We start from the raw sequence: 113,288 nt of genomic DNA, 5'->3' as shown, positions 1-113,288 counted from the left end.
ATGCTGGAGATACCCAGCCTGCCGTTCAACCTGTTCGTCATGCCGAACCTGCCGCTGGCCGAATCGGATGGTGCCGAAAGCTTCTGGGCGGCGGCGCATTGGTATCTTGCCTATGCCGGCATGGCGCTTGTGGCTCTCCACGTTGCGGCGGCACTGCGGCATCATTTCCAGCTCAGGGATGGCGTGCTCATGCGCATGATCACGCCTTCGTCAGATCCGGAATAGAGCGAGCGGTTCATTCGTTCATGGAGTGAGGGCGCAGGAATGCGCTGCCTCCAACAAGGAACATCCCCATGTACACGCGCATCCTCGGATTTGCGGCGGTCGCCGCTTGCCTCGCCATGCCTGTTTCAGCGGCCGTCGCGCTTGGTGACGCCGCCGGCAGCTATTCGATCAGCCCGGCCAACTCCAGCATCCGCTTCTCCATCGGCAAGGTCGGCGGCGGCGGCCTGAATGGCGCCTTCGCCCGCTTCAAGGGCTCGATCCGCATCGACAACAGCGATGTCGGGCACTCGCAGGTCAATTTCACCATCTTTCCCGAAAGCGTTGGCACCGGCCAGAGCCGTATCGATGCCTTCCTGCGCTCCGACGCGGTGTTCGATGCCGCCAACAACCCGGAGATCCAGTTCCGCTCTACCAGCGTGACCCGAACCAGCGACACCACGGCCCTCGTCAGCGGCCGGCTGACGGCGCGCGGCAAGACGTTTCCGGAAAAGTTCATGGCCGAGCTTGGCGGTCTCAAGGCCGGGACGATCAAATTCCATGTCACCGGCAAGGTGCTGAGGTCGCGCTACGGCATGGATGTCGGCACGCCAATCTATTCCAACATCGTCGACTTCGACATGACGCTGACCGGCAAAAGGGGCTGACCCTCGTCATTGGCTTTTCCGGCGATTTCGGGCAAACCTCGTTGCCTGTAATTGTGATGGAGAAGCCTGATGTTCCGATGGGGTGTGTTGTCGACGGCCAAGATCGGCCGCGAGCATTTGTTGCCGGCGATGGTCGAGGCGGAGAACGGCGTGCTGTCGGCGATCGCCAGCCGTGACCTGTCGAAGGCCAAGGCGCTGGCCGAGCGCTTCGGCGCGCGCCATACCTTCGGCTCCTATGAGGAACTGCTTGCCTCCGACGAGGTCGATGGCGTCTACATCCCGTTGCCGACCTCGCAGCATGTCGAATGGGCGGCCAAGGCCATCGAAGCCGGCAAGCACGTGCTGGTCGAAAAGCCGCTGGCGCTCGACGCCAAGGACATCCTGCCGCTGATCAAGCTGCGCGACCAGAAAAAGGTGCTGGTCTGCGAGGCCTTCATGGTCATCTACCACCCGCAATGGATCAAGGTACGCGACCTCATCGCCAGCGGCGCCATCGGCCGGCTGCGCCATGTGCAGGGTGCCTTCTCCTACTACAATGTCGACCCCAGCAACATGCGCAACCAGCTCGATCTCGGCGGTGGTGCGCTGCCCGACATCGGCGTCTACCCGACCGTGTCGACGCGCTTTTCGACCGGCAAGGAGCCGCTGCGCGTGCAGGCGACGATCGAGCGCGACAAGACATTCGGCACCGACATCTACTCCTCGATCCGCGCCGATTTCGGCGACTTCGAGCTGTCGTTCTATCTGTCGACGCAGATGGCGGCGCGCCAGGTGATGGTGTTCCACGGCGAGAAGGGTTTCATCGAGCTGTTCTCGCCCTTCAATGCCGGGCTCTACGACCACCACCGCGTCGAACTGCACAACCAGAACCACACCGAGACGCAAGTGTTCCGCTTTCCCGGCACGCAGCAATACCGGCTGGAGGTCGAGACCTTCGCGCGTGCGGCACAGGGCGGCAAGGAGCGCGTCTTCACGCTGGAGGAATCCGTGCTCAACCAGAAAGTCATCGATGCCATCTTCCGCGCCGGCGGCAAAGAAGGCTGGGAGACAGTCTGACCCCTTGCATTGAAGTAGCCGGCTAATTCTGGGAGGAAAGATGGCTGACGATGCGGACGTGATCATTGTCGGCGCCGGTCTTGCAGGGCTGGTTGCCGCCGCCGAGCTTGCCGAGGCCGGCAAGAAAATCATCATTGTCGACCAGGAGCCGGAGCAGTCGCTGGGCGGTCAGGCGTTCTGGTCGTTCGGCGGCCTTTTCCTCGTCAATTCGCCCGAGCAGCGGCGCATGCGCATCCGCGATTCGCATGACCTGGCGTTGGAAGACTGGCTGGGCACCGCGGCTTTCGATCGGCCGGAGGATTTCTGGCCGCGCAAATGGGCGGAAGCCTATGTCGGTTTCGCCGCCGGCGAGAAACGCTCCTGGCTGATGCAGCGCGGCCTGAAATTCTTTCCTGTGGTCGGCTGGGCCGAGCGGGGCGGCGGCAATGCAATCGGCCACGGCAATTCGGTGCCGCGCTTTCACATTACCTGGGGCACCGGCCCCGGTGTGCTCGAACCGTTCGCCCAGCGCGTGCGCGAGGCCCAAAAGCGCGGATTGATCAGTTTCAAATTCCGCCACCGCGTCAATGAACTGACGCGGACGGGTGCTGTTGTGACAGGTGTGCGTGGCGACATCCTGCAGCCCAGCGATGTCGAGCGCGGCCACAAGAGTTCGCGCGAAATATCAGGCGATTTCGAGCTTCACGCGCAAGCGGTGATCGTCGCCTCCGGCGGCATCGGCGCCAACCATCAACTGGTGCGGGAGAATTGGCCCAAACGGCTGGGCGCCGCACCGAAGCGCATGATCACCGGCGTGCCCGATCATGTCGACGGCCGCATGCTGGCGATCACGGAACGGGCCGGCGGTTCGATCATCAACCGTGACCGCATGTGGCACTATGTCGAGGGCATCAAGAATTGGGCGCCGGTCTGGACCGATCATGCGATCCGCATCCTGCCCGGCCCGTCATCGCTGTGGCTCGATGCGCGCGGCAAGCGCCTGCCGATGCCGCTCTATCCCGGTTTCGACACGCTGGGCACGCTCTCCCACATCATGAGCACCGGCTTCGATTATTCCTGGTTCATCCTGACCAAAAAGATCATCCAGAAGGAGTTCGCGCTGTCGGGCTCCGAGCAGAACCCCGATTTGACCGGCAAGAGCTGGCGCCAGGTGCTCGGCCGCGCCACATCGGGCATTCCGGGCCCGGTCAAGGCGTTCATGGAGAAGGGCGAGGATTTCATCGTCGAGGCCGACTTGCCGACGCTGGTCGCGCGCATGAACGCGCTGGCCGGCGGCGAGCCGCTTCTTGAGGTAGCCCAGGTCGAGCGCGAAATGCGCGCCCGCGACCGGCAGCTCAACAACCCGTTCTCCAAGGACATGCAAATCACCGCTCTGCGCGGGGCGCGCGCCTATCTCGGCGACCGGCTGATCCGCACGGCCAAGCCGCACAAGATGCTCGATCCGGCAAACGGCCCGCTGATAGCGGTGCGCCTCAACATCCTGACCCGCAAGACGCTGGGCGGCCTGCAGACCGATCTCGACAGCCGCGTGCTGGGTGCCGATGGCCAGCCTGTTGCGGGACTCTACGCCGTCGGCGAAGCCGCCGGTTTTGGCGGCGGCGGTGTGCATGGTTATGCGGCGCTTGAGGGCACCTTCCTCGGCGGCTGCATCTTTTCCGGCCGCAGCGCCGGTCGTGCGGCGGCCGCTTCGGTGGGATGAGCCGGGGCCGGTCGGTCCTCAGAGTCCAGCCGCGATCACCAGCGCCAATCGCCCTGTCCAAGCGCGGTCACCGCATCGACGATCCGGGTGAAGCTTGCGCGGGCGCGGCCGACCGTGTGCCGGCCTCGGAGATAACCATGCACCAGCCCCGTTTCCTCGAACCAGGTTGCGCGTCCGCCCGCCGCCACGACCAGGTCGTGATAGCTCTCGCCATCCGACGACAGCGGGTCGCACTCGGCGGTGATCAGTACTGTCGGCGGCAGGTTGGAGAAGTCGGTGTCGGCGAGCGGCGACAGCGTGATGTCCCCGGTCCTATCCACGCCGCTGGTGCGGATGTGCTTGTAGAATTCGAGATCGCGCACGGTCAGCATCGGCGCTTCGGCGTGCTTGACATAGGAGCCTTTCGCGCGGTCTCCGCCGAGGCCGGGATAGATCAGCACCTGGCCAAACGGCCTTTTCGAACGGTCACGCGTGGCGTGACTGACGGCGGCGCAGAGATTGCCGCCGGCGCTGTCGCCGCACAGCACGATAGAATGATCGCGATTGGCGGCGGCCCATTCGAAGGCGCTCATCGCATCGTCGAAGGCCGCCGGATGCAGATGCTCCGGCGCCAGCCGATAATCGACCGAGACCACCTCATAGCCGGTGCGGGCACAGAGCTCGGCGCAGACATCGTCGTGGCTGTCCAGCCCACCGAGGATGAAGCCGCCGCCATGGACATAGAGCACCGTCACCGCAGCTTTGTGTGTGCTTCGGTAGGTGCGGATCGGGATGTCGTGCGTGGGCGTCGCAATGGCTGAGGTTTCGACCGCCACGCCTTCGGGATAGCCGGCAAAGAATTCGCGGCACATGCGGTCATAGATCCCGCGCTGCTGCGCGATCGTGTAGTCGATCGTGTCGGGCGGATAGTAAGAATTGGTCCGCTCTATGAACGCCCAGGTCTCGGCGTCGATGAGGGTTTTGTAATCGGTCATGGGTGCTGGAAAGGCGCCCAAGGCTGAGCCAGGGCGCCCCCCTCTGTCCTGCCGGACATCTCCCCCTCAAGGGGGGAGATCGGATGTTGCGAAAACTTTCGCCAACCTTCTGCGTCGCAAGAAGAGTGCAGAGATCGAAGCTGCCAATCTCCCCCCTTGAGGGGGAGATGGCCGGCAGGCCAGAGGGGGGTAAGCGCCATCGTTCCGGCGGTATCCACTACTTCCCCTTCCAAACCGGCTCACGCTTCTCCGCAAAAGCGCGAAAACCCTCCATGCCATCCTCGGAGCCGTAGAGGGCATCGACCGTCGGCAGCTGGCGGCGGGTCACCTTGTTCATGGCGTCCTGGAAGGTCAGCGCCTCGGCCACACGCGCGGTCTCCTTGATCGCTGCAAAGACCAGCGGCGGGCCGCCTGCGAGCAGCCGGGCGATCTCCCAGACACGGTCCTCGAGCTTCTCCTTGGGCAGCACTTCGTTGACCAGGCCCCAGCGATGCGCCTCGGCCACATCCATCCAGCGGCCGGTCAGCAGAAGGTCCATGGCGACATGGTAGGGGATGCGCTTCGGCAGTTTGATCGTTGCCGCGTCGGCCAGCGTGCCGGCGCGGATTTCGGGGAGCGCGAAGGAGGAATGATCGGAGGCATAGATGAGGTCGCAGGACAGCGCCAGCTCGAAGCCGCCGCCGACCGCCATGCCGTTGACGCAAGCGATCACCGGCTTGTTGAGGTCGCGCAATTCTTGCAGCCCGGCAAAGCCGCCGACGCCATAGTCGCCATCGACGGCATCGCCGCCGGCAGCGGCTTTGAGGTCCCAGCCGGCACAGAAGAACTTGTCGCCGGCGGTCTTGACGATGGCGACGCGCAATTCCGGATCGTCTCGGAATGCCTTGAAGGTCTCACCCATCAGCCGAGAGGTCTTCAGGTCGATGGCGTTGGCTTTGGGCCGGTCGAGGGTGACCTCGAGGATGGTGCCCTCGCGGCGGGTCGAAATGACGTCAGACATTCTTGTTCTCTCCCAGCACCAGCAGTGCGTCGGCGATCCAGGCGCCCTTGCCTTCGCTGCAGACGATCAGCGGGTTGATGTCGAGTTCCTCGATCTCACCGGCATTCTGCTGCACGAAGGCGGCAATGCCCGAAATGGCATCGATGGCAGCCGCGACATCGGCTTTTGGCCGGCCGCGATAGCCCTCGAGCAGCGGGAACAGTTTCAGGCCGCGCAGCGCCGCCTCGATATCGTCGCGCGTCGCCGGCAGCATCAGCGTGACGCTGTCGCGCAACAATTCGACCAGCACGCCGCCGGTGCCCAAGGTCATCACCGCACCGAACATCGGGTCGCGGGTGAAGCCGACGATGAGCTCGGCGACACCGTCGCGCACCATGCGCTCGACATAGAGCCCGGTGCCGAGCGGCAAGAGGTCATGCGCCGCGGTGCTGACGGATTCGGCATCCCTGAGGTTGAGCCTGACGGCGCCAACTTCGGATTTGTGGCTGACGCCGAGCGCCTTCAGTGCGACGGGAAAGCCGAGCGCCATCGACGAAATCACCGCCTCGACCGCATTGGCGGCCCGTTCGCCTTTCGGCACCGGCAGGCCGGCCTTGATCAGCCGCGATTTTGCTTCGGCCTCGTCGGGCGTGACATGGTCGCCACCAGGCGCACCGGCAGCAGAAGTGTCGATCGGCTGCGCCTGCGGTTCGGCCCAAGCCCAGCCGATGAAGGCCGCCGCCCCGGCGGCATCCATGGCTTCCGAAATGCCGAACAACGGCACCATGCCGCGCGCCATCAGTTCGGCGGTGTACTCCTCCGGCAGGTTTTCCGGCAGCGACGAGACGATCGCGCCATGCGCCTTGTTGGTCTTCAGCGCCGATTCGAAGGCGCGCAGCGTCGCCCACCAATCGGTGACCGAACAACGATCAGGTCGCGGAAAATCCAGCACCAGCATGTTGAGGTCGAAGCCGCCCGACACCATTGCGGTGAAGGTGGCGGTCATCGCCGGCTCGTTGTTCCAGATGAAGGTGTGATAGTCCAAGGGATTGGCGACCGCGACCAGCGGCCCGAGCGTCGATTTGACATGGGCGCGGTGGCTGTCGGTCAGCACAGGGAAATTGACCCAGCGCCCTTCGGCGCTGTCGGCCATGACAGAGGCCTCGCCGCCGGAGCAGCTCATCGACGACAGCCTATAGCCGGGCAAAGGTCCGGTGATGTGCAGCAGCTTCAGCGCTTCGATGAAGGCGGGAATCGAATCGACACGCGCAATGCCGAGCCGCCGCAGGAACGCACCCGAGGCCGCATCCGAGCCGGCCAGCGACGCGGTATGCGAGACGGTCGCCTGCCTGGCCTGTTCGGAACGGCCGACCTTCATGGCGATGATCGGCTTTTTCAGCTCGCGCGCCCGTGCTGCCAGCCGCTCGAAGCCGGCTACCGAATCGAAAGCCTCGATGTGCAGGCCGAGCGACGTGACCCGCTCGTCCTCGATCAGGCCAAGCGCCATTTCGGACAGCCCGGTCTGCGCCTGGTTTCCGGCGGTCATCAGGAAAGCGATCGGCAGGCCGCGCCTTTGCATCGTCATGTTGATGGCGATGTTGGAGGACTGGGTGATGATGGCGACGCCCTTGCCGCCCTCGGCCAGTCTTATGCCGCCATGCTGGTCGGGCCACAGCAGCGCGCCGTCGGCATAATTGATCAGGCCGTAGCAATTCGGCCCGATGATCGGCATCGAGCCGGCTGCCGCAACCAGCTCGGCCTGCAGCCGCTCGCCGTCGTCGTCGTAGGCCTCGGTCTCAAGGAAGCCGGCGGCAAAGCAGACGGCGCCGCCGGCGCCGCGCTCGGCCAGCGCCTTGATCACCTCGATGGTCAAATGCCGGTTGACGCCGACAAAGGCGGCGTCCGGCGCGTCAGGCAAATCGGCGACCGAACGATAGGCCTTGCGGCCCGCGACCTCGTCCTTGGTCGGATGCACCGGCCAGATCTCGCCGGCAAAGCCCATCTTGATCGATTGCGCGACGACGGCCGCGGCCTGCGCACCGCCGAAGACGGCGATCGATTTCGGCCGCAGGAGACGCTCAAGTTTATGCATATGTTATGCCCCGAACGGACGCAGCAGCGCCCTTGAAATAATGTGGCGCTGGATCTCTGACGTGCCTTCCCAGATGCGCTCGACGCGCGCGTCGCGCCAGATGCGCTCCAGTGGCAAATCGTCCATCAGTCCCATGCCGCCATGAATCTGGATCGCCTCATCGGCAACGTATGCAAGCATCTCGGTGGCCTTCAGCTTGGCCATGGCCATGTCCTGATCGGTGACAGTGCCCTGATCGTACTTCCAGCCGGCTTCGAACACCATCAGGTCGGCGGCCTTCAATTCGGTCGCCATGTCGGCAAGCTTGAACGACACGCCCTGGAACTTGCCGATCTGCTGGCCGAACTGCTGGCGCTGCGCGGCATACTCGATGGCATGGCCAAGCGCCCGCTCGGCGCGGCCGAGGCAGGTGGCGCCGACCTGCAGCCGGGTGGCGCCGAGCCATGAATTGGCGACGTCGAACCCCTTGTGGACTTCGCCCAACACTTGGGCGGCGGGAAGCCGGCAATCGTCGAATTCGAGGATGGCGTTGGTGTAGCCGCGATGCGAGACGTTGCGGTAGCCATCGCGGACGGTGAAGCCCTTCGTCCCTTTGTCGACGAAGAATGCGGTGATCTTCTTGCGTTTGCCGCGCGGCGAATCCTCTTCGCCGGAAGCCATGAAAACGATGGCAAAGTCGGCGAGGTCGGCGTGGGAGATAAAATGCTTGGTGCCGTTGAGTACCCAGTCGTCGCCGTCCTGTACCGCCGTCGCCTTCATGCCGCGCAAATCGGAGCCTGCGCCCGGCTCGGTCATCGCCAGACAGTCCCATTTCTCGCCGCGGATGCAGGGGAACAGGTACTTTTCGCGCTGCTCCGGCGTGCCGGCCAAAAGGATGTTGGAGGGCCGCGCCACGCAGGTCCAGTGCAGCGCGTAATTGGCGCGGCCAAGCTCCTTTTCGTAGAGCAGCCAAGTCACCGTATCGAGGCCAGCACCGCCGACATCGGCCGGCATGTTGGCGGCATAGAGCCCGGCTTCGATCGCCTTGACCTTGATCTCCTCGATCAGGTCGCGGCGCAGCACGCCGGTGCGCTCGACCTCGCGCTCATGCGGGTAAAGCTCGTTCTCGACGAACGCACGCGTCGTCTCGACGATGAGCCTCTGTTCCTCCGACAGCCCGAAATCCATGCTCTCAGCCTTTCTTCTTGCCGGGCTTTTTCTTCGGCTTTTCGGCTTTCTTGACCGGTTTCAAGGCTTTGGCCTTCTCGGCAGCCTTGGAGGCCGTGGGCTTCTTCGCCGCCAGCTTGGCCAGCTGCCTGGTATAGTCCTTGTGCAGGGCGCCGGCGCCCCAGCCCTTGCCTTTGTTCTGCTTCGACAGCGCATCCATGATGGCGACCAGATTGTCGTCGCGGATTTTTTCCAGCTCGCGGATCGACAGCCCATGCGCCTGGTCGTCCGACTGCGTGGCGATCAGGTCGACCAGTTCGTCGTTGAACTCCGGCACATCCATCAGCTTGGTCCATGGCCATTTCAGGCAGGGCCCGAACTGCGCCATGAAGTGGCGCATGCCGGCCTCGCCACCGGCGACGCGATAGACCTGGAACATGCCCATCTGCGCCCAGCGCAGGCCGAAGCCATAGCGCATGATGTCGTCGAGTTCCTCGACCGTGCAGATGCCGTCCTTGATCAGCCACAGCGCCTCGCGCCATGCCGCTTCGAGCAGGCGGTCGCCGACGAAGGCCTCGATCTCCTTGCGGATGACGACCGGCTTCATGCCGATCGAGGCATACATCTCCTTGGCGACCTCGATCGCCTCGGGAAAGGTCTGCTCGCCGCCCACGATCTCGACCAGCGGCAGGAGATAGACCGGGTTGAACGGATGGCCGACGACCAGCCGCTCCGGATGCTTCTTCATCGCCACCTGCATGTCGGTTGGCTTGATGCCGGAGGTCGAGGAACCGACAATCGCATTGGCCGGCGCGTGGGTATCGATCTCGGCGAGCACCCGGTGCTTGAGGTCGAGCCGTTCCGGCACGCTTTCCTGAATGAAATCGGCATCGGCCACTGCCTCGGCGATGGTCTTGGCAAAGGTCAGCTTGCCCTCTTTCGGCAAACCGCCGGGTACCATCTGCTTGTAGGCGCGGCGCGCGCCCTTCATCACTTCGCCGACCTTGCGCGACGCCTCGGGATCGGGATCGAAGATCGACACGTCGATGCCGTTGAGCAGCAGCCGCGCCACCCAGCCGGCGCCGATGACGCCGCCACCGATGGCGGCTGCCTTGTTGATGATGCTCATGCGGAAGCTCCGGTTCTGGTCATGGCGGTTGTGGGATCTATGAGCGGCACGCGTTCGCCGGCGCGGATCACGGACGGGTCGTATGCCTTGCGGGCGAAGACTTCGAGGACGAAGGGCCGGAAGAATTCGATCGGCAGCGTGTCATAATCGGGGTCGAAGCTGGACTGGTCCCAGCGTTCGCAAAACTGGTCGCAATCGTCGAAATAGGCGTGGCCGGCAAAGCGGTCGCGCGCATGGCGGTTACCGCCGAGGTGATGGGCATAGTAGAGCCGCTGGAAGTCGCCATGTTTCTCCACCACCCAAGTGCATTGTTCGCGCACGAAGGGTTTGAGGATCGAAGCGGCATATTCATCGTGATTGTAAGGCGCATAGATGTCGCCGATGTCGTGCAGTAGCGCGCAGGCGATCCAGTCGGTGTCGGCGCCGTCGCGCCAGGCACGCGTCGCCGCCTGCAGCGAATGGCCGAGCCGGGTGATCTTGTAGCCCGATAGGCCCGCGTCGAGCTGCACCAGCGCGTCGAGCAGCCGCTCGCCGGTCCTGGCCGCGTAGTCGATCTCATGCGCGGTCAGGAACTCGTAGTCGTCCCGGTCGCCATCCTTCATTGCGGTGAATTTTACGGTAGTCATGCCGACCCTCCCGACGAATAATTCATGCCGCGATCGGCGCCCGCTTGGTGAGGTTGAGCTTCTGCCGTACCTCTTCCGGCCCAAGAATCCTGGCGCCGAGATTGGTGACGATGCTGGCGGCGCGCTCGACCAACTGCGCATTGGTCGCCAGTACGCCCTTGTCGAGCCATAGATTGTCTTCCAGCCCGACGCGGACATTGCCGCCGGCCAGCACCGCCGCAGCAGCATAGGCCATCTGGTTGCGGCCGATGGCAAAGGCCGACCAGTTCCAGGTCGACGGCACATTGTTGACCATGGCCATGAAGGTGTTGAGGTCGTCCGGCGCCCCCCACGGCACGCCCATGCAGAGCTGCACCAGCGCATCGGGGTTGAGCACCTTTTCCTCGACCAGCTGCTTGGCGAACCACAAATGGCCAGTGTCGAAGGCCTCGATCTCCGGCTTGACGCCAAGCGCCGTCATCATGCCGCCCATGGCGCGCAGCATGCCTGGCGTGTTGGTCATGACATAGTCGGCCTCGGCGAAATTCATGGTGCCGCAGTCGAGCGTGCAGATTTCCGGCAGGCATTGGCGCACATGTTCCATGCGGTTGGTGGCGCCGCCCATGTCGGTGCCTTTTTCGTTGAGCGGCAACGGCGCTTCCGGCGATCCGAACACCATGTCGCCGCCCATGCCGGCGGTCAGGTTCAGCACGACGTCGACATTGGCCTCGCGGATGCGCTCGGTCACTTCGCGGTAGAGATGCACATCGCGCCTGGGCTTGCCGGTCTCGGGATCGCGGACGTGGCAGTGCACGATTGCGGCGCCAGCCTTGGCCGCGTCGATGGCCGAATCGGCGATCTGCTTTGGCGAGCGCGGCACATGAGGGCTGCGGTCCTGCGACCCGCCGGACCCGGTCACGGCACAGGTAATGAAGACCTCACGGTTCATCGCAAGCGGCATAGAACTCTCCTCCGAAAGAACAGTCCACAACAATGCCCGACTTGCCGGAAACTGTTTTGCGTTTTACGAAGCTTCCATGACGAAAAGCGAAAAACCGACGATCTTTCGTGCCGAGCGTCTGCCGCTCAAGGTGACGCTGCTGGTGTTTTCCGGCTCGTCGATCATGTGCGTGGCATCCGCCGTCGATCCACTGCGCGCCGCCAACCGCATCTCCGGCGAGACCCTGTTCGATTTTCGGCTGGTCTCGGTGACCGGCGAGGCTCCGGTCACCACATGCGGCCTGCCGGTGGCGGTCGGCGGCCGCTTCGATGCGGCTGAGCCGACCGACGTTCTTGTCGTTGTCGCCGGCTTCGGCACCCAGAACTATGCAACCTCGGCTCTGTTGTCGGGCCTGCGCCGGGCCGCACGCACGGCGCGTGCTTGCGGCGGTGTCGAGGCCGGCACCTGGCTGGTGGCACGCGCCGGCCTGCTGGAAGGGCGCAGCGCCACCACCCACTGGGAGGACATGGAGGATTTTTCCTCGGCCTTCCCTGGCGTCGATGTCCGCCCGGACCGCTATGTCATCGACGGGCCAGTGTTCACCTCGGGCGGCGCGTCACCGACCTTCGACCTGATGCTGCATCTCATCCGCACGCGGCTCGGTATGGCGGTGGCGCTCGATGTCGCCAGCGTCTTCATCTACGACCAGGCTCGCGCCGCCACCGACGCACAGCCGCTGGTCTCGCTCGGCCGGCTCGACGGCTATGACCCGCGCCTTGCGCAAGCCATCCGGCTGATGGAATCGCATGTCGACCAGCCGCTGACCATCGAAGCAGTGGCCAAGCGCGCCGGCGTGACGGCACGGACGCTGGAAAGCATCTTTCGCAAATCGATCGGCGAGACGCCGGGCGCCTATTACCTCAGGCTGCGCCTCGGCGCCGCGCGCCGGCTGGTGGTCGATACGAGGGTTGCCATGGCCGATATTGCCGGGCGGACCGGGTTCTCGTCCGCCGCGGCATTTTCGAGGGCATTTTCAAGGGCTTTCGGCGAAGCGCCGGTCAGATTGCGGAGGGGTTGATGTGCATGCCGCCCAAAAGTGTGTAGCGATTTTGGGACAACGACATGCACAAAGTCGGAAAGCTCAGGCAGCGTTCTGACGGTCACTGCCGCCGTCGATCTGCGAGCGCATCTGTCTGGCAAGATGGGTCTCGAAACGGCTGGCAACGGCGCGGTCCCATTCGTTTGAGCGGCGCGTACCATCCTTCGGATGCGGCATCGCCATCAGCCGGTCGATGATCGATCCGGCCTCGCCAGGTGAGAGCAGGGCGTCGATTTCACGTTCGTTCTGCATATCGGTTCGCCTCCTTCTTCCTCTCCCGCCACGAGCCACTCTTATATGAGAAACGTGACGGCAGTTTGAAGGCAAGAGCGAGGTCATTGAAGGGCGTCGAAGGGCAAAACCGTGTCGCGGGACCGGGCCATGCGCAAAGCTGTTCCTGCGTCCCGGCAGGTCAGATCAAGGAGAGATCTACAGCCGCTTTTCGAACAGCACCGTGGTGAAGCCACTGTCCCATTCGTCGTCTGGATAGCGGTTTTTCTCGACATAGCCGACCGCCTTGTAGAGGGCTTGTGCCGGCAGGTTGAACGTGTCGGTTTCCAGCCGCGCCTGCGCCAACCCGGCGGTGCCGATTGCCTGTTCGGCATGGGAGAGCAGCTGGCGGCCGACACCTTGGCCTTGACGGGATGCCATGACGTGCAGGGCCTCGATGAAATCGGCGCGCCAATGGATCAGGCCGGCGACCTCGCCATCGATCTCGGCAACGGCGAACTCAGGCCAGCTCCGGTCGACATAGCGCCCGCCAATATCCGTCTCGACATAGCGCCGCGCCGCTGCTTCGGTGATGTTCGGCAGCCATGTGCCTTCGAACGTTTCCTGCAGCACCTGCTTCAACGCCGGAATATCGCTCGCCTGCGCCGGGCGCACGATGATTCGATCCTCTGCCATTTTCCGTCTCCCGCCAATGCATGTCGCCCAAAAGTGCCAGCGGTTTTGGGATGACGACATGCATAAAAATAAAGGCTGCCGCACGGGCTCTCTTTCGGCGACACGCGTGGCATCTTGATCTCACGCTGGCTGCCGAAGATCTGTGCGATCCTCGGCAGCCTCTCGCGAAGTGGGCTGACTAGCAGATAGCGATGGCGGCGGCTTTCAGCCAGTGGTGCCGGATGTCGGTCCAGAGATGGAGCGGCGCGCGCCTTACACGTAGCGGTTGACGATATTTTCCAGCAGTTCCTGGCGGCCGGACCTCGGCTGCGGCTCGATCCTCTTCTTGACGACACGCTCGGCGATATCCTCAAGCGTGCGCTTGCCGGCGAGCATCGCCTTGCCCTCGGCCGTGTTCCAGCCGGCATAACGTTCGGCCAGCGGCGCCGATAGCGCCTTGTCCTCGACCATGCGGGCCGCGGCTTTCAGGCCACGTGCGCAAGAGTCCATGCCGCCGATATGGCCGATCAGCAGGTCCTGCGGATCGAGCGACTGGCGGCGCAGCTTGGCGTCGAAATTGGTGCCGCCGGTCTTGAAGCCGCCGGCCTGCAGGACCTGGTAGTAGGCCAGCGCCATTTCCGGCACGTTGTTGGGGAACTGGTCGGTGTCCCATCCCGACTGATAGTCGTTGCGGTTCATATCGATCGAACCGAAAATGCCGAGCGCATTGGCCAGAGCCAGTTCGTGCTCGAAGGAATGGCCGGCCAGGATGGCGTGGCCCTGCTCGATATTGACCTTGACCTCCTTCTCCAGCCCGAAGCGCTTGAGGAAGCCGTAGACCGTGGCGACATCGTAATCGTACTGATGCTTGGTCGGCTCCTGCGGCTTCGGCTCGATCAGGATCGCGCCCTTGAAGCCGATTTTGTGCTTGTAGTCGACGACCATGCTGAGGAACCGGCCGGCCTGTTCCTGCTCGCGCGCGAGGTCGGTGTTGAGCAGCGTCTCATAGCCTTCGCGCCCGCCCCACAGCACGTAGTTTTCGCCCTTCAGCCGCTTGGTGACGTCGATGCAGCTTTTTACCGTCGCCGCCGCGTAGGCAAAGACATCCGGATCGGGATTGGTGGCCGCCCCCGACATGAAGCGGCGATTGGAGAACAGATTGGCGGTGCCCCAAAGCAGCTTGACGCCGGTCTGCTTCATCTTCCCCGCGAAGTAATCGGCGATCTCGTCGAGGCGCGCGGCACTTTCGGAAAAATCCTTGCCTTCCGGCCGCACATCGGCGTCGTGGAAGCAGAAATAGGGCGCGCCGAGCAGCGAGAACATCTCGAAGGCGACGTCCGCTTTCAGCTTTGCCAGTTCCATCGTGTCGGTGCCACCTGCCTTGGGGAACCACGGCCGGTCGAAGGTCTGGCCGCCGAACGGATCGCCGCCCGGCCAGGCAAAGGAGTGCCAGTAGGCGACGGCGAAGCGCAGATGGTCTTCCAGCCGTTTGCCGGCGACGAGCTCGTCGGGATTGTAGAACCTATAGGCCAGCGGATTGGTCGAATCCGGCCCTTCATATTTGATTTTCTTGATGTCGCCGAAAAATCCGCTGCTCATGATTTCTGTCCTCTCACAAAGTTCTGCCGCCATTACCTCAGGCGTAATTGGTTTCAGGCCAGCGCCGGTTGAAAAGGGTCATGTCAAAACCGTCAATGAAGGAGACAGACCATGACCGACCTCACCAAGATCGCTGAAAACTACATCACCGCCTGGAACGAAAGCGATGCCGTCCGCCGGACCGAATTGCTCAAGGCGACCTTCACGGAAGACGTCAGCTATCGTGATCCGCTCATGCAGGGCGACGGCCATGAAGGCGTCGCGGCTCTGATCGACGGCGTGCAGCAGCGCTTTGCCGGCTTCCGGTTCTCGCTGAAGGGCACGCCGGACGGTTTTGCCGACAAGATCCGCTTCTCGTGGAATCTCGGGCCTGAGGGGACGCCATCGGTGATCGAAGGTACCGACATCGGAATCATTGAGAACGGCCGCCTGAAGAGCGTCACCGGCTTTCTCGACAAGGTGCCTGCGCAGTGAGGACTTCTGGGCGAGGCGGGTGCGAAGCGCCCCCCTCTGGCCTGCCGGCCATCTCCCCCTCAAGGGGGGAGATTGGCTGTCTTTCCCGCCATCGCTAATTATCAACCTTGCAAGACGAGTAAAGCCGTCAACGCTGCCGATCTCCCCCCTAGAGGGGGAGATGCCCGGCAGGGCAGAGGGGGGCGCCTCGCACTGAATCACGCGGTTACAGCCCTGATCGCCGGGTACAGCTCCCGGTAGCGCTGATAGGCATCGGCATAGACGCCGCCAAGCGCCGCGTCCGGTTCGATCGTCGCATCCGTCCTCGGTGCCGTACAGATTTCAAGCGGATCGGCACCCGTCGCCGCGATCAGGCCGAGCCGCGCGGCGCCAAAGGCGGCGCCGAAATCGCCGTCGGCGGGAATGTCGACAGGCAGTTGAAGCGCGGTGGCAATCGCCTTCAACCAGTAGTGCGAGCGCGAGCCGCCGCCGATCGCCGTCACCCGCGTCAAACTCGTGCCGGCCGTGGCCAGGGCTTCGAGGCTGTCGCGGAAGGCAAAGGCTACACCCTCCAGCACGGCCTGGGTCAGCACGGGACGGCTCGATTCATGCGCCAGCCCGGTGAACGCGCCGCGAATGGCGGCATCATTGTAGGGTGTGCGCTCGCCCGAGAGATAAGGCAGGAAGGACACGCCGCTCGGCGCCTTCAATGTGTCGCCGAGCTCAGTGGTCAATTCGCCGGCGCTCTTCCCGGTGATTTCGGACAGCCAGTTGAGCGAATCCGTCGCCGACAGGATGACCCCCATCTGGTGCCAGGTGTTCGGCAGGGCGTGGCAGAAGGTGTGAACCGCGCTAGCCGGGTTGGGCAGGTAGGAAGCGTTGGCGGCAAACAGCACGCCCGATGTGCCGAGCGAGACGAAAGCGTGGCCGGCGCCGACCGTGCCCATGCCGCAGGCCGAGGCCGCATTGTCGCCGGCGCCGCCGGCGATTGGAATGGCCTGGACGCCCCATTTCGAGGCCAATTCACTGCGCAGTGCGCCTGCCTTGTGCGTACCCTCGACCAGCGACGGCATCTGCTCCTCGTCGAGCGACGTCGCTGCGAGCAGGTCCGTACTCCAGCGCCGGTTGCCGACATCGAGCCAGGAGGTACCGGCAGAATCCGACATCTCCGAAATGTGTTCGCCCGAAAGCCAGAGCCGCAGGAAATCCTTGGGCAGCAGCACTTTTGCGACCTTGGCGAAGAGAGCGGGTTCGTTGTTTTTCACCCAGGCAAGTTTCGGCGCGGTGAAACCGGGAAAGACGATGTTGCCGGTCAGAGCGCGGAAGCGCGGATCGGCATCGAGCGCAGCCGCCTCGGCATGGCTGCGCGTGTCGTTCCACAGGATGCAGGGACGCAGCACCTTGTCGGCGGCGTCGAGCAGCGTGGCGCCATGCATCTGCCCGGACAGGCCAATGCCCTTGACTGCCGCGAGTTCATCCGGATGGGAGGATTTGAGCTCGGCAATTGCGTCTTCGCAGGCCCGGATCCAGTGCTCGGGATTCTGTTCCGACCAGCCGGGATGCGGCCGTGAAACATCAAGCGAACCATGGCCGGAACCGATGACGGTTTGCCCGGCATCGATCAGCAGCGCCTTGACGCCCGACGTTCCGAGATCGAGGCCCAGATACATGTCTTCCTCCCACGCCAGTTAATTTTTTCGGGTCTCGAAAAAATCTGACTTGGCCAGTTTTTAAAACAAGATCCGCTTCGGGTCAATTCTCCGACAAATCGGCGGCGCGTCGCACAAACAGCGCTGACAGCGGACTGTCGGGCCGCGCCATCGAACGCTCGGCCGTGAGCGCCCTGGCCAGCGCACCGTCACCGGCGCGCAACGCTGCCTCGATCAGCGTCAGGTCGATAACATCCCGCTGGGCGTGGCTGCCGCCGAAGCGATGGGAGATCGATCGGATCGGCCGGATCAGGCGCACGGTCTCGGCGTAATTGCCCTCACCGAATGCCTTGACGGCGAGCGTCAGCGGATGGCCGACATCCCGCGTGAAAGCCGCATTGTCGTCGCTGCCACGCATGGCCTCGCGCTGAGCCTCAAGCAAAGCGAGGGCCGGCGCATCTAACCCTGCACCGACAAAGGCCATCATCGCGTGGGCATCGTTGAAGGCATAATTGCCGGCGCCGGCCTTATGCCAATTGGCGGCGAGCGCCGCCCAGCGGTCGCCGACATCGACGCCGCCGAGGGCGAGCCGCCACAGGACTGCCGAGGCATCGACCATGTTGAGCGCCATCGTCGATTGCACGCTGTAAATGGGGCCGTCATAGAGGGCCAGCACCGCGTCGGTCTCGCCGAGATCATAGTGGAACAGCGCCAGGTGCCACCAATTGTGGACCTGCAGGAAACTCTCCCTTGTCCACGCTTCCGGGTTGGCCTGCATCCAGGCGATGCCATCCCTTTGCCGGCTCTGCATCTCCATAACATGGGCGACGGCATGCTGCGCCCAGCCGTCGCGCGGCTCGATGTCGACCGCCGCGCGGCCAAGCTGCTCGGCCCTCACATAGTCACCCATTTCCTCCAGCCCGAAGGCGTGCATGCCGAGCATGGCGTGGTAGCCGGGCATGCCGCTTTGCCAGGACGGCAGGGCGCGTGCGATGCGGTCGCGCAGCATGCGTGCATTGCCGGTGAAGAAATCGATCTGGTGGCCGACCTGCAGCGCCAGCCCGTCGCGCGGGGTCTCGATGGTGATGTCCTCGAGAATGCGGCTGGCTTGATGCCAGCGTCCGTTGGCGAGATGACCCAGGGCTGTGACATGCGCCCGCTCGCGCGTGGTCGCGGCAAGCGGCAGTGACGCCTCATGGCAAGCCTTGGCCACCGCTGTCGCCTCCCGCTCGGTGGCGAGGCCGAACAGATAGCCCTTGAAGACATGCGCCATGACGAAGCCGGGATCTTCCGCGATGGCGCGGTCGACGGAGGCTACGGGGTCGCCGATGAAGCACTGCAGTTCACGCACCGCCTGGCTGTAGGGGGTGGATCCCGCCGCCGTCGCGCCCGAAAGCGCCAGGCCGAATACGTCCCTGGTTGCCATGCGATGTCCTTTCATCGATTCGTGACAGGGCCTCGATCCTTCGGCCCAAACCGATCCTAAAGCATGGGCCACGGACACGCCAACCGCGCGCTACGCCAGATCATTTCAGTAGTCTTTGCAGTTTAGCAACCATGCGGGGCAGATTAGGCTTTGTAAAATCGAATGAATTGTGTCTTCATTACGGCGGCTGGCGGGGGCTGGAATCGCGAATCGAGGGGGGACGCGATGCGGCATATGAAGAACTCGCCTCCGAACAGTCGTTCGGGGGATGCTCAGGTGGCAGTTGCTTCGCTCCGGCGAAAGCCGCAGCCGCTACACCCGTGGCTTATTAGCATCTTCTCAACTACAGCTTTTGCGTTGCTGCCCAACTCCGCCGCGTTTGCCGCATGCGTGCTGGGTCCATCCGCTGGAAACACCGTCTACACCTGCGATAGCGGCGACTCTGGCGGCAGCCTCACCGATGCCGATGGCGACAACACGCTCAATTTTCCTGCCGGCGGCACCGGGCAGATATCAGGCAATGTCAGCTTTGGCGTCGGCACGGACCGCATCGACATGCAGTCCGGCACCATCACCGGCACCGTCGATCAGGGTGGCGGCACGGATTTTTTCACCATTGGCGCGGGGACCGTCGCCGGCAATGTCCAGCAGGGCGCCGGCATCGACGACTTCAACATGAGCGGCGGCCAGATCGGCTCGCTCAACCAGGGCGACGGCCTCGACACCTTCACCATGACCGGCGGACGCATCGTCGATTTCTTCGACGATGGCGACCGCGCCGTGATGACCGGTGGCCGCATCGGCCGCGTCAACATGAAGCTCGACCAGAATTACTTCAACATGTCCGGCGGCACCATCGACCGCAACCTCGTCACCGGCTTCGACAAGGACACGATCATCCTGTCGGGCGGCACCATCGGCGGCAACATCAGCGTCAGCGGCGGCAATGACAGTGTCACGATCACCGGGGGCACGGTCGGTGGCGATATACTGATGAGTTTTGGCGCCGACGATTTCGTCTGGAACGGTGGCGGCATCATCTATGGCGCCGTCGATCTCGGCGGCGACAACGACACCGCCAGGCTCAGCAACCTCACCAACGCCAATCTCGGTGCCACGGATGCCATATCAGGCGGCCTCGGTACCGACGCGCTGACACTGGACAACGTCAAACTGGATGGGGTCAGCCGGCTCCAGAACTGGGAGAGCATCGACGCCACCAACGACACCGAGCTGACGATGGACAGCAATCTGGTGCTCGGCGATAGCGGCACCGGCACAGGTTCGCTCAGTGTCGATGCCGCGAGCACGCTTTATGGCGGCGGCTTCAACACGGCGATCCAGGCCTTTACGGCGGGCCAGCTGGCGCAGGTCACCAATGCCGGCCGCATCGACCTGACCAATGGCAGCACCGGTGCCACCGACAGCCTGACGATTTCGGGCAACTATGTCGGCCTGGGTGGCCTGCTGCTTATCCAGACCGAGCTCGGTGACGATTCCTCCGCATCCGACAAGTTGGTCCTGTCGAGCGGAACGGCTTCCGGTTCGACCGGGATCTCCGTGGTCAATCTCGGCGGCGCGGGGGCTGCGACCACGCAGGACGGCATCATGGTCGTCCAGGCAATCAACGGCGCCACCTCGGGCGCCACGACATTCGCGCTCGACGCCCCGGTCGCCGCCGGTGCCTTTGAATATTATCTGTTCAAGGGCGGCGTCAGCGCCGGCAGCGAGGAGAACTGGTACCTGCGCTCGACGCTGAACACGCCGGCCCCTCCGGCCGCCGCCCCGCCGGCGCTGGAACCTACTGCGCCGCCGGAACCAGAGCCGCCGGCGGCCGAACCGCCGCCGCCGCCGCCTTCCGAGCTGCCGCCGACGCCGCCTCCGACCGAGGGCGACATCAACAACCCGCCGGTCGATCCGACACCGCCGGTGCAGGCCGCCGATCCGGAGCCCGAGCCGCCGCCGGCACCACCGCCGGCACCAGTTGCGGATCCGCCCCCGCCGCCACCGGTGGTGCCAACGGATGTGCCTGACCTGCCGACACCGGCGGCGGGCGAGGAGATCCTGCTCTATCGCATCGAGGTTCCGGTCTATTCCGCCTTGCCCCCGGTCGCCGAACATCTGGCGATGACGACGCTCGGCACCTTCCACGAACGGCGCGGCGAGCAGAGCCTGTTGTCGAACACCGAGCTGTCGCCGGTCTGGGGCCGCATCTTCGGTCAGGACAGCAAGATGGCGTATTCAGGAACGGTATCGCCGTCCTTCGACGGCACCCTGTTCGGCCTCCAGGCGGGCTTCGATCTGTTCGGCCGCGAAACCGCGTCGGGCCAGACCGATCGCGCCGGCCTGTTCGTCGCCTATGCCAGCATGAATGGCGACGTGCGCGGCCAGGCGCTGGGCTGGGACAATCTGTCCGTCGGCAGCATGGATATCAACGGCACCAGCGTCGGCGGCTACTGGACCCGGATCGGTCAGGGTGGCTGGTACCTGGACGGCGTCCTCATGGCCACCTTCTTCGGCGGAGACGCAACATCGTCGCGCGGCATCGGCATCGACGTCGGCGGGACCGGTGTCACCGCTTCGCTGGAAGGCGGCTATCCCATCGCGCTGGGGCAAGGCTGGACGCTTGAACCGCAGGCGCAACTGGTCTGGCAGCAACTGTCGCTCGACGATGCATCGGACCGCTTTGCTTCGGTTTCCTTTGATACCGACGGCAACGTGACCGGCCGGCTCGGCGCACGGCTGCAAGGCGAAACAACGATCAATGGCATGGCGCTGCAGCCGTACCTCAAGGCCAACATCTGGCACGATTTCGGCGGCACGAGCCATGTCAATTTCGACACCACCGATATCTCCACCGAGGGCAGATCGACCTCGTTCGAGTTCGGCGGCGGTGTGATCGCCAAGGTGACGGACAAGGTCAGCATCTTCGCCACCGGCGACTACACCACCAATCTCGGCGGCGACGAGCGTCGGATCCTCGAAGGCAATCTGGGGTTCAGCGTCAAATGGTAAGGCTGGCCATGATCCCGAAAAACAGTTTCGGGGTCATGGTCAGACAGAGAGCCTAATTGCTGGAGCGCATCGCCACCGTGGCGATGCCGGCGCCGACCAGCAGCGTGCCGCCGGTGCGGTTGAAGATGCGGATCGCCTTGGGATTGCGCACCACGTTGCGTGCGCGTGAGGCGATCAGCGCATAGCCAAAGGCATTGGCGAAGGCGAGCGCCAGGAAGGTCGTCTCGAAGATCAGCATCTGCGTCCAGAAATCGGCGTGCCGGTCGAGGAACTGCGGCAGAAAGGCGACGAAGAAGGTGATGCTTTTCGGGTTGAGCGCGGTGACCAGCCAGGCGTGCGCCATCATCTTGGCCGAGGAGACCGCGTCGGTGCGCGGTTCGGCTTTCAGCGCGCCGCCGGCGCGAAACAGTTTCACGCCGAGATAGATCAGATAGCCGGCGCCGATCAGCTTCAGGATGGTGAAGACACCAGCCGAAGCTGCCAGCAGCGCGCCGATACCCAGCATCGACAAGGTCATCGCGGTGAAGTCGCCCAGCGCCACGCCGATTGCCATCGGCAGAGCGGTACGCCAGCCCTGGCCCAGCGCGTAGGACACGACGAGAAGGATGGTCGGACCCGGAATGATGAGGAGGATCGTCGACGCGGCGGCGAAGGCGGCCCAGTTTTCGAAGGACATGCTCGTCTCCCTTGAGCTTAAAGAAGAGGATAAATCCTTAGGCCCAGGAGAATGTAAAGAGGCGATTTCCCTGACTGCGCCAGCGGCAGATCGGTGTCAGTTCGCGCCGCTCAGCGTGCTCACGATATCGGCCAGGCTGACATTGGCACCGAGAACGGTTGCCGCCGCGACAATGGCAGCGGCAAAAAGCTTGATGTCGGTTTTTAAGATCTTGCACATGGAGGCCCCTCGCTGATGGTTTGAGGAGTAGGAAACGCCGGCCCGACCGAGGTCTCTTTGTGCAGCAGCCTTCGTTCAAGCCCAGGCAAGAAGGTCGGACATCGTCAAGGCCATGCGCAAATGCAGGCTGTGCAATGTCTTCACGCTTTATCAACCATGAATGATGAAAATGCCCGCTATCCGGCCGGACCGTGCTTCCCGCCGACAGCGTAGGGTCTGGGTATATGCGTGAGTTGCCGCAAGGTCTGACGCCGCCGCGAAATGGCGACGCAATCGAAACCGATCATCATCTTTCCCGCCGCGCCATCCTGTCCGGGGCAGGGGCGCTCGCGCTGCTGAGCGCCGCCGGTTGCTCGACCTCGGGCTTGGGTCTGCCGGAGCTCGAGCTCGACGACGTCACCACGGGTTCCGTGCGGCCGATCCGGCCAAGCATCAGCGTCGACAAGAACATCACCAGCCCCGGCGTCATGTATGCCGGGCTGACCGACGGCGGCTTCAACGTGCCGGAAGTGCCATATCTGAAGGTCAAGCCGGAATTCCGCCGCCAGATCGTCGTCGACACGACAGGCGAGGCGCCCGGCACCATCGTCGTCCATCTCAAGGAGCGCATGCTCTATCTCGTCCAGCCGGGTGGCGACGCCATTCGCTACGGCGTCGGCATCGGCAAGGATGGCTTCCGCTGGTCGGGTCGCGCCAACATCCAGTACGGCAGGGAATGGCCGACCTGGACGCCGCCGCCAGAGATGATTGCCCGCAAGCCTGAACTGGTGAAATGGCAAGCCGGACAGCCCGGCGGCCTCACCAATCCGCTCGGCGCGCGTGCCCTCTACATCTACCAGGACGGCAAGGACACCGGCTATCGCATCCACGGCTCGCCCGAATGGTGGAGCATCGGCCAGGCGATGTCGTCGGGCTGCGTGCGCCTGATCAACCAGGACATCATCGACCTCTACAGCCGCGTCTCCAAGAAAAATCCGGTCGTCGTCGTCTGACGCTTATGCGGCGTGTTGGCGCCGCTCGAAACTCCCGTTGCGCGATGCGGCAAGACAGGCCAAGGTGCCTTGAAAACCATCGCGCCGGGAGAAATCAAGCATGGCTGGAACGTTTGTCATCGCGCAGGGCGGCGGCCCAACCGCCGTCATCAACCAGACGGTTGTCGGGGCGACACTGGAGATCCGCAAGCGGCATCCAGGTGCCAAGGTGCTGGGCTCAATCCATGGCGTGCGCGGCATCCGTGACGGCAATTATGTCGACCTTTCCGCCATCCCCGAGGACCGGCTGCGGCTGATTGCCGGCACGCCGAGCGCCGCCCTCGGCTCGACCCGCGACAAGCCCGACGCCGCCTATTGCGATGTCATCCTCAACGGCCTGAAGAAGGCCGGCGCCGACGCCTTCATCTATATCGGCGGCAACGACACGTCGGGTACCCAGCAGATCCTGACCGATGCCGCCGGCGGCTCAATTGCCTTCGTCCATGCGCCAAAAACCATCGACAATGATCTCGAGGAAAACGACCACACGCCGGGCTTCATTTCGGCGGCCGAGTTCGTCGCCGGCGCCTTCCTGTCGGTCGATCTCGATTTTCGTGCGCTGCCCGGCATCTATGTCGGCATCGTCATGGGCCGGCATGCCGGCTTCCTGACCGCGGCTGCCGCTGCCTGGCAGCTCGACCCCGACAGCGGCCCGCACCTCGTCTACGTGCCCGAGCGCCCATTCTCGGCCGCCGGCTTCATCGACGACGTCCGCGCCACGCTCGATCGCCACAAGCGCTGCATCGTCGCCGTTTCGGAAGGGGTCAGCACCGCCGACGGCAAGGCACTGGTCGAAAGCCTGGTGCCGCCGGACCAGCTTGAGCGCGACGCGCACGGCAACGTCAAGCTGTCGGGCAGCGACCTGCCGGCCGCACTCGAGCGCGCGTTGGCGGAAGGCCTGCCGGGCAAGCGGGCCCGCGTCGATGCGCTCGGCTACATGCCGCGCGGCTATATCGGCGCCATCAGCGCGGTCGACGCGCAGGAGGCGTTCGATGCCGGCGCTTTCGCCGTCACCGTCGCCGAACAGGGCGGCGGCTCGGTGGCCCTGCAATATGACGGCACCAGAACGGTGCTGAAGAAAGTGCCGCTCAAGAACGTCGCCGGCAAGACACGCCACATGCCGGACGATTTCATGAAGCCCGATGTCAATCAGCTGTCGGATGCCGGCATGGCCTATCTCAAGCGGCTGGTGCCGGAAAAGTACAAGGTCGGGAAGCCCTTCGTCTGATGCCGGGCTCACACTTGATGCCCGGCTCACAGGTGATGCCCGACTGGTTCAGCAGGAGCGTCGTCGACGACAAGACGACGATGCTGACCGAGCCCTTCGTCCATGCCTATGTTCGGGCCAATATCTGGCATCTGCGCGGTCGCGATGCCGACCTGCTCGTCGACACCGGCATGGGCATCTGTCCGCTGGCGCCGCAGATCGAGACGGCGGAGGGCAAGCCGCTGCTGGTCGTTGCCACCCACATCCATCTCGACCACGTCGGCTCGCTGCATGAATTCCCGTTGCGGGCCGGGCCAAGGATGAGCGCGGCTCGGTTCGAGACCATGGATGAGGCCGCGACCTACGCCTACATGTTTCATGACCTCGAGGGTGCCGTCTCGAAACCGCCGGCGCCTGGATGGAAGTCGGCCGACTACAGGATCCCGCCCGCGCCGTTGACGCGAACCCTGGACGAGGGCGATGTCGTCGATCTTGGCGACCGGCAATTTCGCGTGCTGCATTTGCCGGGCCATTCACCGGATTCGATCGCGCTGTTCGACGAGGTCGACGGCCTGTTCTTCAGCGGCGATGCCATCTATGACGCCATGCTGATCGACGACCTGCCGGATTCCGACCGAGCCGCCTATGTCAGCACGATGCGGCGCCTGCTGGACCTGCCGATCCGCATCGGTCATGGTGGACACGGACCGAGCTTCGACGGCAAGCGCATGCGCGAGATTGCCACGGCCTATCTCGAGCGAAGCGCCGGTGGCTGAGGCTCCAGCGAGACAGCAAGGTGCCGCCCGACGACTTTGCGGCCCTGCCGCCGTGCGGATATTAAATCTTCGTAAGGTCGCCCTAAAACCCTAAATCGGGCGAATCCGCGCCCTAGATGCAAGGCCGTCGATCCGGTTGGCTGCCATGTAGGCGAGACGGGCAATTGCGACCTCGACACGCCGATGACCGATTTCCCCGCACGGGAGAGGCCACGGCGCTGGATCAACTCTCGCCCGGACAAACGACCATGTCAGATATCCTTCGTAGGCATCGCGTCGCGGCCTTGCTGGGCGCTGCGCTGATCATATCCCCCTTCGTCATGTCTTTCGCCCAAGGCGAGGGCAACACCATTCCGACAACCCAGACGCCTGTCGCCGGCATCACCGCGCCCAATGGCTCGTTCGCCCCCATCGTTGCCGCCGACAAGCCGGCGGTGGTGACGGTCACCACCGTCATGAAGGCACAGCCTGAAACGATGAGCGATGCATCTCCTTTCGACGGCGGCTCGCCCTTCGATGACTATTTCCGCCAGTTCTTCGGTGACCAGGGCATGCCGACGCCCAAGACGCCGCCGCAACAGCAACCGCAGCGCGCCGAGGCGCTGGGTTCCGGCTTCATCGTCGGCGCGGATGGCACCGTCGTCACCAACAACCACGTCATCGATGGTGCTTCTTCGATCAAGGTGACGCTCGACGACGGCACCGAACTTCCGGCCAAGCTTGTCGGCCGCGATGCCAAGAACGATCTCGCCGTACTCAAGGTCAAGTCAGACAAACCCCTGCCGACCGTCAAATGGGGTGATTCCGACAAGCTCATGCCAGGCGACCAGGTGCTGGCCTTCGGCAACCCGTTCGGCATCGGCACCACCGTCACGGCAGGTATCGTCTCGGCGCGCGGCCGTGACCTGCATAGCGGCCCGTTCGACGATTTCATCCAGATCGACGCGCCGATCAACCACGGCAATTCCGGCGGTCCGCTGGTGGATGTCGCCGGCAATGTCGTGGGCATCAACACGGCGATCTATTCACCCAATGGCGGCAGCGTCGGCGTCGGCTTTGCCATTCCGTCGGATCAGGCCCAGAAGGTGGTCGCCAAGCTGATGAAGGGCGGCTCCATCCAGTACGGCTATCTCGGCGTTCAGATACAGGAGGTGACACCCGATGTCGCGAGCGCCATCGGGCTCGACCATTCCGGCGGCGCGCTGGTTTCAGAGGTCAACGACGGTTCGCCGGCGGCCAAGGCCGGCGTCGAGACGGGTGACGTCATCACCAGCTTTGCCGGGCAGGACGTGAAGGATCCCAAGGACCTGTCGCGGGCGGTCGCCGATGTCGCGCCGGGCGCCAGGGAAACGGTGGATGTCTGGCGCAAAGGCAAGCCGATGCGGATTTCCGTCGATGTCGGCCAAAACAGCGCCGATGCGAAGACCGCGTCGCTGGACGACGGGTCCGACGCGCCGAGCGCCGGGCGCGCTCCGGCGATAGGGCTCGGCTTGATGGATATAACGCCCGACATTCGCCAGCAGATGAACCTAGCCGGCAAGCAGCACGGCGCGGTGGTTGCCAGCGTCAACCCCGACAAAGCGGCCGCCGCTTCCGGAATACAGGCCGGCGACATCATCGTCGCCGTCAATCAGGTGCCGGTCAAGAACGCCAGGCAGGTAACCCAGGCGATCGCCTTGGCCGGCAAGTCCGGCAGGAAATCGGTCCTGTTGCTGGTCGAGCGTGGCGACGCTCAAATGTACATCGCGGTGCCTTTTGCCAGTGGCTGAGAACTGCTGTTGACGGGAACGCGGAGCGGCAGGTCCATCGGTGACGGTCCCGCCGGTCTCCGCCCGTCAAGATTTCGGTTGCCCGTCACGGCATCTTCGAGAACATTGCGTCAGGCCGATAGTGGCCTGATTGCATGGGGATTGCCGCTATGGTCACCCGAGGTTTCTCTTCAGGACGGCGCCCGCCAGCCGATGGCGATGCCCGCATCCCGCCGGGCCAATATCTGGAACAGGGTTTTCCGGTGCTGTCGGCCGGTCCGACGCCGCGCGTGCGTACCGAGGATTGGTCTTTCACGCTGAAACATGGGCCACGCCCGATCAAGAAATGGAACTGGACCGAGTTCAACGCGCTGCCGATGACCAAGATGACACGCGATATCCATTGCGTGACAGCATGGACCAAGTTCGACACGCCGTGGCAGGGCGTGCTGGTCGACGATATCCTTGCCGATGCGGGTGTGGAGCCGCCGACCGGCTTCACGCTGGCGCACGCGTTCGACGGCTACACCACCAACGTGCCGGTCAAGGACCTCACCGCCGGCAAGGCCATGGTGGCGCTGCTCTACGAAGGCAAGCCGATCACACCGGACCATGGCGGCCCGGCAAGGCTGCTGGTGCCGCATCTTTATTTCTGGAAGTCGGCCAAATGGTTGAACGGCCTGCAATTCACCACGCGAGACGAGCCCGGTTTCTGGGAATTGCGCGGCTACCATATCTATGGCGACCCATGGCGCGAGCAGCGCTACACGGACGATCCATGAGCGATGCGGCGGCAGTGCAGTCGCCCTGGCAAACAGCCGGCATCGTCCGCATCGAAAAGCGCACGCCGCGTGTCACCAGCTTCTTTTTCCAGCCGTCTCGGCCCTTCGCCTATCGCGCCGGGCAGCATGTCGACGTCAGGCTGACGGCGCCGGACGGCTATCAGGCGCGCCGCTCCTATTCCATCGCCTCCGCGCCCGAAACGAGCGGCGCAATCGAACTGGCGATCGAAAAACTCGACGATGGCGAGGTCTCGCCCTTCTTCCACGAGGTCGCGGCAGTGGGCGATGAAATCGAACTGCGCGGGCCGCTTGGCGGGCATTTCGTCTGGCCGGAGGATGAGAGTGGACCGCTTGTTCTGGTCGGCGGCGGTTCGGGCGTCGTGCCCTTGATGTCGATGCTCCGCCACCGCGCCGCGCATAATTCAGCGGTGCCCGTCGTCCTGGTCTTTTCGGTCCGGGTCTGGGACGAAGTGATCTTTCGTCACGAGTTGATCGCCCTCGACGAACGCCAGGACGGCTTCGACCTGATGCTGACACTGACGCGCGAAGCCGCACGCCGCCCGGCCGACTATGCGCGGCGGGTAGACGTCGCGATGATGGTTCAAGCCATGACGCGGCTGCCGGAGCCGCCTGGCATCGCCTTCGTCTGCGGCTCCAACGCCTTCGTTTCCGCGGCCGCCCAAGCGCTGATCAATGCCGGCGTTGCAGCGGAAATCATTCGCACCGAACGCTACGGAGTTTGAACGGACTCTGGCGGTTCGGTAGAGACACGATGCTTCAAGCCTTGAAAATCGACCGATGAGGTAATACCTTGTCGGAATATGGTATTACCAAGGAGTGAAGATGGCCACCACCGTCACGGCAAAGGGACAAGTGACCATTCCCAAACCCGTCCGCGACCTCCTGGGGATCGTCCCGGGCAGCAGAGTCGATTTCCGGCGCGCCGCCGATGGCAGCGTGGTGTTGGCTCGGGTTGACAGAAAGCCGCCTGCGAGCCGCTTCGCCAATCTGCGCGGCCATGCCGGCGAGGGGCTCACGACCGAGGCTATCATGGCGCTGACGCGTGGCGGAGCGTGACGTTCGTCGACACCAACGTTCTGCTCGACCTTGTTACGGACGATCCCAATTGGGCGGGCTGGTCGATCGCGCAACTCGAGGCGGCAAGCCTCGATGGGCCATTGTTGATCAATGATGCGGTCTATGCAGAACTTGCCGTTCGCTACATCAGAATCGAGGATCTTGAGGCATTTCTGGATGCGGCCGGTCTCGAAATGGCTCCGATGCCAAGAGCCGCCCTTTTCCTTGCTGGAAAGGTATTCACGCAATACCGCCGATCGGGAGGATCGAGGACCGGCGTCTTGCCTGACTTCTTCATCGGCGCACATGCCGCCGTCACCAAGCTTCCGCTTCTGACCCGTGATGTCGGCCGCTACCAGACCTATTTCCCATCCTTGAGGCTGATCACTCCCGACGCCTTATAGCTGCCGGGTGGGCCTTCCTTCAGCCGACCGGAAAGAAATCCGCCGACAGCAACTGGAAAGGCAAGGCGCCATAGGCGGCCACCGTGGCCGCGTCGTTCCACTCGCGAAACTGTCGCGATGGTCGCGCCTCGAGCGTCAAGGCAACTCGCGCGCCGCCGAGAGTCACCTTGCCGCGAAAATGCAGCACGCGTTCCCTGCCGGACCGGCTGATGGCCATGGCGCGCAGGCGGGCAATATGCTCGCCACCGTCATTGATCTCCATCTCGATGCGGCGCCGGACCGGCGGAACGCCGATCCTGACGGTGATTTCGAGCATCATGTCGCCGGTCGTTTGCGGACAGGCGATGGCCTGCGAAAACACCAAAGGCGCCGATGCTGCTTGAGGCTTGCGCGCGGCCGATCTGCCGCGCCAAGGTGTGGCGGGCGGCTCCTGCTGCAACCGGCCCTTCTTCCGCTTCAGGCGCAACTGCTTGGCAAGCCCGCGCGATAGCCAGACAAGACCGCCGAAATCCGTGCGCGGCTTGGCTTGCAGAACCGACGACCAACGCGACAGGCCAACCCCGTCGGCCATGTCCAAGATTCTGGCCATTGTCGGTTCCGGCACCGGAATGCCGATCTCGAACGTTAGATAGGATAACGCCACCGCCGCTGGAACCGCCAGGCCGCGTCTGCCGACGATGTCGAGGAACGTGTCCCAATCGACGTCTTCGCCATGGATGGCGACCGCGCAGTCGACAAGCCAGTCGCTGTGGGTATGGGCGTCGAGGCCGCCATGGGCGATGGCCAGGGCCATGCGATCGGCCGGCGACGGCACGAAGACCGCGACGCCGCTGAATTGTGCCGGGACCGCCCGTTGCCAGATGGCCAGGTCGTCTTCCGCGCTCGTCTGCGACCCGTCATAGCCGAGCTGGTGCAGGTCGATGTCACCGAAACGGCCCTTGAAGAAGTTCATCGACCGCAGCGACGCCAACCGGGTTCGCAGATATTGCGCGCTGACGCCCGAGGCGATCTGCCAGTCGCGATCGCGCAAGATGTCGAAGACGGCAGCCATGTCGCGCGGGCGCACCAATATGTCGATATCATGCGCCACCCGGCCACGCTGCGCCGACGCGTTCAAGGCAATGCGGCTGGCGCCCTTTATCAGCATGATGTCGGCGCCGCCGTCGGCCATCGCCTTCAGCGCCGGCTCGGCCTCGCGCATCGCCATGCGCGACTTCGTCCACAGCATCTTCTGCAGGCCGACGAGGCGCGGATGGGCGGCATGCCCGGCCAGCTTCCTGCCGAACCTGTCGGAGATGGCGGCGAGCAGGCGATGTTCTCGAAACGAGACGAGATCGATGTCGTTCTCGTCCAGCCAGCGCGCGGCACAGGCAGCGGCTGCGTCCTCATCGGAGAGCAGCGCCGCCTTCAGCAACAGGTCCAGCTGGCCGGTGGGCCACGACCAGCCATAGTCCGGGAAGCGGCGGCCGATGCGGCGAACGGGCGTGGCGTTCAACTGGAACCTGCCTTGTTCTGGGCTCGCCGCTGCATGGCGAGCCTTGCGACCTGGAGGTAGCCCCGGTCGCGTGCCGGATCGCGGCCGTAGGAAAGGCTGCCCGGACGGATGCGGCGCAATGCAAGCACGTCGTCGAGCATGGCAAGGGCAAAGCCTGCCTCACGAACCCGGGCGATCCAGTCGATCATCTCGCCGCGACCGCCTGGTGGGTCGATGATGGGACCGACGCTCTGCACCACCTCTTGGCGGATCATCATCGTCGTGCGCGACCAGCCAGCTCCACTGGTCGCATCGGGCAAATCGGGGCTGTCGCCGCGAAACGTCCGCCAATGCGTAAAGACGCCCGTTGTCCCGGGATGACGGTCGAGATGGACCAGCTGCTTTTCGATCTTGTCCGGCAGCCACAAATCGTCGGCATCGAGCGTCGCGATGAGCGGCGTCGAGAGTGCCGCAATGCCGCGGGTCGTTGCGCTGCCAGGTCCGGCATTGTCCTGTCGCAGCACCGTCACCGGCAGGTTCATCGCTTCGATCACCGCAGCCGTATCGTCGGTCGAACCGTCATCGACCACGACGATGGCCTCCGCCTTTGCCGTCTGGGCCAGAACGGAGTTCAGGGCAGCGCCGATGGTGGCGGCCGCGTTGAAAGCCGGAATGACAACGCCGTAGCCTGCCATCAAAGGAACCGCCACTGCGCGAGATCCTTGAAGTCGAAAATCCCCTCCACCCGGCGCAAGCTGGGGTCGGCCTTGCGACGCTTCATCGACTTGTGAATGGCGCGCATGAACTCGCGAAAGGGCACATCGGCTTCCTTGGTCATGTTGCCGGGATGACGTCTGTAGTAGAGAGCCACCGTATCGGGCATAACGTATTTTGTCTGGCTCTCAAAGATACGCAAAAGATAGTCGGTGTCCTCGGCCTGTTTGAAATCCTCGTCGAAACCTCCGGTGCGCTCGATGAGGTTTCGCGCAAAGATCCCGGCGGACAGGTGGATCCCTCGCACGGTGATGGAGTGGCTGTCGGCGGCCGGTTCCAGCGTCTCGCCATCTATCTTGTCGACCAACGTCATGCGCGAATAGGTCAGGTCCAGGCCAGGATCTTCTCCGAAGCAGGCGAGATCCGCCTTGAAGCGCCCTGTCGGGGAGATGTCGTCCGAATCGAGAAACGACACCAGGCCGGTCTGCGGCAGCAACTGCTTCAGCCCGGCATTGCGCGCCTTTGTGACGCCGCCATTGCTCTGCTGGAAAAGACGAATGCACGGGGCCTCGTCGATCAACGACCGTACGACGGCTGCCGAACCATCGGTCGACCCATCGTCGATGACGATGATGTCGAGATCGATGTCTTCGCGCTGCCTGAGCAGCGAGCGCAGCGCGAGGCCAACGAATTGTTCGCGATTGTAGACCGGCATGATGACGCTCAGCTTCATGGGCGTCTCCGGCAGCATTCCGGGCTTGGCTGATCCGACTTGATGGTGTCGAGCATCATAGCATCCGCCAATCGGTGGGACTCTTCAATTCGAAGATTCCCTGGACCTCTCGCCGTGCCGGATCGGCCTTGCGCCGCCGCATCGACTTGTGGATTGCACGCAAGTGGTTGCGGACCCTGCCGCTATGTTCCTTGGTGACATTTCCGGCATGGCGTCGGTAGTAGATCGCGACGGCGTCCAACAATTCGTAGTTCGGTCCCGCCTCGAAAACGCGCAGCAGATAGTCGGTATCCTCAGCCTGCTCGAAATCCTCATCGAACTCGCCCGTCCGGTCGACAAGCCCTCTGCTGAACACGGCGGCGCTCAGCGAAATTCCCCGAAGTGTCATCGTGCGGCTGGCGACTGCCGGTTTCAGCCGCTCATCGTCAATCCGCTCGACCAGCGTCATCAGCGAGTAGGTCAGCTCGAGTCCGGGGTCTGCTCTGAAGCGCGCGAGGTCCTTCTTGAACCGTCCGGCCAGCGAGATGTCGTCAGAATCCAGAAACGAAACGAACTCCGCATCCGGCGGCAGTTGCCGCAGCCCGGTGTTGCGCGCCCTGGCTACGCCCATGTTGGATTGCTGGAACAGTCGGATGCAGGCGTTTTCGCGCATCATCGAGCGCACGGCCTCAGCAGAGCCGTCGGTCGAGCCGTCGTCGATGACGATGATGTCGAGATCGGCGGCGTCCCGCTGCCGCACCAGCGAGCGCAATGCCGAAACGACATAGCGCTCACGGTTGTAGACGGGCATTATCACGCTCAGTTTCACGAAGCGCCCCGCGTGAGAAAGTCCGCAATCGTACCGGCTATCTCCTGTGGCTGCGTCCCCAGCGACAGACGATAGCACGGCAGCAGGCGGGTCAGGTCGCTGAAGAAGCGAAAGCCGCTCTCCCGCTCGCCCGGCATCTGCGCTATGCCCGACGGCGCCAAGGCAATCATGGCATCCCTGCGCGACACCGGCACGATCGAACTTGCCTCGCCTCCGCCGATATGTGGCACCAGCAGCGCGATGATGTCCAGAGTTTCGGGCACCGGCCGAGGCGCGATGTCATCAATGTGAAAAGCATGCTTGCCTTGCCAGTTGAGCGGACCATGCGCTTTCAGCCGATGCTTCAGCCCAAGCCGAACGAACCCCTGGGGATCCTGTTTGAGTGTTGAAAACAGTGGGCGGGCAGTCACGCCGTTGGAGAGGTCGACCAGCACATAGTCGTCGCCGACGCTGTCCAGTCCGTTGAGGAGGCCGGCGGCGACGGTTCCGGATTTCCCGGCCCCGCCCGCGCCGGCCAGCAGCACGCCCCTGCCCTTAGTCCCGAGCGTCCCCGCATGGGCCAGCCGCATGCCGCGTGCCGCATATTCCCAATGCAGGAAAGCCCGCAGCGGCGCTCCCGGCTCCCACGGTGGAAAGGCATCGGCCGAAGCCATCAATTGCACGCCAACGCGACGTTGCGGATCATAGAACTGCCAGAAATCCAGGTCGTGAAAATGGTTGCCGCGCAATCCGGCCTCCGCCAGCCGGGTGGCGAAGCCATGCTGCGTGAAGGGCCCCTGGCCCCAACTGACCGGTGCCGCGATGCCGTCTATGCCGGGATGTGCGACGAAGACGCGGCAGCTGTCGGCAGGCGTTCGGTTGCCCGGAGCCGTGACAAGGCCATGAGCGACGGCATCCGCCAATGCGCCGACGCTGACATGCGCGGTCAGATCCAGATGCGGCAAGCTCGCCTTGCAGGTCAGCGGATAATGCGCGGCGCTGCTTTCTGCTTGCGCCAGGACATGGCGTGCGTAGTCAACCAAGTTTTCGAGAGTGACGTTCGGCATGGGTCTGCCTGTTCCGGAGCTGCCCGGCAACGAGAACCTGATGGGCGCTTCAGTTGGCCTGCTTCACCGCGGGCCAGCCGAGGGGCTCCTCGACCTCGTGGATGGGATCGACGACAATGAGATCGGCGAGATCGTCATGGATGTCGACCTTCAGGGGCTCTCTGGCAGCGGCGAGCTGAGCCAGCAATTCGCTTGGAGCCGGTCTTGCCACGCCATCGGTTACGGCCGCCAGCAAACCGAATTCGAGCAATTGTGAAACAAAGCCGTCAATCGCGGCGGCATCGAGGGCGCCAATGCCGGTCGCGGCGCCGACCAGTTCGGAGGCAGGCACGCCGGACGACAGTGCATCCCAAAGTCTGCTGCCTGAATCAGAGAAGCCGAAATATTTACCCGTGGTCAGGTCAAGAACGACGGCTTCGCCGTCGAAGGATTCAAAGACGATATCCTTGCTGGCAATGGCATAGATGCCGGATTGTCGCATGTTTGCTCCCCCGCCGAGCAGGCCGCGGAGATGATCTTCGGGCCTACGGTCAACCCCACCGTTGCAGGCGTCTAACCATTTGCAGGGTTTTTGGCAAGATGGCGCAGGCTCGGGGGCGAGCGCAGCCGGTCACGCTTCGATTTCAAGCGCAGAAAGCGGCTTCGAGCAACAGGCGAGGATAAAGCCGTCCTCGATTTCGTGATCGAGGATGCCGCCATTGTGACTCATCTCGACATCGCCCGCGACCTTCCTCACCTTGCAGGTGCCGCACAGGCCGAACTCGCAGGCGGCGGGAATCCGCACCCCAGAGGCGCGTGCCGTCTGCAGCACGGTCTGGCCGGCGACGCATTCGGCATCGACATCGGAAAGCGAAAACCGGATCGGTGTCACGGCCTCGACGGCAGCAGCAGCGCCGTCCTCCGCCGGCGGCGAGAACGGCGCCGGGATTTCCTCCACGGCAGGCGCAGCAAAGCTTTCCTGATGGTATTTCGCCATGTCGAAGCCGGCGGCGTCCAGCATGCCGCGCACGGCGCGCATGAAGGGATCGGGGCCGCAGCAGAAAATCTCGCGCTCGCGGAAATCGGGCGCCAGCAATGGCAGCCGGATCGCGTCGATGCGGCCCATATGGCCGAACCAGCCCTCGCGGCTCGACCGCTCCTCGATCATGAAGCCGAGCGACAGGCCGGGCATGCGGCTGCCGAGCAGCTCGAGTTCCTTGCGGAAAATGATCTCTTCCGGGCGGCGCGCACAGTTGACGAAGCCGACATCTGTCCATGGCGCACAGTCGTTCAACCAGCGCAGCATCGACATCATCGGCGTCACGCCGGAGCCCGCCGAAATGAACAGATATTTGGCCGCCGGGTGGCTATGCAGCGAAAAATCACCGGTCGGCCCATAGGCCTTGACGTGCGAGCCCGGCGTCAGATGGTCGAACATCCAGCGCGTGCCGGTGCTGCCCGCCTGCGCCTTGACCGTCACCGCGATCGAGAATGGCCGCGACGGCGAGGACGACAGCGTGTAGGTGCGCATCAGCGGCCCGTCCAATGTCGGCAGTTCCAGCGTCACGAACTGGCCCGGCTTGTAGCGGAACCAGGTCTGGTTGTCGGAGCGGAAGGTGAAGGTCTTCACGTCCGGCGCTTCGTCGCTGACGCCGATCACTTCCAGCACCTGCAGCCGGTCGTTCCAGGGCGTCATCTGGTCGAGATGGCGATAGAGGCCAAGGTCCGTCATCGCATTCATCCTCTTGTCCCCTGGGCTAGGCGACGCTGCGCAGGGCCGGCCGGCCGCCTTCGGCAAGGCGCGGCCCGATGAACGACGTGTACCACTCGACGAACTGGATCACGCCGCCCTCATGCAGCTCCGAATAGGGGCCTGGTTCGTAGGCCGGCGACAGGATGCCGAAGGCGTTTTCCTCGACGATGCGGCGGTCCTGGTCGTTGGTCTCGGTCCAGACATGGGTGAGCTCAGCGAGGTCGTAGTCGACGCCTTCGACCGCATCCTTGTGGACGAGCCATTTCGTCGTCACCGCGGTTTCCGTGGCACTGATCGGCAGCACGCGGAAGGTGACGGCATGGTCGCCGAGGATATGGTTCCAGGTTGTCGGATAATGATAAAGCAGCAAGGAGCCGATGCGGTCGGTTGAAACGCTGTCGGACAGGTTCTTCTTCACCGCCCGTTTTCCCGTCATGGTGTAGCTGACGGCATCGCGCAGCAGCGGCGCGCGGGTGGCGCGGTACTGCCCTGCCGGATCGATGCGGAATTTGCTCGGCAAGCCTGATGCCTCGCATCTGGCCCAGTGCGCGACCATCTCGGGGTCGCTGTCGGCGCCGTTGACGCCGGTCACGGTCGGCGCCTCGGGGAAGGTCTTGCACAGCTCAGGGTGATTGGCGACGCAGTGGTAGCACTCGCGGTTGTTTTCCCAGACCAGCTTCCAGTTGCCCTTCTCGATGATCGTGCTCTCAAAGGCGATCTTTGCCTCACGCAAACGGTGCGGCAAAAGATAAGGTTCGATCATCGCCCGCATCGGCGCGAAATCCGCCGGCTCCTTGGCCAGGCAGATGAAGATGTAGCCGCCGACGCTCTCGCAGGCGACCGGCTTCAGGCCGAAATCACTCTTGTCGAAACCGTCGGCCATCTGGCGGGCAAACAGCAGGCGGCCGTCCAGCTCATAGGTCCACTGATGATAGGGGCAGACGAGCTTTGCCGCCGTACCCTTTTCCGCGTTGCACACGCGGCTGCCGCGATGGCGGCAGGAATTGTGGAAGGCGTTGATCTTGCCTTGCTGGTCGCGGACAAGGACGACCGGATAGTCGCCGATCTGCACGGTGATGTAGCTGCCCGGCTTCGGCAGTTCGCAATCATGGCCGATGAACAGCCAGTCGCGATACCAGATCAGCTCCATGTCGAGCTTGAAGTAGTCTGGATCGGTGTAGAAGGGCTGCTCCAGCGAAAAGCCTTGCCGGCGCCCCTTCAGGAGCCTCAGCATGTCGTTGCGGGTATCCATGTCCTGTCCTCGTTTCTAAGGACTGAACTGGTGGTGATGGAGGAAGGATTGAAACGCAGGCCGGCTAGGTGCCGGAAGCGCTATCCACCTCTTGACCGCCCACCGCGATCAGTCGAGTCTAAAAATCTCGGGCTGGTTTCCGGGCTCTGGAGTTGTCCTTGCGGACCATCGCGACACCTTCCCAGGCAGTTGCCCAGTGGTCTCCCGTTGCGACTTGAACTCCACCACCGTTGCGGGGGCAGCGCCGGATTCTGACCGGCTTCCCAATTCTCCGCCTCGTCGTCACGAAGCGGCACCTGAGATGGGTATGATCTAACCACGATCGCTGGCGCGCCGTCGGCATGAAAACGACATCGTATCCATGCGGCGCGACACGGCATGCGAAACGTCACCGCAGATCGTCGCGGGCCGAAATCCCGCCTCCCGGGCGGCCATTTGCCGGCTGCGATCTTCCCGAGTCCGACCCTTGGCGGGGGTCAAAAAAGGTTAACGGTTTCGAAAAGTGACTATTAGCTTGACCTAAAATCGAACCGAACGGTTCGTTTCTGTTGACGGTGCGTGCAGGACGGTGTGAACGCCGGGCCTTTGAAACAGTCAGTGATCCATCGGATGGTTAAACTTAACATGCTGATATAGAGAGGAAAAATGTATCTCTAGATTCCCCTGGCACAATTTCAAGGTGTGGATTCATGGTCCACACGGAACAACTTCGTGATTGGAAAAGGCGGGGTTGCCCTCCCACATCGGGGCTGTCCGAACGACGCGATTTCATTTCCAAGACACGCCGCTAGACGGACGGAAAAAGACGATACTGGAGTACAAAAATGAAAAAGATCATTCTCACTGCCGCAGCCCTTCTGGCCATTTCCGGCAGCGCCTTCGCTGGTAGCGACCACTACGGTTCGAACGCCGCGGCAGCCACTGCTGTCGACAGCTCGTACACCGCTTCGACCAAGAAGTCGGAACCGGCTGCTCAGGCGCCTGCCCAGGGTGCTGACCACAACCTCTTCGGCAACAACTAACAGCCGATTCCCAGTCGACGGCGGGCTCGCCCGCTGCCCTGGCGAAATTCAGACATTCGAAATTCAGACATTCAGGAGTATTTAAGATGAACAAGATCCTCATTGCTGCCGCCGCCGTTCTGGCCATCACCGGCAGCGCTTTCGCGGGCAGCGACAACTACGGTTCGAACGGCGCCAACCAGCCTGCCGCCGCTGTGGACCAGTCGTACACGGCTTCCACCAAGACCTCGGAACCGGCTGCCCAGACACCCGCTCAGGGCAGCGATCGTAACCTCTTCGGTCGCTAAAACCAATTTCGCAAGCGACGGCAGCTGTGCCTGCCGTCTGGCGAAATCCAGAATTCAGGAGACTAAAATGAACAAGATCCTTATTGCTGCCGCCGCCGTTCTGGCCATCACCGGCAGTGCTTTCGCCGGCAGCGACAACTTTGGCTCCAACGGCGCCAACCAGCCTGCGGTTACTTCGGTTGACAGCGCGCATACGAGCTCGGTCCGCAACAGCGGTGGCCTCGTCGAGAAGCTGCTCAATTCGTCGGGCGACGTAGAGAAGTCCGCTCCTCAGGGCAGCGACCGGAATCTCTTCGGCCGTTAACAGTCGAAGCTGATCTTCAAAAAAAGAGCGGCGGGCCTGGCCCGCTGCTCTTTTTTGTCCAAGACGCGGTTCTGCCTCAGGCCGCCTTCGCTTCAGCCTCATGAAGGGCAAACGACCGTCCGTCAGCGTCGAAGAGATGCAGGTCCTCGCCATTGGCGCTCAGCCGCAATGTCGAACCGCGCTTGACCTCGACATTGCCGGGCAGCTTGGTCACCAGCGGCAGGTCGGCGCGACCGATGTCGACATAGACCAGCTGCACCTCGCCGAGCTGCTCGACATAGTCGACCGTCCCCTCGAACAGATAGTCCGCGCCGCTGGCGATGATCAGGTCCTCCGGCCGCACGCCAAAACTCACCGCAGCGCCCTTTGCCGAAGCCGGCGTCGCGATCGGCACGGTTGCCTTGCGTCCGCCGACATGGCTGACGACGGTCGGATTGCCTGATTTGTCGATGGTTGCGGGCAGGATATTCATGGCCGGCGAGCCGATGAATTGCGCAACGAACAGATTGCCGGGCTTCTTGTAGAGGTCCATCGGCGTGCCGACCTGCTCGATATGGCCGTCCTTGAGCACCACGATGCGGTCGGCGAGCGTCATTGCCTCGACCTGGTCGTGGGTGACGTAGATCATGGTCGTGTTGGGCATCGATTCCTTGAGCTTGGCGATTTCGATGCGGGTGGCGACTCGCAGCGCCGCATCAAGGTTCGAAAGCGGCTCGTCGAACAGGAACACCTTCGGATTGCGCACGATGGCCCGGCCGATGGCGACGCGCTGGCGCTGGCCGCCCGACATCGCCTTGGGCAGGCGGTCGAGATATTTGGTCAGCTGCAGGATCTCGGCGGCCTGACGCACGCGGCGGTCGATCTCGGCCTTGTTCTCTTTGCCGATCTTCATCGAGAACGCCATGTTGTCGTAGACGGTCATGTGCGGGTAGAGCGCGTAGGACTGGAACACCATGGCGATGCCCCGTTTCGACGGCGGCACGTCGTTCACCACTTCGCCGGCTATTCTGAGCTCGCCGGAGGTGATTTCCTCGAGCCCGGCGATCGATCTCAGCAATGTCGACTTGCCGCAGCCCGACGGGCCGACGAAGACGATGAACTCGCCCGATTTAATATCGAGGTCGATGCCGTGGAGAATGTTCAGATTGCCGTAGGACTTCTTCACTTGTCTTAGCGTGACATCGGCCATTTGGTTTCCTCCAGTGATTGGAATTCAGTCGAGACGCCCGAACCAGGCGCCGTAGCCGCCAAGCTCGATGGAACCGCTGTTCGCCTGCCCCGAAAATCCGTGCCCGGGCAGAGGTTGCAGCGATCGGCCGCCAAGGTCAACCTTGGCCGGCCCGGCTCCCAGATTGAAGACGCAGACGATCTGCTCGTTGCCTGCGCGGCGCGTGAAGGCGACGGTGTCGCCCTCACTTTCGATGAAGGTGATGTCGCCCTTGGCGAGCGCCGGATGGGCACGCCGGAAGGTGAGAAAGCGCCGGTAGTGCTCGAGCAGCGAAGCCTCGTCGCCCTGCTGGACATTGACCGCTTGCGCCAGATGCTTGGCCGGCACCGGCAGCCAGGGCTTTGCCTGGGAGAAGCCGCCATTCTTGGCGCTGCCATCCCACACCATTGGCGTGCGGCAGCCGTCGCGGCCCTTGAATTCCGGCCAGAAGCGGATGCCGTAGGGATCCTGCAGATCCTCGAACCGCAGCTCTGCCTCACCGAGCCCAAGCTCCTCGCCCTGGTAGATGCAGACCGAACCGCGCAACGACATCAGCAGCGCCGAGATGACCTTGAGGTAGGCGGTCGGGTCGGCCTCATTGGCGGCCCAGCGCGAGGCCGGGCGCATCACGTCGTGGTTGGAGAAGGCCCAGCACGACCAGCCGTCGCTGGCGACTTTGCCGAAGGATTCCAGCACCGAGCGGACCTTGCCCGCGCTGATCTTTTCCGGCGCCAGGAAATCGAAGGAGTAGCACATGTGCACGCGCTTGCCGCCTGCGGTGTAGGCGGCAACCACTTCAAGCCCGCGCTGCGAATCGCCGACCTCGCCGACCGCTGCGGTTGCCGGATACTCATCGAGCAGGGCACGGAACCGTTCGAGGAAGCCGAGGTTCTCGGGCCGGCTCTTGTCGTAGAGATGGTCCTGGTAGTTGTAGGGGTTGACCGCCGGCGCGGTCTGGTCGTTGCGCTCTTCCGGCGGCAGCGGCGGATTGTTTTCCAGGCCCTGGCTGTGGAAGTAGAAATTGATGGTATCGAGCCGGAAACCGTCGACGCCGCGCTCCAGCCAGAAGCGGGTGACGTCGAGCAATGCGTCCTGGACTTCGTGGTTGTGAAAGTTGAGGTCGGGCTGTTCGGCCAGGAAATTGTGCATGTAATATTGCTGGCGGCTGGTGTCCCATTGCCACGCCGAGCCGCCGAAGATCGACAGCCAGTTGTTGGGCGGTGTGCCGTCCGGCCTGGCGTCTGCCCAGACGTACCAATCGGCTTTCGGGTTGCTGCGGCTCGACCGGCTTTCCTTGAACCAGGGATGACTGTCGGCAGTGTGCGACAGCACCTCGTCGATCATCACCTTCAAGCCCAGCCTGTGTGCCTCGGCGGTCAGCGCGTCGAAATCGGCCAGCGTGCCGAACATCGGATCGACATCGCAGTAATCCGTCACGTCATAGCCGAAATCCTTCATCGGCGACTTGAAGAACGGCGAGATCCAGATGGCATCCGCGCCGAGTGCGGCGATATAGGAGAGGCGGCCTATGATGCCCTTGAGATCGCCGATGCCGTCGCCATTCGAGTCCTGATAGCTGCGCGGATAGATCTGGTAGATCACCGCGCCCCGCCACCAGTCGCGATCGATGGCGAGGTCAGGCTTCGAGCTGGCCTTCAAAGCGGATTGCATCGTCTCAGCCTCCTTTCACCGAGCCGGCAAGCAGCCCGCGGACAAAATAGCGCTGCAGCGAGAAGAACACGATCAGCGGTACGATGATGGTCACGAAAGCCGATGTCGTCAGAATCTCCCAGTCGCCGCCGCGCGAGCCCAACAGCGCGTTGAGCTTGGCGGTCAGCACGATCTGGTCTGCCTCTGTACCGAGGAAAACCATCGCCACCAGCAGATCGTTCCATACCCACAGGAACTGGAAGATGGCAAACGAAGCCAGCACCGGGAACGACAGCGGCAAGACGATCTTGACGAAGATCTCGAAATCGCTGGCGCCATCGATGCGCGCCGATTCCATGATTTCGCGCGGCAGGCCGGCAATGTAGCTGCGCAGCAGGTAGATGGCGAAGGGCAGGCCGAAGCCGGTATGCGCCAGCCAGATGCCGAGATAGGTCTTCGACGGCATGCCGAAGAAAGCGCCGACGCCGTTGTAGAGCTTCAACAGCGGGATCAGCGACATCTGCAATGGCACCACCAGCAGGCCGATGATGACGGCGATCAGCAGCGCCCGGCCGGGAAACCGCATCCAGGCCAGCGCATAGGCGGCAAAGGCGGCGATCAGGATCGGGATGACGGTAGCCGGAATGGTGACGGTCAGGGAATTCATGAATGACCGTCCGATGCCTTCGGAGAACAGCACGGTTCTGTAATTGTCGGTGGTGAATTTCGGCGGCGCCGACGAAGCATAATAGACGCGCTGGCCGCGATCGCCTTCGAATGCTTTCGGGGAATGCATGATGAAGCTGCCGTCGGCATTGAGCTGCAAGGTCACGCCGTCGCCGAGATCGGCTGTGGTGCCGGCGGGATATTGCGTCGGTGTCGCCGATTTGACCCCGAAGGCGCTGATGTCGCGCTTGGCGCCGTCGCCGAAGATATTGCCCTCGAGGACGAACTTGCCGTCCTTCTCGACTTGCGCCGAGGCGGGCGGGAGCCGGCCTGCTTCCGTCTGGGTGGAACTGGCGAACGAGTTCCACCAGCCCGAGGCGATGATCTGGTTCTTGTCGCGCAGCGACGAGACCAGGATGCCGAGCGTCGGTATGGTCCAGATCGCGACGAAGATGAGCACGGCGATGTGGACGCCAAAACGGCTGGCGAAGGAATTTCCGGCCGCGACGGCCATCTCAATGTCCTCCCGTCTCTTTGTTCGCCTGGCGGATGTTCCAGACCATGATCGGAATGACGGCAATCATGATGATGATGGCGATGGTGGCGCCGCGGCCGAAATCGCCGCCGCCGCGGAACATCCAGTCGAACATCAGATTGGCCAGCACCTGGCTGTTCCACTGGCCGTTGGTCATGGTCAGCACGATGTCGAACACTTTGAGCACCAGGATGGTGATCGTGGTCCAGACCACGGCGATGGTGCCCCAGATCTGCGGCACCATGATCTTCCAGAAGATCTGGAACGGATTGGCGCCGTCGATGACGGCGGCTTCCAGCGTTTCTTCGGGAATGCCGCGCAGGGCGGAAGACAGGATGACCATAGCAAAGCCGGTCTGGATCCAGATCAGGATGATCATCAGGAAGAAATTGTTCCAGAACGGCAGCGATATCCAGACCTGCGGCTGGCCGCCGAAATGCTGGATGATGGCGTTGAGGATGCCGATCTGCGTCTGGCCGTCGCCCCGATACTCGTAGATGAATTTCCAGATCACGCTGGCGCCGACGAAGGAGATCGCCAACGGCAGGAAGATCAGGCTCTTGGCGATCGTGCCCCACCAGATCTTGTCCGTAAGCACGGCGATGATCAGCCCGAGGAAGGTGCAGGCGGCCGGCACCACCGCCAGCCAGATGATGTTGTTGAGGATCGAGTTGCGGAACTCGCGATCGCCGAACGCCCATTGATAGTTCGCCAAGCCGACGAAATTGATGCCGCTGCGATCGAGGAACGACAGCCGCAGCGTCTCGACCACCGGATAGATCAGGTAAATGGTGAGGATGATCATCGCCGGGCCGACGAACAGCCATGGCCGGACCAGCCCTTGCCGGCGCAGATTGTCGATGGCCGCGGCACCCGCGACGCCGCGTGACGGGAATATCAGGTCGACCAGTTTGTTGGCGCCCCAGAAATAGGCGACGCAACCGCCGACGCCGACGATGATGACTGTTATGGCCGAGAAAATCTGAGCCGCCATGGGTCCCTCTCCCCCTGCGCATGACCCGACAAGGAATGACCTTGGTAACGGAGACCAGGCGCCGATTCAGTTGTTTGGAGCGCGTCATCGGCGGCTTGCGCACATTGCCGATCGCGCTTCATTTCAATGCGCTCATGACGAAAGGCTGCGGCACGGGCCGCCGTCGGATCCGGGCCAGTACGGTCCGGATCCAGTGCGAGAATGGTGGTCGCTTACATGCCGACCGCTACTTGATCGCGTCCCAGCTCTTCTGGATGTCGGTGGCGACGTCCTGCGCCGACTTGCCGCCGACCAGGTCGATCATGCCGGTCCAGAACGCGCCGGCGCCGATCTTGCCCGGCATCAGGTCGGAACCGTCGAAGCGGAAAGTCGAGGCATTGGCGAGGATTTCGCCCTGCTTCTTCAGCGCGTCGCTGGCATAGGCATCCTTGTTGACCGACTTGAGCGGCGTCACGAAGCCGCCTTCGGCCATCCAGATCTCGTGGGCGAGCGGCATCTTCAGGAATTCGATGAATGCGCGCGCGCTCTTGCTGTCCTTGGTGATCATCGCCAGCGTACCGGCGCCGAGCACGGGCGTGCCCAGTTCAGGCTTGGAGGCATAGGGCGGGAAGTAGAAGAAGTCCGCGTCCTGGCCGACCTTGGTACCTTCCGGGAAGAAGGTCGGGATGAACGATGCCTGATGGTGCAGGTAGCATTTCGGCGGCACCGAAAAGAGGCCCTTCGGGCTGTCGCGGAAATCGGTCGCCGCGACCGCCTTGGCGCCGCCATCGACCATCTTGTCGTCGGTCGCGATCTTGCCGAAAATGTCGATGGCGTTGACCACTGCGGGGTCGTTGAACGGGATCTCGTTCTTCACCCATTTGTCGTAGACCTCCGGAGGCTGGGTGCGCAGCATCAGGTCTTCGACCCAGTCGGTCGCCGGCCAGCCGGTGGCGCCGCCGGAGCCGAGGCCGATGCACCACGGCTTGCCGCCATCGGCGATGATCTTCTTTTCGAGATCGGCAAGTTCTTCCTGCGTTTTCGGCACCTTGTAGCCGGCTTCCTCGAAATTATCCGGCGAATACCAGACCAGCGACTTCACATCGGCCTTATAAGGGAAGGCGAAGAAGCCCGGCTTGCCGTCCTTGTCCTTAAAGGTGCCGAGATCGACCCATGACTGGCCGGCACCGTAATTGTCCTTGACCCATTTGGCGGTGTCGTCACCGAGCGGCGTCAAAAGGCCCTTCGACGCCAGGTCCTGGATAAGACCCGGCTGCGGCAGCACGGCGATGTTCGGCGGGCTGCCGGCCTGCGTGTCGATGACGATCTGCTGCTCGTAATTCTCCGAGGAGGAGTATTTGATCTCGACGCCGGTGGCTTCCGAGAAATAGTCGAGAACGCCGCGCACCAGGCCTTCGTCCTCGCCGCGCCACGGTCCGAAGATCGACAGCGTCTCACCCTTGAGGTCGACTTTCTTGAGCTCTTCGTAGTTCGCCCAGTTGAAGCGCTTGTCTTCGCCGGGCTTGAACTTCAGTTCGGCCTGCGCGGGCGCGTTCAGGGCGAACGTGGCAAACGCCGCACCCAGCAAAAGCATTTTCTTCATCGGTATTCCTCCCAGTGGGTCTCACACACCGGACGGAACCTCCATTCCGCCCGCCGACGCCGCAGGACTGTGACTCAGTCGGAAAGGAACCGCAACCTTTCGAAGAGTCTTCCAAAGCGCTTTGGCTTTCTCGATCACGCCATTGAATTGCTGGGAAGTCAAGAGGCCGGGCGGATTAATCGATTTAGGTTCGCGCATTTGCGCCCCTAAAAGTGCGCTGCAACATGCTATTATGGCGATGCAGCAGCAATTTTTGTTTCAAATACGCCCGAACCGCGTCTATGGTTCGGCTTGGTATGGCTCGGCCCCGCTGGGACTTGGGTCGATTCAATTTAAAAGCGCTTTGAGGGAATGGAGACCTTTCGTGAACCTCAAGCAGCTCGCCCATATGCTGGCACTTTCGCAAACCACGGTAAGCCGTGCGCTGAACGGCTATCCCGAGGTCAACGAGGAGACGCGCAGGCGTGTCATGGATGCCGCCAAGCGCCATGGCTATCGTCCCAATCCGAGCGCGCGCCGGCTGGCGACCGGCAAGACCGGCATGATCGGCTATGTCCTGCCGACCGGTGCGTCGGTCGACATCGATCCGCATTTCGTCGAGTTCCTGTCCGGCCTTGGTGACTATGCCCGTTCGCACGAGCTTGACCTTGTGCTGTCGCCGGCCGACGCCGACGACCAGGAGACGACCTACCGGCGCATCGTCGCCAACAGGCAGGTCGATGCCGTCTACATCTCCTCGCCAAGGCCCGCTGACCGGCGCGTGGCGCTGGTCAACACGCTCGGCATTCCCTTCATCGTCCATGGCCGCAGTGAGGGCTTCGACTTCGACTATGCTTTTACCGACATCGACAATGAGGGCGCCTTCCACGAGGCGGCCAGGCTGCTGATCCAACTAGGTCATCGGCGGCTGGCGTTGATCAACGGTGACGACCGCGAGACCTTCGCCATCCATCGCGAACGCGGCGTGCGCCGGGCGCTCGCCGCGAGCGGACTGTCATTGAGCGAACGCCATGTCTGCTCGGTCGATATGACCGAGGAGAACGGCTATCGCGCCACCAGGCGTTTGCTGGAAGAGGACGACGCGCCGACGGCGATCGCCTGCTCCAGCCTGATCATGGCGCTGGGCGTCGTGCGCGCCGTACGCGACCTCGGCCTGAGCATTCCGAGCGACGTCTCGCTGATCGCCCACGACGATGTCTTCCCCTGGCTGAGGCCGGAGAATTTCTCGGTGCCGCTGTCGACGACGCGTTCATCGATCCGTCTCGCCGGCGCCCGTGTCGCCGAGCGGCTGGCGGCACGGATTTCAGGACTGGAGGAGGGGGCGCGAGGCGAGGTCTGGCCGGTCGACCTGGTGGTCAGGGGATCCGTGGCGGGGGCGCCTGCGTAGCTGGAGATCAAACCCATGCTCTGCGGGAACCGAGTTGAGACGCGACACCCGGTTTACCCAATCATGGATCGGCTGTGTCCAGTCCGTCACGAACGCCCGACGATGTGTTCGACAAGGCGGTGCGCCTCCTCGGCAATCGCTAATATTATGCCCGATTTGCGCGTGGAGGCGAAATCTAAGCCGGCGAAGTAGATACCTGGCTGCGCAGCCACGCCATCCTCATGAACGGGCCGTCCCTGCGAGTCGAGCACCCCAGGGAGGTTCACCCAACTGAAATCACCCCGGAAGCCAGTACACCACACCACGGTCGTTATGCCGGACACGGCAACATCAAGAGAACGAATAGTCGGGTCCGGCAGATATGCCGCGACAGTCTCCGCAGGATTGGGTTCCGAAACGGGAGCATCGATTCCGGAGCGACTGATATATTCGTCGATATAGCGTTTGACGTTGGCGGAGGCTTCATCCCCAAAACGAATATGGGCTTCGAGATCGTCGGCGAACGAGAGGCGGCCGCCTTCCTCGACGCCTGCGAACCGGCCCAGCAGCACGATACCTCGGGCGCTGAGCGCTTGGAGGCTAATGGTGCGTTCTGCCCCAAGCAGACCACGAGCCGGAATGCGTTCCGCAAGACGGATTATCTCCTCTCGACGCACGTCGAGAAACCCGCTCTCGACCAGCCACATCATAATGTGGCGACCTCGGTAGCTCCGAGAGAGTCTTCCAACCCGGCTTGTGGCAAGGAAGACCGTTCGGCCTGCTTCTGCCAAGTCCTCTGCGATCTGGCCACCCGACTGGCCGCCTCCGACAACCAGCACCGCTCCATCAGCGAGATCGGCGGCGCTGCGGTAATCGGAAGCATCGATCTGGCAGAGGCCGGGCGGCAGCGAACCGGCCCAAATTGGGCGCACCGGACAATTCAGGTCGCCGCTTGCGATCACCACGTTCCGCGCCAAAACTGTGCCGCGTGAAGTGGTTAGCCTATATTCGCCATTATTGTGTCCACTGGCGAGTTCGGTCACGGCAGTATCCTGTTCGACAGGGAGGCCGTGCCGCTTGGCGAAATCCTCGAGGAGTGCGACGAATTCGTCGCACGTCAGGGTACCGGACGGATCCGAACCGTCATAGCAGTCGCCTGGCATCACGGTCTGCACGTTGGGGGTATTCATCCGGAAAGAGTCCCACCGCTGTGTGCGCCAGGTCTCTCCGATGCGGCCTCTCTCCAGTATCCTGTGGCTTAGGCCCCGCCGTGCCAGCGAATGGCTGATGCCCAGGCCGGCCCAGCCGGCCCCGACGACCACCGCATCGAGGACATTGGCGTTACTCGTCATTGCCGCAATCCCGATGCTAGTGCATGTCGCCCAAAAATGGCGTCCGCATAGTCTCCCCGAAGGTGCGAGGGCAAGATAGCAGTTCTGTCGGCTCACGCCACGATCAAAATCTCGCCCGACGCCGGCAGTGGGGAGGCCACCGCAAGGGGCTGGATTCCGATATCTCACGCCGCGGATTTGAGGTGGTCGATGAAGGCGCGCAGCTTCGGCAGGACTTGGCGCTTGCCGGGATGATACAGGAAGACGCCCGGCGTCGTGGCGGCGATGCCGTCCAGCACCGGTTCGAGTTTACCTTCGGCTATCGGACCTTCAGCGATTGGTCGAGGCGTCTGCGCCAGCCCGACGCCCCGCATCGCGGCCCCGAGCAATGTCGGATAATCGTGCGCAATCAGCGGGCCTGAGAGCATCGCCTCGATCGCCTCGTTGCCGTCGACGAAAGCCCAGGGCGCAATGGCGCCATTCGAACGGCGCAAGCGCAGGCAGGCGTGGTTGCGCAAATCGTCGACGCGTTCGGGGTGGCCATGGCGTTTGAGATAGTCAGGGCTGCCGACGACCACGAAGGAAAATGACGGGGTTAGCCGCACCGCGACCATGTCGACCGCGATGAACTGGCCAAGACGGATACCGGCATCGAACCCGCCGGCCGCGAGATCGACCATCTCGTCGCTCGCGGCGATCTCCAGTTCGATCTCGGGATAGGCCCGGCAGAACGACGCGATCATCGGCTCCAGGATCAAGGGCACGACGGCGCGGGGTACGGACAGGCGCAGCAGACCGGTCGGCCGCCGGCCGATGTCACGCACCGCCTCGCCGGCCGCCACAAGTTCTTCGAAAGCAGGGCCGGCACGGTCGAGGAACCGTTGGCCAGGCTCGCTCAAGCCGACACTCCGCGTTGTGCGAACGAACAACGCCGCACCCATGCGTGTTTCCAGCGCGCGCACCGCCTGGCTCACGGCGGACGGTGTCACGCCGAGTTCCGCTGCGGCGCGGCGGAAGTTGCGGTGCCTGGCGACGGCCAGGAATGCCTCGACGCCCTCCAGCGCTCCGTGCCGGACTGTGTAGTTCTGCTTCATGGGTTGTTGTGATTACAGCGGATGGTCGAATTATGGAAGCGGGCTTAGTAGGTCGGTCAAGGTAGTCCGCCAAGGGCTGCCCTGCGTCTCACGCGGTGTCGGAGGTCGCATGAACCAGTTTCGAGAGAGGCCAGATGTCAACCGAGGTCGTGTTCCAAATCCATCTTGTTCTGGGCTATGTCGCGTGGCTGCTTTGCTTCGCCGTATACGGTTTGCCGTGGCTCAGGTCTATGGACCGGGTCGCGACGCAACGCGCTGTCGCCACTCTGCACAGCTTCCGCTTCTTCGGGCTGGTCTTCCTCGTTCCGGGTGTCGTCGGCCCCGATTTGCCTGCCGGCTTTGCCGTGTTTGCTGCCTACGGCGACCTCATAACAGGAGTGCTGGCCATGCTGGCGCTGGTCACGGCAAGGATACCTCGGATCTTCTGGGCGCTCGTCGTTGCCTTCAATCTGGTCGGGACTGTCGACCTCGTCGTAGACTATTACCACGCCATCCAGGTCGGCCTTCCCCAGCGTGCGGGCGAACTGGGCGCCACCTACGCGATCCCGATCATCTACGTGCCGCTGCTGATGATCACGCACACCGTCGCGCTCTATTTTCTGGTGCGTCCTCCGCAAGCCGCGACTTGACCTGTCGCAGACTAATCCTTTGCCGCCGCCCTGATGTCCAGCAGACCGTAGCCGAAATCATTGTCGCGTCCCTTGGGGCCGAGATCCCTGGCCGTCGCCGCGAGCGCCTTCTCGATGCCGTCGGCCGTTCGACCGGGCGCGGCGTGGATGAGATTGGCGATGGCGCCGCTCACGATCGCCGCCGCAAACGAGGTACCGGTGACCACGTCCGAGCCGGCGCCGCTCGGCGCCACCATCTCGACGCCAGGCGCCGAGATGAAGACATAGGCGCCGCGATTGGCCTGCGGCATCAGCCCGTCCTTGGCATCAGTGGCGGTGACTGCGATGACACCATCGAAAGCCGCCGGATAGCCATAGGGCGCCTTCGGCCCGTTGTTGCCGGCTGCGGCGACCAGCACCATGCCGAGTGCGCGGGCATTGCGGCAGGCGACGCCGAGCAAATCGTTCTTCGGCCCGACGAAGCTCATATTGATGATGCGCACGTCCTGTTCCGCCGCCCAGTCGAGCGCCGACAGGATGACGTCCATGGTCGACTTGCCGCCCTCGAAGGCGCGGGCGTGATAGATCTTTGCGCCCGGCGCCATGCCTTCCAGCACGCCGACGCCGGCGATCAGCCCGTCGATCGACGTGCCGTGATCGCGCTTTTCGATCGGCACGTCGGGCATGGCGTCGAACTGCCCGGCAATGACGCCCGACAGCGCCGGGTTGGTGTCGTCGATGCCAGTGTCGATCACCGCGATGCGGACGTTTTCGCCGCTGGCCTGCTTGGCATCGAGCGCGATACGATCGAACGCATAGTTGACGATGCCGGCGGCCTGCTGCAGCGAATAGACATGGTTGGGCTCGCGCCGCTGGGTGCGGCCGTCGGCGGCCAGTTGCGCCAGCACGACGCCGACGGGCCGGCCGTCGGGAATGCCGAAGCGCACAAGCGTGGTGCCAAGCAGAAGCGACTGGCGCTGCGAGCGCACCTGCAGGCCGAAAGAAGCGGCGATCTGCTGGACGGCGCCGGCATCGCCGTCGACGGTCACCAGCACCTCGTCGGGCACGAAATCGCCGACCACCGCGCGCGGCGGCTGAACGGCAATGAGATCGGTCGGCGAGACGATCGGGCCACCGGGCGGGGGGCCGGCTTGGTTATCGGCAGGCGGCGTCGCGGGTGCCGGCCGTGGCGTCGGCACAGGGGTCGGAGGCGCCGCCGGGTTAGGAAACAGGTCGACGATCAGCGCCGGCAGGAAGACGGCGCCGGATTGGCCTGCGTCCGATCCGCCCTTTGTGTCGCTGCCATCCTTGGCGCAGTCGGCTCCCGCCGCATTGGTCCCATCGCCGCAGTCGATTTGCGTCCGATCAGGATTGGCGCTGCTGGTCTGCGCCGACGCGGGCACGGCGATCGCCATCGCCGTCGCAAGCACTGCCGCAAATCGAATGACCGCCTCAGCCGCCATCAACCGGTTTCCTTCCCTCGATCACAGTTTCCGCGAAGGGCTGGGCGGCAATGAGGCCGATTTGCTTGGTGTAGTCGGCTGCGTTGGCAGCCGGGATGCCAAGCCGGAACACGCCGTCGGCGGTCGGTCCGCCGACGATCTTCATGCCGTTGCTGCCGAGGAAGGCGGATATGTCCGACATCCTGGCATCCGGCTTGAACTTGACCAGCGCGAACGGCATTTTCGCCGGATCGTTTTCCGCGCCGGCAATCTCGAAATCATTGCCCTTGCCGCCGGGTTCGACAAACGACTGCACCATGACCAGGGCCAGCAGAACCGCGGCTGCCGCCCAGGCGACACCGACCGGCACCGCCATGAAGCGGCCCCAGGCCTGCGCCAGCCAGGACGATCCTGCCGGCTTGCGCGCAGGCCCGGCCTCGGCGTCGAGTGCCTTGGCAAAGCGGCTGAGCGCATCGGCCGGCGGCCGGATTGCTTCGTTGGCGGCCGTGGCGCCGGAGAATTCGGCTTCAGCCTCGCCAAGGGCGGCAAGTGCGGCCGGATCGCTGGCCAGCCATTCCTCGACCGCTTCCAGGTCGGAACCTTCCAGCGAGCCGTTCAGGTAGAACGGCAGCAGCGTTTCCATTTCGTCGCGGCGCGACATCTTTTCAGCGGCGCTCATGGCCACCCCCTGTCGTAACCGGCGGCCTTGAGGGCCTCTCCGAGTTTCTTGCGGGCGTAGAACATCCGGGTCTTGACGGTGGCGACCGGAATGTCGAGCACCTCGCCGATCTCGCTCACCGATTGTCCGTGATAATAGGCAAGATCGATGACCACGCGATGCTCTTCGGGCAAGGTGTCGACGAAGCGCCGCAGGGCGGCGGCCTTGTCTTCCTTCATGGTGACGACTTCCGGCGTGTCGGCGCCGTCGGGCACCGCGGCGGCGGCCTCGTCGTCGATCCAGTCTTCCTTCTTCTTGCGCAGAAAGGACAGCGCCTTGAAACGGGCGATGCCGAGCAGCCATGTCGAGACTTCGGAACGCCCTTCGAAGCCGGGCGCCTGGCGCCATAGCTCGAGGAAGACTTCGTTGGCGATATCGTCGGCCATCATTTCCGATCCCGTCTGGCGCGCCACGAAGCGGTAGACCCGCGCGTGGTGACGCATGAACAGGAGCCGCACGGCGGCACGGTCGCCCTTCGCGACCCGGTCGACGAGAGCGCGATCGGTCTCCGTCGCTGCCGTCATGGCCGGTCGAGCCGCCTGGCTCCTGTCTGCTCTGTCGCTGATCGGTCCAAAAAGGTTCATCCTCCGCCAAGGAATTTTGCGGAGGCTAACCGAAGTAAGGAAGTGTTGCCAGAGGCAGGGTCTTCCCTTCCCCCCACAAGGGGGGAAGGGAAGAGTTCTGCGCGCCCGCTCACCCCAAGAAAGATTTAGCCTTCATCGCCTCCGGTATTGCCACACCCAGCCGGCTCAGCACTGTCGGCGCCAGCTGCAGCTGGTCGAGCAGCGTGTCGGCCTGCGGACCCTTACCTTGTCCAAAATAGTACAGCGCGAAATCCTGCATCTCGTCGTCATGGCCGCCATGATGGCCACGATCGGTCTGGCCGTGATCGGCGGTGACAATCACCTCATAGCCGGCTTCGATCCAGCGCGGCAGGAAGGCGGCCAGCATCCCGTCCATCGCATAGACGGCATGGTCCATCTCGTGGCAGTCGTGGCCGAAGCGGTGTCCCATCGAGTCCAGCGTGCAGGTGTGCAGGATGCCGTAGTCGATGCCATGGCGTTTCGTCAGCATCGTCAGCGTCGCGAACAGGTCGACATCGCTCGGCGTCATCTGGTTGCGAAGGTTGTAACCGGTCATGGTGTGGAAGCGGCCATGCGTGATCGGCCCGCTTGGCTCGTCGAATTCCATGTCCTCGACCAGGTCGAACGGATAGCCGCGGAAGAATTCCGACCAGTAGGAATGGGTCACCGCCCCCGTCTTGCCGCCTGCCTTGCTGACTTCGGAGAAGATATCGGGCTGCTCGACGCGGAACCGGTTCTCGTTGGAGAGAATCCCGTGCACCTGCGGTGAGACCCCGGTGTGGATCGACGCATAGCAGCAGGCCGAGGTCGACGGCAGCACCGAGCGCATCTTCCAGACGCGCGCCTCGCCCGATTGCACCCAGCCTTCGAGATTGCCCATCAGCCGGCGCCAGTTCCGGTAAGGCACGCCGTCGAGGATGATCAGCAGAAGCTTGGACTTGAGCGCCATGGGCTGCTCCATGCGGTTGGCGGTTGAAGCGGGACGCCGTGTGCCGTCTTGGGCACACGGCGTTCTTGATTGATGAAATCGGACGATCAGAGTCCGCTCAAGCGTTGAGCCAGCACTCGGCAAGCGCGTAGCCGTCCATCATTTCGCCGATAGGGCTCTTGGCATAGCCGCCGATCTTGCTGGTGGCGGCCGCGTCGATGAACTGGTTGAAGAAGGGCACGATCAGCCCGCCTTCGTCACGCATCATAACTGCCATATCGTGGTAGATCGCCTGGCGCTTGGCCTGGTCGAGCTCGCCGCGCGCGGTAAACAGCATCTTGTCGAATTCCGGCCGCTTGAAGCGCGTGTCGTTCCAGTCGGCGGTCGAGACATAGCCGGTGGAATACATCTGGTCCTGCGTCGCGCGTCCGCCCCAGTAGGAGAGCGAGAAAGGCTGCTTGTTCCAGACCTCCGACCAGTAGCCGTCGCCGGGCTCGCGCTTGATCTCGATCTTGATGCCGGCTTTGGCGCAGGACTGCTGATAGAGCTGTGCGGCATCGACGGCGCCCGGGAAGGCGACGTCCGAGGTGCGCAGCACGATCGAGCCGCTGTGGCCCGATTTCTTATAGGCTGCCGCCGCCTTGTCCGGATCGAACTTGCGCTGCTCGATGTCGGCGGAAAACAGCGGATAGGCCTCGTTGATCGGGAAGTCGTTACCTACCGAGCCATAGCCGCGCAGGATCTTTTCCAGCATCTCGTCGCGGTCCATGGCAAGCTTCAGCGCCATCCGCAGATCGTTGCTGTCGAAGGGGGCGGTGTCGCAGAACATGTTGAACGGGTAGTAGCCCTTGCCCGAGACGTTCTCGATGGAAACGCCCGCGATGCGCTTGACCAGATCGACGACCTTCGGCTCGACGCGGTTGATCATGTGCACCTGGCCGCCCTGCAGGGCGGCAAGCCGTGCGGTCGCGTCATTGATGACGATGATCTCGACCTGGTCGGCATGGCCGGCCTTGTCGCCCAGCCAGTAATTGGCGAAGCGCTCGCCGCCATGGCGCACGCCGGGCTGGTTGACGCTAACCTTATAGGGACCGGCGCTGATGCCGGCGTTCGGATCGTCCTTGCCACCATTCGGCTGGATGGTGAGATGGTAGTCGGCCATCAGATAGGGGAAGTCGGCATCGGCGTCGCCGAGCGTGACGATGACCTCCTTGCCGCTCGCCTTGATCCCCTTGATGTTCTTGAGGATGCCGAGTGCTCCGGACTTGGACTTCTCGTCCGCATGGCGCTCAATGGTGGCAGCAACATCCTCCGCGCCGACCGTCTTGCCATTGTGGAACTCGATGCCGTCGCGGATCTTGATTGTCCATGTCTTGGCGTCGGCCGAGGCGCCAATCTCCTCGGCAATCAGGTTGACCAGCTTGTTGTCCGGGGTGAGGCGCACGAGATACTCGCCCCAAAGCTTGCCGAAGCTGAAGGTAACCTGGCTGAGGTTCAGCGCCGGATCGAGGCTGTTGGTGGATTCACCGCCCTGCAGACCGGCCTTGATGATACCGCCCTTCACCGCCGTCTGGGCAAATGCCTTGCCGGCCAGCGCCGGCATCAGGGCCGCCGATACGCCGAGCGCGGCGGCGCGCCCAAGAAAGGCGCGGCGCGATATCCGGCCTTGACCGGCGAGTTCGGCGAGATAATCGAGTTCAGTCTTCATGTCCTACCCCTGTTTTAAAAGTCGTGCGAGCAGCGCTCGTCCCGAAGGACGTTTGGCGCTCTTGTGTTGCATCCGGATGACGGTCGCCGGCGCCCCATGTGGCGGCTTGGTCTGGTGCAATTCCCAGGGGAAGCGCCATGCGCTTCTTCTGGGAGAACCGGTTCCAGTTTCCCCGAATTGCTTTAGTTGCCCGCGCTGGCCATGCGCCGTCCCTTGATTGCCTTTTCCAGCCAGCCGATTTCCATCTCTGGAACCGAGGAGAGCAGCAGGTCGGTGTAGGCGTCGAAGGGCGGGCTTAGCACCTGGCTCTTGGGGCCGTAGCGCACCACCTCGCCGCGATACATAACCGCGATCGAATCGGCGATCGACTTCACAGTGGCGAGGTCGTGCGTGATGAACAGATAGGCGACGTTCTCCTCCTTCTGCAACTCCAGCAGCAGCTTGAGGATGCCGTTGGCGACCAGCGGATCGAGCGCAGAGGTCACCTCGTCGCAGATGATCAGCTTCGGCTTGGCGGCAAGCGATCGGGCGATGCAGACACGCTGTTTCTGGCCGCCGGAAAGTTCGGCCGGATAGCGGTCGGAAAAGCCCTTGCCCATCTCGATCTTGTCGAGCAGTTCGGCGACGCGCCTGTCGCGCTCGCGGCCGCGTATGCCGAAATAGAATTCGAGCGGCCGGCCGATGATGGTGCCGACGGTCTGGCGCGGGTTCATCGCCACGTCGGCCATCTGGTAGATCATCTGCAACTGGCGCAAATCCTCCTTCGGCCGGTCGGCCAGCCTGTTGGCCAGCGGACGTCCGTCGAAGGTGACGGTGCCCTGTTCGGGCGGCAAAAGTCCCGTGATGGCGCGCGCCAGCGTCGACTTGCCGGAGCCGGACTCGCCGACCACGGCCAGCGTCTGACCCGGATAGATGTCGACCGAGACGTTCTTCAGCACCTTGATGTCGCTGCGGCCATAGGCGGCGGTGACGTTCTTCACCGACAGGAATGGCGACGTGCCGGGTTTCTGCTCCTGATGCTCGATCTCATGCACCGAGACCAGCGCATTGGTGTATTCCTGGCGCGGCTCCTTGATGATCTGCCTTGTGCCGCCCCATTCGACCAGCCTTCCATGGCGCAGCACCATGATCTCGTCTGAGACCTGGGCGACGACGGCAAGGTCGTGGGTGATGTAGAGCGCAGCGACATGGGTGTCGCGGATGGCATCCTTGATCGCCGCCAGCACGTCGATCTGCGTCGTCACGTCGAGCGCCGTTGTCGGCTCGTCGAAGACGATCAGGTCCGGCTCGGAGCACAGCGCCATCGCCGTCATCACGCGCTGCAACTGGCCACCCGAAACCTGGTGCGGAAAGCGCTCGCCGATGGTTTCAGGGTTCGGCAGGCTGAGCTTCTTGAACAGCGCAACCGCGCGCTTCTCGGCCTCGGCCCGCGTTGCCGTACCGTGCAGCAGCGTGGCTTCCACCACCTGGTCCATCAGCCGGTGCGCCGGGTTGAAGGCGGCTGCCGCCGATTGCGCGACATAGCAGACCTCGCGGCCGCGTAATTTGCGGAAGCCGTCCTTGCCGCCCTTGAGGATGTCGCGGCCGTTCAGGATCACCTCGCCGCCGGTGATGCGCACGCCGCCGCGGCCATAGCCCATCGACGACAGGCCGATGGTCGACTTGCCGGCGCCGGACTCGCCGATCAGGCCGAGCACCTTGCCTTTTTCAAGCGTCAGCGAGACATCGTGCACCAACACGATGTTCTTTGGCGGCTCGCCGGGCGGGAAGACGGTGGCTTCGATGCGTAGGTTGCGGATGTCGAGCAGCAGGCCTGATTTCGCTTTGGTGTCGGCCATCACCCGCGTCCTCCCTTGAGGCTGGTCGTCCGGTTGAGCACCCAGTCGGCAACCAGGTTGACGGAAATCGCCAACAGGGCGATCGCCGCCGCCGGGATAAGCGCGGCCGCGATGCCGAAGACGATGCCATCCTTGTTTTCCTTGACCATGCCGCCCCAGTCGGCGTCCGGTGGCTGCACGCCAAGGCCGAGGAACGACAGCGTCGACAGGAACAGCACGGCATAGATGAAGCGTAGGCCGAGTTCCGAAACCAGCGGCGACAATGCGTTGGGAAGGATCTCGCGGAAGATGATCCAGCCGCTGCCCTCACCACGCAGTTTCGCCGCCTCGACATAGTCCATGACGTTGATGTCGACGGCGACCGCGCGCGACAGGCGATAGACGCGGGTCGAATCCAGAATGCCCATCACCAGGATCAGCGTCACCAGATTGGTCGGCAGCACTGACAGCACGACGAGACCCATGATCAGCGTCGGGATCGACATCAAGAGATCGACGAGGCGCGACAGCAGCGTGTCGAACCAGCCGCCGAAGACGGCCGCCGAGAAGCCGAGGATGGCGCCGAGCGAGAATGACAGTGCGGTGGCCAGCACCGCGATGAACAAAGTGATGCGGGCGCCGTAGATCATGCGAGACAGAAGATCGCGGCCGAGATTGTCGGTGCCCAGCAAATGGGCAGCCGACATCGGTTCCCAGACGTCGCCGACGATTTCGCCATTGCCGTGCGGCGCGATCCAGGGGGCGAAGATCGCCGCCAGCACGAACAATGCCGTCAGCACGATCCCGATCAGCGCGGGGAGGGGGATGCGTTTGATATCGAGCATATCCGCCCCCTATTTCGGATGTCTGAGACGCGGATTGGCGACGATCGCCGCTATGTCCGCAATGATATTCAGGCTGATATAAACGGCGGCGAAGATCAGGCCGACCGCCTGCACCACCGGCACGTCGCGTTTGGTGACGTGGTCGACAAGATACTGCCCCATGCCCGGATAGACGAAAATCACCTCGACCACGACGACGCCGACGATCAGGTAGGCGAGGTTGAGCATGACGACGTTGATGATCGGCGCGATGGCATTGGGGAAGGCGTGCTTGCGGATGACGTTGAAGGCCGACAGGCCCTTCAGTTCCGCGGTCTCGACATAGGCCGACTGCATGACATTGAGGATCGCCGCGCGTGTCATGCGCATCATGTGGGCGAGCACGACCAGCGTCAGCGCTGCCGCCGGCAGAGCGATCGCCTGCATGCGCTCGCCAAAAGGCATGCCGTCATAGACAGTCGAAATGCCCGGGAAGATTTGCCATTTCACGGCGAAGAAATAGACCAGCACATAGCCGATGAAGAACTCGGGAAAGGAGGTCGAGGCCAGAGCCAGCCCGGAGATCAGCTTGTCGACCCAGCCATTGCGGTAGCGCACCGCGATCAGACCGAGGATAATCGCTAGCGGCACCGCGACGACCGCTGCCCAGAAGGCGAGGAACAGCGTGTTCCACAGCCGGCCCTTGATCGACGTGGCGATATCCTGGCCGCTCGACATGGCGGTACCCAGGTCGCCTGTCACCACCCCGCCGAGCCAACGGAAATACCTGATATAGGCCGGATCGTTGAGGCCGAGCTGCTCGCGCAAATTGGCGAGCGACTCCGGTGTCGCCGATTGCCCAAGAATGGCTTGCGCGACATCGCCGGGCAGGATCTGCGTGCCGGCGAAAATCAGGACCGAAACGGCCAACAAGAGGAGAATGCCCAGCGCGATGCGCTGGGCAATCAGTTTCAGGATGGGTGAAGACATATCCGCAAAGCCGGCTCAGGCCTGCAGCCAGCACTTCGCCAAGGCGTAACCGTTCATCAGTTCCTGATGTGGATCGTCGACCCAGCCATCGACCTTGGCACCGGTCGCGTCGATGAACTGGTTGAACATCGGCAGGATCAGACCGCCTTCGTCGCGGACCATGACAGCCATGTCGTGGTACATCGCCTTGCGCTTGGTCTCGTCAAGTTCGGCCCGGGCCGCCAGCACCATCTTGTCGAAATCCGGACGCTTGAAACGCGTGTCGTTCCAGTCCGCCGTCGACAGATAGGCGGTCGAGTACATCTGGTCCTGCGTCGAGCGGCCGCCCCAGTAGGAGGCGCAGAAGGGCTGCTTGTTCCAGACTTCCGACCAGTAGCCGTCGCCCGGTTCGCGTTTGATCTCCAACTTGATGCCGGCCTTGGCCGCGCTCTGCTGATAGAGTTGCGCGGCATCCACGGCGCCGGGGAAGGCGACGTCGGAAGTCCGTAGCAGCACGGCGCCATCATGGCCCGACTTCTTGAAGTGGAACTTGGCCTTGTCGGGATCGTATTTGCGCTGCTCGATCTCGGTAAACAGCGGATAGGACGCATTGATCGGGAAGTCGTTGCCGATCGAACCGTAGCCACGCAGGATCTTGTCGAGCATTTCTTCGCGGTCGATGGCCAGCTTGAGCGCCATGCGCAGATCGTTGTTGTCGAAGGGTGCGGTGTTGCAATGCGCGATGAAGACATAGTGGCCGGGACCCGCATGGTTGCGGATGGTGACGCCGGGCAGGCGCTTGATCAGGTCGACGATCTTCGGCTCGACGCGGTTGATCATGTTGACCTGGCCGCCTTGCAGGGCGGCGGTGCGCGCCGTCGCATCGTTGATGACGATGATCTCGATCTGGTCGGCGTGGCCCATCTTGTCGCCCTGCCAGTAATTGGCGAAACGCTCGCCGCCATGGCGCACGCCGGGCTCATTGGTCGTAACCTTGTAAGGACCGGCCGAGATGCCTGCGTCGGCCTTGTCCTTGCCGCCATTCGGTTGGACGATCAGGTGATAGTCGCTGAGCAAATAGGGCAGGTCGGCATTGGCTTCCTTCAGGGTCAGCACGACTTCCTTGCCGCTGGCCTTGATGGTTTCGATGCCCTTCATATAGCCGAGCGCGCCGGATTTCGACTTCTCGTCGGAATGGCGCTCAAGTGTGGCGGCCACGTCCTCGGCGGTCACCGTCTTGCCGTTGTGGAATTCGACGCCGTCGCGGATCTTCAGCGTCCACACCTTGGCGTCGTCCGACGAGCCGATCTCCTCGGCGATACGATTCTCGAGCTTGCCTTCGGGCGAAAGCTCGACAATCAATTCGCCCCACATCTTGCCGAAGGCGAACGGCACCTGAGTCATGAACAGCGCCGGGTCGAGGCTGTTGGTGGATTCACCGCCGACTAGGCCGGCCTTCAGTGTGCCGCCCTTGACCGGACCCGCCGCGCGTGCAGCGCTTGAAAGCAGCGAGTTGGCGAAGGGCGCGGAGATACCGAGCGCCGCCGCCCGGCCGAGAAAATCACGACGGCTCAGTTTGCCCGACGCGACACGCCGGCTAAGAAATTCCAGTTCGTTCGACATTTTGAGTTCCTCACTCTGTTGGTTCGACTCTGCGGTCGTTTTTCTTGTTTCTTGTGAGGAGAATAATGACCGCAAGGGAAAGCGGTAAGCAAGACCGAATGCGACATGCCGTGGCGTAAATCGTACGTCGCAATTGGACCAATGAATCGGCGCTCAAAGAAGCGCGCGCCGCACCTTCTCTTCGAAATTGCGCTCGAAGACGAGGGTTTCGTCCTCATAGGCCTCGATTCTGGCGCTGACGATGAAGTTTTGCGCGTCCGATCGCATTTCGGCTGTCGTTTCGGTGCGTACCGACCATCCGTTTCGCGACAGGGTCTGCGTCCAGTGCGTCTTCCCCGAGGCCGAGAGCGGATCGTCGGGGTGGATCGTCCAGGTCTCGCGGGCGATGCTGCCATTGGCCAGGCCATGAGCGAGATCGCGCACCTCGCCGAAATCATCATCGATGGAAAGCGTCACGATTCCGGTCTTTTCGTCACGATCGATATGGCGCTCGGAATTGCTGGCGCGGATCGTCTCCGTTGCCCAGGGAGTGGCACCTTCCGGCTCGGCGAACGCCGCTTCGTCGTCTGTCGCCAGCGGCCGCAGCGGCAAGCGGAGCGTCGCCGCCGACAAGGTCAGCCGGACCGGCTCCGGCGACGGCCAGATGGCAGGCCAATAGGCGTTTGAAACGGCAACACGCAGGTGGTGGCCGGGCGGAACGCGATAGCCGCATTGATCGAGCACGACGCGCGCGAACACGGTTTCGCCCGGCACCAGCGCCTCGGGAAATTCATGCGAATTGCGATGCGTCAGATTGAGCACGCCATAGGAAATCAGTTCCGAGGCGCCGTCGGGATGCACGTCACAGAGCCGGATCGCGATGTTGGCCTGCGGACGGTCGGAGGACAGCCGCACCTCGACTTCCGGAGCGCCGACGATGTCGATGGCCTGACTGAGTTCCGACTGGTCGAAACACACCGACAGCGCATCGTCGGGGCGCTGATCGCCCGGCAGTTCGGGGCCGAAGGTGAAGGGAAAATACTCGCCACCGGCCAGGCCGCAGCTTTGCGGCGAGGCAACGATGGAGGGTTTTTCCGTTGACGGGATCAGATCGACCGTTTGTGTCTTGATGTTGGACGATGGCCATTCCTGCTCCGCCACCCAGCGGCCAGGCCGCTCGGGGTGCCAGCGCGCTGGGCGCACGCTGTCCATGACATAGGCGCGGTAGGCCGGGTCGGACTCGACACCGGTGTCGACACCCTTCAGCCAGCGGTCCCACCAGCGCAGAGCCTCCTGCAGGAAGCCGATGGCGGGTTTTGGTCCTGCGTAGTGCGGGTATTTGTGGATCCATGGCCCGATAATGCCCTTGACCGGGGCTTCGATGTTGCTGGCCAGATGCGAGACCGTGTTGCGGTAGCCGTCATGCCAGCCGCCGATCGACAGCACCGCGGCTTTGACGGCGGAGAAATCCTCGCAGATCGAGCCGCGCTTCCAGTAGGCATCACGGTGCTGGTGTTTCAGCCACAGCGGCGCCAGGAAGGATTGGTTCTCCAGCCGGGTCAGCCACAGATCGCGCCATCTGTTGTCGCCGGCCAGCAGCGGGTCCGGTGGCCGCGACGAGTAGGACAGCATGGTCGAAGCCCAGCCGAAGTTCTCGATCAGCAGGCAGCCGCCCTTGTAGTGGATGTCGTCGGCATAGCGGTCGACGGTCGAGCATAGGCTGATCACGGCTTTCAGCGCCGGCGGCTGCTTGGCCGCCACCTGCAGGCAGTTGAAGCCGCCCCAGGAAATGCCCATCATGCCGACATTGCCGTTGCACCAGGGCTGGCTTGCCGCCCAGGCGATGACGTCGCAGGCGTCCTGCAATTCCTGCTCGGAATACTCGTCGTCCATCAGCCCTTCGGAATCGCCATTGCCGCGCATGTCGACGCGGATCGAGGCATAGCCGTGGCCGGCGAAATAGGGATGCGTCAGCTGATCGCGAAAGATGGTGCCGTCGCGCTTGCGGTAGGGCAGGTGTTCGAGGATCGCCGGCACCGGATCGTCGCCCGCATCCTCCGGCATCCACACCCGCGCCGAGAGCCGGCAGCCGTCCGGCATGACGATCCCCATGTCCGGGAATTCGACGACCTTGCGGGAAAATTCGGTGACTGTTTTCATGGCATGCTCCAGGATCGCCAGATGATGGAGCCGGTGGGGTCGCGTCGTGGGCCAGCCAACGAATTCGGCTGGTCAATCCGCGTCAATTCAGCGGAATGTCGTTATCGTCCTTATTCGCCTGATAGACGCCGGACAACTCATCGTAGCGCGCCGAAATCGCGCCGATACGTGTTTCCAGCCGTTGCCGCTCGGCTTCGGGCAAAGTTCGCACCAACCGACGTATGGAAAAGCTCTTCCAGTAGGCATTCTCGGCATTGTAGCCGCCGGGATCGAGGGTGAAGACCTCTTTCAGGATTTTCAGGTCGTGCGGGATGGCAAAGCTGTCGCGCGAATCCTCGTGGCTGAACAGATAGTAGAAATTGTCGAAGCCGGTCCAGGTGATAGCCGACAGGCAGAGCGAGCAGGGTTCGTGCGTGGCGATGAAGATGGCGTCTTTCGTATCGACGCGTTCAGCCCTGGGCATTTCGTAGAAGCGCTTCAGGCAGTGCACCTCGCCGTGCCAGAGCGGGTTTTCCATCTCGTTGTTGGTTTCGGCCAGCACCAGCGACCGGTCGTCCTTGCGCAGGATCGCGGCGCCGAACAGCTTGTTGCCATGGGTGACGCCGTCGGCCGTCTTCGGCACGATGTCGTGCTCGATAACGTCGAGCAGGCGGTCGATCAGCGAAATATCCGTCATCAGGGGGTCTCCTGCCGCATGTCGCCCAAAGTGCCCCGGGTTTGGGGTAACGACACGCACAAAAAATTAAGGGAGATGGATCTCGTAGGCGTGCGAGAAATGGAACTCTTCGAGATTGGAGCCGTCGCCGCCACGGTCGACGATCAGGAAATCCTGAGGCTCGCCGAGCGGCGTCAGCACGCCATGCCAGAGATTGCGCCGGTAATTGATGCCTTGGCCGGGTGCGGTGATGAAGGCATGCGGCTCATCAGGCCCTTGCTCGCCGTCATGGCAGACGACGACCAGGAATGGACGCGGCGACAGCGGGATGAAGGCCTGGCTGCCGAAGGGGTGGCGCTCGACCATGCTCAGCTTCAGCGGCAGTTCGTAAGGCGTGCCGCGCACCATCGAGATCAGCACGCGGGCATTCGGTCCGGTCGCCTCGGCGGTCGCCAGATCGTGATAGCGTTCCGCGCGGCCGCCATTGATCGGGTAGTGGTTGTCGCCGCCCATGTCGATGACGTCGCCGAACGGAGCAAAGCTCTCGCGGGTCAGTGGCCGCGCAATGATCCGCGTCACGGCGTCCGCCCAGGGACACCGACGCCGCCGAGCTTGGCGTGCCGGTTCACGTCCTTGTAGAGCAGATAACGGAATTTGCCCGGGCCGCCGGCATAGCAGGCCTGCGGACAGAAGGCGCGCAGCCACATATAGTCGCCGGCCTCAACCTCGACCCAGTCCTGATTGAGGCGATAGACCGCCTTGCCTTCCAGCACATAGAGCCCGTGCTCCATGACATGGGTCTCGGCGAAGGGAATGACCGCACCCGGTTCAAGCGTGACGATGGTCATGTGCATGTCGTGGCGCAAATCGGCTGGATCGACGAAACGCGTCGTCGCCCAGCGGCCCTCGGTGCCGGGCATCGGCGTCGGCGCGATCTCCTGTTCGTTGGCGAAGAAGGCCTCCGGCGCATCGAGACCGTCGACCGCCTCGTAAGCCTTGCGAATCCAGTGGAAGCGCACGTCGGCCTTGCTTTCGTTGCGGACCGTCCAGCCGCTGGCAGGCGGCAGGAAGGCAAAGCCGCCGGGCCGCAAGACATGCTTCTTGCCGGCCAGCAGAACCGTCAGTTCGCCTTCGACCACGAACAGCGCGCCTTCGGCGCCGGCATCGGGTTCCGGCCGGTCGCTGCCGCCGCCGGGCGCGACCTCGACAATGTATTGCGAGAACGTCTCGGCAAAACCGGACAGTGGTCGCGACAAGATCCAGACGCGGGTCTCGTCCCAGAACGGCAACGCACTGGTCACGATGTCCTGCATCACACCCCGAGGAATGACGGCATAGGCCTCGGTGAAGACGGCGCGGCCGGTCAGAAGCTCGCTCTGGCCGGGGTGGCCGCCATGTGGTGCGTAATAGGTTCGCTCGGGCATTCTGATCGTATCCATGGGTTCAAACCTATTGCGGAAGCATGTCCTTGAGGCGGAGCAGTGCGATGCGCTCGACCTGTTTGCAGGCGGTCTCGAATTCGACGCCGCGGCTGTTGCCGATGCGCGCCTCGAACTCCGCCAGGATTTCTTGCCTCGTCTTGCCCTTCACCGCGATGATGAAGGGAAAGCCGAAGGTGGTGACGTAGGCGGCGTTCAGCTTGGAAAACAGTTCGCGCTCCTTGTCGGTCAGCGCGTCGAGGCCGGCCGAGGCCTGTTCCCTGGTCGATTCCGCCGTCAGCCGTTTGGCCTTGGCCAGCTTGCCGGCAAGGTCGGGATGGGCGTTGAGCACCGAAAGCCGCTCGGTCTCGCTGGCGGACCGGAAGACACGGCAAAGCGCGTTGTGCAGGCCGCCTGAAGTGTCATGCGCCGGGCCCAGTTCCAATTCGTAGGCGCGTTCGGCGATCCAGGGCGAATGCTCGAACACGCCGCCGAAGGTATGAACGAAGGTCTCGAATTCCATCTTCGATGGGCTGAGCGCCGCCGGTTGATAAGGATTGACCTCTTGCCAGTGCTTGGCGATGTCGATGCGCCGCGCCAGCCAGACCTTGTCGTGCGACTTCACATAGTCGACGAAGCGCTTCAGCGCCGCCACCCGCCCCGGCCGCCCGACGAGGCGGCAATGCAGACCGATGTTCATCATGCGTGGCCGGCCGGCCTTGCCCTCGGCATAGAGCGTGTCGAAGCTGTCCTTCAAATAAGCAAAGAACTGGTCGCCCGAGTTGAAGCCCTGCGGCGTGGCGAAGCGCATGTCGTTGGCGTCGAGCGTATAGGGGATGATGAGCTGCGCGCCGCCCTCATGCTCGAACCAGTAGGGCAGCTCGTCGTCATAGGTGTCCGACACATAGTCGAAACCACCTTCTTCCGCCACAATCCGCACTGTGTTGATCGATGTGCGACCCGTATACCAGCCGGTCGGGCGCGCGCCGGTCACTTCGTAGTGCAGCTTGATCGCCGCCTCGAGGTCGCGGCGCTCATCTTCGGCGCTGTGGTCGCGGTAGTCGATCCATCTCAGCCCGTGCGAGGCGATCTCCCAGTCGGCTTCCTGCATGGCCGCCACCTGATCCGGCGAACGGGCGAGTGCGGTGGCGACGCCGTAGCAGGTGATCGGCACTTGCGACTCGGTGAACAGCCGCAGCAGCCGCCAAAAGCCGGCGCGGGCACCGTATTCGTAGATGGATTCCATGTTCCAGTGACGCTGGCCCATCCAGGGTGCCGCGCCGACGATTTCCGACAGGAAGGCTTCAGACGCCTTGTCGCCATGCAGGACGCAGTTCTCGCCGCCTTCCTCGTAGTTGACGACGAACTGCACGGCGACATGTGCGCCGCCAGGCCATTTCGGGTCCGGCGGATTGGCTCCGTAGCCGCGCATGTCTCTGCTGTAACGCATCGTCCCTCCCGCCGGGCATGGCCCGAAGTATGATCAGGATATCGAAAGGGTGCCTCTCGCATTCCCCCGAAAATTTTTGAAAGTGTTTTTGTCGCACTCCGCTCGACCGGGACTTATGCATCGCCTTTAATTGGCGCACAATTCACTGTTGATACTTGATCGTACCGGGCCAATTCGCTCGTACCGGAAATGGGAGGCGGCCAATGGCAGAAACGTCGAATGCCGATGGCGGGCGTCTGACGACCCATGTCCTCGACACGGCGACCGGCAAGCCGGCGGCGGGACTGTCGATCGCGCTTTATCACCTCGACGGCAAGGCGCGGACACATCTGAAGACCGTTGTCACCAATGCCGACGGCCGTTGCGACAAGCCGCTGCTCGCCGGCGCGGAGTTCCGCACCGGCGAATACGAACTGGTCTTCGCCGCCGGCGACTATTTGCGTCAGCAGGGGTTGAGCCTGCCGAAACCCGCCTTTCTCGATGTAGTACCAATCCGCTTCGGCATGGCCGAGCCCGTGCACTATCATGTGCCACTGCTGGTCTCGCCCTACGGCTACTCGACATACAGGGGGAGCTGAGGCATGGCCAAAATCAGCATCCGCAAAGAAATCCGCTTCATCCTCAACGGCAGGGACGTCGCGCTTTCGTCGGTGGCGTCAGACGCGACCCTGCTCGACTGGCTGCGGCTCGACCGTTCGCTGCGCGGCACCAAGGAAGGCTGCGCCGAGGGCGATTGCGGCGCCTGCACCGTGTTGGTCGGCAAGCTCTCGGCGGACGGGCTGGTCTATGAAAGCGTCAATGCCTGCATCCGCTTCCTCGGCTCGCTCGACGGCACACACGTCGTGACCGTCGAGCATCTGCGCGGCGTATCAGGCCAACTGCATCCGGTGCAGCAGGCGATGGTCGATTTCCACGGCTCGCAATGCGGCTTCTGCACGCCGGGCTTCGTCATGTCGCTCTATGGCCTGTGGATGAAGTCATCGAATCCGTCGAACGCGGATATCGAAAAGGCCTTGCAAGGCAATCTCTGCCGCTGCACCGGCTACGAGGCGATCATCCGCGCCGCGCATGCCATCTCCAGCTACGGTAAGGCGGCGGAGGATCCGCTGGCCGCAGAGCGCAAGGCGATCACCGAGAGGCTCGAGGCCCTGCATGACGGCGCCCGGGTCGAGATCGGTTCGGCCAAGGCGCGGCTGGTCGTGCCGGCCAACGTCGATGATTTCGCCGCCGTGCTGGACAAGGAACCCGGCGCCACCATCGTTGCCGGCTCGACTGATGTCGGCCTATGGGTGACCAAGCATATGCGCGATATTTCGCCGGCCATTTTCATAGGCAATCTCGACGGACTTTGCACCATCTCGGAAGACAAGGGCGTCATTTCGATCGGCGCCGGCGTCACCTACACTGACGCCTTCGCTACATTGGCGAAGCGTATCCCGGCGCTGGGGCCGTTGTTCGATCGCATCGGCGGCGAACAGGTGCGCAACATGGGCACCATCGGCGGCAACATCGCCAACGGCTCGCCGATCGGCGACACGCCGCCGCCCTTGATCGCGCTTGGCGCAAGTCTCACCCTGCGCAAGGGCAAGAAGCGGCGCTCGATTCCGCTGGAAACCTTCTTCATTGCCTATGGCAAACAGGACCGGCAACCGGGCGAATTCGTCGAGGCCGTGCACGTTCCGGTTCCGGCCAGGGGCACGAAATTCGCCGTCCACAAAATCACCAAGCGCCGCGACGAAGACATTACCGCAGCCCTCGGCGCCTTTTTCCTGACGCTGGCTAAAGACGGCACGGTGGCGGAGGTGCGCATCGCCTATGGCGGCATGGCGGCGACGCCGAAGCGGGCGTCCTCTGTCGAAAAAGCGCTGCTCGGCAAGCCGTGGACCGAACAGGCAGTTGAAGCGGCGATGGCCGAATATGCCAGGGATTTCACTCCGCTGACCGATATGCGGGCCTCGGCCGAATATCGCGCACTGGCGGCGAAAAACCTGCTGTTGCGCTTCTTTGCCGAGACCACGGATACCCGGGCACCATTCCAAGTGTCACGCAACGAGGCGGCATGATGAGCACCAATGCCAGTGAACAAACAGCCGAACGGTCGCGAGTAGCGTCCTTCTCCCCGTTCACGGGGAGAAGATGCCGGCAGGCAGATGAGGGGCGGCGCCGTCGTCGATCTTTGTCTGCAAGGCTGTCGACGTCGGCGCTGCCCCTCATCCGACCCTTCGGGCCACCTTCTCCCCGTGAACGGGGAGAAGGGAAAGGGCGCGCATGATGAACAAGCACGCTGCCCCCAACCTCAAGGCTGAAAAGATCGCCGGCGGCGTTGCCACCGATCAACGGCATGACTCCGCCCACAAGCATGTCAGTGGCACCGCCGTCTATATCGACGACATGCCGGAACCGGCCGGCACGCTGCATGGCTGCCTCGGGCTTTCCAGCGCCACGCATGCCACGATCGCCAGCATGGATCTCTCGGCGGTGCGTACAGCGCCCGGCGTTGTCGACGTGCTGACGGCCAGTGACGTGCCCGGCGAAAACGACATTTCGCCGACCGGCCGCCACGACGAGCCGGTGCTGGCCGACGGCAAGGTGCAATTCTACGGCCAGCCAATCTTCTGCGTCATTGCGCAGACCCGCGAGCAGGCGCGCCGCGCCACCAGGCTGGCCAAGGTCGAATACAAGGAATTGCCCTTCGTCACCGACATTGGTGCGCTCGATCCTAGGAAGGACAAACTCGTCACGCCGCCACTGACGCTGAAGCGCGGCGATGCCGCCACAGCCATCCGTCAGGCGCCGCGCCGGTTGAAGGGAAAAATGCGCGTCGGCGGCCAGGAACACTTCTACCTCGAAGGCCATATCGCCATGGCCATTCCGGGCGAGGACCAGGACGTCACCATCTATTCCTCGACCCAGCATCCGAGCGAAGTCCAGCATATGGTCAGCCACGCGCTCGGCGTGCCGAGCAACGCCATCACGGTGGAAATCCGCCGCATGGGCGGCGGCTTCGGCGGCAAGGAGACGCAGGGCAACCAGTTTGCCGCATTGGCCGCGATCGCCGCGAAGAAACACCATCGCGCCGTGAAAATCCGGCCCGACCGCGACGACGACATGATCGCCACCGGCAAGCGTCATGATTTCCTCGTCGACTACGAGGTCGGCTTCGATGACGAGGGCAATATCCTCGGCGTCGATTTCATGTTCGCGGCGCGCTGCGGTTTTTCGTCGGACCTTTCCGGCCCGGTGACCGATCGCGCGCTGTTCCACTGCGACAACACCTATTTCTGGCCGGCGGTGCATGCCCAATCGGCGCCGCTCTACACCAACACCGTCTCGAACACCGCGTTTCGGGGTTTCGGTGGCCCGCAAGGCATGGTCGGCGCCGAGCGCGTCATCGACGAGGTGGCCTTTGCCGTCGGCAAGGATCCACTCGAAATCCGCAAAAAGAATTTCTACGGCACCAGTGGTGATAGCGAGAGGGGCCGCAACATCACGCCCTACCACCAGACGGTCGAGGACAACATCATCCAGCGCATCGTCGCCGAGTTGGAGGAAAGCGCCAGCTATGCGCGGCGGCGGCGTGAGATATCGGCCTTCAACGCCAACAGCCGTTTCATCAAGCGCGGCCTGGCGCTGACACCGGTCAAGTTCGGCATCTCGTTCACCGCCACCCACTACAACCAGGCCGGCGCGCTGGTGCATGTCTACACCGACGGTTCGGTGCATCTGAACCATGGCGGGACCGAGATGGGGCAGGGCCTCTACGTCAAGGTGGCGCAGGTGGTGGCGGAAGAGTTCCAGATCGACCTCGACCAGGTCAAGATCACCGCGACCACGACCGGCAAGGTGCCGAACACTTCCGCCACGGCAGCGTCGTCCGGCTCGGACCTCAACGGCATGGCGGCGCAAAATGGCGCGCGCCAGATCAAGGACCGGCTGACCGATTTCGCCGCCGAAAAATACCAGGTGCCGCGCGATCAGGTGCTGTTCCTGCCCAACCGGGTGCGCATCGGCAACCAGGAAATCGCCTTCGCCGACCTCGTCAAGCAGGCCTATATGGCCCGTGTCCAGCTGTCGGCGGCGGGTTTCTACAAGACGCCGAAAATCCACTGGAACCGCGACAAGGGCGAGGGCCGCCCCTTCTATTATTTCGCTTATGGCGCCTCGTGTTCGGAAGTCTCGGTCGACACGCTGACCGGAGAATACATGGTCGAGCGTACCGATATTCTCCATGACTGCGGGCGCTCGCTGAACCGAGCTATAGACATCGGCCAGATCGAGGGCGGCTTCATCCAGGGCATGGGCTGGCTGACGACGGAAGAACTGTGGTGGGACGCCAAGGGCCGGCTGCGCACGCATGCGCCGTCGACCTACAAGATCCCGCTCGCCTCCGACCGGCCAAAGATCTTCAACGTCACCTTGGCCGACTGGCCGGAAGCGGGCGAGCCGACCATCCACCGCTCCAAGGCGGTCGGCGAGCCGCCGTTCCCGCTCGGCATGTCGGTGCTGCATGCGCTGTCGGATGCGGTGGCCAGTGTCGCCGACAACAAGATTTGCCCGCGCCTCGATGCCCCCGCCACACCGGAACGCGTGCTGATGGCGATCGAGCGGCTGAAGAAAGAGGCCGGCGCCTGAATCCGGCCCAGGGGGTCAGCAATGTGTGCAATCCGGGCCGAAAAAACCTATATTTCCCGCACGGGAATGCGAATGATGAATTCGAAAGTGCAAAGCCTGAGAGACTTCCTTGCCAGCGCCGACCGGATTGCCCTGGTCGAAGTGGCTGGCACAAAAGGTTCGACGCCACGCGAGAAGGGCGCATTTATGCTCGTCTCGCGGGCGGCGATCTTTGGCACGATCGGCGGCGGTCAGCTCGAATACATGGCAATCGACAGGGCCAGGCAGATGCTCTTCTCCCCCCTTGAGGGGGAGATGTCGGCGAAGCCGACAGAGGGGGTCCTATCAGAAGGCACCGCCAGGGCGTTGAGCCCGGTCGATCCGACCCCACCCGGCAGCTTCGCCGCCACCCTCCCCTCGAGGGGGAGGGGAACCCGCATCGAGGTTGACAAAGTCTGCGCTACCCTGGACGTCCCGCTAGGCCCGGAAATCGGCCAATGCTGCGGCGGGCGCGTCGAAGTGCTGATCCGGCTCGTCGATGCCGCGCTTGCCGCCGAACTGGTTGCGGTTGCGGAAGCCGAAGAGGCACACCTGCCATATGTCTACGTCTTCGGCGGCGGCCATGTCGGCCAGGCGCTGGCGTCGACGATCGCACTTCTTCCCGTGCACGGCGTCGTCATCGAGACGCGCGCCGAAGCACTGGAAGGCATGCCGGAAACCGTAGAGATGCGGCTGACGCCGATGCCCGAGGCGATGGTGCGCGATGCTCCCGCCGGCACTGCCTTCGCCATCCTGACCCACGACCATGCGCTGGATTTCCTGATCGTCGCCGAGGCGCTGAAACGCGACGATGCCGCCTATGTCGGCATGATCGGCTCGAAGACCAAGAAAGCGACGTTCAGGAACTGGTTCCTGAAATCGGCGGATGGCAGTCAAGCTGAGTTTGCCCGCCTCGTCTCGCCAATCGGCGGCGACACCGTCAAGGACAAGCGCCCGCAGGTCATCGCGGCGCTGGCGGCGGCCGAGATCATGACGGCGCTGGTCAGTCACAACGCAACCTCAAGTGCCGACCATCAAATTCCGCATGGCAGGGTGATGGCAGGCTAGGCTGCGCCACAGCTAAACCGGCTGTTTCAAACCCAGTTGGTCGCGCAATGTGCGGCCCTCGTACTCCGTGCGGAACAGGCCGCGCCGCTGCAGTTCAGGCACGACGAGCATCGCAAAGGCATTGAGTTCGCCGGGGAAATAAGAGGGCATGACGTTGAAGCCGTCGGCGGCACCGCCTTCGAACCGCGCCTGCAACTCATCGGCAACCTGGGCCGCCGTGCCGACGATGCGCCAATGGCCACGCGCGCCGGCGAAATGCCGGGCAAGCTCGCGGATAGAGAGGCCGTCGCGGCGCGATTGCTCGATGACCAGCGCCTGCCGACTTTTCATCCCCTCGCTCTCCGGCAGGTCCGGCAGCGGCCCGTTGATCGGGTAGCGCCACAGATCGGAGATGCTGAGATAGCTGGACAGCAGCGCCACACCGACGTCGTCGGGGATCAGCGCCTGCAATTCCTCATATTTTTCACGGGCCTCCGCTTCGGTCTCCGCCACCACTGGCGCGACGCCCGGCATGATCTTGATGTCGTCAGGCTCGCGCCCGTAGGCCGCCAGACGCCCCTTGAGATCGTCGTAGAAGGCCTTCGCTTCCTCGAAGGTCTGCGCCGCGGTGAACACCACATCGGCGGTGCGGGCGGCAAGGTCGCGGCCGACATCCGAGGCGCCGGCCTGGACCATGACAGGCGCGCCCTGCGGCGAACGCGGCAGATCGAGCGGGTCGCGAACCGAAAAGCTCTGGCCGTCATGTCCGGATCCAGAAGCTCCATCGAGCTTGCCGTTCCAGAGCCCGGTTACCACCTCGGCGAATTCGCGCGCGCGCTCATAGCGATCGGCATGGGGCTTGAGGCCGGTCGAGCCGAAATTGGCGGCCTCGACAGGGCTGGCCGAGGTGACCAGGTTCCAGCCGGCCCTGCCGCCGCTCAGATGGTCGAGCGACAGGAAGGCTCGCGCCAGGCCATAGGGCTCGTTGTAGCTTGTCGAGGCTGTCGAGACGAGGCCGATGCGGCTGGTCTGGACGGCGAGCGCCGAAAGCAGGCTGATCGGCTCGAAGCCGATCGAGCGCGAAGTCTGGCTGGCAATGCCGACATTGGCTTCGCGCAGGCCTGCGGCATCTTCGCAGAAGATCATGTCGAACTTCGCCGCTTCCGCCGTGCGCGCCAGCGCGATGTAATGGTCGATGTCAGTGCCGGCGGTGACGTGTGCCTTGGGATGGCGCCAGGCCGCGATGTGGTGGCCTGTCGCCCACAGGAAGGCGCCGAGCTTGATCTGGCGAGCGGTCATCGGTCACCTCCGCCGGCAAGCCCGAGATGCGAGCGCAACGTCGTGCCGCGATAGTTCTCTCGAAACAGGCCACGCTGCCTCAGTTCCGGCAAAACCAGATCGACGAAATCGTCGAGCGCTGAAAGCTGTGCCGGCATCAGGATGTTGAACCCGTCGCAGCTTTTCGCCCGGAATTCCTCTTCCAGCCTCTCGGCGACGGCAGCCGGCTTACTATCGGCGGTTGGCGCGACGTTCGTCAGCACCTTGACGGCATCCGGGTCGCGTCCACAGGCTGCGACACGGCGCCTGATATCGTCATAGCGTCCTGTCGCGCCCTCCACCGGTCCGTCATCCAGCAGGATGACATCGGCGATGCGGGCGGCAATATCCAGGTCGGCTTCGCTCAAGCCCGACAAGACGAGCACTGGCGTATCCTGCGGCGAGCGTGCGACGTTCAGCGGTCCGCGCACGGAAAAGAACTCGCCCTTATGGTCGAGCAAATGCATCTTTTCGGGGTCATGGAAGCGGCCGCCGCTCTGGTCGAACAGCAGCGCGTCCGCATCCCAGCCCCGCCACAGACCTTGCACGATGCCGATACATTCCTCACTGCGACGGCGGAAATCGTCGGGCGAAAATCCCCCGGGCCGGCTGAAATTGGCTGCTTCCCGTGGCGCTTGCGTCATGGTTGCGTTCCAGCCACTGCGGCCATGGCTGATAATGTCGAGCGAGGCGAAACGGCGCGCCAGATTGTATGGCTGGTGGGCGACGGTCGATGCCGCGGCGACGAGCCCGATCCTGCTTGTGACAGTCGCCAATGCGGCCAGCAAAGTGGTCGCTTCGAAGGGCATCGGGCTGTTCGCGGCACCGCCGCCGGCCGCCGGTGCGGAATCGGCAAGCAGCACCATGTCCAGGCCCGCTGCTTCGGCCTTTTGCACGAAACCAGTCAGGCGGCTGAATCCCGGTTCCGGCGATGGATCGGCGATCCCCGGAAACAGCGAAACGGCAAGATGCATTGTGGCGCCGCTGTCCATCGATGGTGCCTGCGAGACGAAATACCACCCGAACTATGTTCGCCACTTCAGGGGATGGCAACCGCTGGCGCTGGGCCAACCGCCGGTCACGTGGAGGCCAGCATTATTTCCCAGCTAGCAGATCGTTGATCAGTCGCTGGCAGCGCTCGGCCATGAAGTCGAGCAGCAGCCGCACTTTTGGATCCTGCAGCTTCTTGTGCGGATACACGGCGGCGAACTGCACCGGTGTCGGTGGCGTGCTGCTCAGGATCACCTTCAGCCGCCGGTCGCGGATGAATGGCTCGACCTCGAAGCGCGGCTTGTTGATGATGCCGCGGCCTGAAAGCGCCCAGCCGGTCAGCACGTCGCCATCGTCGGTGTCATATGGCCCGTGCACCTCGAATTTCTGCGGGCCTGTGGGGGTCTGCAGCGTCCACACATATTCGCGCGCGCCGGAATAACGCAGCATCAGGCAGTCGTGCTTCTTGCCGATCAGTTCCTGCGGCTCGATCGGTTCGCCGCGCGCCTCGAGATATTTCGGCGCCGCCACCAGCACGCGCTCGCATTCCATGATGCCGCGCATCCTGAGGCTGGAATCCTCGATGATGCCGAGCCGGAAGGCGACGTCGATGCCTTCCTTCATGATGTCGACATTGTGATCCGAAAGCCTCAGCCTCACCTCGATGTCTGGGTATTTGTCGTGAAAATCGGGAATGCCCGAGGCCACCAACCGACGGCCGAGGCCCAAGGGGGCGGTGACGCGGATGGTGCCGCGCGGCTGACCGGAAAGCGCCGAGACCGCGGCTTCCGCTTCGGTGATCGCCTCCAGCACCTGCTTTGCGCCCCCGTAAAAAACCGTGCCATGCTCGGTCGGCATCAATTGCCGCGTCGTGCGGTTGAACAGACGCACGCCTAGGTGCTTCTCCAACTCCTTGATGCGGTTGGAGGCGACCGCCGGCGAAATCCGCATGTCGCGCCCGGCCGCCGACAGATTGCCGAGTTCGACCACGCGAACGAAGACGGCAATGTTGTCGAGATAGGCCATGCGGTTTAGTGGCTTTCCTGAGGCCGCCTTCGGGCGGCTCCCATCCTGCTGCGTGTGACTACCCTAGTATTTTCCATTTTTTTTTGAAAGTCATCGTGCACCTCGCCTCTTTCCGTTTGCGCTCCAACCCGTAAAGTCGCCCGATCGGCAGGGACGATTTCAATGATGGATTTCGCGATTTTCTGGGACTGGCTGAGTTTTGCCGTGCGCTGGCTCCACGTCGTCACCGGCATCGCCTGGATCGGCTCGTCCTTCTACTTCGTCGCGCTCGACCTTGGCCTGCGCCAGCGTCCCGGCATGCCCGTCGGCGCCTTCGGCGAGGAATGGCAGGTGCATGGCGGCGGCTTCTACCACATCCAGAAATATCTCGTGGCGCCAGCCGAAATGCCGGAACACCTGACCTGGTTCAAATGGGAATCCTACGCCACCTGGCTGTCCGGCTTCGCCATGCTGTGCGTCGTCTACTACGCCGGAGCCGATCTGTTCCTGATCGATCCGAACGTGCTGCCGATGTCGGTGCCTACAGGCATCCTGCTGTCGCTGGCAACGATTGGCGTCGGCTGGGTGGTCTATGATCTGCTGTGCCGCTCGCCGCTGGGAAAAAGCGATACCGGCCTGATGCTGGTGCTCTATTGCGTGCTGGTGTTCATCGCCTGGGGGCTGACGCACCTGTTCACCGGCCGCGCCGCCTTTCTGCATCTGGGCGCCATCACCGCCACGATCATGTCGGCCAATGTCTTCATGGTTATCATCCCAAACCAGAAGATCGTCGTCGCCGACCTCATCGCCGGCCGCAAGCCCGACCCGAAATACGGCAAGATCGCCAAGCAGCGTTCGCTCCACAACAATTATCTGACGCTGCCGGTGCTGTTCCTGATGCTGTCGAACCACTATCCGCTGGCGTTCGGCACTGAGTTCAACTGGGTCATCGCCTCGCTGGTGTTCATCATCGGCGTGCTGATCCGGCACTATTTCAACTCGGTCCACGCGCGCAAGGGCAACCCGACCTGGACCTGGATGGCGGCACTTGTCCTGTTCATTGTCATCATCTGGCTGTCGACCGCGCCGAAAGTGCTGACCGGCGAACCCAGGGAATCTGCGGCGGCGCAAATCTATGTCGCTTCAGCGCATTTCCCGGCCGTACGCGACACCGTGCTCGGCCGCTGCTCGATGTGCCACGCGGCGGAGCCGGTCTATGAGGGCATCTATCATGCGCCCAAGGGCGTGATGCTCGACACCGACGCCGACATCGCCAACCACGCCCGCGAGATCTATCTGCAGGCCGGCCGCAGCCACGCCATGCCGCCCGCCAACGTCAGCCAGATCACCGACAAGGAGCGGGCGCTGCTGGTGGCCTGGTTCGAAGGCGCAGGGAGATAGCATGAACTCGACACTTCTGCGCGGCCGCACGCTGTCCTTCGTGCGCTGGCCGCAGACCATCGACGATCATTCCGCCTGGCGCTACGAGGAGGACGGCGGCCTGCTGATCCGCGACGGCCGGATCGTCGCTGCGGGCACCTATGCCGATGTTGAAAAGCAGGCCGGCAAGACGGCGAAGAAAATCGACCACCGGCCGCATCTGCTGCTGCCCGGCTTCATCGATGCGCATGTGCATTTTCCGCAGATGCAGGTCATCGCCTCCTATGGGGCAGAACTGCTCGACTGGTTGAAAACCTACACTTTTCCGGAGGAAACGAAGTTCGCCAACGCCCAGCACGGCCGCCGCATCGCGCGGCTGTTCCTCGACGAAATGGTGCGCCATGGCACGACGACGGTTGCCGCCTACTGTTCGGTGCACAAGGCTTCGGCGGAGGCCTTCTTTGCCGAATCGCATGACCGCAATATGCTCAACATCGCCGGCAAGGTGATGATGGATCGCAATGCGCCCGACGGCGTGCTCGACACGCCGCAATCGGGTTACGACGACACGAAGGCGCTGATCAAGGAATGGCACGGCAAGGGACGGCAGCACTACGCCATCACGCCGCGCTTCGCCATCACCTCGTCGCCGGAGCAGATGGAGATGGCGGGCGCGCTGTGCCGCGAACATCCCGATTTGCACATGCAGACGCATCTGTCGGAAAACCACGCCGAAATCGCTTTCACGCAGGAACTCTACCCGTGGTCGCGCGACTATACCGACGTTTACGAGCACTACGGGCTGTTGGGCAAAAAGAGCCTGTTCGGGCACTGCATCCATCTCTCGGAGCGCGAAGCGGATGCGCTTTCCGACAGTGGCTCGGTGGCGGTGTTCTGCCCGACTTCCAACCTGTTCCTCGGCTCCGGCCTGTTCGACTATCAGCGCTTTCGTCGCCGCGAAAAGCCGATCCGGATCGCCGCCGCCACCGATGTCGGCGGCGGCACCAACTACTCCATGCTGCGCACCATGGACGAGGGCTACAAGGTGATCGCGCTGAACGGCGAGAAGCTCAACCCGCTCCAGTCCTTCTGGCAGATGACGCGCGGCAATGCCGAGGCGCTGTCGGTGGCCGACAAGATCGGCACGCTGGACGAGGGCACCGATGCCGACATCGTCGTGCTCGACGCCAGGGCAACGCCGGCGATGCGGCTCAGGATGGAGACTGTCGAGACGCTGGCGCAGGAACTTTTCCTGCTTCAGACGCTGGGCGACGACCGCACTGTCCGCGAAGTTTATGTGGCGGGGCGGCCAGCCAAGGCGGATATGATCGCGGGGTGAGACCCCCTCACCCCGAGGGGAGAGGACCGCAGCTCGACGGAGTGGGGGTCGACCCTGGCGGGGCAACACGATCGCCGCGACGGAAGCTTGACCGGGCGGAGCTTGTCGTACACACGATTTGTGACTGACTTCGGAGAAAGAAAATGGCCGCTGCGGACGACATCGCTCTGATCCAGAAGCAGGAAGAGACGCTGGTCTTCCCGGCCTTCGACGAGGCCGTCGCCTTCGAGATCGGCGCGGCGATCCGTGAGCGGGCACTGGCCGAGGCCATGCCCATCATTGTCGATATCAGGCTGTGGGATCGGCCGCTGTTCTACGCCGCGATGCCGGGTTCGAACGCCTCGAACCCCGACTGGGCGCGACGCAAGACCAATGTGGTCAAGCGGTTCCTGAGAAGCACCTATCGTATGGTGTTGGAACAGCAGCGCCCGGACCGCAGCTTCAAGATCGGCGAAGGGCTGGATATTGCCGACTACGTGCTGGCCGGCGGTGGCTTTCCGGTGACCGTCAAGGGCGCCGGCGTCATCGGGGTGATCGCCGTCTCCGGACTGCCGGAGCGCGAGGATCACGGCGTCGTCGTAGATGCGCTATGCGATCATTTGGGCGTCGACAAGCGCGGCCTGGCATTGCCTCGGGACGCCGAATGACCGTGCTCGATCCCAAGGCATTCCTGACCTCCATCTTCAACGCCGCCATCGCCGCCGCCGACCCGGAACGAACCATCCGGGATCATCTGCCGGCCAAGCCGAAGGGCCGCACCATTGTCATCGGCGCGGGCAAAGGCTCGGCGCAGATGGCGGCAGCGTTCGAGAAAGCGTGGGACGGCCCCATCGAAGGGCTGGTCGTCACCCGCTATGGCTATGGCGCGACCTGCGAGCGCATCGAGATCATCGAGGCGGCTCATCCGGTGCCGGACGCTGCCGGTCTGGAAGCCTCGCGGCGCCTGCTCGCCAAGGTCCAGAATCTGACTGAGGATGACCTGGTGGTGGCGCTGATTTCCGGCGGCGGCTCGGCGCTGTTGCCGTCGCCCGCCGGCGGCTTGACGCTGGCCGACGAGATCGCCGTCAATGAGGCGCTGCTCGCCTCTGGTGCGCCGATCGCGGCGATGAACACCATCCGCAAGCACCTTTCCACCATCAAGGGCGGCAGGCTGGCAGCGGCCGCATGGCCGGCCAGGGTGGTGTCGCTGATCGTCTCCGATATTCCCGGCGACAATCCGGCAATGGTCGCCTCCGGCCCAACCGTACCGGATACAGGCAGCCGCGCCGACGCGCTGGCCTCGATATCGGCCTATCGCATGAAACTGCCGGCCTCGGTGATGGCGCATATCAATTCGCCGGCCGCCGATGCGCCAAGCCCGGACGACGAGCGTTTTTCGCGCAACGAGGTGCATCTGGTCGCTTCGGCCGGGGTATCGCTGGAAGCCGCCGCTGCGGAAGCGAAACGGCAGGGTGTCGAGGCCGTTATCCTCTCCGATGCCATCGAGGGCGAAGCGCGCGAGGTGGGCGGCGTCCATGCCGCGATCGCGCGCGAAGTGGCGACGCGCAACCGACCATTTTCGAAGCCGGTGCTCATCTTATCGGGCGGCGAGACAACCGTGACCCTGCGGGCGAAAGGCAAGGGCGGCCGCAACTCGGAATTCCTGCTGGCTTTCGCCATAGGCATCAACGGCGTCGAAGGCATCCACGCATTGGCCGCCGACACCGATGGCATCGACGGTTCGGAAGACAATGCCGGCGCCTTCGCCGATGGCTCGACCGTGTCGCGCATGCGCTCGGCCGGTGTCGATGCCAAGGCCATGCTTGCCGGCAACAATGCCTGGACGGCCTTCAACGCGGTTGGCGATCTCTTCGTACCCGGCCCGACCGGCACGAATGTCAACGATCTCAGGGCGATTCTGATCAGGTAGCTGAAGCAATTCCAGGAAAAGTGTGAAGCGGTTTTCCGTCCGGAATTGCGAAAACAGACTGATCAGGCGGCCATCAGCCGCTTCACCAGCTTCATATCCTGCAGAAACCGTTCGCGTTCAGCCTCCTTGTCCGCGGACTCGCGGATGCGCAGAATGAAGGAGGGATGGATGGTGATGAACACGCGCAATCCGTCCTCGCGCTCGATCACTTGTCCGCGCATCTTTGTCACCGGGATCGCCTTGCCGAGCAGCGACATCGCCGCCGTCGCGCCGAGTGCCACGGCGAGGTTCGGCTTGATCAGCTCGAATTCCTGGTCGATCCACCAGCGGCAGGCCTGAATCTCACCGGAATTCGGCTTGGAGTGGATGCGGCGCTTGCCGCGCGGCTCGAACTTGAAGTGCTTGACCGCGTTGGTGACATAGACCTTTTGCCGATCGACACCGGCATCATCCAGGATCGCATCGAACACCTTGCCGGCCGGACCAACGAAAGGTTTGCCGGCGAGATCCTCCTGATCGCCTGGCTGTTCGCCGACGAAGATCACCTTGGCATTGTCGGGGCCTTCACCGAAGACGGTCTGCGTCGCGTCGCGCCACAGCGGGCAGCGGCGGCAGCCTTTCGCTACCTCACGCAACTCGGGAATCGTGTCTGCATCATCTTCCGGTGCTTCGGCGGGCTGCTTCGGCCAATGCCGTGCCTGCACCTTGGCGTGGTGCGGCGCGGGTGTTGTCGGCATCTTCGCAATCATGTCCTTGGCGGCCTTGTCCGCTCCTGCGATCATGTCTGGAATGAGCGAGGCCTCGGGAAGGTTCCGCCAATATTTCTTCGGCATCTCCTTCTGCATGGCTTTCACCTTCAGCCGTGCCGGGTTGAAGATGTTCTCGAAATAGATGCGCCACAGCGCCTCGGTATCGTCCTGATCAGGCGCATCGCCCTTGGCCGCGCCCGGCCCGATCGCCAGCCTTTCGCCATCCCAGTCGGCGGAGGCATAGGGCGTCAGGATCGTCCAGCGCATGCCGGTGAAACGCCTGACGAAGAAATCGGCGTTGCGCTCGACGATGAAATGATCCGGCTCGAACCAGGCGACATAGCGCTCATCGGCACCGTCGCCGATTTTCCGGAAGCGTACGAAGGCGTGCATCTTGTGGCTGTCGCGCCGCACCGCCTTTTCCATGGCCTCAAGCCGCCTGGTGTCGGGATCCGACGCGATTTCCAGCAGTTTAGGCTCATCGCGCAATCGCCAAAGCATGCGGTAGAGAAAGGCAAACCGGCCGGGATCGGAATGACAGAACGCCGTTTCGGCATGCCCGATGAAGTCGCGCGGCACGGCGAGTTGCGCGCCCGCAGGCACTTCAGGCAATTCTGCCTGATCGGAGCCCGGCGCGACATGCCAGCCGACGTCCTCGGGCCTGACCTCATTCAGGGCCAGCCGCCGTGCCGCGTCACGCCAGCCGGCAAAATCCGTCTCGCTGTCGAGCCGTACACTGTATCTGGCGAGATCAAGTTCAGCTGGCCGCATGATCAGAACAACGATAATTGTTCGCAGGAGGGGGCGATCCTGTCGCGCAGGCCGGCCTTGTCGGTCAGCGCACCAGGCGACCAGCCTTCGGCGATGATGAACGGCCTGAGCTTGGCGATCGACTGGCAGACCCGCCCGACATCCTCGAGCCGCATGCGCCGATGCCGGCGCGTCTCCAAAATCTTTGCCACCACCTTGGTGCCGAGACCCGGCACCCGCAGCAGAGCTTCGCGGTCGGCGCGGTTGATGTCGACCGGAAACTGCCCCCGGTTGCGCAGCGCCCAGGCGAGCTTCGGGTCGATGGCGAGATCGAGCATGCCGTCGCTGCTCCCGGCGAGGATTTCCGGCTGCGAAAACCCATAGAACCGCATCAGCCAGTCGGCCTGATAGAGCCGGTGTTCGCGCATCAGCGGTGGTTTCAGCAAGGGCAGCGACGATGACGAATCCGGAATCGGGCTGAAAGCCGAGTAATAGACGCGCCGCAGATGATAGCTGCCATAGAGCCGCGCGCTGGTGTGAAGGATGCCGTCGTCGGATGTCTTGTCGGCGCCGATGATCATCTGAGTCGACTGGCCGCCCGGCGCAAAGCGTTCGCGCTTTCTGGTCTTCAAAGTCGGCTCGGCCTTCTCCTCCATCTTCTGGCGCAGCCTGGCCATGGAAAGCCGGATTGTCTCCGGCTTCTTCTCGGGCGCCAACCGCTTCACACCCTCGTCGGTCGGCAGTTCGACATTGATCGATAGCCGGTCGGCATAAAGCCCTGCCTTCTCGACCAGTTCCGCCGAACTTTCCGGGATCGTCTTCAGATGAATGTAGCCGGAGAACTTCTCCTCCACGCGCAGTCGGCGTGCCACCTCGACCATCTCGCCCATGGTCTCGTCCGGCGAGCGGACGACGCCCGAGGACAGGAACAGGCCTTCGATATAGTTGCGCCGGTAGAAGTCCATGGTCAGCTTCACCACCTCGTCGACGGTGAAACGGGCGCGCCGCACATTGGACGACGAGCGGTTGATGCAATAGCTGCAATCGTAGATGCAGAAATTGGTCAGCAGGACCTTGAGAAGGGAAATGCAGCGGCCATCCGGCGCATAGGAATGGCAGATGCCCATGCCCTCGGTGGAGCCGATGCCGCCTGATTTCAGCGAGTCCTTTTTCGCTGCACCGGAAGAGGCGCAAGAGGCATCGTATTTGGCGGCGTCGGAGAGGATCGCCAGCTTTTCACGGACGGTAAGTGCGCTCATCTGTTCATGATATGTTCTAAACAGGAGATCCGCTACCTCATTTGATGGAGGCGGCGAAAAAGTGATCGCCGCCCATCATGAATCCATCAAACCTCGTGCAGATAGAGGTGGTAATCCAACTCGCTGACCGTGCGTGCCACCCGCAGATATTCGGACTGTTTGATCGCCACGAAGGTCCGGTGCAGGTCCTCGCCGAGCGCGTTCTTCAGGAAGCTGGACGTCCGCGCCGCTTCGATCGCGGCGCGCCAGTCGACAGGCATGGTCGTGCGCGTGACCGCTGCCTCATAGCCGTTGCCGGTCGTTTCGGGTCCCGGATCGAGACCTTCGTCCATGCCCTTGATGATTCCGGCGAGCACGGTTGCGGCGATCAGGTAGGGATTGGCGTCGACGCCGGACGGCCGGTGTTCGATGCGCCGGTTCTTGGCGTCGCCGGCCGGCACGCGCAGCGCCACCGAGCGGTTGTTGACGCCCCAGGTCGGCGCCACCGGCGCATAGGATTGCGAGACGAAACGCCGCCAGGAATTGGCATGCGGTGCAAACACCAGCATCGATTCCGCCATGGTCTGGATCAGGCCGCCGAGCCCCTGCAGCAGCGGCAGCGACCAGCTCTCGCCCCCAGCTTCGGCAAAGACGTTTCGGCCGGCCTTGTCCTGCAGCGAAACATGGAAATGCATGCCCGAGCCGGCATATTTCTCGATCGGCTTGGCCATGAAACAGGCGGTGACGCCGTGGCGGCGCGCCTGCGCCCGCACAAGCCGCTTCAGCATGACCAGATCGTCGGCCGCCCGCATCACATCCTTGCGGTAGTTCAGCGTCAATTCGTACTGGCCGGGCGCATATTCGGAAATCACCGTCTCGGCCGGAATGCCTTGCGCCTTGGCCGCGGCATAGATGTCGGAGAACAGCGGCTCCATGCCGTGCAGATGGTCGACCGAATACACTTCGGTCTTGCCCGAGACGCGGCCATCGAGCACCGCGCGCGCCGGCTGCACCTTGCCGTCGGCGTCGCGCTCATTGGCCAGCAGGAAGAATTCGAGCTCGAAGGCGCCGGCCGGATAGAGACCTTTGGCCGCCAGGATCTCCACCTGCCGAGCCAGCGCCAGGCGCGGATCCGACGACATCGGTCGGCCGTCGAGCATGTACATCGCCATCAGCAACTGGCCGCGGGGCGGGCTCGTACCGTAGAGCGGCACCAGCGTGCCGGGGATCGGCCATGCCCTGAGGTCGCCATCACCGGTCGTCCAGATCAGTCCGGTCTCGTGCACATCCTCGCCGGTGATGTCGAGGCCGAGGATCGAGATCGGCATATGGCGGCCGCCCTCGAAGATGCTCTTCAGTTCATGCCGGCGCACGATCTTGCCACGGCCGACGCCATTGGCATCGGTCAGCACGATATCGAAGGCCTCGATCTCGGGATGGGCGCCGAGAAAGGCGTGCGCCTCGGCAGGTGTCGAGCCCGAAGGTGAGGTTATCATGGCGTTGGGGTGGTCCATCGCCGCTTGTCTCATGCCGCAAGCTTCGCCGCAACCGCGCCGAAGGCGGTGATCAGCCGGTTGACCTGGGCAGCCGAGGTCGCCGGCGAGATCAGCATCATGTTGTGGAAGGGTGCGATCAGCACGCCGCGATTGACCAGCGCGACATGGATGGCGGCCTCCAGTTCCGGTGCATGCGCCATTTCCGCCTCGGCGCCATTGCGTAGCGGACCGGGCGCACAGATGAACTCGACACGAGCGCCGACGCGGGAAACATGCCAGGGCAGGCGATAGCGATCGATCACGCCGGTCAGCCCGGCATCGAGCCGCCGCGCCAGATGATCCATGCGGTCGTAGTTTTCCTGCGTCATCACCTCTTCGAGCGTGGCGCGCATCGCCGCGAACTGCAGCGGGTTGGCCGAGAGTGTCGTGCCCATGCCGGAATAGCCCGGCTCCTTGGTCCTGTTGTAATCCGCGTAGCGTGAGGCAACGTCGTCGCTCATGCCCCAGACACTGGCCGGCACGCCGCCGGCGATCGGCTTGCCCAGCACGAAGAAGTCCGGGTCGAGACCATATTTCCTCGTGTAGCCGCCGGGGCCGGTCGAGATCGTGTGCGTCTCGTCGATCAGAAGCAGCGTGCCGGTTTGGCGTGTCAGTTTGCGCAGGGCGTCATGGTAGCCCGGATCGGCCAGCACCATGCAGGAATTGGTCAGCACCGGCTCGGCGATGACGCAGGCGACGTCCTTATCCCTAAGCGCGGCTTCGAGTGCTGAAACATCGTTGAACTCGATGACCTTGGCCGTGCGGGTCAAGTCGCGGAACTCGCCCGCCAATCCCGGCCGGTTGACGGGCTTGCCGTCGATCAGCCGCACCATCGTTTCGTCGACCGAGCCATGATAGCAGCCGTTGAAGACCAGGATTTTTTCGCGGCCGGTGACGGCACGGGCAACACGCAATGCAAAGCGGTTGGCGTCGGTCGCCGTCGTCGCGATCTGCCAGAACGGCAGGCCGAAGCGCTGCTGCAGCAGCGGCCCAATGGCCAGCGCATCTTCCGAAGGCAGCATATAGGTCAGGCCGCGTCCGGCCTGGCGGCGGACGGCGCGAGCCACCGGCGGCGGCGAATGGCCAAACATCGAGCCGGTGTCTCCAAGGCAGAAATCGTCGAGCTTGTTTCCGTCGATATCCGTGATCGTAGCGCCCCTGGCGTTGCCGACCAGGATCGGGAACGGCGTCGGCCAATCGTTCATCCAGTGCATCGGGACGCCGCCGAAGAAGCCGGGCAGGCCGTTGCCGATCTTGGCTTGCGATTTTGGCCGCGCCTTGCGGAAGGCTGCCCCCTCGGCTTCGCGCAAATCGGCAATGCGGTCGCGGCCGATGCCGCCGATGGACGTGTTGGACGTGTCGCTGTGCATGAAAACCCCTCTGGTCGATCCCTCTTAGCCAATCCGTGTCCGCATCCGCAATTGGCCGCGCATCTGCCCTGCGTTGGCTCAGCCTTTGGCGGCGGCGCTTGACCGTGCTGCCGAAGTCAGCGCCAATATGAGCGGGAATTGAGGTGGAGGGGTAAAATGCGAACGATCATGTGTGTGGCAATGCTTCTGTCGTCGGCTGGCGCTGCCTTCGCGTCGGGTGGCATCTGGTGCTCCACCGAGGACACGGCGGCGACATTCGAGGTCGAGGCAGGCGTCACCAGAGGCATGGGCGGGCCGACCTTCAACTTTCGCGGCAACCTCGAAATTCTGAGCCGGCCTGCCGGCGACAGCCTGCGCAAGACGGTGTTCGAGGATTCCAACCTGACGCAGTACTGGCTCGACGGCAAGGAATTGCGGCTGAACATCTATCGCGAGCACGAGGTCGCGCAAAAGATCAATTCGGTCGAACTGACGATCCTGACCAAGACCAGCGACGAAGGCGTCTACGACGGGAGCTATACGCTCGCCGTCTACGACGCCGCGGCGGATACGGACCAGGACGGCAAACCGGTTGAAATCAGCGGCAAGGTGTCGTGCGGAGCGGAGTGAGCGGGGTCAGGCCGTGATATCGATGACGCCGCAATCGCCGGCGGCACTGCCGAAGGCGACCCGGCGTTCTTCCTTGTCCCACATCATCGAGGTGATGGCGCCCTTGCCCGGCCGTCGCAACAGCACTTCCTTGGCGTCGGCAAAACGCACCGCCATCACCATGCCGTCATCATAGCCGACGGCAACGACATCCTGGCTCGGGTGGCAGGCGACAGCCGTCACCATGGCGTTGCCGCGCGTGCCGAGCTCCAGCGGTGCCTTGCCCATGGGACCATCCTTGCCTGAAAACGGCCAGACGATCGCCGCCGGCGCGCCGGAACTCGCCAGCCACTTGCCCTTCACACTCCACGACAGGCTTTTGACCTTGCCGGGATAGCCGGTCATGCGCATGTGCTTGCCGTCGGCGAGCTTCCAGCCGTGCAATGCGTTTTCTTGCATGGTGGTGACGAGGAAGGCGCCATCGGGAGAGAAGGTGATGCCGGTGTGGGCGCCGGCCCATTCAAGCTCCACCGGCTTGCCCTCGGCGGCCGGGAAATGCAGCGTCGCGCCATTGTAGCGGGCGACACCGAAGCGCATGCCCTTGGGCGAGAAGGCCAGCCCCTCGACCGAACGCGGATGGACGAATTCCCTCGTCTTGCCGTCGGCGAATCGCACGAAGGCGGTCTTGCCTGAGGCATAGGCGATGGCGCCTTGAGGCCCGGCGGCAACGCTGGTGATCCACTTCTTGGCCGCGCTTGCCAATTCCGTGACCTCGCCGCCCGCTTTCACGGAAAACACCTTGCCGTCCTCGCCGCCGGTGATCAGCCGGTCATTGGCCGCATCATGGAAGGCGGCAAGCACCCCGTCATTGGCCTGAATTGTCTTGTGGCCATGGTCGAGCCGATGGACGGCGCCGTCGGCCATCGCGAAATGCGGCACGTCGCCGAGGAAGACGGCAGCGATGCAGTGGCCTTCGAGATCAAGCGGGGCGACTGTTGGCATGGGAGATTATTCCATTCGAGATTTATGCTGGTCGTCTAACCTCGCTGGTCGCCAGCGCGGCTGGGTGCGGCCGGCCTTCTCCCCTTGTGGGAGAAGGTGGATCGGCGCGCAGCGCCGAGACGGTTGAGGGGTGGGTGACGGATCTCCGTCAGCGCCAAGCTGGAACACCCCTCATCCGACCGAGCTTCGCCCGGCCACCTTCTCCCACAAGGGGAGAAGGAAGGAGGGGCAGCGCTAGCGCTATAAAGTCTGGAAATCAAGCCGCCTGGCAGGCGTCAAAACTCTTCTTCAGCCGCTCGGCGTCGAGTTCCCTGCCGATGAACACCAGCCGGCTCTCATGCTTCTCGCCGTCCTTCCAGGCGCGCTGGTGGTCGCCCTCGATGATCATGTGCACGCCCTGGATGACATAGCGCTCATCATCGCCCTTGAGCGCGATGATGCCCTTCAGCCGCAGGATGTTGGGGCCTTCCATCTGGGTGATCTTCTCGATCCATGGGAAGAATTTCTTCGGATCCATCTCGCCGCCGCGCAGCGATACCGATTGCACCGTCACGTCATGGATGTCTGAAGCATGAGCGTGATGGTGGTGCCCGTCATGATCATGGTGGTGATGATCGTGGCCATCATGATCGTGGTCGTGATCATGATGATCGTCATGCGCCTCAAGGAAATGCGGGTCGTTTTCCAGCGCCCTCGACAGGTCGAAAGCGCCGCGATCGAGCACCTCGGTCAGGGCGACGCCGGCTCGGGTCGTGCGGTGGATCTTCGCCGCCGGATTAATGGCGCGGATCGTCGCCTCGACCTTGGCGAGCTCTTCTGATGTGACGAGGTCGGTCTTGTTGAGCACGACGACGTCGGCGAAGGCGATCTGGTCCTCGGCTTCCCTGGAATCCTTGAGCCGCAGCGGCAGGTGCTTGGCGTCGACCAGCGCCACCACCGCGTCGAGCCTGGTCTTGGAGCGCACGTCGTCATCCATGAAGAAGGTCTGCGCCACCGGCACCGGATCGGCGAGCCCGGTGGTCTCGACGACGATGGCATCGAAGCGGCCGGGTCGGCGCATCAGGCCCTCGACGACACGGATCAGGTCGCCGCGCACCGTGCAGCAGACGCAGCCATTGTTCATCTCGTAGATTTCCTCGTCGGATTCCACGATCAGGTCGTTGTCGATGCCGATTTCGCCGAACTCGTTGACGATGACGGCGTAGCGCCTGCCGTGGTTTTCCGACAGGATACGGTTGAGCAGCGTCGTCTTGCCGGCACCGAGATAGCCGGTGAGAACGGTTACGGGGATCTGCGTCTGTGCGTCGCTCATGGCTTGCCTCGAATTATCTGGGCCTCGGAAATTCGGCCTGAGAAAAGGGAATGTCGGCTCCATATAGGATGTGCGCCGGGCTTTTGCACGGGGCAAACCGATGGGCCAAACCGGCTTGCTGCATTGCCGAATCGTTGGCGAAAGCCGTTGTGATCGCCTAGATCAGGGCGACAGAGGCCAATTCGAGAGGCAAGATATGTCCGGCAAGCCATCCTCGTTCTCAATGAGCCGGCGCCAGGCGCTCGGTTTGATCGCGGTCACCGCCGGCGGTGGTGCCTTCCTGCCCGCCGCCGCGATAGCAGACCAGACTTCACCCTATGCCGGACTGGCCATGTTCGAAAACGGCGCCGGTGTCTGCACCATCACGCCCGAGGCGACCGAGGGACCGTTCTATTTCGATCCGAAGCTAGAACGCGCCGATGTCACCGAAGGCAAGAAGGGCATTGCCCTTAATGTCCGGCTGCAGGTTGTCGACGCGGGCTGCCGCCCGCTTGCCGGCGCTCGTGTCGACATCTGGCATTGCGACGCGCAAGGCGCCTATTCCGGCTATCCCGGACAGGGTGATGGCCGCGATCTCGACACCTCGGGCCAGACCTTCCTGCGTGGTTGGCAAAGGACCGACGCGAGTGGCATCGTTTCCTTCGCCACGATCTATCCCGGCTGGTATCGCGGCCGCACCACCCACATCCATTTCAAGGTCTTTCCCGACGACAGTTCGGTGATGACCGGACAGTTGTTCTTCCCGGACAGCCTCAGCGAGCAGATTTTCACCGCTGTCGCGCCCTACAACGACCGGTCGGGCGAGCGCGACACCTCGAATGCCGCGGACGGCATAGCCAGGCGGGCCGGACCGCAATCGCAGGCTGCGCTGCGCGAGCTGGAGGATGCCTATCAGGCGCTGATGATCATCGCGGTGAAGTCCGGCTGAGCGGCGGTCACTCCATCACTTTGCTCGCGGCGAAAATTCCGGCTGGGAATTCGTTTGTCATCTAACTGAAATAAACATCTGGCATTAGCCACGGCGGACACCACAATGCTTGCCGGCAAAGCTGTTTGAAGCTCCGGAATCTTTTTCATCGTCGATTGCCAACCGGCCGGCTGCCTCTATGCTGCCCGCACCGGTACGGCCGAAGAGGGATGACCATGGCCAAGGCGGATAAGACTGCGACAATGAGCCGGCTGCATTCGGCGGCAAGGCTGGCAAGAACGGCGCTGGCGGCCCGGCTTCTGGCGCACGGCTTCTATGCCGGCCAGGATCAGATCATGCTGGCGCTCGACCGTGAGGACGGCCAGACGCCGGGCAATCTTGCCGGACGCCTCGGCGTGCGCCCGCCTACCATCACCAAGACAATCAACCGGCTGCAAGCCCAGGGTTTTCTGGAAAAACGCGCCTCCTCGGCCGACGCCCGTCAGGCGCATATTTTCCTCACCGATACCGGCCGCGATATCATCCACGCTATCGAGAAATCGGTGAAGAAGACCGAAAAGCAGGCGCTGAAGGGCCTCGACAAGAAGGACCAGAAGTCGCTGTTCAAACTGCTTGCCCGCATCGAGGCCAACCTCTCGAACGAGGAACTGGTGCTCATCGACGACGACGCCGAATCGGACGACTGACCGGTGGATTGTTGCGGCAGGCGATCAAGCCGCCGCGGCAGAGCCCTGGATCAGCGACGACCAGCGTCCCGGTGTCATGCCGAACGCCTTCTTGAATTGCCTTGTGAAATGGCTCTGGTCGCTGAAGCCGGCTTCGACCGCGATCTGTGCCAACGGTTCGCCGGCGGCGATCATCCGCCGCGCCCGCTGAAGCCGGCGCATCACCAGGAAGCGATGTGGACTGGTGGAGAAAGCGGCACGGAAATGCCGTGACAAGGCATAGCGATCAAGCCCGGTTACAGCTTCCAGTTCGCCGGAACGCACCGGCCGGTTCAGGTTTTCCGTGAGATAGTCGCGCGCCAGCGCAGCCGCCCGCCACGCCGTCCTGGTCATCGGCTTCGCCGACTGGCCGCCATGCCGTGTCAGGCTTTGCATCAGTTGCGCCAGGAAGTCGTCGACGAACAGCTCGTCGAGTTCCTGCTCCAGCGGCCCCAGCGCCGAAAGCAACGTTGCGCAAAAGGCGGCGTCCGTCACCACGCCATCCCTGACAAAAGGCAGCGAAGCGCCGCCGAGGCAGTCGAGCATCAGCGACGGCTCCAGATAGAGCATCCGGTAGCGCAATCCGTCCTCGGTGCCGGCACCGCCGTCGTGCAACTCGTCGGGATGCAGCACGATGATCTGGCCGGGCAGGCTGTGGCGCGCAGCGCCGAGATAGCGAAACGTCTGCACCCCGTGCAGCGTCACCCCGATCGAGTAGGTGTCGTGGCGATGCAGGTCGAACGCGCTGCCATGGAAACGCGCCTCAATACGCTCCATGCCGGCGGGGTCGGAGGCCGAGATGATGCAGTTTTCCGCTGCATCGACGCACAAACGTCCAAGACCCCTGAAGGCCTGGCTGTCTAGATCGTGCGACATCGTCTCCTTCAGCCTCGCATTGGGGCACAAACCGAATGGCCAGTGTCTCATGTTCGATACGAAATTTGCAATCGTGCTCCGGGAGGATCTGCCGGTCTGGCAGAAACTCAACGTCACCGCCTTCCTGACCAGCGGCATCGTCGCGCAGTTTCCGGATATCATCGGTGAACCCTATCGCGACCGCGCCGGCAATCTCTACAACCCGCTGTCGATCCAGCCGGTCATCGTTTTGTCCGCCGACCAGACGACGCTGGGCACGATCCACCGGCGCACGCTGGAGCGCGGCGTGACCACCCCGCTCTATGTCGAGGAAATGTTTTCGACCGGCTTTGACGCGGCTAATCGCGCCGTCTTCGCCGAATTCGCGCCTGAAGACGCCAAGGTGGTCGGGATCGCGCTTCGCGCCGACAAGAAGCTGGTCGACAAGATCACCAAGGGCGCCCGCATGCACGCCTAGCCAGGGCACTACCTGCCGGCGGCTCTTGTTGTGCCAGCAGGCTTTCATGTCGCGGCAGTCGACAATTGGCTTGCCGGGAGCCGGCAATTCCCGCAAAGGTGGGCTCCAGCCCAGCTTCCCACCCGGCCTGCAAGTGAGTGCTCCCCAAAGACATGTAGAAAGCGCGACGCCCCCGGTGGCGATCGTGTGCATGCTTTCCACCTATGTCTTCTTCACCTTCCTCGACACATCAAGCAAATACCTCGTCCTTGCAGGCGTTTCCGTGCTGGTCGTTGCCTGGGTGCGCTTTGCCGTGCATGTCGTGCTGGTCGGCGCGCTGCTGCGCGGCTGGCGCCAACCGGTGCGGTTTCGTCCGGTCAATCTGCCGGCGCATATCCTGCGCGGGGCGTTCCTGTTCGGATCGACCATATTCAATGTCCTGGCGCTCAAATCCCTGCAACTGGCCGAGACCACCTCGATCTATTTCTTCGGGCCGATGGTGATCACGGCACTGGCCGGTCCGCTGCTTGGCGAGTGGGCCGGCTGGCGGCGCTGGCTGGCCATCCTGGCGGCCTTTGCCGGCGTCCTCATCATCACCCGGCCGGGCGTCGGCGTTTTCGGCATCGGACATCTCTTCGCGCTCGGCTCGATGCTGTCGAACTGCTTCTACGTCATCATGACGCGCCGCATGTCGGCGACCGAGACATCGGAGAGCCTCATCCTGTTTTCGGCGCTGGCGCCGGCGCTGCTGCTTCTGCCCCTGCTGCCGTTTTCGTTTTCCCTGCCGCATGACGGTTGGCACTGGTTCGTGCTGCTGATGCTCGGCGTGTTCGGCGGCGTCGGTCACTGGCTGCTGGTCCAGGCCTACCGGCTGGCGACAACCACGGCTTTGGCGCCCTATCCCTATTCGCAGATGGTGTGGATGATCATTTCCGGCTGGATCGTCTTCAAGCAGTTTCCCGACCGCTGGACATTGGTCGGCGCCGCCATCATCGTCGCCAGCGGTCTCTACATCGTCCATCGCGAGCATAGGCTTCGGCTGCGGAGCCGCGCGGCCTCGGATGTCGAGGCCGAGGCGTTGGCAAAAAAACTTTGATTTGCCCCCGATCGGTGGCATAACGCCGCCTTTAAACAGTTTAGGTCTGAAAGTTCAGGTCCGGGGAGCACACGTCGCTGGCACAAAAAATCAAGCTTTCGACGATCGCGGATGCGCTCGGCGTGTCCACGGCCACGGTCTCTCTGGCGCTGCGCGACAGCCCTCTGGTTGCCGGTACCACGCGTGACCGCATCAAGGAACATGCCCGCGCCATCGGCTATATCTACAACCGACGCGCCGCCAGCCTGCGCACCTCGCGTTCCGGCATTGTCGGCGTCGTCGTCCACGACATCATGAACCCGTTCTTCGCCGAGATCCTGCGCTCAATCGAAAGCGAGCTCGACCGCAGCCGGCAGACCTTCATCCTGTCCAATCATTACGATCAGCTCGAAAAGCAGCGCACCTTCATCGATACGCTTTTGCAGCTCGGCGCCGACGGCGTCATCATGTCGCCGGCCATCGGCACGCCGGCTTCCGACATCCTGATGGCCGAGGAGAACGGCCTGCCGGCTGTGCTGATCGCGCGCACCGTCGAGGGTGCCGACGTGCCGGTCTTTCGCGGCGACGACTCTTATGGAACAGGCCTTGCCACCAACCATCTGATCTCGCTCGGCCACAAGCGCATCGCCATGATCGGCGGCACCGACCAGACCTCGACCGGCCGTGACCGCTACCAGGGCTATGTCAACGCGATGGAGGCGGCCGGGCTGGAAGTCAGGCCGTCATGGCGCATCGCCGGCCCACGCACCAAGCAGGCCGGCTTCGAGGCCGCCGGACAGTTCCTGGCGCTGAAGGACAGACCGACGGCTGCCTGCTGCTGGAACGACCTTGTCGCCATCGGCCTGATGAACGGCATTGCCCGTGCCGGCCTTGTGCCCGGCGTCGACATCTCCGTTACCGGCTATGACGACCTCGAAGAGGCGGCGATCGCGACGCCGGCCCTGACCACCGTCTGGAACGGCCAGCGCGAGGTTGGCCGCCGCGCCGCCAGCGCGTTGCTCGACAAGCTCAACGGCCAGACGGTGCGGCCCTCGCAGGAATTGATCAAGCCGGAACTGCATGTGCGTCAGTCGACCGGCAAGCCGGTGGAGCGTGCATGACCAAGGCCGAACAGTTGCAGACCGTCGCCATCCTGGTGCCGGGCGATTTCAACGACCATGCGGTCGACCGCATCAACCGTACGTTCAGGCGTGTCAGAATCGAACGCGCCGATCCGGCGCTCGTCACCGACGAGATGCGCAGTGATGTGCGCGGCATCGCTTCGTTTGCCGGCATCAACGCGGCGATGATGGATGCGCTGCCCAACCTCGAGCTCATCGCCTCCTTCGGCGTCGGCTATGATTCGGTCGATGTCGGCCATGCCCGAGCGAAGAACATCATGGTCACCAACACGCCCGACGTGTTGACCGAGGAGGTCGCCGACACCACGATCGGGCTGTTGATCAACACCATCCGCGATCTGCCGCGCGCCGAAACCTGGCTGCGCGACGGCAGCTGGGTGCGCAAGGGCAACTATCCGCTGAGCCGGCTGACCTTGCGCGGGCGCAGTGTGGGTATTTTCGGCATGGGCCGCATCGGGCAGGCCATCGCCCGGCGTCTGGAAGCTTTTGGCTTGCCGGTCGCCTACCACAACCGGCGCCGTGTCGAAGGTCTTTCCTACCAGTATCATGCGACCCTGAAAGGGCTTGCCGAAGCCGTCGATACGCTGATTTCGGTGGCGCCGGGGGGCGCCTCGACGGAGAAGGCGGTCAATGCCGAGATACTGTCGGCGCTTGGCGCCAACGGCGTCTTCGTCAACATCGGCCGCGGCAGCACGGTCGATGAGGCAGCGCTCGCGGCAGCACTCGCCAACGGCACCATCGCCGCCGCCGGCCTCGATGTCTTTGCCGACGAACCGAATGTGCCCAAGGCGCTGCTCGACGCGCCCAACACCTCGCTGCTGCCGCATGTCGGCTCGGCCTCGGACCACACCCGCCGCGCCATGGCGGATCTGTGCGTCGACAATCTGGTGTCCTGGTTCACCGAGCGCCGTCCGCTGACCCCGGTGCCCGAGACGGCGCATGTGACTGCTAGAAACTGATCGGTGGTTGCCACATTTATTAACGTCAGCTTAACGCTTTGGAATCATTGTTCAACCTGTCCGTGTACGTGGATGAAGAATGATGAAAGCACTTTCCGCATTGATCGCTGCCGCGGCGCTGTTTGGTGGCATTCAGCTGTTTCATGGCGGCAGCCGTGAAAGCGTGGCCAACGAGGCCGCCCCGTCCAACAGCTACAGGCTGGTCGCCAATGGCGATGAGGCGGTCTGTGCAGTCAGCCGCGGGGCCGAAATTTCGGACGGTTTGTCGCTGCTCACCGTTGCTCCGAAATGCCGCCGGCTCTTGCCGGGCATAGAGCAGGCGAAGTTCTGGCGCGAGCAGAACGATGGCACGGTCGCCTTCAGCGCCAATGGCACCGATCCAATCGTCACCTTCGCGGCTGCCGATGGCGACGGCTACGAATCCTATGCCCCGGCGCTACCATTGCTGTCGCTGGCGGCCACCGGTGATAAGAAATCTGGCGACTGATTATTCCGCCGCCGCCCGCGCGCCAGCCTTCGCTGCGGCGTGCAGCCGAACCGCATCGCCGAAGGCCCGGAATATTTTCACCGAATTGCTGTCCGACTTGACCCAGTATTCCGGGTGCCATTGCACGCCGACGGCGAAGGCGCGGGCGTCGCGCACCGAAACCGCCTCGACCGTGCCGTCGGTGGCGACGGCCTCGACCTGCAGCTTCGAGCCGAGCCGGTCGATCGCCTGGCGGTGCAATGAATTGACCTTGATGTCGCCGGCACCGAACACACCGGCCAGGCAACTGTCGGGTTTGATCGAAATGGTCTGGTGGATGGCGAAGCGTTCGTCCTGCTTGTCGCTCACCGGCGCGCGGTGGTCAAGCGAGCCCTCGCGCTCCTGGATTTCGGTGCCGAGCGTGCCGCCCAGCGCCACGTTCAATTCCTGGATGCCGCGGCAGATGGCGAGCAGCGGCACGCCGCGCTCGATCGCCCGCCGGATCAGCGGCAGCGTCGTGGCGTCGCGCGCCGGATCATAGGGGCCATTGGCTTCGCTGGCGTCGCCGCCATAGAGCGAGGGATGCACATTGGATTTCGAGCCGGTGACCATCACGCCGTCGACCGACGAGAGAAGTTCGTCGAAGTCGAGCCGGTCGCCGAACGATGGCACCAGCAGCGGGAACACACCGGCGCCGGTGATCGCCGCTTCCAGATATTGCTGCGGGGCGGCATGCCAGGTGTAGTTGTCGAACTGACGGACGTCGGTCGATATGGCGACGAGCGGCTGATGCATTTTGCTCTGTGTTCCATCTGGGCAAGGGATACCTGCCGCTAAAATAGGCGATCCCCGGTTGTTTTTCCATGCCAAGTTTCGGCGTGTCGCATGGGCCACGAAATGGCCTGTTAGACTATAGTTGCAGGGTAGCTGGGCTTCGCCGTCAAATCGGGTCGCCGTGCTGGACTCGACTTCTTGCCTGTGTATTGTCTTGAACGAACCGACACGGAAACCGAGGATTTCCTGACGTCGGCCTGTTGATCCAAAAGGGAGGAACTTCATGGATCGTCGTTCATTCATTCGCAAGGCCGGTGTCACCGGCGTCGGTGCCGCCGCGGCGGCGGCCACACTGGCGGCGCCCGCAATAGCCCAGTCCAATCCCAAGGTGACGTGGCGGCTGGCGTCGTCCTTCCCGAAGTCGCTCGACACCATCTATGGCGGTGCCGAGGTGTTCTCGAAGATGCTGTCGGAAGCCACCGACGGTAACTTCCAGATCCAGGTCTTCGCCGCCGGAGAGCTGGTGCCAGGCCTGCAGGCCGCAGACGCCACCACGGCCGGCACGGTCGAGGCCTGTCATACGGTGGCATATTATTACTGGGGCAAGGACCCGACATGGGCGCTGGGTGCGGCGGTTCCCTTTTCGCTCAACGCACGCGGCATGAATGCCTGGCATTACCATGGCGGCGGCATCGACCTGTTCAACGAGTTTCTCGCCACGCAGGGCCTTTTCGGCCTGCCGGGCGGCAACACCGGCGTCCAGATGGGCGGCTGGTTCCGCAAGGAAATCAACACGGTGGCCGACCTTTCCGGCCTCAAGATGCGAATCGGCGGTTTTGCCGGCAAGGTGGTGCAGAAGCTCGGCGTCGTGCCGCAGCAGATCGCCGGCGGTGATATCTATCCCGCGCTGGAGAAAGGCACCATCGACGCGGCCGAATGGGTTGGTCCCTATGACGACGAGAAGCTCGGCTTCTATAAGGTCGCGCCCTATTATTACTATCCCGGCTGGTGGGAGGGCGGCCCGACCGTCCACCTGATGTTCAACAAGGCGAAGTACGAAGAACTTTCGCCGACGTACAAGTCGCTGCTGCACACTGCCGCGCAGGCGGCCGACGCCAACATGCTGCAGAAATACGATTATCTGAACCCTGCGGCGGTGAAGCGACTGGTAGCCGGCGGCGCGAAACTGCGCCCGTTCAGCCAGGAGATCATGGCCGCCTGCTTCGAAAAGGCCAACGAGGTCTATACCGAAATGGAAGCCTCCAACGCCCCGTTCAAGAAGATCTGGGAATCGATCAAGGGCTTCCGCAAGGAGCATTATCTCTGGGCGCAGGTGGCCGAATACAATTACGACACCTTCATGATGGTCCAGCAGCGCAACGGCAAGCTGTAGTCGGCCGGACTTCTGCTCAAAAGCTCTCTGGGCGGAACCCGCTCAGGGAGCTTTTCTGTATATACCGGAGGCGAAACCGGCGGTTCAGCCTCGGCGCGGCACCACCAGAACCTTGACCTCGCCGGGCGCCGGCGGATTGGCGATCACCGCTGGCGCTTCTTCAAGCGACACCTGCCTGGAGATCAGCCTATCGATCTCGATCGTGCCGGAAGCAATGAGTTCGGCGGCACGGCGATGGGTGTAGGGATTGAGGAAGGAACCGAGCACCTTCAGTTCCCGGAACAGCAGGTCGAACGGCTCGAATTCAGCTTTCACGCCTTGCGGCGTCACGCCGACGATGACGACCGTGCCACCGGCGCGGGCCAGCCGCATCGACTGCTCGACGGTCTCTCGCACGCCCGCACATTCGAAGACGACGTCGACACCGCCTGGCACCAGCCCCACCGGTCCGGCGATGGCATCGATGACATCGGCGGTGGTTGGATCGATCGTCATTGTCGCGCCGAGGTCCTCGGCGAGGGCGCGCCGCGAGGCTTGCCTGGTCGACAGGATGATGGTCGTGGCTCCCGCCAATCTTGCCAGTTGTACGGTGAGCAGGCCGATCACGCCGCCGCCAAGCACGACCACCGAGCTGCCCGGTTTGATACCGGCAAGGTCGACGCCGTGCAGGCAACAGCCGAGCGGCTCGCAGAAGGCACCGTGCATGGGATCGAGGCCCGCAGGCAGGACGAAAGCCTGCTTCTGCGGCAAGGCAAGATATTCGGCAAAGCCGCCATCGCGATGAATGCCGATGGCGCGCAGATTGCTGCAGAGATTGACTTGTCCCGCGTGACAACGCGCGCAGCGCCCGCAGGCGATGTTGGGGTCGCCGGTGACACGATCGCCGATGGCAAAACCCGAGACCGATTTTCCGATCGCCTCGACGAGACCGGAGAACTCATGGCCGGGCGTCACCGGCGGCGTGCACGGAAATTCGCCGTGAAACAGATGCCGATCCGTGCCGCAGACGCCGCAGGCTTCGATGCGCACCAGTAGCTCATCCGCACCGATGTCAGGCATGTCGACGTCGCGCAGCGTGATGCCGCCCACTGCTTCCAGCCGCACCGCTTTCATGGTTTTGACCATGCCGGTTCAGTTGAAGCTTGGCGGTTGCGACAGGTCGGGCTGTGGCGTTGCCGGCTTGGCCGGCGGCGCGTCGCCGAAGCTCGGCGGCTGCGACAGATCGGGGGCGGCGGGAGCCGTGCCGCCGCCGGCAGGCGCTGCGCCATCCGCCGGCGGCGTGCCGAGCGGCGACAGGCCGGGCATCTCCGGCACCTGGTAGTCGATCGTGCCCGGATCGACGGTCGTTCCCTTGTAGTGCATCACCATTTGCGGGAAGGCGATGGTCAACCCGATCATGATCACCTGGATGCAGACAAAGGGCACCGCGCCCCAATAGATCTGTCCGGTGGTCACCGGCGCGATTTGTTTGCCGGTGAGACGATCGAGATAGGGCACGCGCGCAGCCACCGAACGCAGGTAGAACAGCGCGAAGCCGAAGGGCGGGTGCATGAAGCTGGTCTGCATGTTGACGCCCAGGAGCACGCCGAACCAGATCAGGTCGATGCCGAGCTTGTCGGCGGCGGGCGCCAGCAGCGGTACGATGATGAACGCCAATTCGAAGAAGTCGAGGAAGAAAGCGAGGAAGAAGACGAGCATGTTGACGCCGATCAGGAAGCCGACCTCGCCGCCCGGCAGCGACGTCAAAAGGTGCTCGACCCAGATGTGGCCGTTGACGCCGTAGAAGGTCAGTGAGAACACCCGTGCGCCGATCAGGATGAAAAGCACGAAGGACGATAGCCTTGTCGTCGAGGCCAGTGCCTGCTTGACGACGTCAAGCGACAAGCGCCCCTTTGCCGCCGCCATGATCAAGGCGCCGACGGAACCCATGGCGCCGCCTTCGGTCGGCGTGGCGATGCCCAGGAAGATGGTGCCCAGCACCAGGAAGATCAGCGCCAGCGGGGGGATCAGCACGATGATCACCTGCTGCGCGAGCCTGGACATCATGTTGAAATTCAGGCGTTTGTCGGCAATGGCGACGATGTAGATGAACAGGACTCCGGCAGTCGCGCCGAGAATGTCGGCATTGTCGCCATGCGCCGGCGCCAGATAACGATACGCCGCGTAGGAAACCGCTAATGTGACCAGCAAAGCCACCAGCAGCGACATCACGCCATGGCCGAGTGTACGGGCCTCGAGCGGCAGCGCCGGCATCGAGTTCGGCCGGATGATCGACATGATCAGGATGTAGGACATATAGAGGACGGTGAGCACGAGGCCGGGGATCAGCGCGCCGGCATACATGTCGCCGACCGAACGGCCGAGCTGGTCGGCAAGCACGATCAGCACCAGCGACGGCGGGATGATCTGGGCAAGCGTGCCCGAGGCGGCAATGACACCGGATGCGAGCCGGCGGTCATAGCCATAGCGCAGCATGATCGGCAGCGAGATCAGGCCCATGGCGATGACGGAAGCCGCCACCACGCCGGTGGTCGCTGCCAAAAGCGCGCCGACGAAGATCACCGCATAGGCAAGGCCACCGCGGATTGGCCCGAACAGCTGGCCGATCGTGTCGAGCAGGTCTTCGGCCATACCCGATCGCTCGAGCACGATGCCCATGAAGGTGAAGAACGGAATGGCCAGCAGCGTGTCGTTCGACATCACCCGGCTGCCGTAGAAATTATCCGGCAATGCGTGCAGGAGCGGCCAGGCGAGGTTGATCGATCCTCCGGAATAAGGCGACAGCAGCACGCCGATGAAGAAGAACATCAAGCCGTTGGCGGCCAAGGAAAAAGCGACGGGGTAGCCGATCAGCAGGAAGATGATCAGCGAGGCGAACATGATCGGCGCCATGTTCTGCGCGATGAACTCCATCACGAGCGCACCTCGTCGGCCAGCGCCTTGGCTTCGAGTTCGGCCTGCTCATGCACGGAAATGAACGGATTGGGATCGTCCATGTCGCCGCGCATGATGGCGATCTTCTTGATGATCTCGGAGATGCCCTGCAGCGCGAGCAGGAAAAAACCGACGAGCAGGATGGCCTTGGCCGGCCAGATGATCAGACCGCCGGAATTGTTGGACATCTCGCCGCTGCGAAACGACAGCGACACATAGGGCACGAAATAGATCACCATCAACGTCACGAACGGCATCAGGAAGAAGAGATGCCCGAGTAGGTCGATCCAGTGCTGCACGCGGCGTGAAAACAGGCCGTAGACGACGTCGATGCGGATATGCTCGTTCTGCTTCAGCGTATAGGCGGCGGCCAGCATGAAGGCGGCGCCGAACAGATACCATTGCAGCTCGAGCCAGGCGTTCGAGGATATGTCGAACACCTTGCGGATAATGGCGTTGGCGGCGCTCACCAGGATCGCCAGCAGGATCAGCCACGATATCCACTTGCCGATGAATTCGTTGGCGCGATCAATTGTCCTGGATAGAGCAAGAAGCCCTGCCATGCATTCCTCCCTTGTACCGGAGGCGTGCCGGCTTCCCCCTTTTGTCCGTCACGCCGCGTGGTCCAACGGTATGCCGCGCGTGGACTGACGGGTCAACAAGGATAGAGGGAGCAAATATCATCGCATGGCAGACAGTGCCCAATACCGGCGATCTGCCCTGGCGTCATGCAACCAAAGTCTGACGTTTCAGGCGATTTTGCCGGTGTCGCGGCCGGCGCCGATCAGGATCAGCGTCGTGACCAGGAACAGATACATCCACGCATCGCGCCATTCGACCGGGAAATAGCCGGCCCACAGCGATTCGGCCATGCCGAAGGCGGCCGCGCCGAGTGCCGCGCGCGACGGCGAGAGATATCCGCCGACCGCCGTCACGAACAGGATTTTCAGGCCGTAGACGAGGCCCGAGCCGAAGCTGACATTGCCGTAATAGAGCCCGGCCATCACACCGGCCAGCGCGGCGCAGAAGCCGCCGAACAGGACCGCGTGCCGGAACACCGCGCGCACGTCGACGCCGCACATAGCGGCTGCCCTGGGGTCGTCGGAGACGGCGCGCCAGCGCCGTCCGAAGCTCGATCGGGCAAATGCCCAGCTGGCCAGCGCGATTGCCGCCACCACCACGGCGCAGTCGATGAGCTGGATGAGCGTCAGCGTTGCCCTGAAGGTGGCGCCCTGCGCGAAAACGATAGGCTGCGCCAGCATCGGCGGCAGCCACAGATCGTGCGTGTCGGCGGCGATGCGGCTCGCTTCGGACAGCAGCAGCAGGATGCCGAGCGTCGTCACCACGATTGCATTGGGTGTGCGGTCGGCCAAAGGTTCGAAGACACTGCGCGACAGCACGTGGCTGATCAGCGCGGCATAGAAGAACGCAGCGACGACGCCGAGCGCCACCGCCGCCAGCAGCGTCAGCCACAGCATCTGATAGCCGAAGGCGGCGGTCAGGATCATCGTCTGGCCGCAAAAGGCGAACAACGCGCCATAGGCGAGATTGGTGCGGTGCAGGATGCCGTTGGTCAGCACATAGCCAAAGGCGAGCAGCGCATAAAGCGCGCCCGAATGCAGCCCGTTCAACACCTGCTGGAAGAAATAGAGCATGCAAAACCTCGAAGCATGCCGCCCAAAAGTGCGAAGCGGTCCTGGCCAACGACAGGCTCAAAAGGCTGCGAAGATCATCGCAGCCCAGAGTGAGGGTGCATCGCTGAATCTAACTTGTCAAATACGATTTATAGGTTAGATTTTCGCCATGACGGTATCCTGGACCCCGCACCGCTTCACCGGCGGCCTGCTTGCGCTCGACACAGCGAACACCGTCGTGCTGCGCGGCGATCCGGGGCGAACCTTCGATCGCTTCGACGATCCGGCCGAGATTGCCCGCTTCGCCGATGCGGCGAGCCGCTTTCGCGCTGCCGAACTTGGCGATAGGCCATTGGCGGTATCCTCGGCGGTGGCGATCGCACCCGTCGTGCTGTCGATCCGCGAGGCGACCGACCGGCTGTTTCGTGGAGCGGCGTCGAAGGGCGCGGTTGCCACCACTGATCTGCCCGGATTCCTGAGAGCCTGCGCCGATGGCCTTGCCGGCAGCCGGACCGAGATCGGTGCGCCGGGGAGGCCGTTCGGTGATCCCCTGACGCCGATCGCTTTCGAGGCGGCACTGGCGGTTTCGGCGTTGTCGCTTCTGCGTGACGACACCGTCGCGAGGCTGAGGATCTGTCCCAATTGCACCTGGCTGTTCGTCGACAGAAGCCGCAATTCCAGCCGCCTTTGGTGCGACATGGCGGTGTGTGGCAACAGGCAGAAGGCAAGCCGTCACTATCGTCGCCGTCGCATGGCGGAAAATGAGGTCAGGAATGCGTAGCGGCCTTTCCCGTTCGATCCTTGTCGGCGTGGCACTCATCGCGGCCGTTGCGCTGGGCGCCTGCCGCGATACCGGCAATGACGAAGGCAAGCTGTTCGAGATTTCCGGCAAGATATTCGTCTTCAACTACCGCCTCGCAAGGGCGACTTATGTCGTGACCCTGCGGCCGCTGAAGCCGATGGGAGAGGGCCAGGTCGCGGTCGCCAGCTTCCAGGATCCCGCCGGCGGCGCGCCTCTGGTGGTCGAGCAGAAGGTCTGGCCGAAGCTCGACAAGGTGACGCTGGAGAGCCCGGCACTGACCTGCGTCGTCAAGAACAAGCCCTATGCGATTGCCATCAGCATCAAAGGCGCCGACGGCGCGGTCCTGCAGAAGATCGACACCACGCTGATGTCGACGGAAGACCAGTCGATCCTGCCCGACCGGCCGCTGGTCATCGACCAGCTCTACACCGCCAATCCCGATCTCGTCGGCCATCCCGACGGCAAGCTGCCGGGCGAACCGAAGCCGGATTGCTCGAAGGGCGGCTGACGCGTCGCGGCCATCCGGGCCGCAGCTGAAATTTTCGTGCGCCGGGCAATATCCGCGGACCGGTTTCATACCCGATTCAGGATGGACGCGGACTGTTCGGTGCGCGTTGCCTGGCATCTGCGATTTTGTTTGACCTGCCTTGCAAGGGGAGAAAGGATGCGTCATCCGACCCCGACGTTGGCTGCCTGCCCCGCGTGGCCTCCGCAGAGGAAATGCCTGATGACGCTGCACGACGTCGCGCTCGACGACAAGTTCGATCTCGCAAAGGAGCGCATCTTCCTGTCCGGCGCGCAGGCGGTCATCCGCATGCTGCTGATGCAGCGCGAGCGTGATCGCCGCGCCGGCCTGAACACGGCCGGTTTCGTCTCCGGCTATCGCGGTTCGCCGCTCGGCGGCCTCGACATGCAGCTTTGGAAGGCGAAGAAACAGCTCGCCCAGGCTGACATCGTCTTCCAGCCGGGTCTCAACGAGGAGCTTGCCGCCACCGCTTGCTGGGGAACGCAGCAGACGGAACTGCTGGGCGAGGGCACTCATGACGGCGTCTTTTCGGTCTGGTACGGCAAGGGACCGGGTGTCGATCGCTCAGGCGACGTGTTCCGCCACGCCAACCTCGCCGGATCGTCGAAGCATGGCGGCGTGCTTGCGCTGATGGGCGATGACCATATGGCCGAATCCTCGACCAATGCGCACGCCACCGAATTCCTGTTCGTCGACACGATGGTGCCGATCCTCAATCCCGCCGGTGTCCAGGAGATCATCGATTACGGGCTCTACGGCTTTGCCATGTCGCGCTTTGCCGGTACCTGGGCGGCGATCAAATGCGTCAAGGACAACATCGAATCGACGGCCTCGGTCGATGCCTCGCTCGAGCGGCTGAACATCGTCGTGCCGGATTTCGACATGCCATCAGGCGGTCTCAACATTCGCCACGAGATCGATATGCTCGGTCAGGAGGAGCGGCTGCATGAGCACAAGCGCGCCGCGGCTTCCGCCTTCATCCTTGCCAACGGGCTGAACCGCATCGTCTATTCGGGCGGCCGCAACCCGAAGATCGGCATCATCACGCTGGGCAAGAGCTATCTCGATGTCCGTCAGGCGCTGGAGGACATCGGCATCGACGAGGCGGCCGCCAACCGCATCGGCGTGCGGCTGTTCAAGGTCGGCTGCCCCTGGCCGCTCGACCTGCATCACATCGCCGATTTCGCCCGCGGCCTCGACACCATTGTCGTCGTCGAGGAGAAGCGCTCGCTGATCGAAGTGCAGCTGCGCGAAAGCCTTTATGGCACTGCCACCCAACCGGTCATTATCGGCAAGAAGGACGAGCGCGGCGACTGGCTGTTTCCGGCCAAGGGCGCGCTCGATCCCAACGAGATCGCCATTGCGCTTGGCGAGAGGATCGTCAGGACCATCGGCCCGTCCGAAGAGATTTCGGCGCGGGTGGCGAAGCTGCGCCAGTTCCAGGCAATGCTCACCGAGGCCACCGACATCGGCTCGCGCACACCGTTCTTCTGTTCCGGTTGCCCGCATAATTCGTCCACCAAGGTGCCGGACGGCTCTATCGCCGCGGCCGGCATCGGCTGCCACTTCATGGCGCTGTGGATGGACCGCAACACCGTCGGTTTCACGGCCATGGGCGGCGAGGGCGCGCAATGGGTCGGCCAGGCGCCGTTCTCCAAGCGCGAGCACATCTTCCAGAATCTCGGCGATGGCACCTACAACCATTCCGGTACGCTGGCGATCCGCTTCGCGCTGTCGAGCGATGCCAACATCACCTACAAGATACTCTACAATGACGCCGTCGCCATGACCGGCGGCCAGCCGCACGAAGGCGGCCTGACCGTCGACATGATCGCCAGGCAGGTGCGCGCCGAAGGCGTCGACCGAATCGCCATCGTCACAGATGAGCCCGGCAAATATGCCGGCAAGGCCGAATTCCCGGCCGGCGCCACCATCCATCACCGCGACGACCTCGATCTCGTCCAGCGCGAGCTGCGCGATGTCAAAGGCGTCTCCGTGCTGCTCTACGACCAGACCTGCGCCGCCGAAAAACGCCGCCGCCGCAAGCGCGGCACCTTCCCCGATCCCGACAAGCGGGTCTTCATCAACGAGCTGGTCTGCGAGGGCTGCGGCGATTGCGGCGTGCAGTCGAACTGCGTCTCGATCCAGCCGGTCGAGACCGAATTCGGCCGCAAGCGCAAGATCGACCAGTCGAGCTGCAACAAGGATTTCTCCTGCGTCAACGGCTTCTGCCCCTCCTTCGTCACTGTGCACGGCGCCAAGATCCGCAAGGCCGAGGGCCTTGCCGGCAAGGCCGATCCGCTGGAAGGCGTGCCCGTGCCGGCGCAATTCCCGCTTGGCGAGCAGGGCTGGGCGGCGATCATCGACGGCGTCGGCGGCACCGGCGTCGTCACCGTCGGTGCGGTGCTCGGCATGGCGGCGCATCTCGAGGACAAAGGCTGCGGCATGATCGACATGGCCGGCCTCGCCCAGAAGGGTGGCTCGGTGTTCACGCATGTCCGCATCGCCCGCACGCCGGACGACATCCATGCCATCCGCGTCTCGGCCGGCAAGGCCGATCTGGTGCTTGGCTGCGATCTCGTCGTTTCGGGCGCCAAGAAGGTGCTGACCGCAGTGCGCGAGGGCCACACCATCTTCGTCGCCAACACCGCCGAGATCATGCCTGGCGAATTTGCCCGCTCGGCGGATTTCTCGTTGCCGATAGGCCGCCTGAAGAAGGCGATCCGCGCGGCCGCGGGCGACGACAAGGCGCATTTCTTCGACGCCACCCGCACCGCCACGGCACTTTTCGGCAATTCGCTCGGCGCCAACATGTTCATGCTCGGCTTTGCCTTCCAGCATGGCGGCCTGCCGCTGTCCGCCGAGGCGGTCGAGAAGGCGATCGAGCTCAATGGCGAAGCCGTGGCGATGAACGTTGCCGCGTTCCGCTGGGGACGTCGCGCTGCCCATCAGCCGGAATTCGTGCGCGGCCTCGTTGCCCAGCCGGGTCCAGCCGTCGCTGGAAAGGCCGGCCCGGGCACGGATGTCGCCGAGACACTGGACGATATCATCGCCCGCCGCGTCGCCTTCCTGACAGCCTATCAGAACGCCCCCTATGGCAGGCGTTATGCCGAAAAACTGGCCGTTTTGCGCGCCGCCGAAGCGAAGGCCATACCTGGGTCGACCACGGTGTCGCAGGCCGCCGCCAGGAACCTGTTCAAGCTGATGGCGATCAAGGACGAATACGAGGTGGCGCGTCTTTACACGGACGGCTCTTTCGCCGCCGAACTGGGCAAGCAGTTCCAGAGCTACGAAAGGCTCGAATTCCACCTCGCGCCGCCGATCATGGGCCGTCGCGGCAATGACGGAAGCCCTAGGAAATCCAGCTTCGGCCCGTGGATGATGAAGGGTTTTCGCCTGCTGTCGGCGATGAAGGGCCTGCGCGGCACCGCCTTCGACCTGTTCGGCTACACCGCCGAACGGCGCATGGAGCGGCGGCTGCTGGCGCAGTATGAGGCGGATCTGGAGCTCATCGCCGGATCGCTGGCCCCGGCCAGGGTCGATGCGGCGGTTGCGCTGGCCTCGGTGCCGGCCCTGATTCGCGGCTATGGCCACGTCCGTCGAGCCAGCGCCGACAAGGCCTTGAGCGAACGCCAAAGGCTGCTCGAACGCCTGTCGAGTACGCTGGCGCGGCCGAAACTTCAGGCCGCGGAATGATCGATACGCCTTGTTTACCTGAACGACAATTTCCTTGCTTTCCGTTACGTCACCCGGCTTGACGGCAGGAGCGGCGGGGCCTCTCTAAATCTTTCTTAAGGCGGATGTGGCACTGCTTGGCTCCCCAGGGTTGGGATTCAGGCGTTGAATCTGATAAAGAAGAACGAGATTCCGGTCGACGTCTACATTCCGTTCGTGGAAACCTTGTTTCGCGACGGGTTGACGCTTTCGATAGGATTCTTTGCCCAAACCCTGCTGGTCGTGCTGGTTTACTGGAAAACCATGGATCCGGCCTATCTCGCCGTCACCCTCGGACTGCTGGCTGTCGCCTTCCTTCGTCTTCGCAACATCAGGAAATATCGCCACGCTCCTTCGCCTCAAAATTGGGAAGAGGCGCGTCGCCGCGAGAACGACTACATACTGTACGGCTCGATGCATGGCTTCATGCTTGGCGCCTTCTGCTTTGTCGGCATCTATCTTGCCTATGACCCGTTCGCGGAAATAGCTGCCGTCTGCGTGACGCTTGCCTCCGCCACGTCTATTGCTGGCCGCAACTATGGTTCGCCCAGGATGGTCGTGATCTTCATTATGACCATGACTTGGCCGATCTCGCTGGGCTTCATCCTGCGGGGCGATCCCTATCACTTCATTCTCGGCCTGCTTTCGGCGCCATTTCTTTTTGCTATCAAGCGCTTCGCCGATCTGGTCCGCGAGGTGCTTTTCGCCGCCCTGTCCGAGGAAAAGAAGGCCAATCGCATCGCCCAGCGCTTCAACCGAGCGCTCAACACCATGTCGCACGGCCTTGTCATGCTCGGCCCGGACGGCCGCGTCGCGGTGGCCAATGCCGAGGCGGCGCATCTGATGTCGCTCAAGTCGCCCGACGCGCTGCTCGGCCGGTCGATCCATGGTCTGTTGATGCGCGGTGTCGCCGGCGGCATGCTGGCGCCCAAGGATTGCCGCTACATCGAGGCCCAGCTGACGCGTGCCCTGCGCGAGGGCCGCGACCGCAAGGTGCTGGTTTCCCTCGCCAACGGCCAGCATTACGAGTTCTCGGCTCGCGAAGGCAGCCAGGAACTGGGCGTCATCACCTTCGAGGACGTCACCGCCCGTGTCGAGGCGGAAGACAAGATCCGCTTCATGGCACGTTACGACAACCTCACCGGCCTGCCCAACCGCGCCTATTTCCATGAACTGGTAGGCGAGGCCATGGTATCAGGCGATCGCGATCGTCTCTGCGGCCTTGCGGTGCTCGACCTCGACGATTTCAAGAGCGTCAACGACACGCTTGGCCATCCGATCGGCGATGGCTTGATCTATGCCGTTGCCGAGCGGCTTGCCGCCATTGCCAGGCAAGATATCACGGTCAGCCGTTTCGGTGGCGACGAGTTCATGATCTTCTTCGACCGCGTCGAGGATGAGAGCCATCTGACCAGCCAGCTCGACGAGATTTTCGCCGGCCTGCAAGGGGAAGTCGACGTCGCCGGTCACGGGCTGCGCATTCAGGCCAGCGGCGGCGCGGTGCTGTCACGGGTCAAGGATACCGATGTCGACGCCATGATCGTCAAGGCGGACCTGGCGCTCTACAAGGCCAAGGAGCTCGGCAAGAACAGCTGGCGGCTGTTCGAAGCCTCGATGGATGCCGCCTTCCGCAACCGTCAGCTGATGAAGGCGGACCTGCGTACAGCCGTGGAAAGCAAGGGCTTGAGGGTGGTCTATCAGCCGATCGTGGCGATGAGCACCATGCGTATCGCCAGCTGCGAGGCGTTGTGCCGGTGGGATCATCCCGATCTCGGGCCGATCTCGCCCAGCATCTTCATTCCTTTGGCCGAGGAAATGGGCATCATTTCCGAGATCAGCACCTTCGTGCTGCAGGCAGCCTGCGCCGAATGCGCCAAATGGCCGGACCAGACCAGCGTCTCGGTCAATCTCTCGGCCAAGGATTTCCGCAACCGCGACGTCATCCAGAAGGTTCGCGATGCGTTGGCCGGCTCCGGCCTCGCCGCCTCCCGGCTCGAGATCGAGGTCACCGAAACGGCGCTGCTCGACGACAAGTCGCTGACGCGCCAGTATATCGAGGAGCTGAAGCAGATCGGCGTACGCATCGCGCTCGACGATTTCGGCACCGGCTATTCGAGCCTGAGCTATCTGCACAAACTGCCGCTCGACAAGATCAAGATCGACCGCTCGTTCCTGATGGACGTCACCCAGAACCCCCGTTCGCTCGAGCTGCTCAAGGGTATCGTCAACCTATCGCGGCCGCTGGGGCTTTCGGTCACCGTCGAGGGTGTAGAGACCTTCGAGCAGCTCAAGATACTGGCGCTGCAGGTCAAGCCCGACCTTGTCCAGGGGTTCCTGTTCGGTTCGGCGCTCAGCGCTTCCGGCATCGAGACCATGTCGAACACGGTATGGCCCTTCGCCAAGGACATCAATACAGCCAAGAGAGCCGCACGCCGCTGACCGGTGCCGGGAAGAATGTCGCCTTTTCATAAAAATTTACGGATCGTTAACGTTAATGATCGGTAAACGACGTGTGCTCCATTTTCATCTTTTACATCTCAGGGTCCCGTCGTAGGTTGAACTGCGGCGGAAACTTACGAGGGTTTGAGTATGGATGTGCAGTTGGAAGCGCTTGGCCATGTGGCGGGCGGGGGTGAAGAAAATTCGCCCGACAGCATGTCGAGTTTCGCCCGCAATGTTTCAGCGATGCTTGAGCGGACGGAATATCGCCGCTGCGACAAGGGAGAGGACCTCGAAGACATCTATAGGTTACGCTACAAATCCTATCGCTTGAATGATATGGTGCCGGAAAACCCGGAACATATTGTGCATGACGAGCTCGACGAAGCTGAAAATTGTTCCAAGTTCGGCGTCTATATTGACGGCATCCTGGTCTCCACGGTGCGCATTCATCATGCCTGCCGGGCCACGCCGCAATCGCCGTCTACAACTGTCTACGGCGACATCCTGCGCCCGATGCTGGCTGCCGGGGCGCACTTTGCCGATCCGAGCCGCTTTGCTGCCGACCCAGACTGGTCGAAGGTCTATCCGCAGATCCCGTACCTGACGCTGCGCCTTGCCGGAATGGCCTGCTTCTACTTCGACGCACCTTACTGTCTCTCGACTATCCGGCCCGAACATGCGGGTTTCTACCGTCGTATCTACTGTTCTGAGCAGATCGGCGAGCTGCGCGACTATCCAGGCCTGAACTACAAGGTCGTGCTCTATCGCGCCAATGTCGCTGCCATTCGCGAGCGGTCGTTCTCGCGCTTTCCATTCTTCCGATCCACATCTCTGGAGCAGCGTATGCTGTTCGAGACACCTGGTGCTGGAGAATTGGCGCCGCTGACCATCCTGCCGACTGCCAAATATTTTCGCGAAGCCGCCTGAGATTAGGCGTTTCGCAGAACCACTGGAGCTTTCCGGCCGGATACGCGTTCTGATGGCTCGGCGCCTTGTCGTCCTCGCCATTGGTCGCCGAATCCACGGATATGCCAAAGGAACCCGTCATGACCATTTCCACACTTGCGCTCACCCCGCTTATCTCGCTGATCGCCGGCGTGCTGATCCTGGTCATGCCAAGGCTGTTGAACTACATCGTCGCGCTCTATCTGATCGTCGTCGGGTTGCTCGGGCTATTTCCGCATCTAGCCGGCTGAGGGCGCCGGCTTAGGCCACGCAAGCGTCTGCTTTCGAAGCATCTTTCCGCATCAAGCATCAGAATCCAGCGATCGGACTCCGTCGCGCGTTGGCAGCCGGCTTCAACCTTTCTTTGAGGCAGTTGTCCGCTGTTGTGCGGCAATAGCGCCATTGCTCTCGGCCCGGCTTTTCGCTATGTGCCTGAAAGATGTCTTCGAAGGGGTATTCCTATGGCTGATCACTCGCCGACCGGTCCTGTCGAACTGGGCGCGAAGATGGACTATGCCGAGCATGACCGCACCTATGCGGGCTTTCTCGCGCTGGCCAAATACGGATCGCTTTTCTGCGGAGCCCTGCTTCTGGCGATGGCCTTCGGCTTCTTCGCGGGCGGCTTCTTCTCGGCGACCATCCTGTTCGTGCTGATTATGGCCGTCGGCGCCTTTATCCTCCGATAGATTTTCCGACACCTTGTCCACGGCGCCGCCGCGAGGCCGGCCGGCGTCTTGCGGGAAATAGCTTCCGGCCGAAAGGATCATGCGGTGGGACAGACGGTTTTCATCCCTCGTGAGCTCGATGCCAATGAGCCGCGCGTCGCGGCCTCGCCCGATACGGTGAAACGGCTGGCGGCGTTGGGCTTCGACGTCGTCGTCGAGGCCGGCGCCGGCACGCGGTCGCGCATCCCCGACGAGGAGTTTTCCAAGGCAGGAGCCACGATCGGCAAGGCTTCCGATGTCGTCAAGGCCGATGTCGTGCTGAAGGTGCGTCGGCCCGGCGATGCCGAGCTGAAGAGCTACAAACCCGGTACAGCGGTCATTGCCATCATGGATCCCTATGGCAATGATGCCGCTGTGGCAGCCCTGGCCAAGGCTGGCGTCACCGCGTTCTCGATGGAATTCATGCCACGCATCACGCGCGCCCAGTCGATGGACGTCTTGTCCTCGCAGGCCAATCTTGCCGGTTACCAGGCGGTGATCGACGGCGCTTCGGAATACGATCGGGCATTGCCGATGATGATGACGGCGGCCGGCACGGTGCCGGCGGCGAAGGTCTTCATCATGGGCGTCGGTGTCGCCGGCCTGCAGGCGATCGCCACCGCGCGCCGGCTTGGTGCGGTCGTCACCGCCACCGACGTTCGCCCTGCCGCCAAGGAACAGGTCGCCTCGCTCGGCGCAAAGTTCCTTGCGGTCGAGGACGAGGAATTCAAGGCGGCCGAAACGGCCGGCGGCTACGCCAAGGAGATGTCGAAGGAATACCAGGCTAAGCAGGCGGCACTCACATCAGAGCACATCGCCAAGCAGGATATCGTTATCACCACCGCGCTTATTCCCGGCCGACCGGCGCCCAAGCTGGTATCGGCGGCGATGGTCGCCTCGATGAAGCCAGGCTCGGTTCTCGTCGATCTGGCGGTCGAGCGCGGCGGCAATGTCGAGGGCGCCGAAGCCGGCAAGGTCGTCACCACCGCCAACAACGTCAAGATTGTCGGCCATCTCAATGTGCCCGGCCGCATCGCGGCGTCGGCATCGCTGCTTTATGCCCGGAACCTCTTCGCCTTCCTCGAAACGCTGGTCGACAAGACGACGAAAACGCTTGCCATCAACCGGGACGACGATCTGGTCAAGGCAACGATGCTGACTAACGGCGGCAAGATCGTGCATCCGTCCTTCGCCAAGCCCGACCAGCAGCCTTATGTCGAACCGGCGGCGATCCCGGCCACAACCATGGTTGCCGACGCTTCGCCCAAGAAAGCCGCGCCCAAGAAACCGGCCGCATCCAAGTCGCCCTCGTCGAAGCCGAAAGGGATCGCGTGATGGATCAGACCCTGCAGAAAGCCCTCGACCAGCTCGACCAGGCCTCCGCCGCGGTTCGGCTGGCAGTGCACAATCTGGCGACCGCGCCTGGTGGTGCCGACGCGGCGGGTGATGCCGCGCATGCGCTGTCCGGCGGTGCCATCGATCCCTTCGTCTTCCGCTTCGCCATCTTCGTGCTGGCGATCTTCGTCGGCTATTACGTCGTCTGGTCGGTGACCCCCGCACTGCATACGCCGCTGATGGCCGTCACCAACGCCATCTCTTCGGTCATCGTCGTCGGCGCGCTGCTTGCCGTCGGCATCGCCGCCTCCGGCATTGCCGCGGGCTTCGGCTTCGTCGCGCTGATGCTGGTGTCGGTCAACATCTTCGGCGGCTTCCTCGTCACCCAGCGCATGCTGGCCATGTACAAGAAGAAGGACAAGTAGAGCGCCATGAACGCCAACTTCGCGTCCTTCCTCTACCTCGTCTCCGGCGTCCTGTTCATCATGGCGCTGCGCGGCCTGTCGCATCCGACCACCAGCCGCCAGGGCAATCTCTACGGCATGATCGGCATGGGCATCGCCATCGCCACCACATTGGCGCTGGCAACCCCCTCGGCCGGCCGCTTCGGCCTGATCGTGCTCGGCCTGGCCATTGGCGGCAGCGTCGGCGCCGTCACCGCGCGCCGCATCGCCATGACCTCGATGCCGCAGCTGGTCGCCGCCTTCCACTCGCTGGTCGGCCTCGCTGCCGTCATGGTGGCGGCCGCCGCCATCTATGCGCCGGAAAGCTTCGGCATCGGCACGGATGGCGACATCCACGCCCAGGCGCTGATCGAGATGAGCCTTGGCGTCGCCATCGGCGCCATCACTTTCACCGGCTCGGTCATCGCCTTCCTGAAGCTCGATGGCCGCATGTCCGGCAAGCCGATCATGATCGGCGGCCGCCACTTCATCAACGCGGCACTTGCCATCGCGCTCGTCGTCCTGATCGTGCTGCTGGTCACCACCGAGTCCAAACTGGTCTTCTGGTTGATCGTTGCGGCCTCGCTGGTGCTCGGCATCCTGCTGATCATCCCGATCGGCGGCGCCGACATGCCGGTCGTCGTCTCGATGCTCAACTCC

106 protein-coding genes and 1 riboswitch (1 of these 107 running past the window's edge) are annotated in these 113,288 nt (G+C 63.3%); of the genes, 47 read left to right on the top strand and 59 right to left on the bottom strand.

From position 1 onward, the window contains the following. From NP503_RS09985 to NP503_RS09970, 4 genes are all read left to right on the top strand, one after another. Positions 1-225: the 3' portion of a cytochrome b gene (locus tag NP503_RS09985; RefSeq protein WP_127266812.1), read on the top strand. 348 nt of this gene lie to the left of the window's left edge; only the last 225 of its 573 coding nucleotides appear in the window; its start codon lies off the left edge, out of view; the stop codon is at positions 223-225. A 68-nt stretch (positions 226-293) separates the two neighbouring features. Next, positions 294-869, top strand: a complete 576-nt coding sequence (locus NP503_RS09980; RefSeq protein WP_127266813.1) for a YceI family protein — start codon at positions 294-296, stop codon at positions 867-869. Positions 870-938: 69 nt separating this feature from the next. After that, positions 939-1,925, top strand: coding sequence for a Gfo/Idh/MocA family protein (locus NP503_RS09975; protein ID WP_127266814.1), 987 nt, complete (start codon positions 939-941; stop codon positions 1,923-1,925). 40 nt (positions 1,926-1,965) lie between these two features. Then, positions 1,966-3,624 carry an FAD-binding dehydrogenase gene (locus tag NP503_RS09970; protein WP_127270179.1) on the top strand — a complete coding sequence of 553 codons (1,659 nt, stop codon included), beginning with the start codon at positions 1,966-1,968 and terminating at the stop codon, positions 3,622-3,624. Between the two features lie 35 nt (positions 3,625-3,659). Here NP503_RS09970 and NP503_RS09965 read toward each other — a convergent pair whose 3' ends face one another. The 7 genes from NP503_RS09965 to NP503_RS09935 all read right to left on the bottom strand — a co-directional run bounded on the left by NP503_RS09965 (position 3,660) and on the right by NP503_RS09935 (position 11,510). After that, positions 3,660-4,598, bottom strand: coding sequence for an alpha/beta hydrolase (locus NP503_RS09965; protein WP_127270026.1), 939 nt, complete (start codon positions 4,596-4,598; stop codon positions 3,660-3,662). Positions 4,599-4,815: 217 nt separating this feature from the next. After that, a complete protein-coding gene (locus NP503_RS09960) occupies positions 4,816-5,598 on the bottom strand; it encodes a carnitinyl-CoA dehydratase (RefSeq protein WP_127270028.1) in 783 nt (260 codons plus the stop codon). After that, positions 5,591-7,669 carry an acetate--CoA ligase family protein gene (locus NP503_RS09955; RefSeq protein ID WP_127270181.1) on the bottom strand — a complete coding sequence of 693 codons (2,079 nt, stop codon included), beginning with the start codon at positions 7,667-7,669 and terminating at the stop codon, positions 5,591-5,593. The genes NP503_RS09960 and NP503_RS09955 overlap by 8 nt, the downstream gene beginning before the upstream one ends. A 3-nt stretch (positions 7,670-7,672) precedes the next feature. Beyond that, on the bottom strand, positions 7,673-8,836 hold the full coding sequence (locus tag NP503_RS09950; RefSeq protein WP_127269386.1) for an acyl-CoA dehydrogenase family protein: 1,164 nt from the start codon (positions 8,834-8,836) through the stop codon (positions 7,673-7,675). 4 nt (positions 8,837-8,840) lie between these two features. Further along, complete coding sequence (locus NP503_RS09945) at positions 8,841-9,944, bottom strand: carnitine 3-dehydrogenase (RefSeq protein ID WP_127269385.1); 1,104 nt, start codon at positions 9,942-9,944, stop codon at positions 8,841-8,843. Continuing rightward, positions 9,941-10,570, bottom strand: coding sequence for an HD domain-containing protein (locus tag NP503_RS09940; RefSeq protein ID WP_127269384.1), 630 nt, complete (start codon positions 10,568-10,570; stop codon positions 9,941-9,943). The genes NP503_RS09945 and NP503_RS09940 overlap by 4 nt, the downstream gene beginning before the upstream one ends. A gap of 22 nt (positions 10,571-10,592) precedes the next feature. After that, positions 10,593-11,510 (bottom strand): 3-keto-5-aminohexanoate cleavage protein, encoded by a 918-nt coding sequence (locus tag NP503_RS09935; RefSeq protein ID WP_127269383.1) that lies wholly within the window; start codon positions 11,508-11,510, stop codon positions 10,593-10,595. A gap of 76 nt (positions 11,511-11,586) precedes the next feature. On the opposite strand from NP503_RS09935, the gene NP503_RS09930 reads away from it, so the two are divergent. After that, entirely contained in the window at positions 11,587-12,567 is a 981-nt protein-coding gene (locus NP503_RS09930; RefSeq protein WP_127270184.1) for a GlxA family transcriptional regulator, read from the top strand. Between the two features lie 63 nt (positions 12,568-12,630). Here the strand turns inward: NP503_RS09930 and NP503_RS09925 are convergent, their stop codons facing one another. The 3 genes from NP503_RS09925 to xylA form a co-directional block, all read right to left on the bottom strand. Further along, positions 12,631-12,840, bottom strand: a complete 210-nt coding sequence (locus NP503_RS09925; protein ID WP_127270186.1) for a hypothetical protein — start codon at positions 12,838-12,840, stop codon at positions 12,631-12,633. Positions 12,841-13,017: 177 nt separating this feature from the next. Further along, on the bottom strand, positions 13,018-13,494 hold the full coding sequence (locus NP503_RS09920; RefSeq protein WP_127270188.1) for a GNAT family N-acetyltransferase: 477 nt from the start codon (positions 13,492-13,494) through the stop codon (positions 13,018-13,020). A 252-nt stretch (positions 13,495-13,746) separates the two neighbouring features. Then, positions 13,747-15,072 (bottom strand): xylose isomerase, encoded by a 1,326-nt coding sequence (gene xylA / locus NP503_RS09915; protein ID WP_127269940.1) that lies wholly within the window; start codon positions 15,070-15,072, stop codon positions 13,747-13,749. 111 nt (positions 15,073-15,183) lie between these two features. Between xylA and NP503_RS09910 the strand changes: the two genes are divergently transcribed. Then, on the top strand, positions 15,184-15,546 hold the full coding sequence (locus tag NP503_RS09910; protein ID WP_127269938.1) for a nuclear transport factor 2 family protein: 363 nt from the start codon (positions 15,184-15,186) through the stop codon (positions 15,544-15,546). 197 nt (positions 15,547-15,743) lie between these two features. Here the strand turns inward: NP503_RS09910 and xylB are convergent, their stop codons facing one another. Both xylB and NP503_RS09900 read right to left on the bottom strand, forming a co-directional pair. Further along, positions 15,744-17,195 (bottom strand): xylulokinase, encoded by a 1,452-nt coding sequence (xylB, locus tag NP503_RS09905; RefSeq protein WP_127270191.1) that lies wholly within the window; start codon positions 17,193-17,195, stop codon positions 15,744-15,746. A gap of 82 nt (positions 17,196-17,277) precedes the next feature. Continuing rightward, a complete protein-coding gene (locus tag NP503_RS09900) occupies positions 17,278-18,600 on the bottom strand; it encodes a tetratricopeptide repeat protein (protein ID WP_127270193.1) in 1,323 nt (440 codons plus the stop codon). Positions 18,601-18,825: 225 nt separating this feature from the next. On the opposite strand from NP503_RS09900, the gene NP503_RS09895 reads away from it, so the two are divergent. Beyond that, entirely contained in the window at positions 18,826-21,615 is a 2,790-nt protein-coding gene (locus NP503_RS09895) for an autotransporter outer membrane beta-barrel domain-containing protein (RefSeq protein WP_127270195.1), read from the top strand. 52 nt (positions 21,616-21,667) lie between these two features. Here the strand turns inward: NP503_RS09895 and NP503_RS09890 are convergent, their stop codons facing one another. Both NP503_RS09890 and NP503_RS09885 read right to left on the bottom strand, forming a co-directional pair. Beyond that, a complete protein-coding gene (locus tag NP503_RS09890) occupies positions 21,668-22,291 on the bottom strand; it encodes a LysE family translocator (protein ID WP_127270197.1) in 624 nt (207 codons plus the stop codon). A gap of 96 nt (positions 22,292-22,387) precedes the next feature. After that, on the bottom strand, positions 22,388-22,510 hold the full coding sequence (locus tag NP503_RS09885; protein ID WP_127270199.1) for a hypothetical protein: 123 nt from the start codon (positions 22,508-22,510) through the stop codon (positions 22,388-22,390). Between the two features lie 224 nt (positions 22,511-22,734). On the opposite strand from NP503_RS09885, the gene NP503_RS09880 reads away from it, so the two are divergent. From NP503_RS09880 to NP503_RS09845, 8 genes are all read left to right on the top strand, one after another. After that, complete coding sequence (locus NP503_RS09880) at positions 22,735-23,502, top strand: L,D-transpeptidase (protein WP_127270201.1); 768 nt, start codon at positions 22,735-22,737, stop codon at positions 23,500-23,502. A 100-nt stretch (positions 23,503-23,602) separates the two neighbouring features. Next, on the top strand, positions 23,603-24,769 hold the full coding sequence (locus tag NP503_RS09875; protein ID WP_127270203.1) for a diphosphate--fructose-6-phosphate 1-phosphotransferase: 1,167 nt from the start codon (positions 23,603-23,605) through the stop codon (positions 24,767-24,769). Positions 24,770-24,804: 35 nt separating this feature from the next. After that, positions 24,805-25,524, top strand: coding sequence for an MBL fold metallo-hydrolase (locus tag NP503_RS09870; RefSeq protein ID WP_127270210.1), 720 nt, complete (start codon positions 24,805-24,807; stop codon positions 25,522-25,524). 248 nt (positions 25,525-25,772) lie between these two features. Then, entirely contained in the window at positions 25,773-27,293 is a 1,521-nt protein-coding gene (locus tag NP503_RS09865; RefSeq protein WP_127270205.1) for a DegQ family serine endoprotease, read from the top strand. A gap of 149 nt (positions 27,294-27,442) precedes the next feature. Further along, positions 27,443-28,054: a sulfite oxidase-like oxidoreductase gene (locus NP503_RS09860; protein ID WP_127267352.1), complete on the top strand. Its 612-nt coding sequence runs from the start codon at positions 27,443-27,445 to the stop codon at positions 28,052-28,054. After that, positions 28,051-28,797, top strand: coding sequence for an FAD-binding oxidoreductase (locus NP503_RS09855; protein ID WP_127267351.1), 747 nt, complete (start codon positions 28,051-28,053; stop codon positions 28,795-28,797). The genes NP503_RS09860 and NP503_RS09855 overlap by 4 nt, the downstream gene beginning before the upstream one ends. 100 nt (positions 28,798-28,897) lie before the next feature. Then, complete coding sequence (locus NP503_RS09850; protein ID WP_127267350.1) at positions 28,898-29,131, top strand: AbrB/MazE/SpoVT family DNA-binding domain-containing protein; 234 nt, start codon at positions 28,898-28,900, stop codon at positions 29,129-29,131. Further along, positions 29,128-29,535 carry a type II toxin-antitoxin system VapC family toxin gene (locus NP503_RS09845; RefSeq protein WP_127267349.1) on the top strand — a complete coding sequence of 136 codons (408 nt, stop codon included), beginning with the start codon at positions 29,128-29,130 and terminating at the stop codon, positions 29,533-29,535. The genes NP503_RS09850 and NP503_RS09845 overlap by 4 nt, the downstream gene beginning before the upstream one ends. Positions 29,536-29,554: 19 nt before the next feature. Here the strand turns inward: NP503_RS09845 and NP503_RS09840 are convergent, their stop codons facing one another. The 8 genes from NP503_RS09840 to NP503_RS09805 all read right to left on the bottom strand — a co-directional run bounded on the left by NP503_RS09840 (position 29,555) and on the right by NP503_RS09805 (position 37,294). Continuing rightward, complete coding sequence (locus NP503_RS09840; protein ID WP_127267348.1) at positions 29,555-31,030, bottom strand: nucleotidyltransferase family protein; 1,476 nt, start codon at positions 31,028-31,030, stop codon at positions 29,555-29,557. Then, entirely contained in the window at positions 31,027-31,719 is a 693-nt protein-coding gene (locus NP503_RS09835) for a glycosyltransferase family A protein (RefSeq protein ID WP_245481067.1), read from the bottom strand. The genes NP503_RS09840 and NP503_RS09835 overlap by 4 nt, the downstream gene beginning before the upstream one ends. After that, positions 31,704-32,456: a glycosyltransferase gene (locus NP503_RS09830; protein ID WP_127267347.1), complete on the bottom strand. Its 753-nt coding sequence runs from the start codon at positions 32,454-32,456 to the stop codon at positions 31,704-31,706. Before NP503_RS09830 ends, NP503_RS09835 begins: the two co-directional genes overlap by 16 nt. A gap of 55 nt (positions 32,457-32,511) precedes the next feature. After that, positions 32,512-33,246: a glycosyltransferase family A protein gene (locus NP503_RS09825; protein ID WP_127267346.1), complete on the bottom strand. Its 735-nt coding sequence runs from the start codon at positions 33,244-33,246 to the stop codon at positions 32,512-32,514. Between the two features lie 14 nt (positions 33,247-33,260). Then, positions 33,261-34,310, bottom strand: coding sequence for a serine kinase (locus NP503_RS09820; RefSeq protein WP_127267345.1), 1,050 nt, complete (start codon positions 34,308-34,310; stop codon positions 33,261-33,263). Positions 34,311-34,359: 49 nt separating this feature from the next. Next, positions 34,360-34,791 carry a PqqD family protein gene (locus tag NP503_RS09815; protein ID WP_127267344.1) on the bottom strand — a complete coding sequence of 144 codons (432 nt, stop codon included), beginning with the start codon at positions 34,789-34,791 and terminating at the stop codon, positions 34,360-34,362. Between the two features lie 129 nt (positions 34,792-34,920). Continuing rightward, entirely contained in the window at positions 34,921-36,021 is a 1,101-nt protein-coding gene (locus tag NP503_RS09810; RefSeq protein WP_127267343.1) for a hybrid-cluster NAD(P)-dependent oxidoreductase, read from the bottom strand. A gap of 25 nt (positions 36,022-36,046) precedes the next feature. Further along, entirely contained in the window at positions 36,047-37,294 is a 1,248-nt protein-coding gene (locus NP503_RS09805) for an aromatic ring-hydroxylating dioxygenase subunit alpha (protein WP_127267342.1), read from the bottom strand. A 112-nt stretch (positions 37,295-37,406) separates the two neighbouring features. After that, a riboswitch (cobalamin riboswitch) is annotated at positions 37,407-37,609 on the bottom strand. 509 nt (positions 37,610-38,118) lie between these two features. On the opposite strand from NP503_RS09805, the gene NP503_RS09800 reads away from it, so the two are divergent. From NP503_RS09800 to NP503_RS09790, 3 genes are all read left to right on the top strand, one after another. Continuing rightward, a complete protein-coding gene (locus tag NP503_RS09800; RefSeq protein ID WP_027039902.1) occupies positions 38,119-38,316 on the top strand; it encodes a DUF680 domain-containing protein in 198 nt (65 codons plus the stop codon). 86 nt (positions 38,317-38,402) lie between these two features. Continuing rightward, on the top strand, positions 38,403-38,603 hold the full coding sequence (locus tag NP503_RS09795; protein ID WP_127267341.1) for a DUF680 domain-containing protein: 201 nt from the start codon (positions 38,403-38,405) through the stop codon (positions 38,601-38,603). 67 nt (positions 38,604-38,670) lie between these two features. Then, positions 38,671-38,907, top strand: a complete 237-nt coding sequence (locus NP503_RS09790; protein WP_023813652.1) for a DUF680 domain-containing protein — start codon at positions 38,671-38,673, stop codon at positions 38,905-38,907. A gap of 76 nt (positions 38,908-38,983) precedes the next feature. Here the strand turns inward: NP503_RS09790 and NP503_RS09785 are convergent, their stop codons facing one another. The 5 genes from NP503_RS09785 to NP503_RS09765 all read right to left on the bottom strand — a co-directional run bounded on the left by NP503_RS09785 (position 38,984) and on the right by NP503_RS09765 (position 45,541). Next, on the bottom strand, positions 38,984-40,096 hold the full coding sequence (locus tag NP503_RS09785; protein ID WP_127267787.1) for an ABC transporter ATP-binding protein: 1,113 nt from the start codon (positions 40,094-40,096) through the stop codon (positions 38,984-38,986). 24 nt (positions 40,097-40,120) lie between these two features. Beyond that, positions 40,121-41,785 (bottom strand): alpha-glucosidase family protein, encoded by a 1,665-nt coding sequence (locus NP503_RS09780; protein WP_127267788.1) that lies wholly within the window; start codon positions 41,783-41,785, stop codon positions 40,121-40,123. A gap of 4 nt (positions 41,786-41,789) precedes the next feature. Further along, on the bottom strand, positions 41,790-42,944 hold the full coding sequence (locus NP503_RS09775; RefSeq protein WP_127267789.1) for a carbohydrate ABC transporter permease: 1,155 nt from the start codon (positions 42,942-42,944) through the stop codon (positions 41,790-41,792). A 1-nt stretch (position 42,945) separates the two neighbouring features. Further along, positions 42,946-43,959 (bottom strand): carbohydrate ABC transporter permease, encoded by a 1,014-nt coding sequence (locus NP503_RS09770; RefSeq protein WP_127267790.1) that lies wholly within the window; start codon positions 43,957-43,959, stop codon positions 42,946-42,948. A gap of 226 nt (positions 43,960-44,185) precedes the next feature. Next, positions 44,186-45,541, bottom strand: coding sequence for an ABC transporter substrate-binding protein (locus tag NP503_RS09765; protein ID WP_127267791.1), 1,356 nt, complete (start codon positions 45,539-45,541; stop codon positions 44,186-44,188). Between the two features lie 364 nt (positions 45,542-45,905). Between NP503_RS09765 and NP503_RS09760 the strand changes: the two genes are divergently transcribed. Continuing rightward, positions 45,906-46,928: a LacI family DNA-binding transcriptional regulator gene (locus tag NP503_RS09760; RefSeq protein WP_127267792.1), complete on the top strand. Its 1,023-nt coding sequence runs from the start codon at positions 45,906-45,908 to the stop codon at positions 46,926-46,928. Positions 46,929-47,014: 86 nt separating this feature from the next. On the opposite strand, the gene NP503_RS09755 is transcribed toward NP503_RS09760, so the two are convergent. Further along, the gene (locus tag NP503_RS09755; protein ID WP_127267793.1) at positions 47,015-48,259 is read right to left on the bottom strand and encodes an NAD(P)/FAD-dependent oxidoreductase; all 1,245 of its coding nucleotides are present in this window, start codon (positions 48,257-48,259) and stop codon (positions 47,015-47,017) included. Between the two features lie 164 nt (positions 48,260-48,423). Further along, positions 48,424-49,332 (bottom strand): LysR family transcriptional regulator, encoded by a 909-nt coding sequence (locus tag NP503_RS09750; RefSeq protein WP_127272264.1) that lies wholly within the window; start codon positions 49,330-49,332, stop codon positions 48,424-48,426. 134 nt (positions 49,333-49,466) lie between these two features. On the opposite strand from NP503_RS09750, the gene NP503_RS09745 reads away from it, so the two are divergent. Continuing rightward, positions 49,467-49,961 carry a hypothetical protein gene (locus NP503_RS09745; RefSeq protein ID WP_127271222.1) on the top strand — a complete coding sequence of 165 codons (495 nt, stop codon included), beginning with the start codon at positions 49,467-49,469 and terminating at the stop codon, positions 49,959-49,961. 11 nt (positions 49,962-49,972) lie between these two features. On the opposite strand, the gene NP503_RS09740 is transcribed toward NP503_RS09745, so the two are convergent. The 14 genes from NP503_RS09740 to puuE all read right to left on the bottom strand — a co-directional run bounded on the left by NP503_RS09740 (position 49,973) and on the right by puuE (position 66,215). Then, positions 49,973-51,403 (bottom strand): S8 family serine peptidase, encoded by a 1,431-nt coding sequence (locus NP503_RS09740; protein WP_127372148.1) that lies wholly within the window; start codon positions 51,401-51,403, stop codon positions 49,973-49,975. Then, a complete protein-coding gene (locus NP503_RS09735; RefSeq protein ID WP_127302105.1) occupies positions 51,393-52,061 on the bottom strand; it encodes an anti-sigma factor in 669 nt (222 codons plus the stop codon). Before NP503_RS09735 ends, NP503_RS09740 begins: the two co-directional genes overlap by 11 nt. Beyond that, the gene (locus tag NP503_RS09730; protein ID WP_127268161.1) at positions 52,058-52,624 is read right to left on the bottom strand and encodes a sigma-70 family RNA polymerase sigma factor; all 567 of its coding nucleotides are present in this window, start codon (positions 52,622-52,624) and stop codon (positions 52,058-52,060) included. Before NP503_RS09730 ends, NP503_RS09735 begins: the two co-directional genes overlap by 4 nt. Before the next feature lie 169 nt (positions 52,625-52,793). After that, entirely contained in the window at positions 52,794-53,633 is an 840-nt protein-coding gene (locus NP503_RS09725) for an alkaline phosphatase family protein (RefSeq protein WP_127268160.1), read from the bottom strand. Positions 53,634-53,730: 97 nt separating this feature from the next. After that, entirely contained in the window at positions 53,731-55,320 is a 1,590-nt protein-coding gene (locus NP503_RS09720) for an ABC transporter substrate-binding protein (RefSeq protein WP_127268159.1), read from the bottom strand. A 182-nt stretch (positions 55,321-55,502) separates the two neighbouring features. Further along, positions 55,503-57,158, bottom strand: a complete 1,656-nt coding sequence (locus NP503_RS09715) for an ABC transporter ATP-binding protein (RefSeq protein ID WP_127268158.1) — start codon at positions 57,156-57,158, stop codon at positions 55,503-55,505. Beyond that, entirely contained in the window at positions 57,158-57,982 is an 825-nt protein-coding gene (locus NP503_RS09710; RefSeq protein ID WP_127268157.1) for an ABC transporter permease, read from the bottom strand. Before NP503_RS09710 ends, NP503_RS09715 begins: the two co-directional genes overlap by 1 nt. Positions 57,983-57,991: 9 nt before the next feature. Next, positions 57,992-58,951 (bottom strand): ABC transporter permease, encoded by a 960-nt coding sequence (locus NP503_RS09705; protein ID WP_127268156.1) that lies wholly within the window; start codon positions 58,949-58,951, stop codon positions 57,992-57,994. Between the two features lie 15 nt (positions 58,952-58,966). Continuing rightward, positions 58,967-60,553 carry an ABC transporter substrate-binding protein gene (locus tag NP503_RS09700; RefSeq protein ID WP_127271943.1) on the bottom strand — a complete coding sequence of 529 codons (1,587 nt, stop codon included), beginning with the start codon at positions 60,551-60,553 and terminating at the stop codon, positions 58,967-58,969. A gap of 153 nt (positions 60,554-60,706) precedes the next feature. Beyond that, on the bottom strand, positions 60,707-62,692 hold the full coding sequence (locus NP503_RS09695) for a CocE/NonD family hydrolase (RefSeq protein WP_127269856.1): 1,986 nt from the start codon (positions 62,690-62,692) through the stop codon (positions 60,707-60,709). Between the two features lie 82 nt (positions 62,693-62,774). After that, the gene (locus NP503_RS09690; RefSeq protein ID WP_127269858.1) at positions 62,775-63,368 is read right to left on the bottom strand and encodes a nucleoside deaminase; all 594 of its coding nucleotides are present in this window, start codon (positions 63,366-63,368) and stop codon (positions 62,775-62,777) included. Positions 63,369-63,434: 66 nt separating this feature from the next. Then, entirely contained in the window at positions 63,435-63,926 is a 492-nt protein-coding gene (locus NP503_RS09685; protein WP_127271946.1) for an ureidoglycolate lyase, read from the bottom strand. Next, on the bottom strand, positions 63,923-64,786 hold the full coding sequence (locus NP503_RS09680) for a bifunctional allantoicase/(S)-ureidoglycine aminohydrolase (RefSeq protein ID WP_127271948.1): 864 nt from the start codon (positions 64,784-64,786) through the stop codon (positions 63,923-63,925). The genes NP503_RS09685 and NP503_RS09680 overlap by 4 nt, the downstream gene beginning before the upstream one ends. A 10-nt stretch (positions 64,787-64,796) precedes the next feature. Next, positions 64,797-66,215, bottom strand: coding sequence for an allantoinase PuuE (gene puuE / locus NP503_RS09675; RefSeq protein WP_127268652.1), 1,419 nt, complete (start codon positions 66,213-66,215; stop codon positions 64,797-64,799). A gap of 203 nt (positions 66,216-66,418) precedes the next feature. Between puuE and uraH the strand changes: the two genes are divergently transcribed. From uraH to xdhC, 4 genes are all read left to right on the top strand, one after another. Beyond that, the gene (gene uraH / locus NP503_RS09670) at positions 66,419-66,793 is read left to right on the top strand and encodes a hydroxyisourate hydrolase (RefSeq protein WP_127268651.1); all 375 of its coding nucleotides are present in this window, start codon (positions 66,419-66,421) and stop codon (positions 66,791-66,793) included. A gap of 3 nt (positions 66,794-66,796) precedes the next feature. After that, positions 66,797-68,278 carry a xanthine dehydrogenase small subunit gene (gene xdhA / locus NP503_RS09665; RefSeq protein ID WP_127268650.1) on the top strand — a complete coding sequence of 494 codons (1,482 nt, stop codon included), beginning with the start codon at positions 66,797-66,799 and terminating at the stop codon, positions 68,276-68,278. A gap of 208 nt (positions 68,279-68,486) precedes the next feature. Then, complete coding sequence (gene xdhB / locus NP503_RS09660) at positions 68,487-70,847, top strand: xanthine dehydrogenase molybdopterin binding subunit (protein WP_127271950.1); 2,361 nt, start codon at positions 68,487-68,489, stop codon at positions 70,845-70,847. Between the two features lie 75 nt (positions 70,848-70,922). Next, positions 70,923-71,933 carry a xanthine dehydrogenase accessory protein XdhC gene (xdhC, locus tag NP503_RS09655; RefSeq protein WP_127271953.1) on the top strand — a complete coding sequence of 337 codons (1,011 nt, stop codon included), beginning with the start codon at positions 70,923-70,925 and terminating at the stop codon, positions 71,931-71,933. Positions 71,934-71,945: 12 nt separating this feature from the next. Here xdhC and NP503_RS09650 read toward each other — a convergent pair whose 3' ends face one another. The 3 genes from NP503_RS09650 to NP503_RS09640 all read right to left on the bottom strand — a co-directional run bounded on the left by NP503_RS09650 (position 71,946) and on the right by NP503_RS09640 (position 75,245). Then, positions 71,946-73,211, bottom strand: a complete 1,266-nt coding sequence (locus tag NP503_RS09650; RefSeq protein ID WP_127266489.1) for an LLM class flavin-dependent oxidoreductase — start codon at positions 73,209-73,211, stop codon at positions 71,946-71,948. Beyond that, positions 73,208-74,221: an LLM class flavin-dependent oxidoreductase gene (locus NP503_RS09645; RefSeq protein ID WP_127266490.1), complete on the bottom strand. Its 1,014-nt coding sequence runs from the start codon at positions 74,219-74,221 to the stop codon at positions 73,208-73,210. The genes NP503_RS09650 and NP503_RS09645 overlap by 4 nt, the downstream gene beginning before the upstream one ends. Positions 74,222-74,324: 103 nt before the next feature. After that, positions 74,325-75,245 carry a LysR family transcriptional regulator gene (locus NP503_RS09640; protein WP_027039874.1) on the bottom strand — a complete coding sequence of 307 codons (921 nt, stop codon included), beginning with the start codon at positions 75,243-75,245 and terminating at the stop codon, positions 74,325-74,327. A gap of 162 nt (positions 75,246-75,407) precedes the next feature. Between NP503_RS09640 and NP503_RS09635 the strand changes: the two genes are divergently transcribed. From NP503_RS09635 to NP503_RS09620, 4 genes are all read left to right on the top strand, one after another. Then, on the top strand, positions 75,408-76,625 hold the full coding sequence (locus tag NP503_RS09635; RefSeq protein WP_127266491.1) for a urate hydroxylase PuuD: 1,218 nt from the start codon (positions 75,408-75,410) through the stop codon (positions 76,623-76,625). Position 76,626: 1 nt separating this feature from the next. Then, positions 76,627-77,943: a guanine deaminase gene (guaD, locus tag NP503_RS09630; protein WP_127266492.1), complete on the top strand. Its 1,317-nt coding sequence runs from the start codon at positions 76,627-76,629 to the stop codon at positions 77,941-77,943. Between the two features lie 143 nt (positions 77,944-78,086). Continuing rightward, positions 78,087-78,590 carry a heme-degrading domain-containing protein gene (locus NP503_RS09625; protein ID WP_127266493.1) on the top strand — a complete coding sequence of 168 codons (504 nt, stop codon included), beginning with the start codon at positions 78,087-78,089 and terminating at the stop codon, positions 78,588-78,590. Beyond that, positions 78,587-79,852, top strand: a complete 1,266-nt coding sequence (locus tag NP503_RS09620; protein ID WP_127266494.1) for a glycerate kinase — start codon at positions 78,587-78,589, stop codon at positions 79,850-79,852. The genes NP503_RS09625 and NP503_RS09620 overlap by 4 nt, the downstream gene beginning before the upstream one ends. A gap of 62 nt (positions 79,853-79,914) precedes the next feature. On the opposite strand, the gene NP503_RS09615 is transcribed toward NP503_RS09620, so the two are convergent. From NP503_RS09615 to NP503_RS09600, 4 genes are all read right to left on the bottom strand, one after another. Then, positions 79,915-81,372 (bottom strand): UdgX family uracil-DNA binding protein, encoded by a 1,458-nt coding sequence (locus NP503_RS09615; RefSeq protein ID WP_127266495.1) that lies wholly within the window; start codon positions 81,370-81,372, stop codon positions 79,915-79,917. 2 nt (positions 81,373-81,374) lie between these two features. Next, positions 81,375-82,610: a putative DNA modification/repair radical SAM protein gene (locus NP503_RS09610; RefSeq protein ID WP_127266496.1), complete on the bottom strand. Its 1,236-nt coding sequence runs from the start codon at positions 82,608-82,610 to the stop codon at positions 81,375-81,377. Between the two features lie 86 nt (positions 82,611-82,696). Next, positions 82,697-84,118: a glutamine synthetase family protein gene (locus tag NP503_RS09605; RefSeq protein WP_372958882.1), complete on the bottom strand. Its 1,422-nt coding sequence runs from the start codon at positions 84,116-84,118 to the stop codon at positions 82,697-82,699. Further along, positions 84,115-85,494, bottom strand: coding sequence for an aspartate aminotransferase family protein (locus tag NP503_RS09600; RefSeq protein WP_127266497.1), 1,380 nt, complete (start codon positions 85,492-85,494; stop codon positions 84,115-84,117). The genes NP503_RS09605 and NP503_RS09600 overlap by 4 nt, the downstream gene beginning before the upstream one ends. 156 nt (positions 85,495-85,650) lie before the next feature. On the opposite strand from NP503_RS09600, the gene NP503_RS09595 reads away from it, so the two are divergent. Then, on the top strand, positions 85,651-86,103 hold the full coding sequence (locus tag NP503_RS09595; RefSeq protein ID WP_127266498.1) for a hypothetical protein: 453 nt from the start codon (positions 85,651-85,653) through the stop codon (positions 86,101-86,103). A 6-nt stretch (positions 86,104-86,109) separates the two neighbouring features. Here the strand turns inward: NP503_RS09595 and NP503_RS09590 are convergent, their stop codons facing one another. After that, positions 86,110-87,084 carry a WD40 repeat domain-containing protein gene (locus tag NP503_RS09590; RefSeq protein ID WP_127266499.1) on the bottom strand — a complete coding sequence of 325 codons (975 nt, stop codon included), beginning with the start codon at positions 87,082-87,084 and terminating at the stop codon, positions 86,110-86,112. A gap of 256 nt (positions 87,085-87,340) precedes the next feature. Then, positions 87,341-88,396 (bottom strand): GTP-binding protein, encoded by a 1,056-nt coding sequence (locus NP503_RS09585; RefSeq protein WP_127266500.1) that lies wholly within the window; start codon positions 88,394-88,396, stop codon positions 87,341-87,343. Between the two features lie 196 nt (positions 88,397-88,592). Here NP503_RS09585 and NP503_RS09580 point away from each other — a divergent pair, with 196 nt between their 5' ends. Beyond that, positions 88,593-89,324 (top strand): intradiol ring-cleavage dioxygenase, encoded by a 732-nt coding sequence (locus NP503_RS09580; RefSeq protein ID WP_127266501.1) that lies wholly within the window; start codon positions 88,593-88,595, stop codon positions 89,322-89,324. On the opposite strand, the gene NP503_RS09575 is transcribed toward NP503_RS09580, so the two are convergent. After that, entirely contained in the window at positions 89,288-89,473 is a 186-nt protein-coding gene (locus NP503_RS09575; RefSeq protein ID WP_127266502.1) for a hypothetical protein, read from the bottom strand. The genes NP503_RS09580 and NP503_RS09575 overlap by 37 nt on opposite strands. Positions 89,474-89,539: 66 nt before the next feature. Between NP503_RS09575 and NP503_RS09570 the strand changes: the two genes are divergently transcribed. Then, positions 89,540-90,010, top strand: coding sequence for a MarR family winged helix-turn-helix transcriptional regulator (locus NP503_RS09570; protein ID WP_127266503.1), 471 nt, complete (start codon positions 89,540-89,542; stop codon positions 90,008-90,010). A gap of 24 nt (positions 90,011-90,034) precedes the next feature. Here the strand turns inward: NP503_RS09570 and NP503_RS09565 are convergent, their stop codons facing one another. Continuing rightward, positions 90,035-90,904, bottom strand: a complete 870-nt coding sequence (locus NP503_RS09565; protein ID WP_127266504.1) for an AraC family transcriptional regulator — start codon at positions 90,902-90,904, stop codon at positions 90,035-90,037. A gap of 49 nt (positions 90,905-90,953) precedes the next feature. Between NP503_RS09565 and NP503_RS09560 the strand changes: the two genes are divergently transcribed. The 5 genes from NP503_RS09560 to NP503_RS09540 all read left to right on the top strand — a co-directional run bounded on the left by NP503_RS09560 (position 90,954) and on the right by NP503_RS09540 (position 95,003). Continuing rightward, positions 90,954-91,361, top strand: a complete 408-nt coding sequence (locus tag NP503_RS09560; protein WP_127266505.1) for a DUF2000 family protein — start codon at positions 90,954-90,956, stop codon at positions 91,359-91,361. Between the two features lie 190 nt (positions 91,362-91,551). After that, complete coding sequence (locus NP503_RS09555) at positions 91,552-92,436, top strand: DMT family transporter (protein ID WP_164748949.1); 885 nt, start codon at positions 91,552-91,554, stop codon at positions 92,434-92,436. Between the two features lie 77 nt (positions 92,437-92,513). After that, positions 92,514-93,536, top strand: coding sequence for a LacI family DNA-binding transcriptional regulator (locus tag NP503_RS09550; protein WP_081738944.1), 1,023 nt, complete (start codon positions 92,514-92,516; stop codon positions 93,534-93,536). Beyond that, positions 93,533-94,516 carry a 2-hydroxyacid dehydrogenase gene (locus NP503_RS09545; RefSeq protein ID WP_127266507.1) on the top strand — a complete coding sequence of 328 codons (984 nt, stop codon included), beginning with the start codon at positions 93,533-93,535 and terminating at the stop codon, positions 94,514-94,516. Before NP503_RS09550 ends, NP503_RS09545 begins: the two co-directional genes overlap by 4 nt. 82 nt (positions 94,517-94,598) lie before the next feature. Beyond that, complete coding sequence (locus NP503_RS09540) at positions 94,599-95,003, top strand: hypothetical protein (RefSeq protein WP_032901504.1); 405 nt, start codon at positions 94,599-94,601, stop codon at positions 95,001-95,003. Here the strand turns inward: NP503_RS09540 and NP503_RS09535 are convergent, their stop codons facing one another. Further along, entirely contained in the window at positions 95,004-95,777 is a 774-nt protein-coding gene (locus tag NP503_RS09535) for a gamma-glutamyl-gamma-aminobutyrate hydrolase family protein (protein WP_127266508.1), read from the bottom strand. 262 nt (positions 95,778-96,039) lie between these two features. Between NP503_RS09535 and NP503_RS09530 the strand changes: the two genes are divergently transcribed. After that, positions 96,040-97,149, top strand: a complete 1,110-nt coding sequence (locus NP503_RS09530; RefSeq protein ID WP_013528215.1) for a TRAP transporter substrate-binding protein — start codon at positions 96,040-96,042, stop codon at positions 97,147-97,149. A gap of 84 nt (positions 97,150-97,233) precedes the next feature. On the opposite strand, the gene NP503_RS09525 is transcribed toward NP503_RS09530, so the two are convergent. The 4 genes from NP503_RS09525 to NP503_RS09510 all read right to left on the bottom strand — a co-directional run bounded on the left by NP503_RS09525 (position 97,234) and on the right by NP503_RS09510 (position 101,738). Then, the gene (locus NP503_RS09525) at positions 97,234-98,262 is read right to left on the bottom strand and encodes a zinc-dependent alcohol dehydrogenase family protein (RefSeq protein WP_164748951.1); all 1,029 of its coding nucleotides are present in this window, start codon (positions 98,260-98,262) and stop codon (positions 97,234-97,236) included. 18 nt (positions 98,263-98,280) lie between these two features. Beyond that, complete coding sequence (locus NP503_RS09520) at positions 98,281-100,065, bottom strand: TRAP transporter large permease subunit (protein WP_174800303.1); 1,785 nt, start codon at positions 100,063-100,065, stop codon at positions 98,281-98,283. Next, the gene (locus NP503_RS09515) at positions 100,062-100,646 is read right to left on the bottom strand and encodes a TRAP transporter small permease subunit (RefSeq protein ID WP_127266510.1); all 585 of its coding nucleotides are present in this window, start codon (positions 100,644-100,646) and stop codon (positions 100,062-100,064) included. Before NP503_RS09515 ends, NP503_RS09520 begins: the two co-directional genes overlap by 4 nt. Positions 100,647-100,832: 186 nt before the next feature. Further along, positions 100,833-101,738: a branched-chain amino acid ABC transporter permease gene (locus NP503_RS09510; protein WP_127266511.1), complete on the bottom strand. Its 906-nt coding sequence runs from the start codon at positions 101,736-101,738 to the stop codon at positions 100,833-100,835. A gap of 148 nt (positions 101,739-101,886) precedes the next feature. On the opposite strand from NP503_RS09510, the gene NP503_RS09505 reads away from it, so the two are divergent. From NP503_RS09505 to NP503_RS09460, 10 genes are all read left to right on the top strand, one after another. Further along, the gene (locus tag NP503_RS09505) at positions 101,887-102,498 is read left to right on the top strand and encodes a CGNR zinc finger domain-containing protein (protein WP_127271073.1); all 612 of its coding nucleotides are present in this window, start codon (positions 101,887-101,889) and stop codon (positions 102,496-102,498) included. Next, positions 102,491-103,027: a hypothetical protein gene (locus NP503_RS09500; protein ID WP_127269757.1), complete on the top strand. Its 537-nt coding sequence runs from the start codon at positions 102,491-102,493 to the stop codon at positions 103,025-103,027. Before NP503_RS09505 ends, NP503_RS09500 begins: the two co-directional genes overlap by 8 nt. A gap of 219 nt (positions 103,028-103,246) precedes the next feature. Next, positions 103,247-106,741, top strand: coding sequence for an indolepyruvate ferredoxin oxidoreductase family protein (locus NP503_RS09495; protein ID WP_127271070.1), 3,495 nt, complete (start codon positions 103,247-103,249; stop codon positions 106,739-106,741). A 144-nt stretch (positions 106,742-106,885) separates the two neighbouring features. Beyond that, the gene (locus tag NP503_RS09490) at positions 106,886-109,198 is read left to right on the top strand and encodes a bifunctional diguanylate cyclase/phosphodiesterase (RefSeq protein ID WP_127267398.1); all 2,313 of its coding nucleotides are present in this window, start codon (positions 106,886-106,888) and stop codon (positions 109,196-109,198) included. 150 nt (positions 109,199-109,348) lie between these two features. Continuing rightward, complete coding sequence (locus NP503_RS09485; RefSeq protein ID WP_127267397.1) at positions 109,349-110,128, top strand: hypothetical protein; 780 nt, start codon at positions 109,349-109,351, stop codon at positions 110,126-110,128. Between the two features lie 119 nt (positions 110,129-110,247). Continuing rightward, entirely contained in the window at positions 110,248-110,397 is a 150-nt protein-coding gene (locus NP503_RS09480; protein ID WP_013528205.1) for a DUF3096 domain-containing protein, read from the top strand. A 210-nt stretch (positions 110,398-110,607) separates the two neighbouring features. After that, entirely contained in the window at positions 110,608-110,832 is a 225-nt protein-coding gene (locus NP503_RS09475) for an aa3-type cytochrome c oxidase subunit IV (protein WP_127267396.1), read from the top strand. Between the two features lie 84 nt (positions 110,833-110,916). Next, positions 110,917-112,185, top strand: coding sequence for a Re/Si-specific NAD(P)(+) transhydrogenase subunit alpha (locus tag NP503_RS09470; RefSeq protein ID WP_127267395.1), 1,269 nt, complete (start codon positions 110,917-110,919; stop codon positions 112,183-112,185). Further along, complete coding sequence (locus NP503_RS09465) at positions 112,185-112,610, top strand: proton-translocating transhydrogenase family protein (protein WP_127267394.1); 426 nt, start codon at positions 112,185-112,187, stop codon at positions 112,608-112,610. Before NP503_RS09470 ends, NP503_RS09465 begins: the two co-directional genes overlap by 1 nt. Positions 112,611-112,616: 6 nt before the next feature. Beyond that, a partial coding sequence (locus tag NP503_RS09460; protein ID WP_206520078.1) for an NAD(P)(+) transhydrogenase (Re/Si-specific) subunit beta occupies positions 112,617-113,288 on the top strand: 672 nt, incomplete at its 3' end.

The sequence above is a fragment of the Mesorhizobium sp. SEMIA396 genome (genome assembly GCF_024518615.1).
GTDB lineage: Bacteria > Pseudomonadota > Alphaproteobacteria > Rhizobiales > Rhizobiaceae > Mesorhizobium.
The sequence above is the reverse complement of the archived record's forward strand: the minus strand, read 5'-3'. Positions and strand labels throughout refer to the sequence as shown.

Excerpts from the sequence above, each read along its gene's own strand:
- NP503_RS09605 (WP_372958882.1), bottom strand. The coding sequence starts at position 84,118 with ATGAGACAAGCGGCGATGGACCACCCCAACGCCATGATAACCTCACCT.
- NP503_RS09895 (WP_127270195.1), top strand. The coding sequence starts at position 18,826 with ATGCGGCATATGAAGAACTCGCCTCCGAACAGTCGTTCGGGGGATGCT.
- NP503_RS09750 (WP_127272264.1), bottom strand. The coding sequence starts at position 49,332 with ATGAAGCAGAACTACACAGTCCGGCACGGAGCGCTGGAGGGCGTCGAG.
- NP503_RS09620 (WP_127266494.1), top strand. The coding sequence starts at position 78,587 with ATGACCGTGCTCGATCCCAAGGCATTCCTGACCTCCATCTTCAACGCC.
- NP503_RS09505 (WP_127271073.1), top strand. The coding sequence starts at position 101,887 with ATGACGGTATCCTGGACCCCGCACCGCTTCACCGGCGGCCTGCTTGCG.
- NP503_RS09700 (WP_127271943.1), bottom strand. The coding sequence starts at position 60,553 with ATGTCGAACGAACTGGAATTTCTTAGCCGGCGTGTCGCGTCGGGCAAA.
- NP503_RS09540 (WP_032901504.1), top strand. The coding sequence starts at position 94,599 with ATGAAAGCACTTTCCGCATTGATCGCTGCCGCGGCGCTGTTTGGTGGC.
- xdhB (WP_127271950.1), top strand. The coding sequence starts at position 68,487 with ATGAACAAGCACGCTGCCCCCAACCTCAAGGCTGAAAAGATCGCCGGC.
- NP503_RS09555 (WP_164748949.1), top strand. The coding sequence starts at position 91,552 with ATGCTTTCCACCTATGTCTTCTTCACCTTCCTCGACACATCAAGCAAA.
- NP503_RS09650 (WP_127266489.1), bottom strand. The coding sequence starts at position 73,211 with ATGACCGCTCGCCAGATCAAGCTCGGCGCCTTCCTGTGGGCGACAGGC.
- NP503_RS09720 (WP_127268159.1), bottom strand. The coding sequence starts at position 55,320 with ATGAAGACTGAACTCGATTATCTCGCCGAACTCGCCGGTCAAGGCCGG.
- NP503_RS09640 (WP_027039874.1), bottom strand. The coding sequence starts at position 75,245 with ATGGCCTATCTCGACAACATTGCCGTCTTCGTTCGCGTGGTCGAACTC.
- xdhC (WP_127271953.1), top strand. The coding sequence starts at position 70,923 with ATGAATTCGAAAGTGCAAAGCCTGAGAGACTTCCTTGCCAGCGCCGAC.
- NP503_RS09960 (WP_127270028.1), bottom strand. The coding sequence starts at position 5,598 with ATGTCTGACGTCATTTCGACCCGCCGCGAGGGCACCATCCTCGAGGTC.
- NP503_RS09705 (WP_127268156.1), bottom strand. The coding sequence starts at position 58,951 with ATGTCTTCACCCATCCTGAAACTGATTGCCCAGCGCATCGCGCTGGGC.
- NP503_RS09575 (WP_127266502.1), bottom strand. The coding sequence starts at position 89,473 with ATGAAAAAGATTCCGGAGCTTCAAACAGCTTTGCCGGCAAGCATTGTG.
- NP503_RS09955 (WP_127270181.1), bottom strand. The coding sequence starts at position 7,669 with ATGCATAAACTTGAGCGTCTCCTGCGGCCGAAATCGATCGCCGTCTTC.
- NP503_RS09610 (WP_127266496.1), bottom strand. The coding sequence starts at position 82,610 with ATGAGCGCACTTACCGTCCGTGAAAAGCTGGCGATCCTCTCCGACGCC.
- NP503_RS09855 (WP_127267351.1), top strand. The coding sequence starts at position 28,051 with ATGAGCGATGCGGCGGCAGTGCAGTCGCCCTGGCAAACAGCCGGCATC.
- NP503_RS09825 (WP_127267346.1), bottom strand. The coding sequence starts at position 33,246 with ATGCCCGTCTACAACCGTGAGCGCTATGTCGTTTCGGCATTGCGCTCG.
- NP503_RS09875 (WP_127270203.1), top strand. The coding sequence starts at position 23,603 with ATGGCTGGAACGTTTGTCATCGCGCAGGGCGGCGGCCCAACCGCCGTC.
- NP503_RS09885 (WP_127270199.1), bottom strand. The coding sequence starts at position 22,510 with ATGTGCAAGATCTTAAAAACCGACATCAAGCTTTTTGCCGCTGCCATT.
- NP503_RS09735 (WP_127302105.1), bottom strand. The coding sequence starts at position 52,061 with ATGAGCGCCGCTGAAAAGATGTCGCGCCGCGACGAAATGGAAACGCTG.
- NP503_RS09775 (WP_127267789.1), bottom strand. The coding sequence starts at position 42,944 with ATGGCCGTCGCGGCCGGAAATTCCTTCGCCAGCCGTTTTGGCGTCCAC.
- NP503_RS09715 (WP_127268158.1), bottom strand. The coding sequence starts at position 57,158 with ATGGCCGACACCAAAGCGAAATCAGGCCTGCTGCTCGACATCCGCAAC.
- NP503_RS09495 (WP_127271070.1), top strand. The coding sequence starts at position 103,247 with ATGACGCTGCACGACGTCGCGCTCGACGACAAGTTCGATCTCGCAAAG.
- NP503_RS09745 (WP_127271222.1), top strand. The coding sequence starts at position 49,467 with ATGTCAACCGAGGTCGTGTTCCAAATCCATCTTGTTCTGGGCTATGTC.
- NP503_RS09930 (WP_127270184.1), top strand. The coding sequence starts at position 11,587 with ATGACGAAAAGCGAAAAACCGACGATCTTTCGTGCCGAGCGTCTGCCG.
- NP503_RS09475 (WP_127267396.1), top strand. The coding sequence starts at position 110,608 with ATGGCTGATCACTCGCCGACCGGTCCTGTCGAACTGGGCGCGAAGATG.
- NP503_RS09730 (WP_127268161.1), bottom strand. The coding sequence starts at position 52,624 with ATGACGGCAGCGACGGAGACCGATCGCGCTCTCGTCGACCGGGTCGCG.
- NP503_RS09820 (WP_127267345.1), bottom strand. The coding sequence starts at position 34,310 with ATGCCGAACGTCACTCTCGAAAACTTGGTTGACTACGCACGCCATGTC.
- NP503_RS09565 (WP_127266504.1), bottom strand. The coding sequence starts at position 90,904 with ATGTCGCACGATCTAGACAGCCAGGCCTTCAGGGGTCTTGGACGTTTG.
- NP503_RS09810 (WP_127267343.1), bottom strand. The coding sequence starts at position 36,021 with ATGACGGACCTTGGCCTCTATCGCCATCTCGACCAGATGACGCCCTGG.
- NP503_RS09975 (WP_127266814.1), top strand. The coding sequence starts at position 939 with ATGTTCCGATGGGGTGTGTTGTCGACGGCCAAGATCGGCCGCGAGCAT.
- NP503_RS09865 (WP_127270205.1), top strand. The coding sequence starts at position 25,773 with ATGTCAGATATCCTTCGTAGGCATCGCGTCGCGGCCTTGCTGGGCGCT.
- NP503_RS09770 (WP_127267790.1), bottom strand. The coding sequence starts at position 43,959 with ATGGCGGCTCAGATTTTCTCGGCCATAACAGTCATCATCGTCGGCGTC.
- NP503_RS09950 (WP_127269386.1), bottom strand. The coding sequence starts at position 8,836 with ATGGATTTCGGGCTGTCGGAGGAACAGAGGCTCATCGTCGAGACGACG.
- puuE (WP_127268652.1), bottom strand. The coding sequence starts at position 66,215 with ATGCGTTACAGCAGAGACATGCGCGGCTACGGAGCCAATCCGCCGGAC.
- NP503_RS09545 (WP_127266507.1), top strand. The coding sequence starts at position 93,533 with ATGACCAAGGCCGAACAGTTGCAGACCGTCGCCATCCTGGTGCCGGGC.
- NP503_RS09725 (WP_127268160.1), bottom strand. The coding sequence starts at position 53,633 with ATGGCGCTCAAGTCCAAGCTTCTGCTGATCATCCTCGACGGCGTGCCT.
- NP503_RS09680 (WP_127271948.1), bottom strand. The coding sequence starts at position 64,786 with ATGGATACGATCAGAATGCCCGAGCGAACCTATTACGCACCACATGGC.
- NP503_RS09560 (WP_127266505.1), top strand. The coding sequence starts at position 90,954 with ATGTTCGATACGAAATTTGCAATCGTGCTCCGGGAGGATCTGCCGGTC.
- NP503_RS09965 (WP_127270026.1), bottom strand. The coding sequence starts at position 4,598 with ATGACCGATTACAAAACCCTCATCGACGCCGAGACCTGGGCGTTCATA.
- NP503_RS09910 (WP_127269938.1), top strand. The coding sequence starts at position 15,184 with ATGACCGACCTCACCAAGATCGCTGAAAACTACATCACCGCCTGGAAC.
- NP503_RS09850 (WP_127267350.1), top strand. The coding sequence starts at position 28,898 with ATGGCCACCACCGTCACGGCAAAGGGACAAGTGACCATTCCCAAACCC.
- NP503_RS09695 (WP_127269856.1), bottom strand. The coding sequence starts at position 62,692 with ATGAAAACAGTCACCGAATTTTCCCGCAAGGTCGTCGAATTCCCGGAC.
- xylB (WP_127270191.1), bottom strand. The coding sequence starts at position 17,195 with ATGTATCTGGGCCTCGATCTCGGAACGTCGGGCGTCAAGGCGCTGCTG.
- NP503_RS09880 (WP_127270201.1), top strand. The coding sequence starts at position 22,735 with ATGCGTGAGTTGCCGCAAGGTCTGACGCCGCCGCGAAATGGCGACGCA.
- NP503_RS09510 (WP_127266511.1), bottom strand. The coding sequence starts at position 101,738 with ATGCTCTATTTCTTCCAGCAGGTGTTGAACGGGCTGCATTCGGGCGCG.
- NP503_RS09790 (WP_023813652.1), top strand. The coding sequence starts at position 38,671 with ATGAACAAGATCCTTATTGCTGCCGCCGCCGTTCTGGCCATCACCGGC.
- NP503_RS09480 (WP_013528205.1), top strand. The coding sequence starts at position 110,248 with ATGACCATTTCCACACTTGCGCTCACCCCGCTTATCTCGCTGATCGCC.
- NP503_RS09890 (WP_127270197.1), bottom strand. The coding sequence starts at position 22,291 with ATGTCCTTCGAAAACTGGGCCGCCTTCGCCGCCGCGTCGACGATCCTC.
- NP503_RS09635 (WP_127266491.1), top strand. The coding sequence starts at position 75,408 with ATGATGGATTTCGCGATTTTCTGGGACTGGCTGAGTTTTGCCGTGCGC.
- NP503_RS09800 (WP_027039902.1), top strand. The coding sequence starts at position 38,119 with ATGAAAAAGATCATTCTCACTGCCGCAGCCCTTCTGGCCATTTCCGGC.
- NP503_RS09500 (WP_127269757.1), top strand. The coding sequence starts at position 102,491 with ATGCGTAGCGGCCTTTCCCGTTCGATCCTTGTCGGCGTGGCACTCATC.
- NP503_RS09600 (WP_127266497.1), bottom strand. The coding sequence starts at position 85,494 with ATGCACAGCGACACGTCCAACACGTCCATCGGCGGCATCGGCCGCGAC.
- NP503_RS09830 (WP_127267347.1), bottom strand. The coding sequence starts at position 32,456 with ATGAAGCTGAGCGTCATCATGCCGGTCTACAATCGCGAACAATTCGTT.
- xdhA (WP_127268650.1), top strand. The coding sequence starts at position 66,797 with ATGGCCAAAATCAGCATCCGCAAAGAAATCCGCTTCATCCTCAACGGC.
- NP503_RS09690 (WP_127269858.1), bottom strand. The coding sequence starts at position 63,368 with ATGACGGATATTTCGCTGATCGACCGCCTGCTCGACGTTATCGAGCAC.
- NP503_RS09920 (WP_127270188.1), bottom strand. The coding sequence starts at position 13,494 with ATGGCAGAGGATCGAATCATCGTGCGCCCGGCGCAGGCGAGCGATATT.
- NP503_RS09815 (WP_127267344.1), bottom strand. The coding sequence starts at position 34,791 with ATGCGACAATCCGGCATCTATGCCATTGCCAGCAAGGATATCGTCTTT.
- NP503_RS09465 (WP_127267394.1), top strand. The coding sequence starts at position 112,185 with ATGGATCAGACCCTGCAGAAAGCCCTCGACCAGCTCGACCAGGCCTCC.
- NP503_RS09645 (WP_127266490.1), bottom strand. The coding sequence starts at position 74,221 with ATGGACAGCGGCGCCACAATGCATCTTGCCGTTTCGCTGTTTCCGGGG.
- xylA (WP_127269940.1), bottom strand. The coding sequence starts at position 15,072 with ATGAGCAGCGGATTTTTCGGCGACATCAAGAAAATCAAATATGAAGGG.
- NP503_RS09525 (WP_164748951.1), bottom strand. The coding sequence starts at position 98,262 with ATGAAAGCGGTGCGGCTGGAAGCAGTGGGCGGCATCACGCTGCGCGAC.
- NP503_RS09925 (WP_127270186.1), bottom strand. The coding sequence starts at position 12,840 with ATGCAGAACGAACGTGAAATCGACGCCCTGCTCTCACCTGGCGAGGCC.
- NP503_RS09755 (WP_127267793.1), bottom strand. The coding sequence starts at position 48,259 with ATGACGAGTAACGCCAATGTCCTCGATGCGGTGGTCGTCGGGGCCGGC.
- NP503_RS09615 (WP_127266495.1), bottom strand. The coding sequence starts at position 81,372 with ATGCGGCCAGCTGAACTTGATCTCGCCAGATACAGTGTACGGCTCGAC.
- NP503_RS09860 (WP_127267352.1), top strand. The coding sequence starts at position 27,443 with ATGGTCACCCGAGGTTTCTCTTCAGGACGGCGCCCGCCAGCCGATGGC.
- NP503_RS09980 (WP_127266813.1), top strand. The coding sequence starts at position 294 with ATGTACACGCGCATCCTCGGATTTGCGGCGGTCGCCGCTTGCCTCGCC.
- NP503_RS09780 (WP_127267788.1), bottom strand. The coding sequence starts at position 41,785 with ATGCAATCCGCTTTGAAGGCCAGCTCGAAGCCTGACCTCGCCATCGAT.
- NP503_RS09740 (WP_127372148.1), bottom strand. The coding sequence starts at position 51,403 with ATGGCGGCTGAGGCGGTCATTCGATTTGCGGCAGTGCTTGCGACGGCG.
- NP503_RS09765 (WP_127267791.1), bottom strand. The coding sequence starts at position 45,541 with ATGAAGAAAATGCTTTTGCTGGGTGCGGCGTTTGCCACGTTCGCCCTG.
- NP503_RS09805 (WP_127267342.1), bottom strand. The coding sequence starts at position 37,294 with ATGGATACCCGCAACGACATGCTGAGGCTCCTGAAGGGGCGCCGGCAA.
- NP503_RS09585 (WP_127266500.1), bottom strand. The coding sequence starts at position 88,396 with ATGAGCGACGCACAGACGCAGATCCCCGTAACCGTTCTCACCGGCTAT.
- NP503_RS09530 (WP_013528215.1), top strand. The coding sequence starts at position 96,040 with ATGGATCGTCGTTCATTCATTCGCAAGGCCGGTGTCACCGGCGTCGGT.
- guaD (WP_127266492.1), top strand. The coding sequence starts at position 76,627 with ATGAACTCGACACTTCTGCGCGGCCGCACGCTGTCCTTCGTGCGCTGG.
- NP503_RS09795 (WP_127267341.1), top strand. The coding sequence starts at position 38,403 with ATGAACAAGATCCTCATTGCTGCCGCCGCCGTTCTGGCCATCACCGGC.
- NP503_RS09940 (WP_127269384.1), bottom strand. The coding sequence starts at position 10,570 with ATGACTACCGTAAAATTCACCGCAATGAAGGATGGCGACCGGGACGAC.
- NP503_RS09970 (WP_127270179.1), top strand. The coding sequence starts at position 1,966 with ATGGCTGACGATGCGGACGTGATCATTGTCGGCGCCGGTCTTGCAGGG.
- NP503_RS09595 (WP_127266498.1), top strand. The coding sequence starts at position 85,651 with ATGCGAACGATCATGTGTGTGGCAATGCTTCTGTCGTCGGCTGGCGCT.
- NP503_RS09535 (WP_127266508.1), bottom strand. The coding sequence starts at position 95,777 with ATGCATCAGCCGCTCGTCGCCATATCGACCGACGTCCGTCAGTTCGAC.
- NP503_RS09935 (WP_127269383.1), bottom strand. The coding sequence starts at position 11,510 with ATGCCGCTTGCGATGAACCGTGAGGTCTTCATTACCTGTGCCGTGACC.
- NP503_RS09515 (WP_127266510.1), bottom strand. The coding sequence starts at position 100,646 with ATGGCAGGGCTTCTTGCTCTATCCAGGACAATTGATCGCGCCAACGAA.
- NP503_RS09945 (WP_127269385.1), bottom strand. The coding sequence starts at position 9,944 with ATGAGCATCATCAACAAGGCAGCCGCCATCGGTGGCGGCGTCATCGGC.
- NP503_RS09580 (WP_127266501.1), top strand. The coding sequence starts at position 88,593 with ATGTCCGGCAAGCCATCCTCGTTCTCAATGAGCCGGCGCCAGGCGCTC.
- uraH (WP_127268651.1), top strand. The coding sequence starts at position 66,419 with ATGGCAGAAACGTCGAATGCCGATGGCGGGCGTCTGACGACCCATGTC.
- NP503_RS09900 (WP_127270193.1), bottom strand. The coding sequence starts at position 18,600 with ATGGCAACCAGGGACGTATTCGGCCTGGCGCTTTCGGGCGCGACGGCG.
- NP503_RS09710 (WP_127268157.1), bottom strand. The coding sequence starts at position 57,982 with ATGCTCGATATCAAACGCATCCCCCTCCCCGCGCTGATCGGGATCGTG.
- NP503_RS09485 (WP_127267397.1), top strand. The coding sequence starts at position 109,349 with ATGGATGTGCAGTTGGAAGCGCTTGGCCATGTGGCGGGCGGGGGTGAA.
- NP503_RS09870 (WP_127270210.1), top strand. The coding sequence starts at position 24,805 with ATGCCCGACTGGTTCAGCAGGAGCGTCGTCGACGACAAGACGACGATG.
- NP503_RS09590 (WP_127266499.1), bottom strand. The coding sequence starts at position 87,084 with ATGCCAACAGTCGCCCCGCTTGATCTCGAAGGCCACTGCATCGCTGCC.
- NP503_RS09785 (WP_127267787.1), bottom strand. The coding sequence starts at position 40,096 with ATGGCCGATGTCACGCTAAGACAAGTGAAGAAGTCCTACGGCAATCTG.
- NP503_RS09570 (WP_127266503.1), top strand. The coding sequence starts at position 89,540 with ATGGCCAAGGCGGATAAGACTGCGACAATGAGCCGGCTGCATTCGGCG.
- NP503_RS09625 (WP_127266493.1), top strand. The coding sequence starts at position 78,087 with ATGGCCGCTGCGGACGACATCGCTCTGATCCAGAAGCAGGAAGAGACG.